The sequence below is a fragment of the Colwellia psychrerythraea genome, assembly GCF_000764185.1.
Lineage (GTDB): Bacteria > Pseudomonadota > Gammaproteobacteria > Enterobacterales > Alteromonadaceae > Colwellia > Colwellia psychrerythraea_B.
On the sequence record NZ_JQEC01000040.1, the window covers coordinates 57,672 to 173,014 of the forward strand.

The 115,343-nt window shown below is 38.1% G+C and carries 92 protein-coding genes and 2 tRNA genes (1 of these 94 only partly in view); 53 read left to right on the forward strand and 41 right to left on the reverse strand.

What is annotated here, in order from left to right; genetic code table 11:
- The 4 genes in view from modA to GAB14E_RS09005 are tightly spaced (at most 43 nt apart) and all read left to right on the forward strand, a layout consistent with a single transcriptional unit that may run on beyond the window.
- A protein-coding gene (modA, locus tag GAB14E_RS23750; RefSeq protein WP_052093769.1) for a molybdate ABC transporter substrate-binding protein crosses the window boundary here: on the forward strand, nucleotides 1–308 show its final stretch. It extends 514 nt beyond the left edge of the window; the window shows 308 of its 822 coding nt (coding positions 515–822); its start codon lies beyond the left edge, outside the window; it ends in the stop codon at nucleotides 306–308.
- Nucleotides 309–1,031: a molybdate ABC transporter permease subunit gene (gene modB, locus GAB14E_RS09015; RefSeq protein WP_052093770.1), complete on the forward strand. Its 723-nt coding sequence runs from the start codon at nucleotides 309–311 to the stop codon at nucleotides 1,029–1,031.
- Nucleotides 1,024–2,133 carry a molybdenum ABC transporter ATP-binding protein gene (gene modC / locus GAB14E_RS09010; protein WP_033082883.1) on the forward strand — a complete coding sequence of 370 codons (1,110 nt, stop codon included), beginning with the start codon at nucleotides 1,024–1,026 and terminating at the stop codon, nucleotides 2,131–2,133. The genes modB and modC overlap by 8 nt, the downstream gene beginning before the upstream one ends.
- Nucleotides 2,134–2,176: 43 nt before the next feature.
- Complete coding sequence (locus tag GAB14E_RS09005; protein WP_033082884.1) at nucleotides 2,177–2,938, forward strand: HesA/MoeB/ThiF family protein; 762 nt, start codon at nucleotides 2,177–2,179, stop codon at nucleotides 2,936–2,938.
- A gap of 17 nt (nucleotides 2,939–2,955) precedes the next feature.
- Here the strand turns inward: GAB14E_RS09005 and GAB14E_RS09000 are convergent, their stop codons facing one another.
- The gene (locus GAB14E_RS09000; RefSeq protein WP_033082885.1) at nucleotides 2,956–3,522 is read right to left on the reverse strand and encodes a DUF1285 domain-containing protein; all 567 of its coding nucleotides are present in this window, start codon (nucleotides 3,520–3,522) and stop codon (nucleotides 2,956–2,958) included.
- Between the two features lie 229 nt (nucleotides 3,523–3,751).
- Between GAB14E_RS09000 and GAB14E_RS08995 the strand changes: the two genes are divergently transcribed.
- From GAB14E_RS08995 to GAB14E_RS08965, 7 genes are all read left to right on the forward strand, one after another.
- Nucleotides 3,752–5,911 carry a S9 family peptidase gene (locus GAB14E_RS08995; protein WP_033082886.1) on the forward strand — a complete coding sequence of 720 codons (2,160 nt, stop codon included), beginning with the start codon at nucleotides 3,752–3,754 and terminating at the stop codon, nucleotides 5,909–5,911.
- Between the two features lie 214 nt (nucleotides 5,912–6,125).
- Nucleotides 6,126–6,854 carry a substrate-binding periplasmic protein gene (locus GAB14E_RS08990; RefSeq protein WP_033082887.1) on the forward strand — a complete coding sequence of 243 codons (729 nt, stop codon included), beginning with the start codon at nucleotides 6,126–6,128 and terminating at the stop codon, nucleotides 6,852–6,854.
- Nucleotides 6,855–7,020: 166 nt separating this feature from the next.
- Nucleotides 7,021–8,427 carry a TolC family protein gene (locus GAB14E_RS08985; RefSeq protein WP_033082888.1) on the forward strand — a complete coding sequence of 469 codons (1,407 nt, stop codon included), beginning with the start codon at nucleotides 7,021–7,023 and terminating at the stop codon, nucleotides 8,425–8,427.
- A 2-nt stretch (nucleotides 8,428–8,429) separates the two neighbouring features.
- Entirely contained in the window at nucleotides 8,430–9,818 is a 1,389-nt protein-coding gene (locus GAB14E_RS08980; protein WP_033082889.1) for an efflux RND transporter periplasmic adaptor subunit, read from the forward strand.
- The gene (locus GAB14E_RS08975) at nucleotides 9,818–12,943 is read left to right on the forward strand and encodes an efflux RND transporter permease subunit (RefSeq protein ID WP_033082890.1); all 3,126 of its coding nucleotides are present in this window, start codon (nucleotides 9,818–9,820) and stop codon (nucleotides 12,941–12,943) included. Before GAB14E_RS08980 ends, GAB14E_RS08975 begins: the two co-directional genes overlap by 1 nt.
- Nucleotides 12,944–13,550: 607 nt before the next feature.
- Nucleotides 13,551–13,626 (forward strand) — tRNA-His (locus GAB14E_RS08970).
- Between the two features lie 46 nt (nucleotides 13,627–13,672).
- Nucleotides 13,673–13,749, forward strand: a tRNA-Pro gene (locus tag GAB14E_RS08965).
- A gap of 79 nt (nucleotides 13,750–13,828) precedes the next feature.
- Here GAB14E_RS08965 and GAB14E_RS08960 read toward each other — a convergent pair.
- Genes GAB14E_RS08960 through GAB14E_RS25350 form a run of 3 tightly spaced genes read right to left on the reverse strand, consistent with a single transcriptional unit; the run spans nucleotide 13,829 to nucleotide 14,779 of the window.
- On the reverse strand, nucleotides 13,829–14,146 hold the full coding sequence (locus GAB14E_RS08960; protein ID WP_033082891.1) for a heavy-metal-associated domain-containing protein: 318 nt from the start codon (nucleotides 14,144–14,146) through the stop codon (nucleotides 13,829–13,831).
- A gap of 14 nt (nucleotides 14,147–14,160) precedes the next feature.
- Complete coding sequence (locus tag GAB14E_RS08955; RefSeq protein ID WP_033082892.1) at nucleotides 14,161–14,556, reverse strand: hypothetical protein; 396 nt, start codon at nucleotides 14,554–14,556, stop codon at nucleotides 14,161–14,163.
- 1 nt (nucleotide 14,557) lies between these two features.
- Nucleotides 14,558–14,779, reverse strand: a complete 222-nt coding sequence (locus GAB14E_RS25350; protein ID WP_081967836.1) for a GDCCVxC domain-containing (seleno)protein — start codon at nucleotides 14,777–14,779, stop codon at nucleotides 14,558–14,560.
- 66 nt (nucleotides 14,780–14,845) lie between these two features.
- Between GAB14E_RS25350 and GAB14E_RS08950 the strand changes: the two genes are divergently transcribed.
- A complete protein-coding gene (locus tag GAB14E_RS08950) occupies nucleotides 14,846–15,265 on the forward strand; it encodes a MerR family transcriptional regulator (RefSeq protein ID WP_033082893.1) in 420 nt (139 codons plus the stop codon).
- A gap of 43 nt (nucleotides 15,266–15,308) precedes the next feature.
- Here the strand turns inward: GAB14E_RS08950 and GAB14E_RS08945 are convergent, their stop codons facing one another.
- Complete coding sequence (locus GAB14E_RS08945; RefSeq protein WP_033082894.1) at nucleotides 15,309–16,217, reverse strand: LysR family transcriptional regulator; 909 nt, start codon at nucleotides 16,215–16,217, stop codon at nucleotides 15,309–15,311.
- Nucleotides 16,218–16,394: 177 nt separating this feature from the next.
- Here GAB14E_RS08945 and GAB14E_RS08940 point away from each other — a divergent pair, with 177 nt between their 5' ends.
- Complete coding sequence (locus tag GAB14E_RS08940; RefSeq protein WP_033082895.1) at nucleotides 16,395–17,114, forward strand: SDR family oxidoreductase; 720 nt, start codon at nucleotides 16,395–16,397, stop codon at nucleotides 17,112–17,114.
- A 131-nt stretch (nucleotides 17,115–17,245) separates the two neighbouring features.
- On the opposite strand, the gene GAB14E_RS08935 is transcribed toward GAB14E_RS08940, so the two are convergent.
- Nucleotides 17,246–17,800 (reverse strand): MarR family winged helix-turn-helix transcriptional regulator, encoded by a 555-nt coding sequence (locus GAB14E_RS08935; protein ID WP_033082896.1) that lies wholly within the window; start codon nucleotides 17,798–17,800, stop codon nucleotides 17,246–17,248.
- A gap of 104 nt (nucleotides 17,801–17,904) precedes the next feature.
- Between GAB14E_RS08935 and GAB14E_RS08930 the strand changes: the two genes are divergently transcribed.
- The 3 genes from GAB14E_RS08930 (at nucleotide 17,905) to GAB14E_RS08920 (ending at nucleotide 19,898) form a co-directional block, all read left to right on the forward strand.
- Complete coding sequence (locus tag GAB14E_RS08930) at nucleotides 17,905–18,651, forward strand: hypothetical protein (RefSeq protein WP_033082897.1); 747 nt, start codon at nucleotides 17,905–17,907, stop codon at nucleotides 18,649–18,651.
- A 22-nt stretch (nucleotides 18,652–18,673) separates the two neighbouring features.
- Nucleotides 18,674–18,919 (forward strand): DUF2024 family protein, encoded by a 246-nt coding sequence (locus GAB14E_RS08925; RefSeq protein ID WP_033082898.1) that lies wholly within the window; start codon nucleotides 18,674–18,676, stop codon nucleotides 18,917–18,919.
- A gap of 451 nt (nucleotides 18,920–19,370) precedes the next feature.
- Nucleotides 19,371–19,898: a porin family protein gene (locus tag GAB14E_RS08920; protein ID WP_033082899.1), complete on the forward strand. Its 528-nt coding sequence runs from the start codon at nucleotides 19,371–19,373 to the stop codon at nucleotides 19,896–19,898.
- Between the two features lie 81 nt (nucleotides 19,899–19,979).
- On the opposite strand, the gene GAB14E_RS08915 is transcribed toward GAB14E_RS08920, so the two are convergent.
- Both GAB14E_RS08915 and GAB14E_RS08910 read right to left on the reverse strand, forming a co-directional pair.
- Nucleotides 19,980–21,581 carry a methyl-accepting chemotaxis protein gene (locus GAB14E_RS08915; protein WP_033082900.1) on the reverse strand — a complete coding sequence of 534 codons (1,602 nt, stop codon included), beginning with the start codon at nucleotides 21,579–21,581 and terminating at the stop codon, nucleotides 19,980–19,982.
- 140 nt (nucleotides 21,582–21,721) lie between these two features.
- Complete coding sequence (locus tag GAB14E_RS08910; protein ID WP_156115745.1) at nucleotides 21,722–23,212, reverse strand: coniferyl aldehyde dehydrogenase; 1,491 nt, start codon at nucleotides 23,210–23,212, stop codon at nucleotides 21,722–21,724.
- Nucleotides 23,213–23,448: 236 nt separating this feature from the next.
- Here GAB14E_RS08910 and GAB14E_RS08905 point away from each other — a divergent pair, with 236 nt between their 5' ends.
- The gene (locus GAB14E_RS08905) at nucleotides 23,449–25,056 is read left to right on the forward strand and encodes a GMC family oxidoreductase (RefSeq protein ID WP_033082901.1); all 1,608 of its coding nucleotides are present in this window, start codon (nucleotides 23,449–23,451) and stop codon (nucleotides 25,054–25,056) included.
- 13 nt (nucleotides 25,057–25,069) lie between these two features.
- Here GAB14E_RS08905 and GAB14E_RS08900 read toward each other — a convergent pair whose 3' ends face one another.
- The 3 genes from GAB14E_RS08900 to GAB14E_RS08895 are packed head-to-tail and all read right to left on the reverse strand — an operon-like array spanning nucleotide 25,070 to nucleotide 28,298.
- On the reverse strand, nucleotides 25,070–25,738 hold the full coding sequence (locus GAB14E_RS08900; RefSeq protein WP_033082902.1) for a response regulator: 669 nt from the start codon (nucleotides 25,736–25,738) through the stop codon (nucleotides 25,070–25,072).
- Between the two features lie 3 nt (nucleotides 25,739–25,741).
- A complete protein-coding gene (locus tag GAB14E_RS24195; RefSeq protein ID WP_052093771.1) occupies nucleotides 25,742–27,877 on the reverse strand; it encodes a tetratricopeptide repeat protein in 2,136 nt (711 codons plus the stop codon).
- A 58-nt stretch (nucleotides 27,878–27,935) separates the two neighbouring features.
- Entirely contained in the window at nucleotides 27,936–28,298 is a 363-nt protein-coding gene (locus GAB14E_RS08895) for a response regulator transcription factor (RefSeq protein WP_052093772.1), read from the reverse strand.
- A 175-nt stretch (nucleotides 28,299–28,473) separates the two neighbouring features.
- On the opposite strand from GAB14E_RS08895, the gene GAB14E_RS08890 reads away from it, so the two are divergent.
- From GAB14E_RS08890 to GAB14E_RS08865, 6 genes are all read left to right on the forward strand, one after another.
- On the forward strand, nucleotides 28,474–29,136 hold the full coding sequence (locus GAB14E_RS08890; protein WP_033082903.1) for a hypothetical protein: 663 nt from the start codon (nucleotides 28,474–28,476) through the stop codon (nucleotides 29,134–29,136).
- A 170-nt stretch (nucleotides 29,137–29,306) separates the two neighbouring features.
- Nucleotides 29,307–32,474 carry a calcium-binding protein gene (locus tag GAB14E_RS08885; protein ID WP_033082904.1) on the forward strand — a complete coding sequence of 1,056 codons (3,168 nt, stop codon included), beginning with the start codon at nucleotides 29,307–29,309 and terminating at the stop codon, nucleotides 32,472–32,474.
- Between the two features lie 102 nt (nucleotides 32,475–32,576).
- The gene (locus GAB14E_RS08880; RefSeq protein WP_033082905.1) at nucleotides 32,577–32,774 is read left to right on the forward strand and encodes a hypothetical protein; all 198 of its coding nucleotides are present in this window, start codon (nucleotides 32,577–32,579) and stop codon (nucleotides 32,772–32,774) included.
- Between the two features lie 59 nt (nucleotides 32,775–32,833).
- Nucleotides 32,834–33,577 (forward strand): SDR family NAD(P)-dependent oxidoreductase, encoded by a 744-nt coding sequence (locus GAB14E_RS08875; protein WP_033082906.1) that lies wholly within the window; start codon nucleotides 32,834–32,836, stop codon nucleotides 33,575–33,577.
- 242 nt (nucleotides 33,578–33,819) lie between these two features.
- On the forward strand, nucleotides 33,820–37,893 hold the full coding sequence (locus GAB14E_RS08870) for a tectonin domain-containing protein (protein ID WP_033082907.1): 4,074 nt from the start codon (nucleotides 33,820–33,822) through the stop codon (nucleotides 37,891–37,893).
- A 251-nt stretch (nucleotides 37,894–38,144) separates the two neighbouring features.
- On the forward strand, nucleotides 38,145–38,792 hold the full coding sequence (locus GAB14E_RS08865; protein ID WP_033082908.1) for a PEP-CTERM sorting domain-containing protein: 648 nt from the start codon (nucleotides 38,145–38,147) through the stop codon (nucleotides 38,790–38,792).
- A gap of 233 nt (nucleotides 38,793–39,025) precedes the next feature.
- On the opposite strand, the gene GAB14E_RS08860 is transcribed toward GAB14E_RS08865, so the two are convergent.
- From GAB14E_RS08860 to GAB14E_RS0123140, 3 genes are all read right to left on the reverse strand, one after another.
- The gene (locus GAB14E_RS08860; protein WP_052093773.1) at nucleotides 39,026–40,510 is read right to left on the reverse strand and encodes a serine hydrolase domain-containing protein; all 1,485 of its coding nucleotides are present in this window, start codon (nucleotides 40,508–40,510) and stop codon (nucleotides 39,026–39,028) included.
- 227 nt (nucleotides 40,511–40,737) lie between these two features.
- Complete coding sequence (locus GAB14E_RS24200; protein ID WP_052093774.1) at nucleotides 40,738–41,619, reverse strand: alpha/beta hydrolase-fold protein; 882 nt, start codon at nucleotides 41,617–41,619, stop codon at nucleotides 40,738–40,740.
- Between the two features lie 40 nt (nucleotides 41,620–41,659).
- Nucleotides 41,660–43,078, reverse strand: coding sequence for a S41 family peptidase (locus GAB14E_RS0123140; protein WP_052093775.1), 1,419 nt, complete (start codon nucleotides 43,076–43,078; stop codon nucleotides 41,660–41,662).
- Between the two features lie 200 nt (nucleotides 43,079–43,278).
- Here GAB14E_RS0123140 and GAB14E_RS08855 point away from each other — a divergent pair, with 200 nt between their 5' ends.
- A complete protein-coding gene (locus tag GAB14E_RS08855; RefSeq protein WP_197061218.1) occupies nucleotides 43,279–45,348 on the forward strand; it encodes a winged helix-turn-helix domain-containing protein in 2,070 nt (689 codons plus the stop codon).
- A gap of 18 nt (nucleotides 45,349–45,366) precedes the next feature.
- Here the strand turns inward: GAB14E_RS08855 and GAB14E_RS08850 are convergent, their stop codons facing one another.
- Nucleotides 45,367–45,909: a GNAT family N-acetyltransferase gene (locus GAB14E_RS08850; protein WP_033082910.1), complete on the reverse strand. Its 543-nt coding sequence runs from the start codon at nucleotides 45,907–45,909 to the stop codon at nucleotides 45,367–45,369.
- A gap of 301 nt (nucleotides 45,910–46,210) precedes the next feature.
- On the opposite strand from GAB14E_RS08850, the gene GAB14E_RS08845 reads away from it, so the two are divergent.
- The 8 genes from GAB14E_RS08845 (at nucleotide 46,211) to GAB14E_RS08815 (ending at nucleotide 57,798) form a co-directional block, all read left to right on the forward strand.
- Nucleotides 46,211–47,458, forward strand: a complete 1,248-nt coding sequence (locus GAB14E_RS08845) for an efflux RND transporter periplasmic adaptor subunit (RefSeq protein ID WP_033082911.1) — start codon at nucleotides 46,211–46,213, stop codon at nucleotides 47,456–47,458.
- Nucleotides 47,459–47,512: 54 nt separating this feature from the next.
- The gene (locus tag GAB14E_RS08840; protein ID WP_033082912.1) at nucleotides 47,513–48,271 is read left to right on the forward strand and encodes an ABC transporter ATP-binding protein; all 759 of its coding nucleotides are present in this window, start codon (nucleotides 47,513–47,515) and stop codon (nucleotides 48,269–48,271) included.
- Complete coding sequence (locus GAB14E_RS08835) at nucleotides 48,268–50,703, forward strand: ABC transporter permease (protein ID WP_033082913.1); 2,436 nt, start codon at nucleotides 48,268–48,270, stop codon at nucleotides 50,701–50,703. Before GAB14E_RS08840 ends, GAB14E_RS08835 begins: the two co-directional genes overlap by 4 nt.
- Before the next feature lie 249 nt (nucleotides 50,704–50,952).
- On the forward strand, nucleotides 50,953–51,393 hold the full coding sequence (locus GAB14E_RS08830) for a hypothetical protein (RefSeq protein WP_156115742.1): 441 nt from the start codon (nucleotides 50,953–50,955) through the stop codon (nucleotides 51,391–51,393).
- A gap of 448 nt (nucleotides 51,394–51,841) precedes the next feature.
- Nucleotides 51,842–53,110 carry an endonuclease/exonuclease/phosphatase family protein gene (locus GAB14E_RS08825; RefSeq protein ID WP_033082915.1) on the forward strand — a complete coding sequence of 423 codons (1,269 nt, stop codon included), beginning with the start codon at nucleotides 51,842–51,844 and terminating at the stop codon, nucleotides 53,108–53,110.
- A gap of 406 nt (nucleotides 53,111–53,516) precedes the next feature.
- Entirely contained in the window at nucleotides 53,517–54,881 is a 1,365-nt protein-coding gene (locus GAB14E_RS08820; protein ID WP_033082916.1) for a sigma-54-dependent transcriptional regulator, read from the forward strand.
- Nucleotides 54,882–55,386: 505 nt separating this feature from the next.
- A complete protein-coding gene (locus tag GAB14E_RS0123145) occupies nucleotides 55,387–56,082 on the forward strand; it encodes a metal-dependent hydrolase (RefSeq protein ID WP_197061219.1) in 696 nt (231 codons plus the stop codon).
- Between the two features lie 363 nt (nucleotides 56,083–56,445).
- Nucleotides 56,446–57,798: a sensor histidine kinase gene (locus tag GAB14E_RS08815; protein WP_033082917.1), complete on the forward strand. Its 1,353-nt coding sequence runs from the start codon at nucleotides 56,446–56,448 to the stop codon at nucleotides 57,796–57,798.
- A gap of 32 nt (nucleotides 57,799–57,830) precedes the next feature.
- On the opposite strand, the gene GAB14E_RS08810 is transcribed toward GAB14E_RS08815, so the two are convergent.
- Nucleotides 57,831–59,639, reverse strand: a complete 1,809-nt coding sequence (locus tag GAB14E_RS08810) for a hypothetical protein (RefSeq protein ID WP_033082918.1) — start codon at nucleotides 59,637–59,639, stop codon at nucleotides 57,831–57,833.
- A gap of 374 nt (nucleotides 59,640–60,013) precedes the next feature.
- Between GAB14E_RS08810 and GAB14E_RS08805 the strand changes: the two genes are divergently transcribed.
- The 4 genes from GAB14E_RS08805 to GAB14E_RS08790 all read left to right on the forward strand — a co-directional run bounded on the left by GAB14E_RS08805 (nucleotide 60,014) and on the right by GAB14E_RS08790 (nucleotide 64,927).
- Nucleotides 60,014–60,394: a BlaI/MecI/CopY family transcriptional regulator gene (locus GAB14E_RS08805; RefSeq protein WP_033082919.1), complete on the forward strand. Its 381-nt coding sequence runs from the start codon at nucleotides 60,014–60,016 to the stop codon at nucleotides 60,392–60,394.
- 73 nt (nucleotides 60,395–60,467) lie between these two features.
- On the forward strand, nucleotides 60,468–62,027 hold the full coding sequence (locus GAB14E_RS08800) for a M56 family metallopeptidase (protein ID WP_033082920.1): 1,560 nt from the start codon (nucleotides 60,468–60,470) through the stop codon (nucleotides 62,025–62,027).
- A gap of 235 nt (nucleotides 62,028–62,262) precedes the next feature.
- Nucleotides 62,263–63,675, forward strand: coding sequence for an MBOAT family O-acyltransferase (locus GAB14E_RS08795; RefSeq protein WP_033082921.1), 1,413 nt, complete (start codon nucleotides 62,263–62,265; stop codon nucleotides 63,673–63,675).
- Nucleotides 63,650–64,927 (forward strand): hypothetical protein, encoded by a 1,278-nt coding sequence (locus GAB14E_RS08790; protein WP_033082922.1) that lies wholly within the window; start codon nucleotides 63,650–63,652, stop codon nucleotides 64,925–64,927. The genes GAB14E_RS08795 and GAB14E_RS08790 overlap by 26 nt, the downstream gene beginning before the upstream one ends.
- 92 nt (nucleotides 64,928–65,019) lie before the next feature.
- Here GAB14E_RS08790 and GAB14E_RS08785 read toward each other — a convergent pair whose 3' ends face one another.
- The 3 genes from GAB14E_RS08785 to GAB14E_RS08775 all read right to left on the reverse strand — a co-directional run bounded on the left by GAB14E_RS08785 (nucleotide 65,020) and on the right by GAB14E_RS08775 (nucleotide 67,467).
- Nucleotides 65,020–65,400 (reverse strand): hypothetical protein, encoded by a 381-nt coding sequence (locus GAB14E_RS08785; protein WP_033082923.1) that lies wholly within the window; start codon nucleotides 65,398–65,400, stop codon nucleotides 65,020–65,022.
- A gap of 183 nt (nucleotides 65,401–65,583) precedes the next feature.
- On the reverse strand, nucleotides 65,584–66,360 hold the full coding sequence (locus tag GAB14E_RS08780; protein WP_033082924.1) for a DUF4097 family beta strand repeat-containing protein: 777 nt from the start codon (nucleotides 66,358–66,360) through the stop codon (nucleotides 65,584–65,586).
- A gap of 114 nt (nucleotides 66,361–66,474) precedes the next feature.
- Complete coding sequence (locus GAB14E_RS08775; RefSeq protein ID WP_033082925.1) at nucleotides 66,475–67,467, reverse strand: YeiH family protein; 993 nt, start codon at nucleotides 67,465–67,467, stop codon at nucleotides 66,475–66,477.
- Between the two features lie 161 nt (nucleotides 67,468–67,628).
- On the opposite strand from GAB14E_RS08775, the gene GAB14E_RS08770 reads away from it, so the two are divergent.
- Entirely contained in the window at nucleotides 67,629–68,504 is an 876-nt protein-coding gene (locus tag GAB14E_RS08770) for a LysR family transcriptional regulator (protein ID WP_033082926.1), read from the forward strand.
- A 144-nt stretch (nucleotides 68,505–68,648) separates the two neighbouring features.
- Here the strand turns inward: GAB14E_RS08770 and GAB14E_RS08765 are convergent, their stop codons facing one another.
- From GAB14E_RS08765 to GAB14E_RS08740, 6 genes are all read right to left on the reverse strand, one after another.
- Entirely contained in the window at nucleotides 68,649–69,056 is a 408-nt protein-coding gene (locus tag GAB14E_RS08765) for a GFA family protein (RefSeq protein WP_033082927.1), read from the reverse strand.
- A 92-nt stretch (nucleotides 69,057–69,148) separates the two neighbouring features.
- Nucleotides 69,149–70,087: a hypothetical protein gene (locus GAB14E_RS08760; protein WP_033082928.1), complete on the reverse strand. Its 939-nt coding sequence runs from the start codon at nucleotides 70,085–70,087 to the stop codon at nucleotides 69,149–69,151.
- Nucleotides 70,088–70,362: 275 nt separating this feature from the next.
- Nucleotides 70,363–71,220: a DUF4097 family beta strand repeat-containing protein gene (locus GAB14E_RS08755; protein WP_033082929.1), complete on the reverse strand. Its 858-nt coding sequence runs from the start codon at nucleotides 71,218–71,220 to the stop codon at nucleotides 70,363–70,365.
- A gap of 33 nt (nucleotides 71,221–71,253) precedes the next feature.
- A complete protein-coding gene (locus tag GAB14E_RS08750; protein ID WP_033082930.1) occupies nucleotides 71,254–72,120 on the reverse strand; it encodes a HEAT repeat domain-containing protein in 867 nt (288 codons plus the stop codon).
- On the reverse strand, nucleotides 72,120–72,668 hold the full coding sequence (locus tag GAB14E_RS08745) for an RNA polymerase sigma factor (RefSeq protein ID WP_033082931.1): 549 nt from the start codon (nucleotides 72,666–72,668) through the stop codon (nucleotides 72,120–72,122). Before GAB14E_RS08745 ends, GAB14E_RS08750 begins: the two co-directional genes overlap by 1 nt.
- A 366-nt stretch (nucleotides 72,669–73,034) precedes the next feature.
- Nucleotides 73,035–73,949, reverse strand: coding sequence for a LysR family transcriptional regulator (locus GAB14E_RS08740; protein WP_033082932.1), 915 nt, complete (start codon nucleotides 73,947–73,949; stop codon nucleotides 73,035–73,037).
- Nucleotides 73,950–74,065: 116 nt separating this feature from the next.
- On the opposite strand from GAB14E_RS08740, the gene GAB14E_RS08735 reads away from it, so the two are divergent.
- Together GAB14E_RS08735 and GAB14E_RS08730 are read left to right on the forward strand one after the other, a co-directional pair.
- Nucleotides 74,066–74,626 carry a carboxymuconolactone decarboxylase family protein gene (locus GAB14E_RS08735; RefSeq protein WP_033082933.1) on the forward strand — a complete coding sequence of 187 codons (561 nt, stop codon included), beginning with the start codon at nucleotides 74,066–74,068 and terminating at the stop codon, nucleotides 74,624–74,626.
- 45 nt (nucleotides 74,627–74,671) lie between these two features.
- Nucleotides 74,672–75,208, forward strand: coding sequence for a redoxin family protein (locus tag GAB14E_RS08730; RefSeq protein WP_033082934.1), 537 nt, complete (start codon nucleotides 74,672–74,674; stop codon nucleotides 75,206–75,208).
- Between the two features lie 642 nt (nucleotides 75,209–75,850).
- On the opposite strand, the gene GAB14E_RS08725 is transcribed toward GAB14E_RS08730, so the two are convergent.
- On the reverse strand, nucleotides 75,851–77,308 hold the full coding sequence (locus GAB14E_RS08725) for an MBL fold metallo-hydrolase (RefSeq protein ID WP_033082935.1): 1,458 nt from the start codon (nucleotides 77,306–77,308) through the stop codon (nucleotides 75,851–75,853).
- 79 nt (nucleotides 77,309–77,387) lie between these two features.
- A complete protein-coding gene (locus GAB14E_RS08720) occupies nucleotides 77,388–78,851 on the reverse strand; it encodes an MBL fold metallo-hydrolase (RefSeq protein WP_033082936.1) in 1,464 nt (487 codons plus the stop codon).
- A 207-nt stretch (nucleotides 78,852–79,058) separates the two neighbouring features.
- Here GAB14E_RS08720 and GAB14E_RS08715 point away from each other — a divergent pair, with 207 nt between their 5' ends.
- Together GAB14E_RS08715 and GAB14E_RS24205 are read left to right on the forward strand one after the other, a co-directional pair.
- Complete coding sequence (locus GAB14E_RS08715; RefSeq protein WP_033082937.1) at nucleotides 79,059–79,754, forward strand: response regulator transcription factor; 696 nt, start codon at nucleotides 79,059–79,061, stop codon at nucleotides 79,752–79,754.
- 41 nt (nucleotides 79,755–79,795) lie between these two features.
- Nucleotides 79,796–81,571 carry a sensor histidine kinase gene (locus tag GAB14E_RS24205; protein WP_052093777.1) on the forward strand — a complete coding sequence of 592 codons (1,776 nt, stop codon included), beginning with the start codon at nucleotides 79,796–79,798 and terminating at the stop codon, nucleotides 81,569–81,571.
- A gap of 231 nt (nucleotides 81,572–81,802) precedes the next feature.
- Here GAB14E_RS24205 and GAB14E_RS08710 read toward each other — a convergent pair whose 3' ends face one another.
- The 3 genes from GAB14E_RS08710 to GAB14E_RS08700 all read right to left on the reverse strand — a co-directional run bounded on the left by GAB14E_RS08710 (nucleotide 81,803) and on the right by GAB14E_RS08700 (nucleotide 86,467).
- Nucleotides 81,803–84,313, reverse strand: coding sequence for an ABC transporter permease (locus tag GAB14E_RS08710; RefSeq protein ID WP_033082938.1), 2,511 nt, complete (start codon nucleotides 84,311–84,313; stop codon nucleotides 81,803–81,805).
- Between the two features lie 34 nt (nucleotides 84,314–84,347).
- Nucleotides 84,348–85,040, reverse strand: a complete 693-nt coding sequence (locus GAB14E_RS08705) for an ABC transporter ATP-binding protein (RefSeq protein WP_033082939.1) — start codon at nucleotides 85,038–85,040, stop codon at nucleotides 84,348–84,350.
- 107 nt (nucleotides 85,041–85,147) lie between these two features.
- Complete coding sequence (locus GAB14E_RS08700; protein WP_033082940.1) at nucleotides 85,148–86,467, reverse strand: efflux RND transporter periplasmic adaptor subunit; 1,320 nt, start codon at nucleotides 86,465–86,467, stop codon at nucleotides 85,148–85,150.
- A gap of 246 nt (nucleotides 86,468–86,713) precedes the next feature.
- Between GAB14E_RS08700 and GAB14E_RS08695 the strand changes: the two genes are divergently transcribed.
- On the forward strand, nucleotides 86,714–88,177 hold the full coding sequence (locus GAB14E_RS08695; protein WP_033082941.1) for a sigma-54-dependent transcriptional regulator: 1,464 nt from the start codon (nucleotides 86,714–86,716) through the stop codon (nucleotides 88,175–88,177).
- The gene (locus GAB14E_RS08690; protein WP_033082942.1) at nucleotides 88,167–89,543 is read left to right on the forward strand and encodes a sensor histidine kinase; all 1,377 of its coding nucleotides are present in this window, start codon (nucleotides 88,167–88,169) and stop codon (nucleotides 89,541–89,543) included. Before GAB14E_RS08695 ends, GAB14E_RS08690 begins: the two co-directional genes overlap by 11 nt.
- Nucleotides 89,544–89,565: 22 nt before the next feature.
- On the opposite strand, the gene GAB14E_RS08685 is transcribed toward GAB14E_RS08690, so the two are convergent.
- Nucleotides 89,566–90,639, reverse strand: a complete 1,074-nt coding sequence (locus GAB14E_RS08685; protein WP_033082981.1) for an ABC transporter substrate-binding protein — start codon at nucleotides 90,637–90,639, stop codon at nucleotides 89,566–89,568.
- Between the two features lie 117 nt (nucleotides 90,640–90,756).
- Nucleotides 90,757–91,743 (reverse strand): WD40 repeat domain-containing protein, encoded by a 987-nt coding sequence (locus GAB14E_RS08680; RefSeq protein ID WP_033082943.1) that lies wholly within the window; start codon nucleotides 91,741–91,743, stop codon nucleotides 90,757–90,759.
- 184 nt (nucleotides 91,744–91,927) lie between these two features.
- Between GAB14E_RS08680 and GAB14E_RS08675 the strand changes: the two genes are divergently transcribed.
- From GAB14E_RS08675 to GAB14E_RS08660, 4 genes are all read left to right on the forward strand, one after another.
- The gene (locus GAB14E_RS08675; RefSeq protein WP_033082944.1) at nucleotides 91,928–92,392 is read left to right on the forward strand and encodes a hypothetical protein; all 465 of its coding nucleotides are present in this window, start codon (nucleotides 91,928–91,930) and stop codon (nucleotides 92,390–92,392) included.
- A gap of 159 nt (nucleotides 92,393–92,551) precedes the next feature.
- Nucleotides 92,552–93,415, forward strand: a complete 864-nt coding sequence (locus GAB14E_RS08670; protein WP_033082945.1) for an alpha/beta hydrolase — start codon at nucleotides 92,552–92,554, stop codon at nucleotides 93,413–93,415.
- Between the two features lie 37 nt (nucleotides 93,416–93,452).
- Nucleotides 93,453–94,268 (forward strand): alpha/beta fold hydrolase, encoded by an 816-nt coding sequence (locus GAB14E_RS08665; protein WP_033082946.1) that lies wholly within the window; start codon nucleotides 93,453–93,455, stop codon nucleotides 94,266–94,268.
- A 6-nt stretch (nucleotides 94,269–94,274) separates the two neighbouring features.
- The gene (locus tag GAB14E_RS08660; RefSeq protein WP_052093779.1) at nucleotides 94,275–94,847 is read left to right on the forward strand and encodes a nucleotidyltransferase family protein; all 573 of its coding nucleotides are present in this window, start codon (nucleotides 94,275–94,277) and stop codon (nucleotides 94,845–94,847) included.
- Between the two features lie 23 nt (nucleotides 94,848–94,870).
- Here GAB14E_RS08660 and GAB14E_RS08655 read toward each other — a convergent pair whose 3' ends face one another.
- Nucleotides 94,871–95,260, reverse strand: a complete 390-nt coding sequence (locus tag GAB14E_RS08655; RefSeq protein WP_033082947.1) for a Cd(II)/Pb(II)-responsive transcriptional regulator — start codon at nucleotides 95,258–95,260, stop codon at nucleotides 94,871–94,873.
- A 272-nt stretch (nucleotides 95,261–95,532) separates the two neighbouring features.
- Here GAB14E_RS08655 and GAB14E_RS08650 point away from each other — a divergent pair, with 272 nt between their 5' ends.
- From GAB14E_RS08650 to GAB14E_RS08630, 5 genes are all read left to right on the forward strand, one after another.
- Nucleotides 95,533–97,008, forward strand: coding sequence for a TolC family protein (locus GAB14E_RS08650; protein ID WP_081967839.1), 1,476 nt, complete (start codon nucleotides 95,533–95,535; stop codon nucleotides 97,006–97,008).
- 4 nt (nucleotides 97,009–97,012) lie between these two features.
- The gene (locus tag GAB14E_RS08645; RefSeq protein WP_033082948.1) at nucleotides 97,013–98,083 is read left to right on the forward strand and encodes an efflux RND transporter periplasmic adaptor subunit; all 1,071 of its coding nucleotides are present in this window, start codon (nucleotides 97,013–97,015) and stop codon (nucleotides 98,081–98,083) included.
- Nucleotides 98,084–98,092: 9 nt separating this feature from the next.
- Nucleotides 98,093–101,227: an efflux RND transporter permease subunit gene (locus tag GAB14E_RS08640; RefSeq protein ID WP_033082949.1), complete on the forward strand. Its 3,135-nt coding sequence runs from the start codon at nucleotides 98,093–98,095 to the stop codon at nucleotides 101,225–101,227.
- Nucleotides 101,228–101,448: 221 nt separating this feature from the next.
- A complete protein-coding gene (locus GAB14E_RS08635) occupies nucleotides 101,449–102,318 on the forward strand; it encodes a TrmB family transcriptional regulator (protein WP_033082950.1) in 870 nt (289 codons plus the stop codon).
- 57 nt (nucleotides 102,319–102,375) lie between these two features.
- Nucleotides 102,376–103,896 carry a serine hydrolase domain-containing protein gene (locus tag GAB14E_RS08630; protein WP_033082951.1) on the forward strand — a complete coding sequence of 507 codons (1,521 nt, stop codon included), beginning with the start codon at nucleotides 102,376–102,378 and terminating at the stop codon, nucleotides 103,894–103,896.
- On the opposite strand, the gene GAB14E_RS08625 is transcribed toward GAB14E_RS08630, so the two are convergent.
- From GAB14E_RS08625 to GAB14E_RS08605, 5 genes are all read right to left on the reverse strand, one after another.
- Entirely contained in the window at nucleotides 103,897–104,778 is an 882-nt protein-coding gene (locus tag GAB14E_RS08625; RefSeq protein ID WP_033082952.1) for a TIGR01777 family oxidoreductase, read from the reverse strand. It abuts the gene before it with no gap.
- A gap of 229 nt (nucleotides 104,779–105,007) precedes the next feature.
- Nucleotides 105,008–105,373 carry a YdbL family probable chaperone protein gene (locus GAB14E_RS08620; RefSeq protein WP_052093780.1) on the reverse strand — a complete coding sequence of 122 codons (366 nt, stop codon included), beginning with the start codon at nucleotides 105,371–105,373 and terminating at the stop codon, nucleotides 105,008–105,010.
- Nucleotides 105,374–105,381: 8 nt separating this feature from the next.
- Nucleotides 105,382–105,564 carry a YnbE family lipoprotein gene (locus GAB14E_RS08615; RefSeq protein ID WP_033082953.1) on the reverse strand — a complete coding sequence of 61 codons (183 nt, stop codon included), beginning with the start codon at nucleotides 105,562–105,564 and terminating at the stop codon, nucleotides 105,382–105,384.
- 84 nt (nucleotides 105,565–105,648) lie between these two features.
- Complete coding sequence (locus GAB14E_RS08610) at nucleotides 105,649–108,279, reverse strand: intermembrane phospholipid transport protein YdbH family protein (RefSeq protein WP_033082954.1); 2,631 nt, start codon at nucleotides 108,277–108,279, stop codon at nucleotides 105,649–105,651.
- 136 nt (nucleotides 108,280–108,415) lie between these two features.
- Nucleotides 108,416–109,147, reverse strand: coding sequence for a hypothetical protein (locus tag GAB14E_RS08605; protein WP_033082955.1), 732 nt, complete (start codon nucleotides 109,145–109,147; stop codon nucleotides 108,416–108,418).
- Nucleotides 109,148–109,460: 313 nt separating this feature from the next.
- Here GAB14E_RS08605 and GAB14E_RS08600 point away from each other — a divergent pair, with 313 nt between their 5' ends.
- On the forward strand, nucleotides 109,461–112,316 hold the full coding sequence (locus GAB14E_RS08600) for a CHASE domain-containing protein (protein ID WP_052093781.1): 2,856 nt from the start codon (nucleotides 109,461–109,463) through the stop codon (nucleotides 112,314–112,316).
- A gap of 92 nt (nucleotides 112,317–112,408) precedes the next feature.
- Here the strand turns inward: GAB14E_RS08600 and ahpF are convergent, their stop codons facing one another.
- The 3 genes from ahpF to GAB14E_RS08585 form a co-directional block, all read right to left on the reverse strand.
- The gene (ahpF, locus tag GAB14E_RS08595) at nucleotides 112,409–113,992 is read right to left on the reverse strand and encodes an alkyl hydroperoxide reductase subunit F (protein WP_033082956.1); all 1,584 of its coding nucleotides are present in this window, start codon (nucleotides 113,990–113,992) and stop codon (nucleotides 112,409–112,411) included.
- Nucleotides 113,993–114,233: 241 nt separating this feature from the next.
- The gene (ahpC, locus tag GAB14E_RS08590) at nucleotides 114,234–114,818 is read right to left on the reverse strand and encodes an alkyl hydroperoxide reductase subunit C (RefSeq protein ID WP_033082957.1); all 585 of its coding nucleotides are present in this window, start codon (nucleotides 114,816–114,818) and stop codon (nucleotides 114,234–114,236) included.
- A 328-nt stretch (nucleotides 114,819–115,146) separates the two neighbouring features.
- Complete coding sequence (locus tag GAB14E_RS08585) at nucleotides 115,147–115,341, reverse strand: hypothetical protein (RefSeq protein ID WP_033082958.1); 195 nt, start codon at nucleotides 115,339–115,341, stop codon at nucleotides 115,147–115,149.
- Nucleotides 115,342–115,343: the final 2 nt, after the last annotated feature.

The window sequence follows — 115,343 nt, forward strand, 5'->3', positions numbered from 1 at the left end:
TAGGGTTATGGCAATCATATAAAACGCGATTGATAAAAGGCATTAATATAGGACAAACCTTTACACAAATACGCACTAAAGCCGTTACCAATGGACTAGTTGCCTATAGCCAATTAGTATTAAACAACCTACCTGGGCTGCTTATACCTAGCAGCTATCATCAACCGATAGAACAACAGTTGATTATAATTCGCACCAGTAAACGCCAAGAAGCAGCGCAACAGTTCAGTGACTTTTTGCTCTCTGCCCAAAGCCAAGCTACTATCGTTAGTTATGGTTACGCCAAAATAAATAGAACTAACGGCTAGATGATAAATTCTGACTTACAAGCACTGATAACCACCTTAGAAATGGCGACATTAACCACTATAATTTTGTTGATTATCGGTACGCCGCTGGCATGGTATCTTGCCAAAATGACCAGTCGATTTAAGGTTATCATTGAAGCTGTAGTGGCTTTACCACTAGTATTACCACCAACAGTATTAGGTTTTTATTTGCTGATAGCTTTTTCTCCTGAACATCTGCCAGGAAAGCTTTGGCAACAAGCGACCGGCCAACAACTGGCTTTTAGTTTTTCAGCCATTGTTATTGGCTCAGTTTTATACTCTCTGCCTTTTGTCGTCCAGCCACTACAAAAAGCTTTTGAGCAATTGGGTGACACTTTATTAGAAGCCGGTGCTTTACTTGGCGCAGGTCCTATTGATCGATTTTTTTCTATTGTACTACCATTAACCAAAGCCAGTTTTATCACTGCTGCCAGTTTAGGTTTTGCCCACACGGTTGGCGAATTTGGGGTTATTCTAATGATTGGCGGTAATATCCCAGGTGAAACGCGGGTATTGTCTATTGCGCTATTTGATCATGTTGAAGCCTTTGATTATGCACGAGCACATTTACTCTCTATCTGTTTATTACTTGGCTCTATGGTATTATTAGCTGCTATCTATTGGTTAAATTTACCGAAAATAAATAAAGCTAAAGGCTTAAGCTCTCAAGCTAATCGTAAAGAGGGTAATCCTGATGACTGATACCTTATTAAACAAAACACCGCAGCTAGACCTTAATATCACCATCAGCTACCAGCAATTTGATTTAGCGATTGTATTGCCAATACCACTAAAAGGCATCACTGGTGTTTTTGGCCATTCAGCCTCAGGAAAATCAACCTTGTTACGCGCTATTTCGGGGTTAGAAACACCCCTTAAAGGTGATATAACTCTAGCGGGTAAAAGCTTAGTTAATACAGAAAAAAATATTTACTTGAAACCCGAAAACCGTCAAGTAGGTCTAGTTTTTCAAAATAGCCGTTTATTCCCACATTTAACTGTATTAGGCAACTTAGAATATGCCGTAAAACGTTGTAAAAACAGACAACTTTCATTCGACAAAGTGGTTGAATTAACAGAGTTAACTCCATTACTTAGCCATCAAGTGAGAGAGCTTTCTGGTGGTCAACAACAAAGAGTTGCCCTGGCCAGAGCTATTTTAGCTGAACCAAAGTTATTGTTATTAGATGAGCCGTTAAGTGCCCTTGACCAACATAGCAAAACAAAGTTATTAAAGATGATGCTTAACATTCAAAAGCAACTTGATTTACCTATGTTATATGTCAGCCATTCTTTAGATGAATTACAACAAGTTTGCGATACCTTATTAGTGTTAGAAAAAGGAGAAGTACTTAACTTTGGTAATATTCATCAAGTTATTCATCAGCTTAATAATTATGGCGACAATGCTATAATTCATCAGCAAACTAGCTTAGATCTGCCGATTAAAACCTTTGATAATGGCCATGGTTTAACTGCTTTAGCACTAAATGCTCAGCAAGATATTTTTCTTCTTAGTGATAAAGCTTTTGAGCAACAAAATCAGTTACGTTGCTTTATTTTGGCCAGTGATATTAGCATTACCCTAACCGAACCAGTAAGTAGCTCTATCGTTAATCATCTCTTTGGCGTAATTAAGCAGATAGATAATCAGGAAAATAACGTGCTACTAACGGTTCATTGTGGTTCACAAGACTTTTTTGTCACCATTAGTGCTTTTTCTCAGCAAAAGTTATCACTAACCATCAGGCAACAGGTATATTTGCAGTTTAAAGCTGGGGCTGTACGTACTTTTATTCATTAGCTATACATTTCATTAATTAGGCAAATCAAAACTAGGAACATATGTGTTAAGTAATCAAGAGCAACTTAAGTACTCCCGTCAAATTATGCTAGATAAAATAGGCGACCAAGGACAAATGGCGCTACGCAACGCTAAAGTACTAATTCTAGGGGTTGGTGGTCTAGGTAATCCGGCGAGTTTATATTTAGCTGCCGCCGGTGTTGGCACACTGTATATCGCTGATGGCGATCGCATAGAGTTGAGTAACTTACCCAGACAAATTCTCTTTAATGAAAGTAATATTAATGAAAATAAAGCCGATGCCGCGGCAGAAAAATTACAACAACAATTTCCCGATGTATCCATTGAAGCTATTGATGAAATGCTTGATGAAGAGTTATGTGACTATTACTTGCCGCAAGTTGATTTAGTACTCGATTGCTCTGACAACATCGAAACCCGTTACCTAATAAACCAAGCCTGTGTTCAGCATAAAGTGCCACTGATAGTAGGTGCAGCAACCGGCTTTGACGGCCAACAACTGACTATAGACCCACGAGATGACAGTAGTGCTTGTTATCACTGCCTTTTCCCCGCCAGTGAAAAAGCGCCAGCAAATAACTGTCAAACCATTGGCATCATTGGCCCAGTTTTAGCTATGATCGCTGGTATGCAAAGTCTGCAAGCGATAAAGCTGTTAACCGGAAATAAGGTGCAAATTAACCAACTTAACTTACTTGATGGTTTAGCAAATCAGTGGCAGCAATTTAACATGAAAAAACAAGCCAGTTGTACAGTGTGTGGTTCAAACAATTCACCTAAATAACGGCCAATAAACGGCTGTTAATAACACCCTAAGCTAAACTCGCACTCTGCGCTGGTAATGATTAGTTCAGTGCCCTTTGCAGTCGATTCTTCCTTGGCAATATCAACCCATTGGTAATAAACATTTCGATGAACTTTTGCGGTTAAATTACGTCGTACTGTTACATACAAACCGCCATTTTCACTTACAACTAACGGGTGCTGTGCATCAAGAGTAAATTCATCACCTAAGTTAGTGACAACTTGCATAACTGTTTCTTTTTCGTCGAGCCAGTGCCATTGAGTGATCACAAAAGGCGCATCATCCACCTGAATTTTTACTTTTTCAACCGGAGTCACTAAAAAGTACTCGGCTATACCTTTAGATAAGTCGTCACTTACACCTTTGCTTACATCTTTAATGAGTACATCAGCAAAAAGCTTTACCAGTGCTAAACGTTTAAAGATAGTACCGTTATAATACCAGTCACCATTTTTTTTTATTTGTATATCAATTTCACCACAATAAGGTGGGTTCCATAACTCAACTGGCGGTAATGATTTTTTACTGCCAGCTAATTGAGCAGAAATTTTATCTAATGACATAGTGGCGGAATTCCCTTACAAAAGTTCATTAATTGGTAAAACGGGTTAGCTTAACGCTATTACGCGATAAGTGCATTTGATTATAATTAATATCATGCTAACTTATTGCCGATACATTTTTTTTACATTTGAGCCAGTTTAAAAGGACTTGCTTAAGATAATATCAAGCTTATTACGTAACTTCCCACTCGGGAAGGATTTAATAACATTGGTATCACAAGGAATAGACATGAAAATTGCCATATCTAAGACTAAGCTAAGCTTAATAGTCTCCTCTGCCCTGCTTATCGCAGCTTGCAGTAATCAAAATAATGAAGCCACTAACACAGTAGAAAATATAAACGCCCCTGTTGCTAAAAAAGTTCCTCATGAAATGGTTATTCATAATCATACTCGGGTTGATGATTATTACTGGATGCGTGACGATAGCCGTACTAACCCAGAAATATTAGCACATTTAGACGCTGAAAATAATTACACCGCAGCGCAGCTAAAACATACTAAAAATATGCAAGAAAAGATCTTTCAAGAGATCAAAGGGCGCATTGATAAAGATGATAACTCTGTGCCGATCAAAGAAGGTGACTTCTATTACTCACGTCAAATGCAAGGCGAAAATGAATACCCTATTCATGTTAGAGCAACAGATTTTAAAGGCAGTAACCTTGAAGTATTACTTGATGTTAATGAGTTAGCCAAAGCTCATGAATATTACAATGTAACAGGCTTACGTATTAGTCCAAACGCTAAAGTACTTGCCTATGGTGAAGACACTGTCAGTCGTCGTATCTATACTGTTCAATTTAAAGATTTAGCCACAGGTAAATTACTCGATGACAAACTCGAAGGTACCAGTGGTGGCATTGAGTGGGGTAATGACAACAAGACTGTTTATTACATCAAAAAAGATCCACAAACGTTACTCGGTTACCAAGTATTTCGTCACACCTTAGGTACACCACAAGCTGATGACCAAATGATTTACGAAGAAAGTAATAAATCTTACTATACCGGTATCAGCAAATCTAAAGATGACAGCAACGTTTATATTTGGCATTCAAGCACTGAAGCAAGTGGCGTATCTGTAATTGATGCTAACAACCCTAAAGCCATGCCTAAGAAGTTTATAAAACGTGAAGAAGGCCATGAGTACTCAGTTTCTAAAATGAATGACTGGTATTACATCAGCACTAACTGGCAAGCAACTAACTTTCGTTTAATGAAAGTAAATAATAAGCACCTTGGCGACAAAACAAAATGGCAAGATGTGATTCCTGCCAATGCTGCCGTTAAACTTGAAAATTATGAATTATTTAATGATCACCTTGTTTATCAGCAACGTGAAAACGGTATTAGCCGAGTAACTATTCAGCAACTTTCAACGGGTAAAGAACAACAACTAAACTTTAATGATACGGCTTATAGCTTACATTTATATGGTAATAATGAACTAAATAACGATGCTCTACGTCTTTATTACGCAAGTTTTACCACCCCTGGAACTCACTATGATGTTGATTTAATTTCGTTTAATAAAACAAAATTAAAGCAAACTAAAGTACTAGGTGACTTTGATAGTAATAACTATGCCTCTGAGCGTATTTTTGTTACCGCCCGTGACGGTAAAAAAGTACCTGTTTCTTTAGTTTATCGTAAAGATAAGTTCAAAAAAGATGGTACTAATCCATTATACCAATATGCCTATGGCTCATACGGCTCAACTATTGACCCTTACTTTTCGGTAAGTCGTTTAAGCTTGTTAGACCGCGGCTTTGTCTACGCCATTGCTCATATCCGTGGCTCAGAAATGCTTGGTCGCCCTTGGTATGAAGACGGTAAAAAACTCACCAAAATGAACACTTTTACTGATTTTATTGACGTCACTAAAGAGTTAACCGCACAAGGCTATGGCGATAAAGATAAGGTATTTGCTGCCGGTGGTAGTGCTGGTGGTTTATTAATGGGTGCGGTAATTAATATGGCACCTGAGCTTTATAATGGCATTGCTGCAGCAGTTCCTTTTGTTGATGTAGTAACAACTATGCTTGATGAAAGTATTCCGTTAACCACTAATGAATTTAAAGAATGGGGTAACCCAAAAGACAAAGTTTATTACGATTATATGATGACTTACTCCCCTTATGATCAAGTGAAGGCACAAAACTACCCTAACATCCTAGTTACCACTGGATTACACGACTCACAAGTACAGTATTTTGAGCCAATGAAGTGGGTTGCCAAGCTACGTGAATATAAAACTGATGACAACTTATTAGTATTTAAAACTGATATGGAGGCCGGTCATGGTGGTGCATCTGGACGCTTTAAACGTATCCATAATACCGCTTTACAATATAGTTTCTTTATTGACTTATTGAGCAAAAGCTAAGTCGAAAGTTAAATTGTTTTGTATAACTAACCTGAACTCTGGATAAGCAGCACTAGCTCAAAGTTCAGGTTAACTAATCAAAAGTCAGCAGCCTCACTTATGTGTTAGCAAGGTGCAGCTGCTTTTAGCCATCAATAACCCCCTTCTTGTTAATGACTTCACAGTAATAATTCTCTATATTGGTATAAAGCAATCTTATCTTCCCTAGGTGGCGATGAAGTATTTCAGCTCAATTATTTGTGTTTTTCTACTGTTAATAAGTCATAGCTGTTTTTCAGAAAACACCGAAAATGTCCTACAAATGCGCACCATAGCTGTTGCTCCTTATGGAATTAACACCAATGGTGAACTAAGTGGTATTTATTACGACTTAGCCAATAAGCTTTTAGTAAAAGCTGATATCGAGAGTGAACATCATATATTTCCTTATGGCCGAATAATGCATGAACTTAAATTAGGTAAAACAGACTTAACCATAATGTTTAAGTACAAAGAGTTAGCAGATTATGTCGATTATATTTACCCTTTGCCCACCTTAAAAAATGTCGTTATTGGTCGTAAAGACACTAATTTCTCTTCAGTAAAGCAGTTAGAAAAACTCAGTATCGCTTATCTGCGCGGGGCAAAGTTTAGTGATGATATTGATAACAACCCTGAAATTATCAAACAAACCGTTAGCGATTTTTATCAAGGTTTATTAATGTTAAAAAAAGGTCGAGTAGATGCCATTATCGGGCCTATGGCCCCTATCATAAGTGCAGCTAAGAACTTAGATTTAAGCAGAGACTTTTTTGGTAAACCTTTAATTGTCTCCGAGCGAACCCCTTGGTTACAACTATCGAAAAAAAGTCATCACAAAGTTTCAGCGAAACAATTAAAAAACATATTTTCTCAGATGATGGCTCAAGGTGAACTAAACAATATTCAGCAAAAATATCAGTAAACCAAGAAAAATAGTTGTCAATTTAACGGGTAACATATTACAACAAAACAGTTACAAACCTTTACAGGAGAGGCCTGTGTAAACTTATGTAAAACCTGTATCTCCTTGAAGCATCTTTGATTACACTGTTTATAAGAGTTATTTTTTAACATGAGTTAATTGTTTTATGACACGTCGATTCCGACAGTTACTACCACTACTTTCAAGTCTATTTTTATTGGCTTGTAGTAATACTGCACAGGTAGATAAAAACCTAACAAGCCCAGCACTTCCCGATAACTGGCAACAAAGCAAACAAGCTTTAGTCGTAGAAGATAACTGGTTATCTCAACTTGATAACCCACAAGTTCAACAATTAGTCACTAAAGCCTTAGCCACTAATCATCAGTTTGCCATGCAAGCCTATTCACTAGAAATAGCAGAGCAGCAACTCATTGTTTCCGGCAGTCAACTATGGCCTGAGCTTGATTTGTCTTTTCGCAGTGGTCGCAATAAAGACAATCAAACTAATAGTTATGCCAATAGTAACTCGGTCAATTTAAACTTAAGTTATGAAGTGGATATTTGGGGTAAGTTATCAGCCGCGGACCAAGTCAGTAATTATAATTATCTCGCTCAAAAAGCTACTTTTGAGCAATATAAACAGCAGTTAGTTGTCAATGTAGTCACTACTTGGTTTAAGGTGATAGAAGCCGATAAGCTACTGAACCTTTATCAAAGAAGAGTGGCAAACTCTCAACAAAACTTAGACATTATTGAGTCGGGTTATAATTCAGGCTTAACGCCTGCACTTGATGTTTATTTAACGCGTAACGATTTAAATAACGAACTAACCAGAGTATCTGAGCAAGCCACTATAAAAACTAAATTAATTAGGCAACTTGAGCGTCTTATCGGCGAATATCCTAAGGGCCAGCTATTGGTAAACGCTAACTTACCTTTGCTAACCAATGACATTCCACTTGGCCTACCCTCTGAGCTGATCAGCAGAAAGCCTGAATTAAAAGCCAGTTGGTATCAATTATTGTCACAAGATGCTGGTTTGGCTTATGCACATAAACAGCGCTTCCCTAGTATTGTTTTATCTGGCTCTGTCGGTGACTCTGCCGCTGACATTGGTGATTTACTTTCTGGCTCCTCACTCGCCTGGTCATTATTGGGTAGTGTTTCAGCGCCTATTTTTAATGCCGGACGTCTAAAAGCCAATGAAGAAAAATCACGTATAGAGCTCAAACAAGGCGAACAGTTATATCTCGATACTTTATATAATGCCTTTAACGATGTTGAAAACGCCATTACCACTGAAAAGAGTTTAAAGCACAGCTATTACACCATGCTGGCGGCACAAGAAAATGCCCAAATAGCATCAGCACTTTCTTTTGAGCAATATCAAAGCGGTTTAGTGAGTTATACCACGGTACTTGATGCGCAAAATCGTTCATTTGAGGCGCAAACTACGCTAATAAAAATTAAAAATCAGCTCATCGTCAATCGCATCAATTTACATCTTTTCTTAGGTGGCGACTTTACCACACCGTCACTTGCCCCAGCACCTACACTAAAGGCCGAATAACCATGTCTACCCTGCTTAAATATAAAAAAATATTCGTGCCTGTCATAATTATTTTGGTCACCATAATACTCATGATGGTTATTTTTAACAATCCGCCAACAAGTCATCGAGTCAATGCATCTAAAGCACCACAAATGACAGTAGCAACGACCACACTGAGACTGCAAACTTATCCAGTCATAGTGCAAAGTTTTGGTACGGTAAAACCGAGAACACAAAGTGTACTTTTTGCCCAAGTTTCCGGACAAATTAATTACGTCAGTAAACAATTTAGAGCAGGTGGTTTTTTTGAGCAAGGTGATACTTTAATTCAACTCGATGATAGGGATTACCGCGCCGAAGTAAAGATAGCCCAGGCAAGTTTAATGTCAGCCAAGCAAGTATTACAAGAGGAAGATGCTCGAGTAAAACAAGCAAAAGCTGACTGGCAAAGGCTAGGTAATGGCGAGGCCCCCAACGCGCTGGTATTACGCCAGCCACAATTTGAAGCAGCCAAAGCGCAAGTACTTTCAGCTGAAGCAACGCTTGATAAAGTTAAACTATCACTAGAACGTACCAAAATTGTTGCCCCATACGCAGGCCGCATCTTAAAGAAAAATGTTGATATTGGCCAAGTGATTTCAAGTAATACTCAACTAGCTGATATTTTTGCCGTTGATTATGTAGAAATACGTTTGCCGATTAAAAATAAAGACCTGCCTTTGATGAAGTTGCCTGAAGAGTATCGTAATGCAAACGAGCAATCAGAAACACGCTTCAGCACTGATGAAAAAAATAGCTCGATGATAAGTAATGTTGTGATCTCATCAGACTTAATGGGTGAACAAGTTTGGCAAGGAAAAATTGTTAGAACTGAAAGCGCCATTGATGAAATGTCACAACAACTTTATGTGGTAGCACAAATTATCCGTCCCTATGATGGGGAATATAACCAAGGTGCGCAAATTAAGATGGGCCAATATGTCACTGCCAAAATTACCGGTCGTGAAGTTGAAAATGCCCTTGTGATCCCCAGTAGTGCTATTTATCAAGGCAGTTATGTTTATATTGTTGAAGATGGCTTATTAATGCGCAAAGAGATTTTATTAGGCTGGCAAAATGGCACTGAATCTATAGTTACTGAGGGATTAGTCGCAGGTGATAAATTGGTACTTACATCACTTGGACAAGTTAGCTCGGGTACACCAGTTGCCATTGCAGGGCAAGCTTCAACTCAACCCCCCATTAAAGCGCCTAAATCAACAATGGCCAAAAGATCAAAACAGCGCCTTAAAAAGCTTGAAAAAATCGCTGTAAAGCAAGGTATCACCGTTGAAGACTTGATTGCCGAGCGTAAAGCGGCAAGTGCAGCAAAGGGCCAATCACCCCAACCAATTAAGGTGAATAACTAATGATTGCTTGGTTTGCACGAAATCATGTAGCGGCAAACCTGTTATTAATTACTATCTTAATAACAGGATTATTTAGCTTATCAAATCGTATTCCATTGGAAGTATTTCCTTCATTTGCTACCGACCGTATTAACGTTAATGTATCACTACGCGGTGCTACACCTGAAGATGTCGAAAAGAGTATCTCTATTCGCATTGAAGAAGCCGTTCAAGATTTAGAAGGTGTTAAGCAGATTTCTAGTCGCTCACAAGAGGGCTCATCTGCGGTCAATATTGAAGTAGAAACAGGCTACGATCCTCGAGAAATGCTCGCTGATATAAAAAGCAGAGTAGACGAAATAAATACCTTTCCTAAAGATGCCGAAAAGCCGGTGGTCTCCTTAGCAACACGTAAACGTGAAGTAATTGCCGTAACCATAGCCAGTATTTACAGCGAAAAAGAAACTCGCGAATACGCGGAGAAAGTTAGAGATGACTTACTTCAAATTCCTGCTATCACCCAAGTAGAGCTTAGTGGTGTTCGTGACTATGAAATATCCATTGAAGTACCACAAGATAAATTACGTCAATATGGTTTAACCATTGCGCAAATATCTGCTGCCATTGCCGACTCTAGTACTGATATTTCTGCCGGTAACTTAAAAACCAAGGGCGGTGATATTCTGCTACGCTCAAAAGGGCAAGCCTATCGTAAAGATGAATTTGAAAGAATAGCGATTAAAACCCATGTCGACGGCTCTATTATACGTTTAAGTGACATCGCCATTATTAAAGATGACTTTGAAGAAACCCCAGTACGCACTCGATTTAACGGTAAACAAGCCGCTTTTATCGATGTTTACCGTCTTGGCCAACAAAGTGCTATTGACGTTGCCGATGCCGTGAAAACTTATATTAACGATCAGCAAAGTTCATTACCTGTTGGTGTTGAGTTAAGTTTTTGGGATGATGATTCTCAAATCGTTAAAAATCGCATTTCTACGCTAACCACTAGCGCACTACAAGGGGGGATTTTAGTACTTGCCTTATTAAGCCTATTTCTTAGGCCTTCCATTGCCTTTTGGGTATTTCTTGGTATTCCCATCTCTTTTATGGGCGCCTTTATCATGATGCCTTTTTTTGGTGTTACCTTAAATATCATGAGCTTGTTTGCCTTCATCTTGGTTTTGGGGATTGTCGTTGATGATGCCATAGTCACCGGGGAGAATATTTACACCCACTTAAAAACTTCTGAATCCGGTGAAATGGCAGCTATTCGCGGTACCCAAGAAGTTGCCACACCAGTAACCTTTGGTATTTTAACCACTGTAGCCGCTTTTCTTCCGCTGGCGTTTATTGAAGGTGCGCGTGGCGCTTTATTTGCTCAAATTCCGGTTATCGTTATTCCGGTACTTATTTTCTCCTTAATAGAGTCAAAATTTGTTTTACCTTCGCATTTAAAAAACTTAAAACTGCGTACAGAAAAAGATAAACAGTCTAAATTTAGCCGCATGCAACAGGGTTTCGCTGATGGCTTTGAACGCGCTATCATTCGCTTCTACCAGCCATTATTGCATCGTGCTATAAGCAATAAAACCGCAACCTTGCTCGGCTTTGCTGGTGTGTTTTTGGTGATTTTAGCGCTTATTATGAGTGGCTGGACCAAGTTTGTTTTCTTCCCACGTATTCCTAGTGAGACAGTACGTGCGTCGCTCACTTTACCAGCTGGCACCCCTTTTGAAGTCACTAATAAATATATAATTAAAATGGCAGAAAAAGCCGATGAGTTGAAACAAAAGTACATTGATCCTTCAACCAACGAAAGTGTCATTATTAATATCTTAGCGACCACTGGCGGTCGTGGTGGTGTATCAAATCAAGGCAAGGTTCGTTTTGAGATCACTCCACCAGAGTCACGTGAACTTGCAATTACGTCTCGTGAACTAGTAAAAGAATGGCGGAATTTAATTGGTCCTATTCCGGGTGCTGAAAGCATCACCTTTAGAGCTGAAATAGGTCGTTCCTCTGATCCTATTCATGTGCAGTTTAAAGCCAGCTCACTTGAAACCTTAAAAGAAGTCACCGACAAAGTAAAAGTTCGCTTAGCCACTTACCCTACTGTATTTGATATTGCCGATAGCCTGTCTAATGGTAAGGAAGAGCTGCAAATTGAATTAACTGAACAAGGTAAAGCGTTAGGCTTAACACGAGTGAGTATTTCCAGCCAAGTTCGCCGTTCATTCTTTGGTTCAGAAGTACAACGTATTCAGCGTGGTCGAGACGATGTTCGAGTGATGGTGCGTTTACCTATCGATGAACGCCGCACCATAGCAGATTTAGAGGATATTCTGGTGGTAACACCCAATGGTGGTTCAGTACCTTTATCTCATGTTGCCAAGCTTATCCCTGGAAAAAGTCCTTCAACCATTTCAAGAATTGATCGTTATCGGACCGCAAATGTCAGTGCGGATGTAGAAAAATCAAATACCAATATGACTGTGCTACAAGCTGATTTAAAAGCCTACTTAGATGAGTTAATTGTGCACTACCCTGGCGTAAGTCACTCACTTGAAGGCGAAGCTAAAGAGCAAAGAGAATCTTTTGGCTCACTCGGTTGGGCACTATTATTTGTATTTTTCATTATTTACGCGCTATTAGCCATACCGTTTAAATCTTACCTGCAACCGATTATTGTTATGAGTATTATTCCTTTTGGCATGATTGGCGCAGTGATCGGTCACTGGATCATGGGCATGGAGTTAACCATTATGAGCTTACTTGGCATGTTGGCGTTAATTGGTGTGGTTGTTAATGACTCATTGGTATTGGTTGATTTTATCAATAAAAAACGCAGCGAAGGCGGAGAGTTAATGACCGCGGTGTTAACCGCTGGTGCTGCTCGCTTTAGACCAGTAATGTTAACCAGTTTAACCACCTTCATTGGTTTAATGCCCTTGTTGTTTGAGCAATCAACTCAAGCGCAGTTTTTAATTCCGATGGCTGTATCACTAGGTTTTGGTATTTTATTTGCTACCTTTATTACCTTGATATTAGTACCAGTAAATTATTTAATTGTCGAACAAATAAAAGCAACATTTGCCGCTAAAGTTGCAACAAAACCAGCGAGTGAGACACAATTGGCTTAACGCTATAAAAAGCAGATAACTCGCATGATTATTCTATATCAATAAAGTAAAGTGCTTTTTTATTAGCTAGTTGAACAAACAGGCTAACTACTCTATTATTTAGAATAGCTTAAAAATGCCTTTAGTCACTGCTATTGATTAAAGGTATATTTGCAAGCGTATTTAACTTATGGATAAGGTATTTAGGAGGTTGATGATGAAGCCACACAAAAAGAGATTGATGGTACGAAAAAATAAGAACCATTTAAAAATAAAATCATTACGTACACTAAAACGACGTAATATCGCTCGTTTTTATAAACTAGATGTTTAGCTCATTAGTGAGGCCGTTGGTTCACCGTAAGTTAGTTAACTAAATTTGTCAGTTCAACTTTCAATTACCTGCTGAATAACGGGTTATAGCTAGGAGAAATCATACTAGCTAATATTATCTGTTGATTAATTAAACAAAAATAGTAAAACAAAAAAAATAATATATAAATGCGCTAAAAAGCAAAAGTTTTTCTTGTCATTCTAGGTATAAATGCACTACAATCGCCGCGCTGTTAAGTAGCAGCATAGATATTTATTGTTCTTAGCATAAAATATCTATCAGTACACCTCAGTGGTGGCTATAGCTCAGTTGGTAGAGCCCCGGATTGTGATTCCGGTTGTCGAGGGTTCAAGTCCCTTTAGCCACCCCATCTTTTTACTTCTTTCTGAAGTAACAGATCAAAAAGTTATACATGTCGGTGATTAGCGCAGCTTGGTAGCGCACTTGGTTTGGGTCCAAGGGGTCGCAAGTTCGAATCTTGCATCACCGACCACTTTTGATTTAGAAATATCCCTCAAAATTCATCTCCAATTTTTACTGTAAACGAAATCACCAGTGATTCCGCTATTTTGTTATCCCTGAGTTAAAGTCTCTTTAGCTTCTTTATCAGAAATTATCGTTACTTTTATTGGCATAAAACCAGCATCTAAGATGGCTTGTTTAATCATTGCTATTGCCGGTGATGTAGAAGCAGTTTCTAATCGTAACGTCTTCATTTTTATGTTTACCTTTACTTTTGATATGCCAGCCATTTTATTGAACTTTCGATTTAAAGTATCAACACATAAAGCACAGGTCATGCCGTGCACTTCAATTTCGATAGTTTTGGCATTAGCTGAAAATGAGAGTGCTACAGTGATAAGTAATGCTAATAATAAAAAGTTCTTCATTGTTTAATTTTCCTTTATAGGTCAAGTAAGTTTCGTAGTGGTAATAAGAGATAACTGCTGAAAAAACCAATAAACCAGATAGTTAAACTTAACCAAAAAATTCGTTTATTGAGTTTTTTTGATTTATTACAAAGATCGGCTAATCTAGGCTCTGCCGGACAATGCTGATTAGGTCGCCAAATAATCCAAGCTAACGCCATCAAAATTAGCGCCGCTATTGTGAGTGTCCATACCTTATGTTCCGCAAGAAAAATAAAACCAGGAATGTTGTAGTTTACACTAGCTACTACTGCGCCAAAGCCTAAGGTCACTAATAAAATAGGCAAAGCGCAACACAATAATGTGCCACTAACCATGAACAGCGTTATCCATCTAAGGTAAGACATTTCTATTAATTTATTATCAGACATTCTAACCTCCACAGCTTGAACATGAGCCACTCTCCTGTATTGGAGGACATGGCACTGATCCATAAGAGCAAAATACACAACAGTCCCCTTTTAGAGGTTTCAGCAGTATTTTACATACTGTGCATTCATGAAACCACAGGCAAGCATCCGTTGGCATTTCAAGTAATTCTTTATGTTTACACTCAGGGCATGTTAGCTCTGAGTCAGTGATAATATCGGTCATAAATGATCCTTAAGGTGTTTATGCTAGTATAGAACCTGTAGTAACTATAGGTTCAAGGGGTTTTGGATGAATGGTAAAAAATACTCTATCGGACAGCTCGCCAAAGAGTCTGGCTGTAAAGTTGAAACAGTGCATTATTATGAAAAAATAGGATTAATGCCTGAGCCACCGAGAACTGAGGGAGGGCATAGAGTGTATGCCTTGCCTCATGTTAAACGGTTAACTTTTATCAGGCGCAGCAGAGAACTAGGTTTTAAGATTGAGCAGATTAAAGACTTACTTAAGTTTATTGATGAGCCTAATCACTATTGCGGCGAAGTTAGGGCGATGGCAATGCAGCAGGCTAGTGCGGTGCAAGAAAAAATAAACGATTTACAACGTCTTCACTCCGCATTAAATGACATGGTTATTCAATGTAAAGATAGTAATAATTCAATAGATAATTGCCCTATTGTTGACTCTCTGTTCACCAAGAAAGTAGCATGAAGGATTTCAATCGTACTTTCCCGCTTAATTTAATATACAAAAATTAACTTACTTGACTGTACTGAGCAATATTGTTGCGCACAAAATCGATAAAGGCTCTTAATCGTGCCGGCTGATATTTATCTTGCACATAAACCATATAAAAAGGTGACTCTGGTACCGCCCAGTCAGTAAAAATAGGAACCAATGCGCCATTGGTTATTTCTTTGTGACAATAAAGGTAGGGTAAGCGAACGATGCCATTGCCAGCGACAGCGCTATTAATCATGGCACGACCATTTTTACATTTGAATTGGCCGTTCACTGTCACATCAATTTTAGTGATGGGGGTTATAACACTGCTAAAGGTCCAGCTGTTTAATGAACCGGTAATGCACTGATGCTGCTTGAGATCTTTTGGATGTGATAATTGACCGTTATCTTTTAAGTAACGGGGACTCGCTAAAGTACCTATAGATATATCCAATAACTTTTGGGCAATCAAGTTTGAATCTTCAAGCTGGCCCATGCGAAAGACAATATCAAATTCACCAGCAATCAAGTCAACACGTCCACTACTAAAATCTAGATTAACTCTGACATCTGGGCACTGCTGGATAAAGTCATTAACTAACGGAGCAATAATATCTTCGCCAATATAGCCGCCAACGCAATTGATATTAATTAAACCTTTAACCTCACTGGCATCATCTATAGCTTGCTCAATTGCACGCTCAACACCATCAAAAGAGCAACTACATTGTTCAAAAAACAGCTTTCCTTGCTCTGTTAAACGCTGGGAACGAGTTGTACGAGTGATAAGTTTTACCCCAAGCGCTGATTCTAGCTGTGACAGTTGCTTTGATAAATGAGAGCGTGAACACAAGAGTTGTTCCGCGGCGGCAGTAAAACTACCCGCTTTTACAATCAGTACAAAGGCACGGATATCAGTAATATTTATTTCTAAATTCATAACGACTCAAATTAAGCTTACTTAAAGCGACTAAACACAATATAACAGAATTTCAATTCGACCTCTCCTGTAAACAATGATGTAACCATGGGGTTATATATCAACAATAACTTATTACATAAAATAGCTGCATCACCAATAAGTAGATATTAAATTATTCAAATAAGTAGAGAAATGATGAAAAAATTAGTTGTTATTACTGGCGCAAGTTCTGGTATTGGCCAAGCTATTGCCAAACATTTTAGTGAACAGGGACACCCACTATTATTGATTGCTCGCCGATTGGAAAAATTAGTGGCATTAAGGTTACCAAATACTTTATGTGAACAAGTTGATGTCACCGAACAAAGTACCTTTGAAGCTGCTGTTGCCAAAGCAGAAGCACTCTATGGACCCACAGATTGCCTTATTAATAACGCCGGCGTAATGCTGTTAGGGCAAGTTGATAATCAAGATGCTAGCGAATGGAAAAACATGTTTGATGTGAATGTTATCGGTTTATTAAATGGGATGCAGTCAGTTCTAATGCCAATGAAAGCGCGTAACACCGGCACTATTATTAATATCAGCTCCATTGCAGGTAAAAAAACCTTTGCCAACCATGCCGCGTACACAGGCACTAAATTTGCTGTGCACGCCATTTCCGAAAATGTCCGTGAGGAAGTAGCAGATAGTAACGTGCGTGTTATCACTATTGCCCCTGGTGCAGTAGAAACAGAATTGTTATCACATACAACGTCTGCTGAAATCAAAGAAGATTATCAATCATGGAAAGAAGATATGGGCGGAGCAATTCAAGCTGATGATATCGCAAACACAATAATGTTCGCTTACAGCCAGCCACAAAATGTTTGCATACGAGAAATAGTCATCGCCGCAACAAGACAGCAAGCTTAAACATTAATAATTTCCTTCAACTAACTGTTAACATATTAAAAAATGGATTTACTAAATCATTTTTAGTGAATCCATTTTTATCTATAGGTTATTAAAGTTAAACACTTTAAAATTGAATCCCTAAAAGGTTTTTAAGCCGAAAACTCTCTACAAATAAGTATAATGTCTTGGTTACTTAAGGTTTCATTTGTTAAACCACATCTAATACCATCACTTGTCTTTAGGTTAAATTTACAGTATTTGCACACCCCAAATGCTGTGCGCCCAGTCGCTTGCTGGTAATTATTCAGTACTTTTTGCAATAAGGCTCTAGTCTCACTCTGCTCATCACCAGCTAAGCCAGTAATTGCATCGGTAAATTTTTGCGGTGGGCAAGTCTTAGCAAGAAACTCTTGTCCTGCCTCAGTAACCTTTAAATGGGTAATACGTCTATCTTTGTTATCTTTTAATTTCGTTATTAATGATTTGCTTTCTAGTATTTTTAAGGATTGCGATACCGTGCCCTTAGTTAAACCTAAAAACTCAGTCACGGCCAAAGTTGTATCCGAATAACGATTACAAGTCGACAGATAATACAGAGCTTCTTGCTGAATAGGTTGTAAGCCTAGGCTTTGCCCTTCAAGACGCGTTTCTTGCCGTAATAAATTGGCTAAACGCTCGATTAAATTAAATAGTTCATCATTCATAAAGCAATAGTATCGACTCAAAACATATTTGACAAGTAGAGTTTTATCATGTTTAAATAAATATAGTTTCGATGCGAAACTATATTTATTTAAGAGGACTTATCATGAAAATGTCACATCTATTTATCGCTACAACGTTAACCACAGTACTATTAGGTGCAGATAGCTATGCACATAATAAACACCAAGGACATATCAAAGCACCAATGTCACCTTCAGTTGATCCTGAATTTGATATTGTCCATGCAAAGGTAATCACTCAAGGTAGTCATTTAATATTCCAGCAAGCAGTAGCAGGTAAGGTTGGTGGTAAACAGCCAGAAAAGAATGGTCAATTAGCTGGTGCTGGGGTATACAGCTATGTTTGGCCAACATCACTTAATAGCTCAGCTGTTGGTTTTGAAGCCGATCAGGGTATTTTATCCCTAGCCTTAACCATTCACCCTGACTTTGATGATACCCCTTTATATGATGAAGATGGCGATGGTAATAAAAGCAATGATGGAGACAAGTGGCATAGTCATTGGGTGGTGCTTGTGCCCGATGATGCTTGTGGAAAAGGAGCGTTAAAGGTAAAAGACATCGCTCAGGGCACCTCCCCAAAATTACCGATAACTTGGCCAAAGCTACCACTATTTATTGATAGCCCGGGTTTTGATTTTAGTTTAGAAAAATCAGAAGTTTTAGTGCGTGTACCACTGTCTTCTCTTGGCTTTCCAGAAAATTTTTCCTTTGATGGTGTCACTGCGGGATTAAAAATAAACCAACAAGTTCACGCACCTCTATTGTGTGTAACCAATGTATTTGATATCGCTTCTGGCGATTTAAGTTTACCTGGAAAAAGCCAATAATTTTTTTTAAAAGGAGAGTATTATGCAAATTCATATTTATGATACCCATGTACATACAGCGTCCGGGCAATATATCCATTTTGATGTTTTGGTGAATAGTGACAATGTTAACCAAGTCGATCGATATGCCAAGCAGTACCTCGCTAGCTTAGGAATACAAATAGATAGTATTAAACAAAGCCGGTGTAATTTTTGCCATAGTGAAGCTGCTAACCCTGAGGTTCAAAATAATATTACCAATCATGGCCATAGCATTATTCGCTTATAAGTGACCTATTAACCTAAGGCTAAAAATGAGGTTGCCACTTATATTCGACCTCATTTATTTTACTTCCCCTAAAGCTTATGATTATTAACTGAACTTTCTTTTCAAATATCCTTAGAGAATTAAAGCTAAATAATTGGCATCAGCTATAACAGCTTATTTTATCAGTGATTAAAAGAACTAACACCTACACTACATATTTTTTAACCCTCAAAAGCTTTAATTGATTCCTTTTAACTAAGCTATTATCATCTGGACTTATTGGACAGTAGCTATCATCACCTTATGACTAATAACAATAAAAATATAAGACTTGCCCAATAACACAATACCAATTCCAATGCGCTTTGAGTGGGAGCTAACTTAATGGAACGGGTATAACTAGCTAAGCTTTCTCGCTTAGCGATAACAACACTAAGAAAAATAATTTTAGTTATTTGATAAGGAATACAAAATGAAATCTCTTAAAAACATCGCTTTAAAAAGCATTTTAGCGGCTTCGCTTGCAGTATCAGCATCTCAAGCAAGCGCTGACGGTTTCTATATTGGCGCAGGTATTTATAGTCCTGAAGCTGATTACTCATCGGTAAGTGACAGTGACACTACGCCAGCTTTTTTTGTTGGTTATCAATTTATTGATACCAGCATTTTTATGTTCTCTGCTGAACTTGGTTATTACGATTTAGGCAGTATCAGCAATAACAGCGCTAAAATTGATTCTAATGCGTTAAGCTTATCAGCTGTCGCATATTTACCAATAGGGCCTATTTTTGAAGTGTATGCCAAAGCAGGTGTTGCACAAACAACTGTTGATTACTCTTTTGAGGGTACAAAAACTGATTTCGGCGGTACTGATGGCTTTGGCGGTATCGGTGCATCGCTTGATATTCTTGATACGGTTGATATCTATGTTGAGTATTTAATTTTTGATACAGAAGTTAAAACAGAATCTGTCGGTGTTGGTGTTCGTTTCGATTTTTAAGTTACATTGATCTGCTAACTTAGTTAGTTATGATAAGTGGCCAACTTTACTCGGCCACTTATATTAATAGTAAACAACAACCTAAGTACGAAATCGTTCAACCGATTTATTAAAGCTCACGGCTAATTCAGTCATCTTCAATGAAGTATCTCGACTTTCCATACTGCCCTGACAAACAGCATCACCAACCGTTTTAAAATCTTCAACCCACGAGCGCATATCAACCACTTGATGATGAGAATGCTCAGCTTGATTTGCCACTTCACTACTAACACTACTTAAGCTCAGTATGCTTGACTGAATAAGTGATAAAGATTCTACAGTTTTTTGTGACAAACTAACCGCTTCATCCGCTTGGGTTTGATTATTTTCCATTGAGGTTACAATCTGAGAGATAGCGCCAACTATCCCCGCTAACATGGTATTAATTTCAATGGTTGATTGATGAGTACGAGTTGCAAGTGTACGAACCTCATCCGCAACTACCGCAAAACCTCGACCGGATTCTCCAGCCCTTGCCGCCTCTATTGCAGCATTTAGTGCAAGTAAGTTAGTTTGGTCAGCAATTGACGCTATTGTGCTCACCACAGTTGATACTTGGTCACCTGACTTACGTAACTCAATTAACATACCCGATGAAGCTTCAATATCGTTTGCTAATGCCGAAATACTGGTTGAGGTTTTAGCTACTTGTTGAGCTCCATTCTCAACAGCTTGAGCACCTTCTTTGGCTTGCTCAGATGCATTATATGATTGCTCAAAGCCTTGCTCTATTTGGCTTTCTAAGGTCACCATACTGGATAACAACAATTCTATTTTTTCATTTAACAATTTAACTTGTATATCGGCATTTTCAGACGTTGAGCCTAAGACCTCAACCAATTCATTAATGTTATTGGCAATATGCCTAACATCGGTAATACCGCTATTAAAGGCCTTAAGTAAACGGTTTACACTTGCAGCAGCAAGGCCAATTTCATCATTAGAACGCTCTGGCACAACCCTTGTTAAATCATAACTTTGCGCGACTTGATCTAACTCTTCTGCTAGCTCCCGAATAGGTAAGGCTATTTTTTTATGAGAGAGGGTGTAAGCAACCCCTGCGACTGTCACTATGCTAGCAAGCAGTGCTAATACTAGTAATTGAATATCAGCGATTTCTGTATGGATGGCTGTTGAACTGGTACTCGCATCAAGGCTAACACCTGTACTGATTGTACTTAATTTTTCAGAGATGCTTTTCGAGTGTTTGTCTACATCAACTAAGATCTCGCGGGCACCATCCCAATCTACCTCTTCAGCGATCATAACCCGCTGAAGTCGGTTCATGAAAGTAATGAGCAGCTCAATTTCGTTAACTATTGTTTGGTGTTCTTGATGTGACGATAAGCTACCACTGGCCATAAGCAAACGATCAAATCGCTGGCTATTTTCATTCATTACCTCAGTAAACTCATTTGCCTCAATCATGGTGCCATACAGACCATAAGCTGCTATTTGTATCGCATCTAACGATTGCTTCACTTGCTGTAAATCATTTAGCTCAGGCAACGTTTCGCCAGTGAACTGACTAGTGCGCTGCTTAACTTCACTGGCTGCACCAAATAAAGTCACCGACGCCGCTATAGCGACAATTAACACTAGCAAGTAACCTAGTAAAACCTTTTTACTAATAGAAGCCACGTGAACTTCCTCCTAGGATAATAAGTAGAACAGCATATCAAAATGCACTAAAAAGAAATCAAGTATAGGCTCTTCTTAATAAAAATCTAGCTTGTTCAGACATTTACAGAGTAAATGTCTTCATCCTAAAACATAATAAATTATCGAATGAATAGTTTATAAACAAGTTGATGAATTTTTTTCCCAAAAGGAGGAAAAAGCAATGAAGTAAAACTTATTCGACCACGTGAAAGTACTGATTTTCCATGAGAAAAAGTTTTAAAACCTTCAACGCCGTGATATTGCCCCATTCCTGAAGCACCAATGCCACCAAAGGGCAGGTCATCATTAGCGACATGAAAAGCGGCATCGTTGATACAAACACCACCTGCGTGGGTTTTTAGTAATATATCCTGTTGAAAATCTTTGTTAAAACTACAAATATAGAGTGCCAGCGGCCTAGCATTCTTATTAACATAATCAATCGCTTCATTAATATTTTCATAGCCAATAATAGGTAAAAGTGGCCCAAAGATTTCTTCTTGCATGACTAACATGTCATCTCTGACATTAGTAATTACCGTTAGAGGCATTTTACGTTGTGCGGTATTGTCAGCGAGTTCTGTTTTAGCAATCAGTGGCGTGATATTCGCCCCCTTGCCTCTGGCATCGTTAAGTAATTTATCTAAGCGTGCCTTTTGCCCATCATTAATAATACTAGTGCAGTCAACATTGTTATTAATAGTGGGATACAGATCTTGATAACATGTTTTTAATGCCTGAACCAGTGACTCAACCTTAGCTTTGGGACATAAAATATAATCTGGGGCGACACAAGTTTGTCCTGAGTTAAGTGTTTTTCCTAAAATAATGCGACTAACAGCAGTATTAATGTCGATATCATTATCAATAATTGTTGGCGATTTCCCACCCAGCTCTAATGTTACCGGTACTAAGTTCTCTGCCGCTGATTTCATCACTAATCTACCAACGGTTGTTGAGCCAGTGAAAAACAGATGATCAAAAGTCAAAGCTGAAAAAGTCGCTGCCATTTTTACATCACCACTAACAATCGCCACTTGTTCTTTGGCAAAGTTTTTACTTATTAGCTCTGCCAATAAAGTCGTGGTATTAGGGGTAAATTCAGACATTTTGATCATCGCGGTATTACCCGCAGCTAATGCTGCCGTTAATGGTCCTAATGATAAAAATACCGGGTAATTCCAAGGTGCGATAATACCTATTACGCCTTTAGGCTGATAAATGACAAAGGCTTTTGCCGGTTGAAATAAAAGACCAACATGTTTCTTTTCTTTTTTCATCCAACGCTTGAGGCGTTTAACTGTGTAATTAATGCCCATTACCGTACTAAGGATATCGCCAAGTTTAGAATCATCAGCACTACGGTGACCAAAATCCTTAGACATAGCATCAATAAAAGCTTGTTGATTGTCGATAAGTAAAGCCTTTAATTTATTCAAACCATCAATTCTTGCTTGGTAGCTAGGATAAGTATTTTGTAAAAAATAACTTTTTTGCGCACTAAATCCTTGCGCTAATGCGTCACTGGTTGAAATATCATTGCCTGACGAATGAGGCTGTTGAGCTGATATTTCTTCACTAGCTGGCATTGGTATGGCGACATCATTCATCATTTTTACCTTTTAATAAATAGTTAGCTGAAGCATTATCAGTATTAGGCTCACTTCAGCATTAGTGCACTTAGCATATGGAAAATGAGGCTAAAAGTCAGTAAATATACAAAAATAGCAGGGAAAATGTGCTTTGTTGAAATATAAAAACTTTGAACAGCCTATAGATATCTGCCTAATAAAACGTTAATTTAGTTATCTGGTACGATCAGTAACACTTTTAACAGGGTTAACTTATGACAAGCACACAGACTAAATTTGATTACATTGTTGTTGGCGCCGGCTCTGCTGGTTGTGTGCTTGCAGCACGTTTATCTGAAGATCCTAATATTTCTGTATGTTTGTTAGAGGCAGGTGGTCCTGATAAAAGTATTTTTATTCACGCCCCTATCGGTTTAGCAGCCATGTTACCTACTAAACTTCATAATTGGGCCTTCAAAACCATCCCACAACCGGGTTTAAATGGCCGAAAAGGTTATCAACCTAGAGGCAAAACCTTAGGGGGTAGTTCATCTACCAATGCCATGTTATATGTACGTGGCAATAAGTGGGATTACGATAACTGGGCCGCACTGGGCAACGACGGCTGGAGCTATAACGATATACTGCCTTACTTTAAAAAATCTGAAGGCAATGAAGCTTTTAAAGGTGAATATCATAACCAAACGGGTCCATTAGGCGTTTCAAATGCCACTGATGCCAGTGATCTAAATCAAATGTTTATTGATTCTTGTGTACAGCAAGGCATTAAACATACAACAGATTGTAATGGACCAGAGCAAGAAGGCGCTTTCTTATATCAACGTACCATCAAAGACGGTGAGCGCTGTAGTGCCGCCAAAGCTTTTTTAACGCCAAATAACACACGTAAAAACCTAACCATTATTACCCACGCATTAACTGAAAAAGTACTGTTTGAAGGTAAATCGGCCGTTGGTGTCCGATACAAAAAAAACAAAGCATCTGTTGATATTCTCTGTAACAAAGAAGTGATCTTAAGTAGTGGTGCCTTTGGCTCGCCGCAAATTTTAATGTTGTCTGGGGTTGGCGCTAGTACACATTTAACCGATAAAGGCATAACACCTGTACATGATCTGCCTGGGGTTGGCCAAAATTTACAAGACCATATTGATTACATACAAACCTTTAAAGTGGCTAGTAAACACGATACTTTTGGCTACTCCGTTAGAGGTAGCCTTAGAGTACTTAAATCAATGTTTGAATGGCGTAAACATCGCACCGGAAAAGTAACTAGCACCTTCGCAGAATCTGGCGCTTTTTTTAGTACTCAAGAAAATTTAGTGGCCCCTGATGCCCAGTTGATATTTGTACCTGCTATTGCTGATAATCACGCCAGAACTGTAAACTTTGGTCATGGGTATAGTTGCCATATAACCTTGTTACGCCCTGAAAGTATTGGTGAAGTAAAACTGAACAGCAGTAACCCTAAAGATTCACTGGCAATAGATCCTAAGTTTTTTAACCATCAAAGCGACATGGTAATAATTAAACGAGCCGCTAAAAAAATGCAAAACATTCTGGAAGGTGAAGCTTTTTCCTCTATTCGAAAAGACATGCTTTATCTGGTTGAAAATGGCAATGATGAACAACTGGAGCATGATATTCGCAACCGTGCTGATACCCAATATCATCCATGTGGCACTTGTAAAATGGGACCCGCATCCGATGAAATGGCAGTAGTCGACCCACGGCTAAGAGTTCACGGTATGAAAAACTTACGAGTGGTTGATGCTTCAATCATGCCTAAAATTATCAGCGGCAATACCAATGCACCCACCATAATGATTGGCGAAAAAGCAGCGGATATGATTTTAAACAATTAATATTTTAATAGGGTCAATTAATTGGAGCTATATAACGATAACCTGCACCATAAACAGACTCGACAACAACGTCACTGATGCCAAGTGACTTAATTTTATTACGAATATTTTTCACGTGAGCGTCCACAGTACGGTCTGAAATGTCGCGCATATCAGGATACGCGAGGTCCAAAATTTGTGCTCGAGAATAAATCCGCTCTGGGCTTTGGTATAGTAAGTTAAATAAATTAAATTCTAAGTAAGTAAGCTCAATAACGTTTTTTAAATAACGTACCTTTAACGTTTCTACATCAAGGTTAAAGTTATTTGTAACAGTATTTCTATTAGTTCTTTTTAATATGGCTTTAATACGTAGCATTAATTCCATAGCGCTAAATGGTTTACAAACATAATCATCAGCGCCAGCTTCTAAGCCAACCAATCTATCTATTTCTTCCACTTTCGCGGTAAGCATAATAATGGGCACATCTGAAAAGGCCCTAATATCTTTACAGCACTCGGTGCCATTTTTTATAGGTAGCATTAAGTCTAATAATACTAGATCTGGTTGATCTTTCTTCACCGTCTCAACAACAAATTCCCCCGTCGTTAAATGAGTTGCTTTATAGCTTTGTGCTTCAAGAAAAAGTAAAACACTTTCAGCTATCTCTACATCATCTTCAACTAATAAAATATGCGACATTGTTTACTCCACCAATAGTGGTAACTTAACGGTAATGGCTAAGCCACCCAGTTTACTGTTTGTTGCAGCAATACTTCCTTGATGCGCTTCAATGATACTTCGACAAATCGCTAGCCCTAAGCCAGAGCCTCCGGTTGCTCTACTGCGTGAGGATTCTACTCTAAATAAACGCTCAAATATTTGCGTTAAGTTTTCTTTAGCAACACCTGGCGAGCTATCTTCTATACGTATGCTTAAGTTATTGCCCAGAATAATCACGGATATAGCAATTTCCCCAGGCTTGTCTGTATAAGCAATACTATTATGGATTAAATTACTTAACAGTTGCTTAATTTTACTCTCGTCAAATCGTAAGGTTAAATCTTTGGGAATGTTAAGGTTTTCCTGCCATGTGAAACCATTACTATCAACAATTTCAGCAAACTCTTTCGACCAAACAGACAAGCTTTCTAAGCAATTATACGTATGAATATCTAGATTCAATGCGCCAATATCTGACTGAGCAAGTTGATAGATGTCACTGATCATATGATTAATTTCACCTATTTTTTGCAACAAACTCTCATAAGAAGCATCAACATCCTTTACCAAATTATGCTGTAACGCTTCAACTTTTAAACTCAGTACCGACAAAGGAGTACGTAATTCGTGAGAGACATCAGCAAGTAGTTGATTCTTTTTATCAACCAATTCAGCCATCAAGTTGGCTCGCTCATGCACTAATTGCTGTTTTTGCTTTTGTCGATAGATGAAAAAGCTAACAGTTAACAAGAAGATAATTAAACCCGCAAGCCATAAATTTCGCTCATTATCCTTTTGTTTTAGTTCCAGTAACTGTAATTCATTGTCTTTGGTCAATAACTCTATTTGTTTTTCTTTTTTAGCGGATTGAAATCTATTTTCTGTTTGTTCATTCTTTTCAGATACTTCTTTTTTGCTATTACTTTCCTCAAGTTCTGCTGAAATTAATAAATGTTGATAGGCATTTTGATAATCTTCATGGCTTGCGTAAATTTGCGCTAACGAGCCTTCAATTTGTGCAACGGCTATATCATTCTTAACTATTTTTGCTTTTTCTAGTGCAAGCTTTGCAAAAGAGAGTGCTTTATCATTATGTTTTAAATACCAATGAGACATGGCAAGCCCAAGTGCAATTTGATGAATTTCATCATCACTTTTCACTTTTTCAGCAGAAATCATTGCTTTTGAATATTCACCTATCGCTTGTTGATATTCTTTTTGCTCTAAATAGATATTGCCACTGGTAATTAATTCATCCTTTAAATGAATATCTTTACCAGTGCTTTTAAGTATTGTTATCGCTTGTTGGATGGCCGTTTGTGCTTCATCCAACCGATTTAACTTTCTAAATGTCCGCGCCAACATGGTTTTGGCTTTGGCAATATAAAATGTATTGTTAGTTTTTTCGTGCGTACTGATTGCACTTTCATAATAGGGAATAGCCGTTTCGAAATTTCCCATCAAACCATAAATTTCAGCTATTTGTGCTTCTGTAACCGCTGCGGCCGTAGCTTTATTCAATTTTAAATTAAAATCTCTTGAAGCGGTTAAATATTCTAAAGCAATATCTAAATCACCTAACTGGGTATAAATCATCGCAAGGTTATGCAAAGACGTTGCTTCATTCTCGACGACCTTGCCCAATCGAGAAAACTCTAATGCTTGCTTAAAATGACTAAGCGCTGTTCCGGTATCACCTGTGTATAACGCAACAGCGCCTAGAGCTGTCACAGCATTGTGCTGTCTTCTATAGTTTTTTGCTGCTTGCCCTTTGGTGAATGCTATGTCTCCATGTTGCTGTGCCAGTTCATATTTCCCCTTTGTGATATACACCCAAGCGATATTGGTATACAAGTCACTCTCTGAAACTAAATCAGTATGGTTTTTCAAAAGGTTAATAGCTAAATTAAAATAATGAAGTGCGGTGTCAGGGTTGTTTTGTTTTTCTTGCGACGTAATAGCTGTATATGCTTTCAACAACTCGATACCACTGAGCTCTTCAATTTTTTCTTGATGTGTAGCAATATTTTCAGCTAGCTTATTTTGCTCAGCATCTGCTGCTATTGACGAAATGGGAAAGAACAATAAAATTAACACTGTTAAAATATATTTTTGCATTACCTTTACCTTGGCCAGTTATAACTTTTTAACAAATATGTACTTGATACTTTAACAGCTACATACAGCGTTTCATTACCGAGTTTATCCTCAAATACAATTCTTTAATGCTAAAAGGTTTATAGAGAATATCGTCTATGTCTAGAGAGTATAACTCTATGACACTCTTAGTAGACTTGTTAGCAGTAATAATAATTATAGGTAAGTCAGAAAATATGCGAATCTGTTTACAGACTTCAGCTCCTGATAGGTAAGGTAAAGATAAATCTAATAATACAATATCAGGAAGATTTTCTTTCACTAACCCAACAGCTAGATCACCTCTTTCGCAGCTTGAAACCACAAAGTCTTTGGCTTCAAGTAATAATGTTAATGGTTTTATTATCTCGATGTCATCTTCAATAATTAAAATATGATTCATTTTCTTCGTAAGGTGATTATTTATCAATAATCCATTCAATCATATAATTTAGAAGATAATATGAATTCGAGATTGGTTTTCATCATTTACTTTATAAGTTCCTTCGTATTCACTTCACATTTTCTGGTTAATCTCTCCATTCATAAATGGTTTACATCAAAAAATGGAGAGAATAGTGAACAAGCTCAATAGAAAAATTTTTAGCTTAATTATCAGCTTATCAGTAACGTTAGCAGCAATAACTTCAGCAAACGCGGGGATTATTACGGAAGAATGGAGTGCCATACTCACCAGCGCAGATCGTAATAACTTGCCTGAAGGAGAGCTATATACTTGGCAAGTTACTTATGATGACAGTGCAACCGTAGCTTATGTTAGCTCGGATGGTGTAGATCAACTGTATAATACTGCTGATGACTTTATTATCACCTCAATTAATGCCAGCAGTCGATACCCAATATACGGCAATATCATTGACTCAACTATTGGCAGCGTTATTGATGAGTTAAGACGCGATATCGCCAGTTCACTTGCACCTAGTGACGAACTTAGCTTTTGGAACAAAAATAACTCCCACCACAATTCCTCTTATTCGAAAGGCAATAGCCGTAATGTTGAATGGAGTATTGATGATGCAGATTTTCGCATGGTGCACGACTCTTTTGACTACGCCAGTTTCAATTATTACTACGCTTTAAACGGCGTGAATAAATACAGCACATTATTTTTTAATAACCTAACACTAAATAGCGTAAGCCAAATACCAGAGCCAACTAGTGCGATAATATTATTAACGGCGCTTGCCGGTTTAGCCCGCCAAAGATATTACAAAAAATAGCCAAGTAAATTACACAATGTAAATAAGCAAAAGTGACGACTCTCTTTTGCTTATTTATTTCCCCTCTTCTTATTCAATTCACATTTATTCAATAGACTACCAACTTAGATACTCCCCTTGCTTTTTAGCCATTAAGTAAGACTCCTTCCTGACGAACTATTGAGGCCTATATGACTCGAAAATTTAACTTATCAATGCTGAGCCTTGCTATGGCCTCAGTTGGCTTAACGGCTTTATCTGCAACAGCAGAACAAGCTGAACGTCCTGAATATTTGGATATGACACAACAACAAAGAACTGAATATGTCACTGAGATTCAAAGTTTTGACTATGGCATTTTAATTGAATCAGACAGTGCTGATTATTCGCAGTATTACAGTGGTGGCGCTTATGCCGCGACAACCGTAATGGGCTGGGCAGGCATGAGTACTGCCGGAACTTACGGTGCTTATTATGCACTAGAGTGGGTTGGCTATATTATCAGTGAAAGTTTAGAGCGAGCTGGACACGATAAAGAAGCAGCTTACTTCCCACATTCAGATCAATTTGATATTGACTTAGACTACAGTAATGCTGATCCAAATGGTGACTTTGGTAATAACCTACTATTTGCCGTGGACTACGCAACAGGTGGTGATTCAACCGTAGTGATGGAAGTTGTTGCTGATGCAACCGCAAGCATGGGTTATGGCATGTATAAAGGCTTTGAAAGCAATGTACATCTAATGTATTACGTTTACGATGACTTAAAAGAAGATACCGTCGAAGAAACGGCTACAAATATCGTTTGTAAAATACCAAGTGTCCCCTGTGATAGCAGTGATAATAGAGTATCTCCTTATACCTCGGTAAATCGTGCCACACATGGTTACGATGAATTTCAAACCATGTATGTAGCAAACCGCTCTTCACGTTATTACCGTAGCTACTTATTCGACATGATGAATAAACAAGGTGGTTTCACCAACTTTGAACAAGTAGCTACAGGCAATGGTAATGATTATATCTTTGGTAGTAATGTTGCATATGGCGGAGGTGGTAATGATACCTTTGTCGATGTCATTAATGCCTACGGTGATTCTACTTTATACGGCCGTTCTAACGGTAATGGTGCTAAAAAAGACGTAATTGTACGTGCAACTAATGCTTATGGCGGTGAAGGTGACGACACCATCATTGATAGCCGCACAGCTAAAGGGCAAAGTGGTGATGACCTCATCATCAATGCAGTAAATGGCTACGGTGGTGATGGTGACGATACTATTCAAGACTCAAACACTGCCTATGGTGGCAACGGTAATGATAACCTATGGGGTAATGCACGTAACTTTGGTAATGATGGTGATGATAGGTTAATCGGCTCAGACGCTCTATCACAATGGCATTGGGGTGGTGACGGCAACGATATCATCCAAGGCAATGGCGGTAATGATCAAATCTTCGGTGAAAATGGTTACGATATACTAAGTGAAGTGGTTGAAGAAAATACCTATAACTTAGTTGATGGTGGTGCAGATGAAGACTCACTGCGCTTAGTGCTTAAAAACAGTTCAGATCTTTATATAGATTTTTCTAACTCATCCACAATAACTAATGACATTCCAAGCTTTGATTTTGCCATTGTTGGTGATGATACAATGCTACCACTCGTAACGGTAAAAAATGTTGAAACACTGTTGTTTGATGATCAAAGCAGTTCAACCTTTGTCGTTGATTTTACTGGTTTGCCACAAGCGATTACTTATGAAGGCAACGCCTTAGCTAATACCGTTCATGGTGGTGAGAATCACGATTTAATTCGTGGAGAAAAAGGCCGTGATACGCTGTATGGCGGTAATGGAAATGATACCTTAGACGGTGGTTCTTGGCCGGATCGCCTTTATGGTGAAGCTGGGCATGACAGTCTATTCCCTGGTTTAGGTAACGACTATGTTGATGGTGGGGAAGGTACTGATACTGTAAGTTATGCTAACCTACCTGATAGCATTGATGCTGATTTAAGTAGCGGTATTGTCGCTCAAGTCAGCAATAATCGTACTGATACCCTAATCAATATTGAAAACCTCATTGCAACTAATTTCAACGATACCATTACCGGTGACTCACAGGATAACCTATTAGTGGGCGGTTTAGGTGACGATATCATTGATGGTGGTGACGGTGATGATACCTTAGTGGCAGTTGAAGGTGATGATACATTAACCGGTGGCCATGGCGCAGATACCTTCGAGCTAGCGCATTTTAGAAGTAACGTACAAATCACCGATTATAATCATAGTGAAGGTGATGTTATTCAGCTTGATGTTTATGCCTTAGGTATACCATTGGATGAAAATGGTGAGGCTATCATCAGTTCATATGGTGGTACACAAGGAGGACGCTATCATGCAATTTACCATAACTACCATGCTAAAACCGTGCAACTTGTTATCCCATCAGGGGAAGTACGTAATATTGCCACCCTACAAGCTGGGCATGACTTCAGTACTAACCAAATTAAATTTATTAACCGCGATCCAGCTTTGTTATACAAAACCGAAGCTAATACCACTGTTAATGTGGCACCGCCTAAATATAAATTCTTAGCGAACAATAATGTTGGCAACTTAAACCAAAATTGGCAAACCAGAAATATCAGTAGTAAAGCCTTTGCCGACCCTATGGTATTTACATCACCCCCTACTTTTAACGGTGATGATGGTGGTGTAATTCGTTTAAGCAATATTGATAGCGATGGTTTCAGTGTTGCCTTTAATGAATGGGATCACCTTGATAATCAACATGTGTCTGAGCGCTTTGATTACTTAGTATTAGACAAAGGTCCTGTCACTATGACCGATGGTACGCTTATTGAAGTAGGCGAGTTTAGCCATGATGGCACAGGTGAGTGGCGCGATGTTGGTTTTACCGATAACTTTAGTCAAGCTCCCTATGTGTTCTTGAGTATCCAAACTTTCTACGGTACGCAACCAGTGGTAGCAGTAGTTAAAGACATTACTAAGGATGGTTTTAAGGCCGCATTAATGGAAGAAGAAGCGTTAATGGATGGCCATGCCATTGAAAGCATTTCATATATTGCAATTCAGCCAGCTAGCGGCACGCAAGGTATCTTTGATTCAGAACAAGGTGCCAAGTCTTATAAACTTTTCTCAGACAGTTTAGACCATAACAGCAAGAGAATTGGACAAAAGACTTATTGGTTAGATGAAGATATTTCGGTTGATAATGAAAAAGAACATGCATTAGAAACCGTACATGTACTTGAAATAGGTGGTATTAGCTTGATACAACAAGTTTCACTCAATGGTGGTGATACTGTAAGTATCAGAAAACAATAAGTAAAGGCCCACTTGCTTAACTGCAAGTGGGCTATTTTATTGACATTAGCTTGTCCTTTCATCGCATACGCATTACATCCCTACAAAATTTAGTAACACTTTATGATGGTTAATAAAAAATTCACCTCACCTAACGTTGAGCGTTTGCTTGAGCATCCTGATTACGAACGTATCCTGCAGGAAGTGCTTGATGGGCAATATCAAATAGAATTATTTGAACGTATATGCCTAGAGGCAAAAGACGAAACTCATGCACAAGCGCTTTATATACGTGCTCGATTACGTCAGAAAATAAAGTAGCACAAGCAAAACTAAAGAACATAAATAACTAACAACATTCATGATGAATAGAGCTAAATATGAAATTTAAAGAGAAAGTAGCCGTGGTTACTGGCGGTACAACAGGTATCGGCTTAGCGACTTGTAATGAATTAAGCCAACAAGGTGCAAGGATTTATAATTTAGATATCTCTGTGCCTGACACTAATGAACATTCATTTATTCCGTGTGACATTGCTAGCTATAGTGAGGTGCAAAAAGCGATTGAGCAGATAGTTGCACTCGAAGGAAAGATCGATTTACTTTTTGCTAATGCTGGCATTCATTTATTTGCCAATATTGAAGAAACTGATATTGCCGATTTAGATCATATTATTGATATCAATATTAAGGGCGTTTTCTACCTGCTAAAAAATGTCATACCTGTTATGAAACAACAAAAAGCAGGTAAAATTGTCTTGATGGGCTCAGATCAATCCTTTGTTGGTAAGGGGCAAAGTGCTGCTTACGGTATGTCTAAAGGTGCTATTGGTCAGCTAACTAAAAGTACCGCCATTGATTATGCTCCTTTTAATATACAAGTAAATTGCGTCTGCCCCGGTAATATCGATACACCGCTATTAGCAAAGGCGGTTGATCGTTTTGAATCTTTATCAGGTTTATCTAAGGCAGAAGTAGCTACACTTATTAATGAGGCTCAACCTATGGGTAGAATTGCACAGCCGATTGAAGTTGCGAAAACGGTCAGCTTTCTCTTGTCTGAAGAAAATAGTTTCATGACTGGCTCATTAGTGCCTGTAGATGGTGGTTATACCTGCCAATAATATTGCTTAATAGCGGTTTCTAAAACATACCTAACTATGAGGCTCAGCTTTTATGAAGAGCCTTAACATCATATAATAAGCATCACTTATTGCTTTATTTGGCTAAGCCGACTGCTTAATCCTACCTATTTGTTACAAACTTCTCAGTCAGTTCACATTTCATAATTAAACTATAAACATCTTTTTTTATAGTGCCAGCTTTAAGGCTTTTACTGTGAAAATACTCAAGCATAGAGGTATTTATGACACCAAAGTATCAACATAAAACATTATTTGGTTACAACTGGATTATGAAAAGTTGGCAAGCAGCCAAACCAGCATTATTTCTAGGACTACTTGGAGCTGCATCATTAAATGCATCAGCCAATGAAAACCAACTGGAATACAGTGAAGCTCAACAGAACCTTGTTGATTTATCAAACAATGATAATGGCTTTATGATGGACACTGAGAATGCCGATTATTCCACTTACTTTAACGGCGCAAATTACTTAGCAACTACAGGCCTAGGTTATGCAGGCATGAGTACCATAGGTACTTACGGCGTTTTTTATGTAGTGGATTTTGCTGGTGTTATTGTTGGTGAAGCATTAGAGCGCACAGGTCATGCTGATGTTGCCGCCTACTTTCCCAATAACAATGCATTTAATATAAATATCCATGTTAGCGATGACGAGTTTACCGATGCATTAGAGATCGCTTGTGACTGTAATATTGACTGGGGCTTATACGCCAGTATTCTTACAGATGCCAGTTTTACCATGACAGATAAGATGTTCAGCACGCCAACTTCTATTGTCACTGCTATTTTTGCCCCGCAAGTATTTGCTGAAGACTTACTGCAAGATGGTGCCAACTTACTATTAAACAGTGGTTACGATGGTGAACTTCGTGAAACACTCGAATTGATTGATTCTGCTTATGGTGATTATAACCATTGGCAAGATACTGAATATGCACAAGTCACTAATCATAACCACAGTGATTTATTTACCTACCTGTATGTACCTGATCCAAATAGTCGAAAATTAACAGATGCTAATGGTGAATACCATGCACAATTTTCCCCTTACCTCCTAACAGGTCTGGGTAGTAGTTGGGGTTATACGGCATGGGCTGGTTGGGACAAACTATACGCCTACTCCGGTGCAGGCAACTACTTTATCAATAATGACTGGTTAAAGCTAGAAACGGGGGATGGTGCTTTTTCAGGCTGGCGTGGAAATACTTTCCTTGTGGGTAATACAACCGTTTATGCTGCTGGCGCTAATGACACCATTATCAATTCTGATTATGCCGAAGGTGGTGGCGGAAAAGACATTTTTGACAATGTTTATAAAGCTTATGGCCAAAATGGTAATGACTATATTCGTGGTTCATTCCGCGCCTATGGTGGTGACGGTAACGATATGATTGTTGAAGCGCGCCGTGGTGAAGGTGGTAACGGTAACGATACCATCATGAATTCTGGTAGCGGTTATGGTGGTGAAGGTAATGATCAATTATTCAATAACTGCCTTTCTTATGGTGGTGCCGGTGACGATTATATTGTTGGTAAGCGTTATGCTTCTTTCTCTTGTGAATTAAATGGCGGCGACGGTAATGACCATATCAAAGTAAAACGTGGTGATAACCGTGTCTCTGCCGGTAAAGGTAACGATATTGTTGAAGTAGCGATTGAAAATGAAACCATGCTGTATGCCGGTACCGAGAAGTTAACTTCCAGTATTTATGGTAATGGCGGAACAGACTCGATAAAAGTGACTCTTTCTCATCAAGCTGATATTAATGTCACCCGCAATAATGCTGGTCGTTATACATTTAAAGGTATCTATATAGAAACCACTATAGGTGATTTTGAGAATCACCTTTTTATCCTAGACACTGAATATAAGGTCAATGCCAGTCCTATCAGGCATGATTTAGAAGTTATATCGAACCGTGGCAGAAGGCATAACGCACATTTTATCAGTGGTAAAGGAAATGATTTAATTCGTGCTGGTGCCGGCGATGACCGTATTAACGGTGGTGAAGGTAATGACATCATTGATGGCGGCACAGGTAACGATACATTAACCGGTGGCCTTGGTGATGATCTGATTGTTCCTGGCGCAGGTAGCGACATTATAAATGGCAGTGGTGGTGTTGATACCATAACTTATGCTGATGAAACCGCGGGTATTGAAGCAATATTTTGGAAAAAATCGGTTACTGCTTTAGCGCGTAATGAAGTAGATACCGTTGAAAATGTTGAAGGAATTATTGCAACCGACTTTGATGATGTTATCGCAATGGCGGGTGCTGTCAATAATATCGTCAGCGCTGGTGCTGGCGACGATATCATCCACACCTTTGGTGGTGATGACATTATCAACGCGGGCAGTGGTAATAACCGTGTCTTTGCCGGTAATGGTATTGATACTATTGATTACTCGTTATCTTCATGGTCTGTTACTGTGCATTTAGCTAATGAGCAAGCAACGCATGGCAGCTTTACTGATGAGTTAGAAGTGGTTGAAAATGTAAAATCATCTCGCTTTAACGATATAATTACCGGTAGCGACGTTGATAATATTTTTTACGATATTGACGGTGCTGATAGCTACCACGGTGGCAACGGCAACGATACGCTCGATTATACTCACAGCGCTACTCAATATGGCCTAGATGCAAATTTATCCGCTAATCGTGTACATGTACGTGATGAAAACTATCATATTCAGCAAGACAGACTATCGAGTATAGAGAGCCTAGTGGGTACTGCCTTTGAAGATTACCTAACCGGAGACAACGGTGCTAATACGCTAAATGGTGCTGACGGTAATGACTACCTATATGGCCGTGACGGTAACGACACTTTAATTGGTGGTGCTGGTCATAACACCTTAAACGGTGGCGCAGGCAATGATACTTTTATTATTGACCGCCTATCTGATAGCCGTAATTCAAATGTTATTCAAGATTTTTCCGCTGGTGATAAGTTGAAGTTAGATGCACAAGCATTAGCAATTTACCCAACTATTTTAGGTACAGTTGATTACGGTGTTGATGCCCAAGGTGACGAACGTCATTTGTTAGTTGAAAACGATCAACTGATCTTACGCTCAGCGAATTCAGATGTTGTTTTGGTACATTTTAACACAACACAAAATGCCCAAGCCGTATTAAACGCCATTGAATTTGATAAGTTAATTCCACAAGACCTAGAGGCAATTACCTTTAGTCAAATTAACGGCCAATTAAAACAAATATCTATTGCAGAAGATGGTAGTACTTGGGGCGTTTCGGCAAATGGCAATATTTATCGTCGTGATGGCAATAGCTGGACCAAAATAGCAGGTTCATTAGATAATATTTCTGTCGGCTCAGCCAATCACGTGTGGGGCGTGAGCAGCAACAATAAAATTTGGAAGTTTAACGGCAGAGGCTGGAATCAAGTCAGTGGTCTATTAAAACAAATTTCAGTTGGCAGTGATGGTAGTGTTTGGGGTGTTAATGACGCCTGTAAAATTTTCAAACGACAAAACAATAGCTGGGTACGTAAAAACGGCTGTTTAACACAAATATCTGTAGGATCTGCCAGTCATATATGGGGAGTTAATGCTTCAGAAGACATCTATCGCCGTAATGGTAGTAGCTGGCAAAATGTTGCAGGTAAGATGGCTCAAGTTAACGTGGCAGCTGACGGCAGTGTTTGGGCAACAGATAATAGTGGCAATGTAAATTTCTACTATAACGAATGGCTAAAAGTAAATGACAATGTCAAATATGTTAGCGTCGGCAGTAGTAGCAAAGTGCGTGTAATTAATAAAGACGACCGAATTTATCAGGCAAACATTGATAATGGTGTTGTCGGCATTAGAACATTAATCGATACCCATAGTGGCCCATCACAAGTAAAAATCAGCCTTAAAGCCTTCGATAATAAGTATGTTGTCGCAGAAGGTAATGGTGGAGGCAATGTTAATGCTAATCGTACGGCAGTTGGTCCATGGGAGAAATTTACCTTAATCAATCATGATACCTCTACCTGTATTAATGATGGTGATCGTGTCTACATACGCGCTGGTAATGGCAAGTACTTTGGCGCAACCAACCCTAATGGTTATTTAGATGCAAAAGGTAACGGTAAAAACGATTGGCAACGCTTTACCTTTAAAAACTTAACTGACAATGTTGGCTGTTTACAAGATGGCGATCGCATTGCACTAAAGAGTTTTCATGGTCGTTGGGTAAATACCACTGACAATGGTGGTGCCAATGCGCAATTAGTTAAGTTATCTTTCCCTGGAAAATTTACCTTAAACTTCCGTTAAGCTATTGTTTAACTATATGAATAGCAAGTAGCCTTGCGTTAATGCCGATTAGTTAAGGCAACCAAGATTGAAAATTTGGTGAATAGTATAAAAAATCCGATGATAATTTGTCATCGGATTTTTTTTGCCGGTTTATTACCTATAGCCGTTACCGGCTTCGCACTCACTTCACATTTCACTTATATAATGCATTTAATCGTAATTGGGCTGTTAGCTTAATGAAATTTAAATAACTCGTGGAATTGTTAAAAATGAACAACTTCGTAAAGATGGCGTTGATAACCGTACTTTTATTTAACTCACATAAGTCTTTTGCTAATATAATTACTTGGGATTTCGAATTCGAAGTAAGTTTTGTTGAGGATAGAACTAATGGTGCATGGTCTAATCCACTTGTCGCGGGTGATATCCTTTCAGCTAGCCTTAGCTTCGATAGTAATAGCCCTGTACTGGATGACAACAGCTATCAAACAGTTTTTGATGTAAGTAATGCGACATTTGATATAGTAGAGTTAACCAGTAATCAGTGGTTAACTAACCTAGATCCTTTATCTTGGGTTAATCATTCGCCTAGTCGAGAATCAGGTAGTATTCGTTCTTCTTATTCTGTTGATAACGCCCTAACTGGTAACATTAATTGGGAGGCAATGTATTTTAGTTTTATAGATGACAATCCAGTTCAATCGTATACAAGTTTCCCTATCAACTGGGGTAATGTACCCGTTTCTTTTACTTATCATAGAGATTTAGATGCCAATAGTAGTGGCTCTGAAATTTATATTACAGGTCAGTCGATTTCAGCAACACAACGAATGGCTGTACCTGAGCCGACAACCTTAGTTTTATTTCTCATCGCAATATTATTTATCGGCTCTCGTAAGTTAAAAGTCATCAAATAGTAGCTGACATAATCTCTATTATTATCCCCTCAAGGCTCAAGGATGAGCATTTTTCACTTGAGAAATAAGAAAACTAACTTACCTTGGTTATAAACATAGCCCGTAAACATAGCCCGTAAACATAATCATCAACCAGCTTATCAGCAAATCTCTGAGGTTAATAAATAAAAAAAACAATGAGTTAAACCAATAGTGATTCACTTAGTTATTGGTTTAACCCTAATTTGTCGCCACTATAGCTGAGAGATCAGCTCATTTACTTTACGTCTTACCGGCGCAACTACGTCACTTTGATTTGCTAAAATAATCACCACGACATCTTTATCTAAATGAATATCTAACTGAGCATCGACACCTAACGAAGCACCATTATGACCAACAACTCTATCATCAATAGCACCTGAAACGACAAAACCATAACCATACCAAGCGGGTGAGTTATATTGCACCTTATTGCTATAGGCTTGCTCTGTCATCTCTTTACTTAATAACTTAAATTGGATCAGTGCTTGAGAAAAATTATAAAGGTCGGTCACAGTAGAATATCCCCCGCCTGCAGGTCCGCCTTTTATGCCACTGCTATAATAATTATTTACCCAGCTATCACTATGCGCCATCTTTAAATAACCAATGGCTAAGTTTGGCGTAATGGCATCAAGCTCATAACTTGCTGAATTAACCATATTCGCTTCTTTGTAGATATTTTTATCTACGTAGTCATAATAGCTATCGCCACTAACTTTTTCGATAACTAAACCCAGCATATGCATGCCTGAGCTAGAGTAGCGATTACTTGTTCCTGGAGTGAACAACAAAGGCGTGCTGGCGATAATATTCTTATAACTGCTTAATTCTCGATAATTACCTTTACTGCTATTATTAAATTCGTCAGTGAAAAAGTTACCTAAGCCAGAGGTATGGGTTAATAATTGCCTGATGGTTATTTGCTCTGCCTCTTTTTTTGGTAACCAGCTGCTATCAACATAATCAATCAGTTTATCTTCAAAATTTAATTTTCCTCGTCCAATCAATTGCAACGTAGCAATGGCAGTAAACATTTTGTTCATCGAGCCTAAGGAAAACTTAGTACTAAGATTATTTGCAATTTCAAAGCTTTTATTCGCTTGTCCAAATGCCTGTTGAAAAAGTACCTGTTTATTTTTTGCTACCAGTACGGTGCCTGAAAATGCATCATGATTAGCGACATTATCTAAAAACTTATTCAACTGAGTTTTAAATTCATCAACATTAATTTTACGCTTTATTACCGTTTCACTTTTAGCTTCAGCAAGATAAAAATAGTTTATTTTATAAGGCTGAGTTGTCGTTCTATTAACATGGAGAATATAAGAAAACTGGTTATGTTCAGCAATAACTTGTGCTCTTTCATTACTGCCATTCATGGATAAATGTTTTACTAAGGTAAGTTTCCCATGAGTATTACGATTATTCAGCATGCCGCCAATATGTGCTTCAATGCCGTACATGCCAATGCTTTCTGGATTGATATTTTCTAACAAATAACGGCTAACAGTTTGTCTGTCACCTTGATTAAAAGCTGCCAATAACGAAGGCAGTATAGAAGGTGATACTGAAGGTAACGACGCAGACTGTCGCTGTTTTTCATCTGTCTGAATTACTTCATTACTTAAAGCTGTAGGGGTACAAACAGCAACACTAAAAATAATAGATATAAGTTGTAAATTATAATATTTCAAGTTTTCTTCCTTTTCTAATTATGATTTTTATCATCATTAAGGTGAGGTAAACACCATAAGCTGACTTATGGTGTGGCAATTTATGATGATGCGACAAGAGTGCAGTGCTACTTTTGCCTAGCAATTTTTTGTGCATTGTCATCTACCTTTGAAAAGGCCGAAGAGAAAAAGTTAATGATATGTTCGGCTTGGAGAAAACCAATATCATGACCTCTTTTATGATCCACCTAATTCACTTTAATAGTCTTATTTTTTAATAACTTAACTAAATAGCGGCTACCTTGTGGTATCCAAGTAAATCTGTCTTTGCTGCCATATTCAATATGGATTGAAGTTAACGGCTCTGACAGTTGCTGATAATCATCAACCTTAGCCGGTAAATTACCAAAACCAGAAGCCCATTTGGTGCGTATTACCGCTGACGTTTCATTCCAATCAAACCAATTGTTAGTATTTCCTTTATAGGCAAAGGCTGCTCCGTAGCGATTCATAAAAGTACTCCAGCCTTCATTTCGCCATTGCCTAGTCGCGATATCTAAGCCCTTTTCATCAAATAACCCAGGACTTAAGCTGAAAAGGTGTTTGAATTTATCAGGATGTTTAAAAGCAATATTGATGGCTGCATAACCGCCCATTGAATAACCAACAATGCCGCGATAATCCGCTTTCGCTAGGGTGCGATAGTTGTTGTCGATGTAACTAATAACATCTTTGGTAACAAAGTCTCGCCAATTACCTGTAACCGGTGAGTTAGCGTAAAAACTACCACCAAATTGATTATTACCATTGATGCCAACAACAATCATTTCTTGAGCTTTATCTGCCAAGATATAGTTATCTAATGTATTAGTAATAACGCTCGCTTCATTAGCATTGCCACCATAACCGTGCAAATAATACATTACTGGGTATTGCTTATTAGTCGAACCATAAGAAGACGGTAAATAAATGTACAGCCCTTGCTTTTCTCTCACGTCTAGTTTGGCATTTGCCAATGATGGTGCAGCAATATTTATTGCAACAACCTCTGCAAAAGTAGAAAAACTTATGAAGAATAAACTACTTAATACACTACCCATTACACTGTACTTAATAAATCCTGTGCGCATTTTTTTTCCTTAAAAATTTTTATGTTGTTCTGGCTAGTAATTATTCAGATAAAAACTGCTTTGCCGTGGGGTTATCGGGATTAAGATGTAATGATTTTTTATAATTTAGACGCGCTAACTTATTGTTACCTTGCTTTAAGTAGGCTTCACCTAAGCTATCAAAGGCATTAAATGAATAAGGAAAATTTTTAGCATTAAAACTAAAAATTAATATTGCCATGGCGGTATTCTGCTTATCCACTAAATACTCATAACCCATGAGGTTAATTTGGCTCTCATCCAGCAATTCATCAGCAATGCTCTGCTTAAATGTTTGCTCGGTTTTGTTTATTGCGATGGCTTTGTTTGTCTTTACTAACTGCTCTATTTGAACGAGTTCTGTCATTAACAGCTGACTTTGGGCAAGCTTTTTATCAAGATCATTTAATCGATATTTCTGAGCAGCAACTTTAGCTAATTGATAAGCTTTATCAAAAGCTTGCTCAGCCGAACTTTTAACATCAGGCATTACGCCAGTACCTTCCCAATTGGTTTTTGTAATTGGGTTAATCGCTGTTCCTGTCGGCATAAACATAGAAAAAAGCTCATTGATGTTAACCTCACTACCCGGATTTGCCCCGCCACCAGTAACCTCACCGACGATAGTGGCGCGTTTTTGGGTTTTGAAGTTATAGGTTAGTTCTTCTGCGCCAGAAAATGTTTTACTACTAGTAAGCACATATAAGGGCACATCAATTCGGCGTTTACCCACTACAGTGTCTAGGGTCCAATACTCCTCGGTAATATCAGGCGCTCGCCAGTACAAGCTATTTAAGTGAGTGTTTTTTGCCAAGAAGTAACTACAAATAAAGCGCACCATGTCTGGATTACCGCCGGTATTGTTACGCATATCTATAATGAGAGCATCAGTACCCTCTAACAACTTCATCGCTGATATTGCCACTGACTTTGCCTTGTCACTACCGGAAAAGTAGCGAAAGTCGATATAACCCACATTCCCCGCTAAGCGCTCTACTTTATAGAAACCATAATTTTCTTCTAATTCGCTACGCTGACGCTTTAATTTACTTAGCTTGGCATTACCTAAATTAGCGACAGGGCTAGTTAAATTATCTGATGGCGGCGGTGGAGGTGGTGGGTTAAACCAGACTTGCATATGTTTATCGTGGTTAATACTTTGTAAGTCTTGGGTCAGCTGGTCAGCAAAAGCTTTGCCATCAAGTATATTGGCATACGCGCCAGTTTTAAGTTGCTGACTGATAAACTCCGCAGATTTTTGACCTGCTTTAGGAAAAACATATTGCTGATTGATCTTATTGATCATGGTATTAACCACGATGCTGCGCTGCTCTTTATCAAGCTGATACATAGCGATTGCTTGTGAAAAACTTGCTGTTGAAAAAACAGTTACCAAAAGTAATGACGGTAATTGCCATAAAAGACGCTTAGCTCTGAGCATAAAATTTCCTTTTAAGTTTGTTATTCAAAAATTATCATTGCTCAATATATTCTTTAGCCAGTAAGCATTTTCAAAGATATATTGTATGCACTTGATGTATACTCAAGTTTTCCAATAAATGATTAAATAAGCGATATAATTTAGCGTATTTTTTTATTAAGAAAACATTAACATCAATGAAAACAGGGACTGTAGTCGTTTTGAGTGAAACAAAAAACATTAATGAACTAGCCAAGAAAACATTTTATTTAGATGGCTTTAGGATAGATCCGCTCAAAGGTGTTATTGAAGTTGCAGAGGAGGTTCATCAAATAGAGCCCAAAGTGATGGATGTTTTACTCTATTTAATCCTAGATCTTGGTGATGTGGTTGAACAAGAAATTCTCTTTAGCCAAGTTTGGCCAAAATCAATTTACAGCCCCGGCTCTATCCGTCGCTGCATAACCATACTACGAAAAATATTCAAAGATGACAATAAAACGCTGATTGTTACCCATCCCAAAAGAGGTTATAGCTTACAGGGAAAAATTCACTTCCCAGACAAGTTGCTTGATCAAGCCGTTAAAACACGAAAAAAACGTACAACGGTACTGGCTATTACCACAATGATTTTATTATCCTGCATTACTATTGCCTTATTAGGTACGAAACAAGCTCCGCAAAATATTCATGTGGTTACTGCAAGCCCATTAACGGCATCAGAATTACACGAAGATGGTGCGCGATTCTCCCCCGATGGTCAGTACATTGCTTTTATTAAATCTATCCAAGGTAATGAACACTTGGGCCACATTTGGTTGATGAATCTAGAAAGTGAACAAGAATACCAGTTAACTAAAGAAGCTACTTACCTTAAGTCTTTAGTCTGGATGCAGGATGGTAAAGCATTACTTTATGTCTCAGTAGCCCAAAAAGGTATTAGCATTAATCGTATTACTTTAAATATGCAGACACAAGTTAGCTCGATAATTGAAGTGCTTAACTTACCAAAGTTAACTTGGATCAGCTCCATTGCCTGGGCGAAATCCAATCAGCTTTTTTATATCGCTAAGCATAAAGGCAAATATAGCTTGATTCGAAGTAACCTGACCAACGGTGAACAAAGTATATTATTTAGCGAAGATGACAGCTTTCATCCTTATGAAATAGCCTTGTCAAAAGACTCACAGCAACTGGCCATTTTTGCTTTAAACCAAAAGTATAACTCTACCGTTAAACTTATGGCTGTTAACAAGCTAACCACTCAGGATATTAAAGAAACCAAAGAAATAGTCTTAGGCCAAAACAAGTATTATGGTGCTTGGCATCCCAATAACCAGTCTTTGGTTATTCATGATGGTCGTGAGTTGTTGTCGCTTAACATGCAGGGGGATATGAAAAAAATTGCCTTTGAAAACTACCAATATTTGCGTTATCCAGAATTTTCCCCTGACGGTAAACAAATACTGTTAACAAGGCAGGTTTTAGATGAAGACATTTGGCTTACACCCTCTGATAATAAAGCCTTATCGACCAAAGTTATTAATAGTAACACTACCGATTTTCTTGCCAGCCTTAGTCCTGATGGCAAAAAAATTGCCTTTGTTTCCATTCAGCGAGGATTTCCTCAGCTATTTGTCCATGATATTGAATCAGCTGAACAAACCTTACTATATGACAACCCAAAGCAATTGTTATTTATCGCTTATCCTGTTTGGCATCAGAGCAGTACTAAAATAGCCAGCGCCTTAAATCAACGCCCTTTTGTTATTGAGTTTGCTGATAATGCCCATACCATTAAAGAACTTACTTACAGCAAAGGCATTCCTTTACAGTGGTATTTCAATGAAGAATCATTGTTAATGAAAAATTATGATCAGGGGAATAAAGCTTATGCAAAATTATCTTTGCTGAACCAAGCAACGACAACGCTGCTGAGTAGCATCGAACATCATGCCCAATTAAGTAATGACAATGAACTACTGATAATAAGCAACACTGAAATCATACAAGCTAACTTTAATGGCAAGCAACCAGTGCCATTAGCGACAGTTAACGGTGAGATTATCGATCATTACCCAACATCAAAAGGCATCTATTTAAGTATTAAAAATCAAGATACGTTGTCATTGTGGTTGTATGATTTTTCAAGTAAAAAAATCAACAAAATGAGTGAACTTAGCAATGATTTAAAAATTTGGGATGTAGAGAAGAATAATAACTTTATGCTCACCATTAGTCGTCGTTCTGAGAAAGACTTATTACTGTTAACATTGAAGTATGGTGATTAGAAGGGGACTTCACCGATTTTAGCTAGGGTTGGTGAGGTCCTTGCGTGTTAGCAAACCGTAAACATAATCATCAACCAACTTATCATTAATCAATGTATTTTGACGTAGACACCCTTCTCTCTGAAAACCTAACTTTTCTAACAACTTATAGGAACCGGTATTATTAACCGAACAAATAGCCGTTAGCTTATTTAGCTTTCGTTCGGTGAAAACATAATCCTTAAGTAGAGTTAGTGCTTCTGAGGCAAAACCTTTACCTTGGGCGCTTGGCTTCATCATAAAACCCACTTCGGCAATCTTAGCTTCGCGATCAACAATTTTAATGCCGATACTACCTAGCTTCTCTCCGGAAACTATTTCGGTTATGCCCAAGGTTAACCAGCTATCACTTGTTTCACTCCAGGGCTGTGCTTTCGCCTCAAAAGCGGCCTTTGCCTCATCATAAGTCAAAGAATTATAAACATGCTCCATCATTTTGGGCGACATAGATAATTCGATAAAAAGATCTTTGTCTGAATAATCAAAGGGCGATAGTTGTATGCTTTTTCCAGTAAGTTGCACAATACTTCCTTGATTTTATTCCGTCTTATTATGGATATGAAATTAACCTATTCGCTTTTAATATCCAACTATTTTAATGCTGTAGAAACCAGACAACAGTAATTATATGCTTAACAGCCCCTTTCACGTTTTTCAGAAAACCTTCCCTCTTTCGGTAACAGTAAAATCCCAAAGACCGAAAAACAAATACTTTACCCTTAAAAATCAACAAATTAAAAACTGGCACACTATTAGCTTTATAGAGGTTAAGTTAAATAAAATTATCGCTCTTTACATAAGAGCAATCGTAGAGAGAGGCAACATGGATATTAAAAAGACCAGCCCAGTGAAAAAACGCTCGTGGTTAAAACCTGCAGTACTTATTGTTAGCGCGCTAGTATTTAGTGCTTGGCAATTCACTCAAGCCAGTTCAGATGTCAGCGTTGCCCGCAATGAATTGAGATTAGCTGCAGTGCAACAAAGTGATTTGCCTTTTACCATTTCAGGTTTTGGTAAATTAATTTCTAAACATAAACGTTTATTAACGGCGCCGACAAAAGCCACGGTAGAAGAAATTCTGGTATTACCTGGCACCCAAGTAACGCCAGTCACTATCATTATGAAGTTAAGTAACCCTGATTTATTACTGCAAGTAAACAATGCACAAATGGAACTTGCCAGACACCATGCTAGCTTACGTGAATTAATTATTAATCAAAAAAGTGACTACTTAGCGCATCAAGCCATATTGGTACAAATTAAATCCAACCTAGCTGCAGCCGAGCTAAAGGTTGAAGCACAAGCTAGTTTAGCGAAAAAAGGCATAGTTTCATCAATCGACTTTAAACGCTCCAAATTGGCCGCCACGCAATTGGCAGAACAACTTACCATTGAGCAACAACGATTGGCGCATTTAAAAAATGCACATCAAGAAAAAATTGCCGTACAAGGGCAGTTTGCCAAGCAACTTGATGCCAACTTAGCATTAAAACAATCATTACAAGCAGGCTTAGTGATTCATGCGGATATTGAAGGGGTATTACAATCAATGCCTGTTACTTTAGGGCAAAGCGTTACGGCTGGTGAACAACTGGCACTGATAGCAAGTAATAAAACTATGATAGCGCAACTGAAAATTCCGCAACAAGACGCGCAAGACATTGCCATTGGCCATCAAGCCGAAATAAATACCCGTACGGCATTGGTGAGGGGCGTAGTAAACCGTATAGACCCAGTGATCACTAATGGTAGCGTACTTATCGATATTGATATTACTGATGCCCTGCCAGTCAATGCCAGACCTGAGTTAAAAGTAGAAGGTAAAATTGAAATCGGTGTATTAAACAATGCTCTCTATGTAAAACATCCTGTGGGCGTAAAAGCTAACTCTACTGCGCAGGTTTTTACTTTACTTGCCGACCAACAAACCGCAACATTACGCACCATGAAGTTTGGTCGCGTTATTGGTAATAACATCGAATTACTTTCTGGTGCTAGCGAAGATGAACAATTTATTGTTTCAGATACTTCGAGCTGGTCACCAAACCACACCCTGACAATAACTGATTAGTAACAATTTATTAGTAATAACTGATTAGTAAAATTAATTACAAAGGACTAAATTATGACCAAACACATAACTAAAACAGCACTTATCGAACTAAAAAACATCCAAAAAGTTTACTCTAAAATAGATATGGAAACCCATGCGCTACGCGATATTAACATGGCGATATATGAGGGCGATTACATTTCAATTTCGGGTCCGTCGGGCTGTGGTAAATCAACACTGTTATCCATTTTAGGTTTATTAGATACGCCGACCGATGGCAGCTACTTAATCAAAGGCCAGCAAGTAGCAAACTTAACCGCAGACCAGCGAGCTGAAATTAGAAACCTACATATTGGTTTTATTTTTCAGGCGTTTAATTTAATTGATGAAATCAGCGTTTATGACAATGTTGCGCTCCCCCTTAAATATCGTGAACCAAAGTTATCGACAAAAGAAGTAGACGAGCAAGTGATGAGCAGTTTAAAAAAAGTAGAAATGCAGCATCGGTGTTCACATAAACCCAATCAGCTTTCCGGTGGCCAACAACAGCGTATTGCCATTGCCCGTGCATTAGTTGGCAAGCCAAGTATTTTATTGGTAGATGAGCCAACCGGTAACTTAGACTCTAAAAATGGCGACTTAGTGATGGCCTTATTAGATAACCTTAATAAAGAAGGCACCACTATCTGCATGGTTACCCATGACCCTAGATATGCTGATCACGCCAAGATTAAATTGAATTTATTAGACGGTATTATCTTGGATAACATAATTTTAGATAACATGACGCTAGATTCTTCATCCCAGAGTGGTTTACAGGAGGCAGTATGAGCTTTTTAATTAACGAAATTAAAACCACCGCCGCTAGCCTTTCTCGCGTACCTGGTTTTGTACTTACTACTGTATTTACCTTGTCACTTACCTTAGGAGTGTTATTGGCTGCTTTTAGTCTTAACCATTTATTAATATTTAAAGCATTGCCCTACCCTGATGCGCAGAACTTAATTTTAATGGAACAAGAGCTGCAAGAAGGAGAAAGAAAGTACTCTGGCTCACAATATTTTGTTGCGCAAAAATTGATGTATCAACAGCAAAAAAGCCTAACAAGCATGGCCTTGGTATTTCGCAGTAGTGCCATCTTAGCAAGCTTGCGCGATAAACCATTAACAGAAATCAGCTATGTTACCCCTGAGTATTTCGACATGCTTGGTGTACCTGTCGCTCTTGGCCGTGGTTTTACCGAGCAAGAGAACATTGATAGCAATACGGCAAATGCCTTAATTAGCGAACAGTTATGGCGTGAACAATATGGGGCAGATGCCAATATTATTGGTCAAAGTATCACCCTAGGTGAGCAGCAATACAAAATAGTGGGTGTTGTTGCAGCAAGTTTTGTTGAGCCAGCTAACTTTACGGATGATGCTAATTCACAAATTTGGTTACCGTGGGATTTTCATGGTCAGAATGAAGAAACTTGGAACTATGTTTACAGTCAAACAGCGGCTATAGGAAAATTATCACCAGCAACAACTATTGACCAAGTGAGCGATGAGTTCAATGCCTTAGTAGACCCAATATTTCAACAAAATGGCCGTGTGGGTCATGCTAAACATCAAGTTATCATCGCCCAATTTCAAGACTTACAAGTTGCCATAGTAGGTGACAATAAATACATCGCTTTATTAATTTTACTGGGAGCTGGAGTATTACTACTTATAGCTTGTGCCAATATTGTTAATTTATTTTTTTCACGGGCAGCACAAAGACAACGTGCTTTAGTTATTCAAGCCACATTAGGCGCAAAACTAAAACATTTATTTTTTACCATTTGGTTAGAAAGCTTGTTGTTATGTGTCGCGTCGATGGTTATCGGCCTAGTGATTGCAGGCTGGAGCATTAAGTTATTACGCAGTGTTGCAAGCCATGCATTACCACGCTTAGCTGAACTATCATTAGATTTAACCGCTATTGCTTTTGCCTGTACATTAACGCTGACTTTATCACTGATATTTGCTGTTATCACCTTAAAACTGATTAACCACAAACAGCTAATTTCACAATTACAATCAAGTGGTAAAGGCACTGGCGCGCAAGTAAATAGCAAGGTGCGTAATACACTCGTTGCCAGTCAAATTTGTTTAGCAACGCTATTATTAATCGTCACTAGCTTAGTAATGACTAATGCCCTTAAGGTGCTAAATCATCCCCTAGGTTTTGAAGATGAAAACCTCTATAACCTGAGGTTAGATATTGGTGAAGGCTACCCAGAAAAAGAAAGTAAAAGGCAACTTTCTCGTGATTTGCTAGCGCAACTAAAAAAAATGAATGGCGTAGTAAATATATCACGCGCAAGTAATGCCCCAATCAGACGTGGCAGTAACAATACAGGACTTTTTAATAACGACAATGTTAAGTTAGGCCACTTCGCCTATGTATCCATCGATGACAATTACTTTAATACTGTGGGTTTAAAAATACTTGCTGGCCGAAGCTATAATCAGCAGGACATCAGAAACGATAGCGATACTATCATTTTAAGTAAAACTGCTGCGACAAAAGTAGTTGCGGCCATGGGTGATGGTAACGGTAAGATTGAAGACATTATCGGTAAGGTCGTCTATTCAGCTGGTGGTGATACTTGGACAGTTATTGGTGTGGTCGACAATGTATATAACCCTTACAACCATGAAAAAAGTCAGGGTGCGAAAATGTATTTTGGGAGCTCTCGCACAAATTTCATTATCAGAATGCAAGCCGGTAATACTTTAGCAAAAACACAGATTATCAATTTACTTGATGAGTACTTTTCCGATATTAAAGTATGGCAATTCACTTCGGTTTCAGACATCCATGAGCAGCTGGTTTACCAGAAAAAACTCACTTTATGGTTAAGTTTAGTCTTAGGGATTTTTGCTTTACTCTTGGCTGCGGTTGGTATTTATGGTGTTATTAGTTACAACAGCCAAATGCGCCGCTATGAATTAGGTATCCGCATGTCATTGGGCGCCAAGAGCAAACGCATTTTACTTGAGTTCATTGGTGAGTCTCTTACCCCTATTGCCGCAGGTTTTTCCTTAAGCCTACTATTAGCGGTGATACTTTATAGTTGGGCACAGCAGCATATTAACCAATGGCTGAGTTTTGACTGGGTGATGATATCAAGTAGCTTATTAGTACTAATTACCATTGCTTTAGCTGCTTGTTATTTCCCTGCTAAAAAGATCATTGCTAGCGATCCCATTAAGGCACTGAGAAACGAATAGTCAACGAATAGTCAACGAATAGTCAACGAATAGTCAACGAATTGTGCGCAGTAAACAGTATTTACTGCACAATTTTATTAAAAATCCAACAATTTATTACGACTCAACAAAGGATTTACGCGAGTTTTAAGCACTATGAATATAATTTTTTATCCTTATTATGAGGTTAGCTAAATAATAAGCACATTCCTGCTTATCAAGATGGTAAAATTAATTTCTAATAACCCCTTCTCAATAAAAAACTTAATTATGAAAAAGCTTAAACTAGTTATTACTACGCTTGCGGTATCATTTATTTGTACTACTTCAGCGCATACCGATCCACATACACACAGCAACCATAGCCAACTTATTGAACTACCATCGATCAAAAAGGTACCTTCAATTGATATTTATTCAGAGAAAGATGCAGTCAATGGTTATAACATTAAGCTAGAAGTCAAAAATTATCTGCTCGAATCACCTAATAACACTGATAATGTTCACTCAACTAATATAGTGAATGGTCATGCACACCTTTATATTAACGATACAAAGGTAATGCGTATTTATGGTAATAGTTTTCATGTGCCTGAAAACGCTCTGCTTTTGAATACTAATAAACTCGAAGTGACTCTCAACAATCATCACCATCAAACATGGTCAGCAAATGGAAAACCAATCAAGGATATTATCTTTATCAAAAAGTAACCCCTTTAATTGAAAATGCTATAAGCTATTTCTATCAAGTTCAGCTCAGTATTTTTGTTTATACCATTAAGCTGACAAAAACTCTAAGAGATAGCTTGCTGCAAGAAAAAATCCATTCATATACTCGGTATTTAGACTTTCCTTCGAGGTAACTCTAAATTGTGACCATTCATTATTTAACATCACGTAACATCACGTAACATCATCTAATTTACCTCTCCATAATTTGATATCATCTAACAAGATAATTACAATTACTTCAATAGGTTAACCAATCTCAATTTGATATATTTAGCCCCGAACACCATGTTAAAAAAATGTTAACTTCGCCATTAAAATGCTTCACTTCGTCAAAAATACCGAAGGGCTGTATTCAATATGAAAGTAAAAATACATTAAATTGAGAAATAAATAACCTTTATGAAAACAATAAATAAGGAAGTAAATAATGTTATCGATTAAAAAAACCGGTCAGGCAATTCTCTACTCTATAGCACTGTCTTGCCCACTTGTATTCTCAACCGTTGCAATTGCAAAAGAAGTTAAAATTGTTAGTTATAATGCATTGTCGGGCAGTAATTGGGAAACACGTATGGACGATGTAGCGCGAGAAGTACTCGCTCATGACCCCGACATCATCGCCTTTCAAGAAGTATTACCATCGCTTAGGCGTAGAGGTACTGATGATCAACAGTCAGGTCTTGAACGTGAATTTTCTGATGATAAATGGCAATTTTTTCGGTGGAATCAAGAATTTGGCCATCGTAACTGTGCACCAATAGTAGTAAACACTGATCGTTTCACTGTAGTCGCCAATGGTAGTCTAATTTTAGATTTCACTGATGAAATAACAGAGGCTCAATGGCAAGATTTATGGGACTTACATGATTATTTTCATAAATCTCACACCTTTGTTGAGATCCGTTATGTAACTTGGGTAGTTGTCGAAGATACTGATGGTAAACGCTACTCAGTTATGAATACTCACTACGAAACCTACCCTGAAGCAGAACACGGCGCACCAGAAGATCCGGTAAAAAAAGCTTACTTTGAAGAGCTGTTACACCGTGTTTTTGTGCATATGTCGACAAAATCTGTTGAACAAGGTGAAATTTTACGTCAAACATATAATGCTTCACCAATCCTAGTAGGTGATTTTGAATATGGAGACTTAACAGACCCAGCAATTAAAACCATTGTTGATGGCGGCTATTCCGATACATGGTTAGCGCTGAATGTTGAAAGCAATAAAAATAGAAGGCCAGCTCGCGGCATTGATCATATTTTTGCATCAAATGAGTTAACCGTAAAAGAAGCCTTTTATGATCTTGATGCAACAGCCTCTGATCACTCTCCTCTTATCGCTGTAATTGATTTAGATGGCACCACTATTACCGATCTAGGTGAAGCTGAAGCTCAAACAACCATCATAGAGCAAGGCATGGCATCAGCAGAAAGTAAATGGCAGCGTTTTTCTTATACCGTTGAAGAAGGTGTTAGCTCACTTAATATTATTTTACAGGGTGGTGAGGGTGAAGCCATTCTTTACCTTCGTGAAGGCGAAAGTATTTCACGTAAAAAATACGATTGCATGGCGACAATCAACGACCATTCACAAGAATGTTTGATTGAAAACCCCAAACCAGGTAATTGGACAATAGGCCTTTATAAAATATCCGCTTACAGTGATAAAACATTAACCGCCGTTACAGAATAGACAGTCGTTAGTCAGTGAAAATCACCCTAATAGGGAGTGATAAGACTCTTAAATATACAATTTCGCATTAAAAGCTCTTTTAGCTAACAACGTTAGCTAAAAGAGTCTTCGGATACTTCAAGCAGTCAGCGAAGCCTTATATTCTAAAACGATAAGTTGTTGCACTGGCTCTTTGAATTATCCTAGTTGTAGTTTAATATTGCTAAGAAACGTACAAGATACATAATTCTATCCGCTAAACTCTATAAACACATTTTGCCTTAGGCATAGTGTTATGAATCATATCCTGTAGCGTTTTGCTAGTGAAGATCACTCTTATCACTTTAGCAAGACAACTGTTAAATTAGCTTATTGCGATATACATAACAGCAATATGGAACACAGCATTAAAAGAAGAAACAGCAAGATGAAAAAAACAATAATTGTAGTTGATGATCAAAGTGACTTGCGACTATCCGCTAAATTTATTTTAGAAAATTACGGCTTTAATGTCATTGAAGCCGAATCTCCTCTGCACGCGCTTGAAGTTATCGCTGAGCAGAGTGTAGATTTAATGCTGCTCGATATGAATTTTCAGTACGATACCACGTCCGGCAAGGAGGGCTTGGATATGCTGAAAACTTTAAAAGATAAAAACCATCATTTTCCGGTTATTGTTATGACTGCCTGGTCTACGGTAGAAATTGCCGTTGAGGCCATTAAACTCGGCGCTAAAGACTTTATTGAAAAGCCCTGGAAAAATCAGCGCTTAGTGCGAATAATTGAACAGCAATTTCAATTAGGCTCTGTACAACTAGAAAACAAACGCCTCAAAGCTCAACGTCCAAACAACGATGTATTTATGCTTGGTGAATCCGCCGCCATGCAGTTAGTACTTACTCAGGCTAAAAAGCTGGCAATAACTGATACACCAATTTTAATTACCGGTGAAAATGGTACCGGAAAAAGTATGTTGGCAAATTTCATTCATCAACATTCGGCGCGCAGTAATGAAAGTTACGTTACTGTGAATATGGGCGCTATTCCTGAAACGCTGTTTGAAAGTGAACTTTTTGGTCATACCAAGGGCGCGTTTACCGATGCAAAAAAAGACCGTATGGGCCGTTTTGAAGCTGCACAATCGGGTAGTTTATTTCTCGATGAAATTGGTACCATTCCGCTAAATCTACAACCCAAATTATTACGTGTACTTGAGTCGGGTCAATTTGAGCCCGTTGGCTCAAGTAAAACCTTACAAGCACAAGTCAGGTTAATCGCCGCTAGTAATATCGACTTCCAACAAGCTATTGCTCAAGGTGACTTTCGCCAAGATCTATATTATCGAATCAATACTATCGTGCTTGATATTCCGCCACTGCGAAAAAGAACAGAAGATATTTTACCGTTAGCCGAGCACTTTTTAGCTCAGAAAAGCCAAAAATATAACAAGTCTGATTTATTCCTATCTGAGCAAGCCAAAAAAGCCTTATGTCAATACGACTGGCCGGGCAATATTCGTGAGCTGAGTCATGTTATTGAACGCGCGGTATTATTGAGCGACACTGATGAAATAGAGATCACTGGTTTAACTGATCAACTAGCGCTTGGCAATAATGGCACTAATAATAGTGAGATACCCTTTATGACCATAGATGAGGCCGAGCAGCAATTAATTAAACAAGCGCTGCAAAAATCTCAAGGCAGAGTTATTGAAGCGGGTGAATTATTGGGTTTAGGAAAGAACGCGATTTATCGTCGATTAGAAAAATATCAAATTGATTCAAAAGGTTAATTTAAAAACACGTTAATTAAAACGGTACTGAAAATCTCCCCCCAAGTATTACCCGTCGATGAAATAGTTACTACATTAAGTAATAGAGACTCTATCGCAAGAATACAGTCTCTTGATCTCAATTTTAGATACCATAAGTTAACTAAGGGGCTGATAAACGATAGTGATCATTAGATGCACTAGGGAATAGCATAAAAATTACCGTTAGCTCAGGACTTTTTAGATGATAAAAATCAGAAATAAAAGAAACACTATGTACTCTTATAGAACAAGTCTTGATTAAACAAGCATTACAATAATATCAAGACAGAGGCATTGAAGCTGTGAATATCAATGTTACTGGTATTTATTACCTCAGAAGAGGGGAAACGCCTTACTCGGCTGATTAATTTTTGGGTAAAGTGGCTGTATATCGTGTGATTATTTTTTAATAAGTTCAGCTTGTTGATAGCAATTAGATCAAACTGAAATTACACTGCTTCTTTTTATTTTTGAGTCATTTACTTTGGCAAACTTTCAAACACATTTTACCTCTGGCGTGTGCATAAGCAGTTTGTCAGCGACGGCGTTATTGTCGACTTTACTTATCAGCCCGCTTGAAGCGTTATATTTGGCACTAATAGGCAGCTTTGGTGGATTTTTACCCGATATAGATTCAGATAACTCCCATGCATTAACCATTATTTTTACTTTGATCAGTGTAATATTTAGCTTTATCACCGTCATTTTTATTTATAATCAGGTCTCTGTACTTGAATTATGGCTGGCAGCGGCCGCTGTATTTCTTTTCAACCAATATTGCGTAAGGGCTTTATTTGAGCGTCTTACCGTACACAGAGGAAATTATCATTCTTTACTGGCCTGTGTATTGTTTTCTTTGCTAAGCGTAGCGACATGTCATTTTTTAAAACTCAGTGATTTTTTTTCCTGGGCTGCTGGAACTTTTACTTTTTTAGGTATGTTAACCCACCTAGTTTTAGATGAAATCTACAGTGTCGATTTAATGAATATCAGTATTAAACGTTCTTTTGGCAGTGCCATTAAACCCATGGATATCAGTTATCCCTGGACCTGTGCGTTTTTTTTATCACTCAGTGCCGCTTTGATCTACTACGTACCTTCACCACAGGAGGTTATTCACGCTATGCAAAAATCAGAACCTGGCATGAGATTTTTACCTGACTGGTTAAAATTTCTTTGAGGTATGATGGCTATAGATTAAACGATAAGATAAAGAGCAAATTAACTTAAAGGTTAGTTTAAAGCGCATCTATACCTAAGTCACCTCAAGATGCAGGATTCAGCTGGAAATAGAAACGTCTTTAGGCAAGGTATTGATTGAAGAGAATAGTTATTCTATTGTCGAAGTCAATAACGTAGCGTAAAGCATTTCTAAGCCAGCCATTTTGGGACGTCTGAGCAAATCATATTCATCGTTGTGTAGTTAATTAAGGGAACAACCATTAATGAAATACACGCCTTGAACATGAACCGCTCAGGCGTCCTGAAACGAGCATATTGAAGTGGCTTGGGTATATAAATAAATGAATGGAGAAGTATCAAATTGATTAAAGATGTTAGCTTAGAGCGCCACTTTAGCTGGCTTATTATCGCCAGTTTATTGCCAACCTTAATGCTGTTTATTGCCATGGGCATTAGCTTTGATTTCCACTTGCTCGGTTGGTCGACAGTAGGTTTGCTTCTTGCCATCATTTACAGCTGTTTAGTGATAGCGCTCTATCGATTAGTTATCACCCCTTATTACAGCTTAACCAGCTTAACCGAAGCACTAAAAATGGAAGATTATAGCCTCCGAGCTAAGTCCCCTTTTAGCCAAGGTATTGTCGCTAAATTATTCAATGAATTGTCCAGCCTTAGTCAAAGTTTGCAAGTAAACAAAAGCCGCTATGACCAACAAATGTTTTTACTTTATGGCTTAATTGAACAACTAGAATCTCCGGTATTAATTTTAGATAACAAAGATCATCTACAACATGCCAACCCCGCAGTAAGCCAGCTTTTTTCGGTTCCTTGGCAAACACTAAAACAAAGTCCTGCGACAAAACTTGGTTTAGTGAAGGAGAATTCTTTTTGGCGTTTCGATGACAAAAATCCACTTAACATGGGCAATAAGTGGCAAATAAGACAAAGTGAATTTAAAGAAAACAACAACAATTACCAACTATTAATGCTCAATAATATTAGCCAAGAGTTACAGAAAAACGAGCAGCAAGCTTGGCAAAACATTATTCGTATTCTCAACCATGAAGTGCGTAATTCTTTAACACCTATTTCGGCATTGAGCCAAAATCTATTGGAAATGCCAGATCTAACAGCAGAGCAATGCCAACAAGCTATTAAGATTATTGATAATCGCAGCAACAACCTATTAGCCTTTATTGATAGCTACTCAAATTTAGCCAAATTGCCCTTGCCTAATATTCAACAGTTTGACTTAACTGAACTATTACAAAGCATTGCCAGTTTAGTACAGCAAGTGACAGTTAAACTTTCTAGCACATTAATCATCAAAGCCGATAAAGGCCAACTTGAGCAGGTATTGCTGAATTTGATTAAGAACGGCAAAGAAGCGCAGCTTTCAAAAACTAAGCCAAATAATGACTTAACTCAAGAATCAAAACCTAACCAAGCAATTGAAGTACAGGTGTTTAAAACCGAGCAGAAAGTGATCATCAAAGTATTTGATCAAGGCTGTGGCATAGCTAATTCTGCCAACTTATTTGTGCCTTTTTATACCACTAAAGAGACTGGCTCAGGTATTGGTTTAGCATTAAGTAGACAAATAATTAGCAACCATCAGGGGGAATTAACTCTGACTAACCGAACTGATTTAGTAGACTTAACATGCTTAACAGGTGCCGTTGCGACGATAACCCTGCCCTTGCTAATGAGCTGATTTATAAAAATAACAGGCTAATTTTTAGTCTGTTAATCATTTTGCGGGTTAATACATTTAGATAATAGCCAGCACCAATCAACTAAGTCTTCAATAACTTGATCATAGTTACACTTGGTCGCTCGCTGATTTCCTTGACGTAAGTACAAACAAATTGCGTACTCATTATCCATTTTATCAATAAGATGTAATTCTATCCGACGAGTTTCTTCACTCTTCATTTGATCATGGTGTTCTTTTGAAAAACTATTTCGCAGATCACTTTCATGGGCATGATCAAAATCATGACCATATTGTGCATTAATGCACATGATGACAACCTTATTTAAATAGACCTCACTTTGCTTAATTTCTGCGAGAGATAATTTAATATCAGCATTTTGATTATGATGGCGAAATAAAGATACACTCTGCTCTAGTTCATTGAATTTAAAAGAAGTTAACTGATTATCTAATACCCCTTTTAGAGAGGGGGAATTGGACTTTAACTGTGATTTTACTAAAAACCAAATGATAAAGAGCATTATCACTAATAAAACCCGGCCAATACTTATTTGTTGAGCAATTTTTTTGGCAAAGTAATAAGTATTAATTTCGATTTTATTTTTATTTTTTATTTCGGCTGATTTTACTTGATTCGACGTTAATGCGTACAATAAATTATCACTATGGTTGAATAATACTGGCTCGCCATGATGGGTAGTATGCAAGCTAATTTGGCTAAGACTACTTATTAATGATGGATCAATTGACCAGATTATCTGCGCAGGTAACTGCTTACCTTTTTGCTGGGCCAATGACATAGCAGTAAGATGCCAAGCGCCACCTTTTTTTTGTATGCTAAGTAGCTTGCCATATAAATGACTGAACTCACTGCCTTGATAGAGTACTCCAGTGATAGCATATGCTGGTATGTCGTTCTGCCTTGCAACAAAACTGGGTAACTGTTTTCGCCAATCTTGCCCTTTAGCTGCCAAAGAAAAGTGTCGCTGTAAATTATATTCATGTGCTACTAGCAGTTTATCCGGATACTTTTCAGGCCAAAAAAACTGAAATATTTTTTGCCCTCCCTGTAAGAAAATCACCTCATCTAAAACTTCACTTAGTGCTTCAGTAGCTATTACAGCGGAATTATTTTCTTGTGACGGGTCACTTTCGGATGATTCTTTATCCGGATTTATGCGTAAAATAGCACCCGAATATAATGATTCTGATGCTATTTTTTCGCTGTTACTTAAAGCAATATAAAGCAAACCATAGTCTTCTTGCCAAGGTTTTGAGCTGGGGTTAAATGCCAATTGAGTGATGGAAATACTATTATCAGGCAGTGCAAGTCGAAGGACTTCGCGTTGAGAGCTAATAAAAACTTTCTGTTGATTGTGATCGTAGCGCCACTGCGTGATCACAGCATCATACTTATAATTTATATCACTATTTAAAGGCTTCAACCTGCTTAAGTTATTTTTTTTATTAAAGCCTTCAGTATGGGCGGTATACAGTGTTGCATAGCCTGAACGATCTGAAAATTTAAAGTTTGGGTGCACAGCCAAAGCAGTTAACTTTACTTTTTTGAATAATTGTAATGACCGGCTTAAGTCTAATATCGGCTCTGATAATATGGTATCTCCGGTAATTAAAAAAATGTCTCCAAGTTGGCTGCCAATAAAGTATTGCTTGTTTTTAAGTGGGTTTGGCAGTGGAGCAAGCCATTGATGTTCTGTGCTTTCACCAAAAGTAAATTCAGCAACTTCATTCAAATAATAATCTGACGCGAGACTAACTTTAGTAAAAAATGATGCGCCGAGTAAGCAAGCTATTAATAACAATTTTACTGAGTTCATAACGTTAAGATACCTTTCCCCTTCAGTCATAAATTCCCTCCTATTTGCTCTGTATATAAAGCTAATTATTTTCTTATACTTATAGTAAAAATAGAATATCTGACTAATTAAGCAATTTTCATAGCCTTTTTACCCAAAGATGGCAGCTATATGTCCTTTTACCTTGTTTAAAATATTAATTTATCGCCATTATGGACGTGCTCAAGTCATAAAACATGACAGCTAAACCAATACTTTCAGTGCCATAAAACGATTTAACATTTTATTTTCTCACTACAATTTAACTACTGCACTTCTAAAAACTAATTAATTAGTTGATAAAAAATTAACCAGCCGCTATAGTATTTAAAACTAATTAATTAGTAGGAAGAAAAATGGCACGTAAAAAATCGACTCAACTCACCGATAGTGAACAAAGCATCATGGAAATTCTTTGGAAAAAAGAGCAAGCCTCGGTACGAGAAATAACCGATACACTTAGCGAAGAAAAAACGACTGCTTACACCACGGTGCAAACCATGTGTAAAATTTTGGCGGACAAAGGTTATGCTGATTTTCACAAGGAAGGTAAAGCATTTATTTATACCCCTAAAATAACGCAGAAAGATGCTCGAAAAGGTGCACTGACTTCTCTACTTAATAAGTTCTTTGGTGGTTCGCCAGAAGTACTGGCGCAACATTTAATGCAAGAAACAGATATTGAGTTGGATGATTTAGCCGCATTGCAAAAAGAAATTGATCGCAGCGACGATTAGCTGCGCTGAGATTTTTAGCTGTAGGTTAAAACAAAAAATAAAGACAGAAAATAAAAGATAAAGGTACGTCAATATGATCGCTCAATACACACTGTTAACCACATTAGCATTACACCATATTGTCATTGGTGGCTTACTGATACTGACTCTTTTAGTACTAAATAAAGTGCTAAAAACCAGTGCAGAAATGCGTAGCTGGGTATTAATGACTGCTTTTATCACCTCAACGTTAGTGCCGTTAACATTGCTTTCAACAACGTCAGCGTTACCTGTAGCGGCCAAGCTAACATCGACACCAGCAAGCACTGTGATTAATCAGAGTGCAGTTCAATCGAACATAGAAAATGTTGTTGCGCCATTACAGGAGCAAACCTTATGGCACATGCCCAGTGAAATTGTTTTTCAATTTAGTGGAATATTAACGGCTCTTGTTGTGGTTTGGGTTATTGGCAGTTTATGGCGCAGCCTGATGGTGTTTGGCTCGTTTTGGCGCACTAGAAACCTGATAAAAAGCTGTAAAGCTGTGCCGCAAGATAATATTCAAAAGCTTGTAGTTGATGCTGATGTTGAAATATTTACCTCAACCCAAGTTAGCTCGCCTATGGTAGTTGGCCTCAGGTCACCGAAAATAATTTTACCGGCAAATATTCTTCAGCAACTGAGTAGCGAGCAATTAGCGCCAATAGTATTGCACGAGCTTGCTCATATTCAACGGAATGATATTTGGTTTAGTCATTTTCAAGAGTTTATTGCTGTGCTGTTTTGGTGGAGTCCAGTGATTCGTTTACTTAATAACAAAATACATATCGATAGAGAATTGGCTTGTGATTTACGAGCCGTAAAACAACTGAACAATAACAAACAATATGCCCAATCACTGATTGATTGTGCAAAATTAATGATTACCCAACAACGGAGCGTATTAGCCATGGGATTATTTAGCCAGAAGAAAGAATTGAACAATCGCGTTAGCACAGTGCTTAAAAGTAAAAGGCTGAAAACACCAAGCATGTTAACAATTATTGGTGTCTGCTTAGGTTTATCAGTATTGACGATTAAAGTTTCACAGGCATTTGTACCAAAAATCAGCATCAATGATACACGACAAAATGCTCAACATTATTCATTACTGCCATCTGCACAAGGTGAGCAATTAATTGCTGCGGTAATGCAAAATGATATTATTACTATTGAGCATTTACAAAGCCGAGGTGTTGATATTAATACACCAGCCATTGGTGATGGCACTGCATTGATTATTGCCGTCAAGCAAGATAACCGTGAAATGGTGCAAGCACTAATTAATTTAGGCGCCAATGTTAATCAATCATCACAAGGTGATGGTAACCCATTAATTACCGCAGCCATGACTAACAATATCACCCTAGCGCAATTACTTATTGATAATGGCGCAAATATAAATGGTATCGTAAGAGGTGATGAAACACCTTTAATTAATGCCACTAGAAGAGGTTATTTTGAGATGACTCAGTTACTTGTTAACCACGGTGCAGATGTTAACTTGTCGGTAAAAACAGGTTTCTCTGACGGTCTTAAAATTCGTTCACCGCTGAACATGTCACGTAACAGCGAAATAACTAACTTCCTTATTGAAAACGGTGCCATTGAATAAGTTTTCCATAACAATGCTAACCACATTGCCCGAAATCACTTCATATAAATTGAGACGATAGAACTCAAAGCCACTTAATCATTTAACGTAAAGACGAGCTACGTACTTTCCCTAATCCACGCCAATCATTTTAAAAATGTAGGCCTTAGGCTCGATAGACTCGTCTTTAAAAAAGAGAACAACATGAGTTTATTAGCTAACAACTACGCTGTAGAGCAGAAAACAGGAGGCCACAATGATATTTAATACTCCTATATTTTTCTGGTTCTTTTGTATATTTATCTTATTTTATGGTTTTGCCTTTTTAAAGCAACCCCCTAAAATTTACCTGCTGTTAGTCAGTAGTTTAGTATTTTACGGCGCTTGGAATTACAGCTTTATTCCGTTATTAGTCGGTAGTGGTATCGCTGATTACTTTATCGCTCAGGCCATTTTCAATAGCTCAGGCCAACGAAACAAAAAGCGCTGGCTGATCTTATCACTGGTAATTAACTTAGGTATTTTAGCGACCTTTAAATATGCCGACTTTGCCATAGAATCCGTTGCTGATTTACTATCAGTCTTGGGCTATCAAGCATCGTTTACTACGCTTTCTTGGGTACTGCCGGTTGGTATTTCTTTTTACACCTTCCAAAGTATGAGTTACACCATAGATGTTTATCGTGGTGATATGAAACCACGTAAAGGCCTAGTTGAATTTGTCGCCGCGTTGTCTTTTTTCCCACAATTAGTCGCTGGCCCCATTCTTAGAGCCAAACATATTTTGCCGCAGATGCACGCGATATCTATGCCTAAGTGGCTAGAAGCCAAACACGGTTTTTTATTAATTACTGTTGGCTTAATCAAAAAAACTGGCGCGGATATTTTAGCTATTCCCGCAGATAAAGCTTTTGCCGCACAAGAGTCGTTAAGCACCTTAGAAATGTGGACTGGTGTACTGGCTTTTGCCGGACAAATCTATGGTGATTTTTCAGGTTATACCGACATGGCCATTGGTTTAGCTATATTGCTCGGTTTTAATATTCCGCTCAACTTTAGAGTGCCGTACTTTGCTAAATCTCCAGTCGATTTCTGGCGCAGATGGCATATATCTTTATCAAGCTGGTTAAAGGATTATTTATACATATCCTTAGGTGGCAATAGAAATAATAACCGTACCCGTAATGTATTTTTAACCATGTTATTAGGCGGTTTATGGCATGGCGCGGCTTGGACATTTGTTGCTTGGGGTGCGTTTCATGGCGCAATTATTACCCTGACCCATTACCTGGCTAACTTGAAAATATTCGACCGTTTTAATAACAGCAATACTTTAGTCGTCAGCTTTTTTAAGTGGGCTATTACCTTCTATTTAATTCTTATTGGTTGGGTATTTTTTAGGGCAACCGACATTAATAGCGCGATAACCATTATCGGCAATTTACATACCTTTGGCAGCGCCAGTGAGTTAGGTGCAAATGCTTGGACCATATTTATCTTAACATCAGTGTGGGTACTACTAATGCATGTCATGGACTACTTTGTTATTAAATCAGCGGACAAATTGGAAAATAAAAACGGGCAGTTTTGGTTGCTAATTATTTTAGGCCAAGCCCTTTGTTTATTAATAGGAGAACCAAGTAATGAATTTATCTACTTCCAGTTTTAATGAAAAAGGCATAAAAAATATGGATACATCAATAACCACTGATGAGCAGGCATCTTCAGCTCAAACTCTTGCCCACGCTGAAGATAGGCAGGTATTTATCAAAATAACCTTAGCCATTGTACTGGGCATGATGGTAGCTATGGGTTTAGTGCGCCTGTTTCTCGATGCCAACGGCGCTAATAAACAAGGTATTTTAGGGCGGGTATTACAAGCACAAGCAGCTGTACCAAAAATTATCGCCGAGCCCAATGATTTGGTAATGTTTTACGGTTCATCTATGACTCGCGCCGGATTTTCTCCACGAAAATTTGATCGTGACCTACAAAAAATGGGCAAAGACATTAGCTCATTTAATTTTGGTTTTGGCGGCTTAAACCCCTACTATCAAGACTTATTATCAAGACGTATTGCCGAGCAGTTTATTGAAAAAGATAGAAAGCTGAAATTGGCCTTGATTGAGTTTAACCCTTTTCAAACCACCAGCACACGTTGGAACAGAGCTAAATTTTCTTTAGATTCATTTATTACTATGTTGTCTAACGATGCAGAGTTATGGCAGATTTTACAAGAAGATCTAAGCCGAGGCATTCACTTATTTAACATTAAATATATCCGTAATCATGTCTCCGCTGAAATGGTCACCAGCTATTACTCTCGCGAAATTTTTCCACCCGAACGTGGGCAAAGATTTAAAGATGATAAAGAGACTATTGCTGCCCGTAGAAGTTTAGGTAAAGAATTAGGTGAGTTATTCGAAAAAGAATACCCTGACTATGATGGCTCAGATTGGTACTACCCTTGGCAAGGCGCAGGCACTATTCCACAGGAGCGTTCTGCCGAGACACTGGCAATTTTTGATGATTATTATGCCGCTACACAAACCGATGCGCAGATGAAAAATGATCGTTTAAGCCGTATTCGGTCTGCTGATATTGAAGAGCTACATTTCGAACCCTTTTTGGTCGAGAGCTTTATCGGCATAGTGAAAAACTTTCAACGTTTTTCCGACAAAGTTGAAGTGGTTATGTTACCAAAAAATAGTCGTTACATTCATTATACGCCTGAAGCAAAGATGCGCTTAGCACAGGCAATAAAACAAATTGAACAGGCTACGGGTATCAAGATAAATAACCATCAAGATATCAAAGAGGTTAATGCGGATATGTATCGAGATACTACCCATTTATCACGTTATCGCGGTGATATTGCTTATACTGACTTCTTACTTAGCGAGTATGCAAAGGTATTGTAAATTGCTTGGGCTAGCGTAAGTTTATTAAGCGCTAGTCCACAAAGAACAATATGAAGCAACTTGGCAATACCCGTATTTGAAGATAAGAAATATTAATTTAAGCTTTTTAGCCAATTCATCGCATCTTTTTCATTATTAAAACTTTTGGTTTGTTGCGATGCTCTGGAGGGTGACAACATATTAATAACGTCTAACATTGTGCTTGAGGTGATAACCATGGCTTTGGCGATGAGCTTTTGCTGATTCAACCAAACATTATAACTTTCCAATTCCTGATAAGCTTCAGGGGTGCCCCCTAAGAACTCTAAGTTATTAGTGAGAATTGAAAAACTTTTATCCTGTAAGTCATCAACAGCATCTCTTATGCAGTTAGTATATTTCTGTGCTCCGTATTCATTAAAAGCACCGATAGATCGCACAAGAATTATATTATCAATGACTTTAATCGTCACCTCGCCGTGTTCAATATTCATCTTTCACCTATCATCAAAAGCTTACCTCAAGGTATATCACAATTAGTGATTAAATAATTGATCTAGTTTATAAAAACTTACTGGATAATAGATACAAAAAAAGCGTAACAATCGCTTGTTACACTTTTCTTTCTTATTTGATATTAGCGTAATACTAGCAACTTAACTGCTACGAGATTGAACTTATATTTCTTTAACGCGGACACTACCACCACTGGTTTTTAATACCAGTTCAGGACCACCACCATTGATAGTGCCTTCAATTTTACGTTTGCTGATCTCACCATCTACGGCAAACTCACTGCTAACACGACCACCACTGGTTTTAGCAGTAAGGTTTACTGCTACATCTTTAGCTAAATAAGCGGTAATAGAGCCACCAGAAGTTTTTAACTTACTATCTTTAGTTGGATTTTTAGATAATTTTAACTCAATGTTACCACCAGAAGTTTTTGCATTAATTCTGCCAATGATGTTATCCAAGTCTAAACTACCACCCGAGGTTTTAATATTTACATCCCCTTGCAAATCTTCTAACGATATTGAACCGCCTGAAGTGTATGCGTCAACTTTTCCGGTGAGGTTTTCAATTTCAATAGAGCCTCCGCTGGTATTAAGATCAATGTTATAAGTTTCTGGCAGGGTTACCTTATAAGTGACTCTTATCTTACTGCTACCAAAACCACTGCGATCAAAATCACCTTTGATACTGACATTGTCACCACTCTTTTTTAAAGTAACTGTCATATCATCTTCATTTTTTCCGCTAATTTCTACTTCAATCAATACCGTTTCTTTTGCATGGGTTTCAATATCAATAGCGCCGACATCTGTAGTAACTTTCAATAAACCACCATTGGCAACTGTAAATTCTTTATTGATAGTTTTCGCTTGCAAGCCACCAGCCATTAACAAAAGTGCTATCGGCGCGTACTTAAATGATTTTTGTATGTTTAACATTGGGTAATCTCCATTTATCTTTATTAGTTTTTAATCGTTTTAATATGAGATGCAAACAAGTTATAAAAGGTTTAAATTTATTTTCAATTAATGACTTTTATATTCAGCAAAGCCTTAAGTTAACCAAGCTGTTAAGAAAAATCCACCTAATATTAATATGATGAAGAGTAATAAAGCTAATAATAACGGTTTAGGGCCAGCTGCTTTAATTGTCGTCCAGCGAGTATGTGCACCCAATGCTGCCATAGCCATTGCTAATGAAAATTGACTAGCAAAGCTCAAAGTTGTTTTAAGCATTTCAGGTAAAACAAAAACGCTATTGAGCATAGCCGTAACCATAAAACCAAGCACAAACCAAGGCATAACAAGACGACCTTTTTCCTTTTTATCGCTGTCACTACTACGATTTAAACGCGTTAAGACAATACTCAGCATAATTATGAATGGTGCCAACATCATCACACGAATGAGTTTTACCACCACCGCCGTTTGCATAGTTTCAACATTGATACTTTGCCCGGCAGCAACCGCTTGAGCAACTTCATGGGCAGTACTACCAATATATATACCAAAAGACTGGTCGTTCATCGCGACCCATTGATAGATAAATGGGTAACTAAACATAGCAAGTGTGCCAAATAGCACTACAGTAGCAATGGCAACGGTAATATGTTCTTGTTTTGGTTTAAGTACAGACTCAGTTGCTAAAATAGCGGCAGCACCACAAATAGCACTGCCTGCGGCAGTTAATATTGCGACATCACGATGTAACTTAAACACCTTAATGCCGACAAAAGTACCAACAGTGAAGATGGTAATAATCACAATAAGATCAATAAACACTGCTTGCCAACCAACCGCGATAATTTGCTGAAAACTCAAACCGAAGCCAAATAATATAATGCCTAACCTGAGCATTTTTTGTTTACAAAAATGTGCAAACTGATGGTCTTTTTTATCTTCCACTCTTAATGAAAAATGGCCATAAAACATGCCTAATAAAATAGCTAACGGTAACGCACTTAAACCAAAAGCTGATACTTGAGGAATACTTGCTAGAGCAATTGCCAATAAGGCAATGATTGGTAGAGTTATATAAGTTGGCATAATGCACCTCTTTTCTAATATTCAATGTACTAGTAACTAAATCATTAATCACTTTATGGAATATAATATATCGCAACACCATTAATAAGAATAATGGATACATTTAATGTATAGTATTCAAAAAACCGAACAATAATCTATTATCAAAGGTTGGCGGGTAGATGAGTATTTCAATAAAGAGATTGCAACTATTTGAGGCTACGGCACGTTTAGGTAAACTTACTAAAGCCGCTGATGAACTTGCTTTGAGCCAATCGGCGGCCAGTCAAGCATTGAAAGAGTTAGAACAGAGTTTAGGTTATCCGCTTTTTGAACGGGTTGGTCGAGATTTATTGATCACAGAAAATGGTGTAAAGGCTCTGCCCAAAGTTCGTCAAATAGCCGATTTACTAGATAGCTTAAAACTCGCTAATTTAAATACCATGAGTGGTGTCTTGCGTATTGTCGCCAGCGCCACCATAGCAACTTATTTACTACCTAAATTAATTGCTAAATTTGTTAAAATTTACCCTGAAGTAGCACCCGAGATACACATAGGTAATACCCAGATGGTTATCGACCATTTAGACAAAGGCAAAGCATCTATTGGTTTGATAGAAGGCCCCACAGTGCATAGGCACTTACAAATCACCCCATGGCAAGCAGACAAATTACAGGTTTTTTGTCCACCTAATCATCCATTAGCAACAAAGGCAGTCATCAGCCTTGAGCAACTGCAACAACAAACTTGGATATTACGTGAACACGGCTCTGGTACACGAGCAATTTTTGATGCCGCCATTGAACAAGTAGGTGCTCAAATTAATTTAGGCATAGAACTGACTAGGCAAAGTGCCATTAAAGAATCAGTGAAAGCCGGTTTAGGTTTGGGTTGTTTATCACAACTATCTATTGCTGAAGAGTTAAATAATGGTGGTTTGGTGGCATTGAAATCACCATTAAATTTATCACGTCGTTTTTCTTTAGTGACCAACAAAGAATACCAGCACAACTTGTTAACACAGACGTTTATCGATTTTTTACTTAAGATGAACTGATAAAAATGGCTTGTCGCAGTTAAACTAAGTTGGAAACTGGCAGCCGCACCAATAAAATAATTAACTAAGCCGTAACAAATGTCATTACTAATAATATCAATACATTAGATGGCAGCACAACCAGATTTTAACTGTACAATAAAGTTAGTCAAACTCTATCTGTTGTGGCAAAGAATCACTAATTTCGTACCATGGCGCTTTACTGCCAACATAGACATGTCGGGTAGCTTTTACTTTGGGATCGTCATCTAACGTACCTAAAGGAAAGCCAAGTAACTCTGGAGCACTATCAAATTTGGTAAATAAACTAGAGCCACACTCAGAGCAGAAACTCTTATGCTCACCTTTCGACGATTCATATAATTTAATGTACTCTGCACCAGCAAGTGTGTGCCAATCTTTTGTGGCAATTTTTGCTCTTGTTCTAAAAGCTGAAGCATGAAGTTTACGACACATAGAGCAATGGCAATTAAGCACATCAGTTAATTCCCCTGTGATTTCGTATTTCACTTTTTTACACAAACAACTTCCTTTTAAACTCTGTAGTGACATAGTTAACTCCTATTTGATGATTGATTCCGGCGCTGAAAACTGTAATCCAATACAGTAACACCCTTACATGATGTTCCTAAACGATATCCAGATTATATTTCTAGACGGTGAATTGTTGAAACAACGTTGGCCAATGCTTCATCCATTTCAACATCATGATATGAATTATATTTCTTCCCCGTTCTTGACGCTAAAAAATCAACCATTAAATAGTTATCGATATCCAACGCTTTAACTTCTCGGATTAAGCTATCATCTAACTTTAGAATAGCTAAAGCGATAACCCTATTAGCTTGTTGGTTATATAAACCATAGTGTTTAATAGTATTGATTGCTGCCTGATCTACCTTGTATTGCTTAAGCCGCAATATTTCATTTTTGTTGATTTCGGTTAAACCTAAGCTTTGCATCTTATTAACAAATTTTTGGTTAATATCGAGGATGCTAAATGCGAGCATTTCACCTGCATTTATGTTGGTGAACCCTAGTTGATAAACCTCATTAACTTTAATCGTATCAATATTATGTTCATCAAAAGCTATCATCTCTCCTAATGAAATTGAATCAAATCCTAGCGCTTTGATTTCTGCAATGTATTTCGGGTCAACTTCTTGGGCTTTAAAAGCGATGACTTCACCGGCGTTTATGTTTGAAAATCCTAGTTTTCTTATTTCCTCAACATATTTTGCATCAATATCATGAGCAGAAAATCCAATTAACTCTCCAGCATTCATATTGCTTAAACCAATTTTTTGAATTTCCTCAATATAAGAAGCATTGATATTATGCTCCTTAAACGCAATGAGTTCTCCGTGGCTTAACTGGTCAAAACCAAACTTAGCTATAGACTCAACAAATTGAGGCGTTATCCCGTAATTACTGGTTATTTGATCGTTATTTAGTTGCTCAAAGTTGTACTCGTTTGCATTTATACCCGATATTTGTCCGACAAATAACATACTACCCATAACAGTGCTTTGTATTAACGAGGGGGTTATCGCTTTTATTTTTGTCCAGAAGTGAATATTCATAGTGAAACCTTTTGTTTGTTTATTTCGAATAAACATTATTAAAACTGATAATTATTACTACGTAGAAAAAATGAAAAGGTTGTCTGAATAAAACATTTAATTTGAATTAAAGGGATTAACTGGGAATATATAATCGAAAAAGGCAGCTAAAAAGCTGCCCAATAATAAAAAATCGTTAATTAATTTAGGGGTTGCCACAATCAACCATACTTTGATATTAATTATTTGTAGGGGGTGATTTATGCGAGCATACAGGTATTACATCGCCAACACGTCTATTTTTCTTTTCGGATATACAGGTTACCGCTATAACTAGTTAATGATAATACTTGTCCTCCACCATTAACTTTCGCCTGCATTATGCCACCAAGCATAATCTTCTGTTTTTGACCTTTTTTATTTTTCTTGATTTCATCAATGACAACAAAGTCCTTATCTAGACCTGAAAATATTTCACCTCGGTAGGTTTGTACATTGACGTTAGCGGCAACTTTTTTTGCTAAAGTAATATCAACATTACCCATATGGCTTGTTAATGAAGAAGGGCTAGTTTTGGCCAAATTAGAAAAACTAACCACAATGTCAGTTCGCGCCGTTTCAGCAACAATTGGACCTAAAATATTTTTTGCTATTATCATTCCGCCATAGGCTTCAAGCTCTAAACCACCACTAATACCATCAATGTTAATATCGCCACCTTTATGTAACTCCACCTCTATCGATGAGCGTTGTGGCACTTTAATCACTAAATCAACATGCTGATTTGAAAATTCACTGCTAATTTCTACGTCATTATTATCTTCTTCAATCTCTAATCGCATCGACTGGCTTTTAACACTCTTCAAACCTTTGTTAGACCGTGTTGGGTTATTATTACTTATTGGCGCCTTCACTTTTTTAAGGTCGTTATCTTTACCTGAAAAGGGCGATGTTTTTGCACTTATTTCAATGGTGTCACCTTTATAACCAACAAGAGTAATACTTCCTCGATAAACTTCAATATCAATTGAAACCGGCTCTCCAGGCTTAGATAAAGCTAAGCTATAATTTTTTTCTGCTGCGCTCGCTAATTGAATGCTGCCCGCTAACATCGCGATTAATGTTAAAGATAAGGTTGTTGATAATTTGTTCATGGGTTACTCCTAAATTTGAAACTAAAAATAAAACTAAATAAATGAAGCCATTGATTGCGCTTTAATAAATTCTTGTACTTCGGGTTTTAATTGTTGTTGATTTGCTTGCTCAGTTAATAAGGCTTTTATCTCGACTGAGCCATAGTTAAGCAACAAGCGACATAACTCTATTTGTACTAATAAATTTTCTTCCTTCGTGGCCAACGTGAGAAGTTGTTGCTCGAATGAGCCAAAAAACTTTAATTCGCCTAGGCTATTGATTACGGCTAGTCGTACCGAGGTTGATTTATCTCGCGCTAATAGCTTAATAAGTTGTTCAACAAGTAGCGGATTTGATAAATCAGTTTGCCGACTATAAGCAACACCTGAAAGACGTTCACTGGCCGAGTCTTTTTGCAACATAGACATAGCAAGCACTGTTGTTAACGATGATATGTCTTCTTGTAAGCCACTGTAGGCTGCACTATTTTTTTCATTATTCGGTGTTTGATTTAAATTAAAGCCAAGCACAAAAACCAAGGTTAACGTAGCAAACTGGGCAATCGGTGTTGGCATAAACCAGCTTTTAACTTTATCCATCAAGGAATGCGACGGCGCTTTTGAAGATCCGCTATAGCCGCTTAGTGGCTGGGCTATTTCTTGCTGGGCATCATACTGTTCAGGACTATGTTGTTGAGCACTCTGCGCTCTAGATAACATTTGATAAAAGTTAGCATCTAACTTATCTGACGGTATAACCAGCGGCTTAACATCACGTGTCCAGAACTGCTCTATAAACAACAACTCTTCTTGTAGCTGACTGTTCTGCTCAAGATAGCTTTGCAATTCTTCGCTTAGCTCACTGTTGTCATTATTGGCTAATGAAGCAATTTTCCAATCGATAATTTGTTGATTTGTCATTAGCTATTTTCTCCCACTAATTGTTGATAACTCAGCTGTAATTTACTTATCGCATTTCGCATACGAGACTTTAAAGTATTTAAATTGCAATCTAATAAGCTCGATATTTCTTGATAATTCAATTGTTGAAATCGACTGAGCAGTATAATTTCTCTATCTTCAGGCGAAATACTGGCTAAGGATTTTTTAAAAATGGCACTCTGCTGCTTCGCTTCAAATTCTTCACCTAAGGTTTGTGCATTAGTTAACTCTTCATCGTCCATATCACAGTTCAGCGCTTGATTTTTATTCTTACGGTAATGCTCTGCAACCGTATTTCTAGCAATACCATACATCCAAGATTTAAAGGTACTGCTACCATTAAAATTAGTGCGATAGGCAAGTATTCTCATAAAAGTCTCTTGCACCAAATCTTCACTTAACGCACGGTTATTACCTCTACGTATAAAGTAATTAAAAAGTTGCACCTTATTATTTTCAAAAAGCGTGGCAAGTTTATCTAACTGTCCAGCTTTGACTTGAAACATAAGTTCTTTTTCATCGAACATTGAGTTGTTGTTCCTATTACTCAGCTTAAACGTTAAGTTTCACTGCTAATTATTGTGTTGATAGTTATTAATACGTGATTTATCAGAAAAGGTTGATCAATAATTTACTTTTTTTAATGAAGTGTTTTTAGATAAAGTGTTTTGATTGATTATTTAATGGGGATGGTGATGGAATAAATTTAAAATATTAATGACTCATCAGAGACTTGAGTTCAATCGATGCAAGCAATTTATTAGTTAAAATCGAGGTACAACGCGGTCTATTTTAAGACCATTCCCCACTTTATAAATTAGTCCTGTTTGCTAATTTTCATCGCAAAAGTGCCCGCAGAATAGAACGAGAAACAGAATGATATGGTGTATCAACTAAGCTTGTTTATGTGAATGAAGAACAGGTTCTTGTAAATATGCATCCTTCATATAATTAATAAAACAACGAACCTTTAACGGAATATAATTATTCTGAGGATACACCGCATTGATAGGGAATTCGGTAGGGACAAAATCTGCCATAATGTTCACCAAATCACCACTATCGAGTAGCGGCTGAATAAGCCAGTTAGGCATCACAGCAATGCCAATGCCTGACATCACACATTCTAAAATAGCGTCACTACTATTAGACTGCATAGAGCCTTTCACTTGAACACTAACCTCTTTACCTTGATGAGCAAAGTGCCAAATGTTCGTTGTTGCCAGGTTGGTATATACCAAGCAGTTATGTTCTTTCAACTCGTAAAGGTCACGGGGCGCTGCGTGTATTTTTACATACTCTGGACTGGCAACAATAACACGCGGACTACTACCCAATTTTCTGGCAACTAAGTTGGAATCGGCCAAATGACCAATGCGAATAACCAAGTCAAAACCGTCACCTAACAAATCTATTTTGCGATCGAGGAAACTCAGTTCAATACTGATATCGGGATAGGTTTTCATAAATTGTGGCAGATAGGGAATGATATGTATTCGGCCAAAGGCCACTGGCACATTGATGCGTAAATTTCCTTTGGGTTTCAATGTGTAATCTTTAGTCTGCGCTTCAGCTTCTTCCACTTGGTTTAAAATAGATAAGCAATGCTCATAATAATTAGCGCCGATCTCAGTTAATAACACCTTTCGGTTGCTTCGTGTTAATAAAGTTGCCCCTAACCGTGTTTCTAACGCTGATATCTTCTTACTAATTGAAGATTGAGTCATGCCCATTTCTAAGGCAACCGCAGTAAAACTACCTAATTGAATAATCCGAACAAAGATCCTCATCGCGATTATTTGATCCATACAGTCACCCTAACATTCCATTTTGGAATAAATAGTATTCCATAGTCGATATTTATTTTCCATATAAGAATACTCATAATCTATACATCGAAAACAAATCAAACGAGATTTAAACAATGGACAATTTCAAAAAATATAATCAAGACAACTCTCCTCAGGATGCTGTAGACACCATAACCACGGTTACAAAGAACTTTGGTTTTTTACCTAATTTAATCGCCCATATGGCCGGTTCTCCGGTATTGATAAAGTCCTATATGGCCATAGGTGAATTTTTTTCTAGTGGCTCTTTGACTGCTACTGAACAGCAGGTGGTATTGATGACCATTAATCGTTTCCATGAATGCCGCTATTGCATGGCAGGTCATACCATGGTGTCAGAAATGACCGGGGTAGATATGGCTGCAATCAATGCTATTCGTGATGATCAACCCATTGGCAATCAGAAACTGGGGGCATTACGCGGCTTCACCCTAGCCATGGTTGAACAAAGAGGCAAGCTATCTCAAGCACAATTTAACGTATTTTTTGATGCCGGTTACACCGAAGAAACAGTATTGGAAATAATCGCTGCTGCGGCCTATAAGACCATGAGTAATTATACTAACCATATCGTCGGAACAGTTACTGACGCTGCTTTTATCAACAACAAATGGTCACCGATAAACGAGCGTTAAACGTCAGACAGCAATAATAATTATTTGAGTAAAGAGGAAAGAAAGATGATAAGTGAAAAATTTAAGGCTGGAGATTTATTTCCAAAAATTAAACTGAATACTTTAACCGGTATTGAGGTTGAAATCGGCAAGCCAACTCAAGGCAAAGATTGGCAAATGGTGGTGGTTTATCGTGGTAAACATTGCCCAATGTGTACCAATTATATGAAACAGCTAGAACAACTTAAGGACAAATTTTATCACCTAGGAATCGATATTATTGCGGTTTCTGCAGACGATGAAAGTAAAGCGTTGGCGCACAATCAAGAAATGATCCTAAGTTTTCCCGTTGCTTATGGTTTATCCATTGAACAAATGAAACAATTAGGTTTGTATATTTCTAACCCTCGTTCGCCGAAAGAAACCGACATCCCATTTGCAGAGCCTGGTATTTACGTGATAAATGAACAAGGTCAAGTACAGGTAACCGATATTTCTAACGCCCCATTTGCTCGACCAGATCTTGAAACTTTAGCCGGTGGTTTAACATTCATTCGTAATCCAGAAAACAATTACCCAATACGGGGAAAATTCGAACAATAGCACTGAAAAGTCAGTAATGATTAACCATTAAAAAAGGATAAAAACATGTTATCCATTAAAAACAAACTTAGCTTTGTTGTTACTTTTCTCATTTTATTAGTGAGTGTTATCAGCAACGCCAAATAAGCGGAACATATCAATAAAGTCGCCAATAATGTCTATGCCTATGACAGCCAGAAGGCTGAAGGACTCATAAAATATTAGTAGTGGTCAAGTAATGTTTGCGGCAATTAATCGCTAATATTATTTAATAAAGCCTCATTGACACATACTCTCCGAGGCTTTATTACTCATGCACCTCCATTTACAGGTCAGCTTATCGGCAATAGTCGACACTTCCATTGAAGTCACAAACGTTGATGTATTTACAAGTATAAAACACAAATCACATTAATACGCTGTTAAATCCTAAAGGAGATCTGTGCCCCTTTCCGCCTTAGGAGCTAACTTGCTAACGCCCCCCTTTGTCGAGATAGAACTTAAAATCACTTTTACCACGCTACTAACATTATCGACTATCTTTTATTAGTTCTTTTTGACAGTTCTTTTTGACAATTCTGGCAACAAAGAGGTTATATGCAGGGTTCAAAACTCTACTTCCGTTGTGCGGGGTAAATACGATATCTTTGTATAAACATCGGATCACATAAGGGCATCATAGGTTTTATTCATCACTTCAATAGAGATGTTGTTATTACTATGGTGACCTACAATTCGACGGAGCTTAAGCTGTTTACTTCGAACAAAGTCAATAAAGGTTTTTGTATAGCTTGGTAATTCCTTGGCAATGGTATTGTCGAAAGCAACGTCCAAGAAGTCGGCTTGATAAATGATCCAGCTCTCTTTGAAATAGGCAAAACTTTGTCGTTTAGAATGAGCGTTATCCAATACGTAAAAGCGTACACCATCCATCAATTGATCATGTTCAATGGTTTGAAATTTAAATGTTGCGATGTCGTTGGCAAAGGGTGGATATGCGTTAATGGCATCAATACTATAAGCATCAGCACGGATCACAATACCTCGTTTAGCATAAGCTGGAAGCCCTGCAATATGATCACTGTGAGGGTGGGTCACATAAACTGAGGTGATTTTCTTGCTTGGAAACTGGTCGTAAATAAGCTCAATGGTTTGTTCTGCTAGCTCTGCACTGATAGGGGCACCAAAAACCATAATTTCATCACCATTGACTTTAAATAAGCTATTACGCCAAGCTGATGAGTCGGTAACAAGGTAAAGGTTTTTTGCAATTTCGCTTGAGACTAGAGTTCTGTCTCGTTTAGAGATAATGGGGCCATATCCTTGGGGAATTGCAAGTTTGGCAGGATCAATTTTCTCAATGACGTCCAAGCTTGCAATGCGTTTTATAAACGTCGGCGTCATGTCACCATTAGTATATTGCACAATAGAGCGAGCGAAGCTTATACCATTAGTAGTTTTATAATCATCATAAAAATAGATACGGCGCATTGATTTGTTGTTAAGCGATAACAAGCGGATCGGACTACCACCAAAAACATATTCTACAACGTTATCATCAGCAGATTTATGTATTAGAGTTGTTTTCCCAGATATTTTATCCTGATGAAGTTTAATGGTTTCCTTAGTATTGGTTTCCTCTAGTAGGGGCCTTACCGCGAAAAAATCGACATTTATCACAATAAGATCTTTAAACCCCTTATAGTCATCCATGTTTTGCCTGACAACCCGCTTTCCATAAGGTACTCCGTTCTTTGCATACCGGAAGCTGTCAGTATCATTTTGGAAATGTACTTCATCAAGTTTGCGACCACCGGAATAATTATGTATCACATTTTCAAAATAATGTTCTTGTTCAATATCGAACTCCGTGACCTTAAATGCCGTATATCTGTTGGGTGCTTGATAATCCCATGAGCTAAACGCAGCATTATGCCCTAAATATAAATAATTATGGGTCATTGAAAAAGCTGTGATTGGCTGTGTTTTTTGGTAATGATTTTTGAGCTTAGCGACAAACTCTTCAGCCTCGCCTGCCCAAGCCGCGGATATCGTGCTTGTGCATAATGTCATGCTAGCAAATGCAAATATTAAGACATAACGCGTTAGGTTTACTTTCATAAGGTGTTCCATATTTTTTAATAGTTTTACCGCAACGCGGTTAGGTCCTTATTTTTAGATTGGCAGTCACACCTTGGTGTCACATAAGGGAATCATAGGTTTTATTCATCACTTCAACAGAAATATTGTTATTTTGGTAGTTACCGACAATTCGGTTGATCTTAAGCTGTTTACTTCGAATAAAGTCAATAAAGGTTCTGGTGTAATTGGGTATTACCTTAGCAATGGTATTATCGAAAGCAATGTGAAGAAAGTCTGATTGAAAAATAATCCCACTGTCCTGAAAGTGAACAAAGCTTTGTCGCTTTGAATGCATATTTTCCAACACATAAAAATTCGCGCCATCAATGATTTTCTCATGTTCAATAGTGCGGAATTTGAATTTAGCGATGTCGTCAGCAAATCCTGCATAAGCTTTGATCGCAGCAATACTATATTCATCGGCAAGTATTTCGATACCCTTGTCAGCATAGACATTGAGACCATCAATTGCATATCCATGAGGATGGGTTACATAAACTGAAGTGATTCTCTTTGTTGGAAATTGTTCATTAATAAGTTTAATCGTTTTCTCCGCTAACGCGGGATATCCACTACCACCAAACAGCATAATTTTATCGCCATTGACTTTAAATAAACTATTGCGCCAAGCAGAAGAGTCGGTAACAAGATAAAGATCGGCTGCAATCTCTTCTGATACGAGAATGCCATCACTTTTGGCAATTTCAGGACCGTAACCTTGTGGCAATCGAAGTTTGACAGGGTCCACTTGCTCAATAACCTCAAATTGATCAATAAACTTTATGTAGGCTGGTTCTGTTGCTCCTTCAGGGTTTGAGTGTACGGATCGCGCAAAAGTGATGCCTCTGGTCGTTTGATAATCATCGTAGACATAGATTGCGGACGTTCCTTTATTGTTGATCGATAAGAGTTGCAACGGATTATCTCTAAATTCATAGTAGATAACACTCACATCATCACTACCAGAAACTTTATGGATGAGGGTTGTTGTCCCTGAATTTATTTCTTGTTTAAGGGTAACATTACCCTCAATATTGTTTTCCTCAAGCAGAGGCCTTACCGCCAGAAAGTCAACATTCATGAGAATATAAGGTATAACTCTATCAAAATTTCCCATACCTTCATTGAAATAACGTTTACCAAAAAAGCTGCCATTCGTTTCATAGTAATAGCTCTGTGTATCATTTTGGAACTGAATCCTGTCGTTTACCAGACCACCTGGAGAGTAAAGTAAATCACTATCGGCAAAATGCTTTTTTACTAGGTCAATCTCGATCATTCTTTGTGACATGACTCTATCGGGTGTTTGATAGTCCCAATATTCACTTTCCCTATATCGTTTGTTTAAGAAGTGATAGCTCAGTGAGAAGGCGTTAATTGACTGTGTTTTTTGATAGTGAGTTTTGAGCTTAGCGACAAACTCTTCAGCCTCGCCTGCCCAAGCCGCGGGTATCGTGCTTGTGCATAATGTCATGCTAGCAAATGCAAATATTAGTGCATAACGTGTGAGGATGACTTTCATAGGGGATTCCATTGTTTGAGTTGTTCTCTTGTATAGCTAATGTAGAACTCTACTTAACGTTAAAACAGACATGATTTGTAAAAATGTGAGGCATGGAATTTTACAAAAGTTTACATGCGGTTTTGCCGAAATCCTGTATTTTGTACAATTAGCGGTATAATAGCGCTGAAGAAATAATAAAAGCACCAGTAGTAATAAGGCAATAATTTGAGTATCAAACCTAAACTTCTTATCGTTGAGGATGAGCCCATTATTTTAATGGGGCTTACCGATCTATTTGTTTTCCACGGTTATCACGTGGAAAGCGAAAGTGATGGAAAAAAAGGCCTAACTCGGGCATTAGATGGACAATATGCCTGTATTATTCTGGATGTCATGTTGCCTACACTTAATGGTTTTGAAATATGTAATACGCTAAGGCAACATTCTCGTATTCAACCCATTATGATGCTAACCGCAAAAAATTCAGAAGAAGATATTATTAACGGCCTAACCCTTGGCGCAGACGATTATGTCGCAAAGCCGTTTTCAACGTCTGAACTGGTATTGCGTGTGAATGCTTTGGTTAGGCGTTCAGGGTGGACCGGAACAGATAAGAGTATAGTATTAAGCTGCGACGTTTCTATTTGTACACAAACATTAACAGGTAATTCTTACCAACAAGATACAAAATACACCCGTCGTGAAGTAGACATTTTAGCTTATCTGCAGCGTCAACTTAAGCCAGTTTCCCGCGATGAGCTACTCAAGGAAGTATGGGGTTATAAAAATACTAGTGATATCGATACGCGAACGGTTGATATACATATCGCAAAAATTCGCAAGAAAATAGAAACCGATCCCAAATCTCCCAAGTATTTAGTCACCCACAGAGGGGAAGGGTATCAGCTTTATGTTGTTTAATGTGTTGTCTATTATATTGTTTAATATTGTGAGTATTTAAGATGCAATCCTCAGATAAGCGTTTCCTTAATTATACTCAGCGTTTGCGTCGATTACGCTTTTTAGCAATCAGTTTTTTGTTGTTTTTATTAATCCCTCTTGGGGCGCTTCTATATTTCGGTTTTCAGCAAATCCAAAATAATTTACTGGCCGAATATCAGCAAGAATCAAGTAACCTGGTTCAGATAATTAATAGAAAATTGTATAAAAAACTGACATTTACCAACACACTATCGATGGACGCCTTTGATTATTATCAACAAGTGTATAATCCGGTCACAAGGCAGACACAGCAGGTGTTATCGCCTCTCTCTAAGTTAAATCTCTTACAGTTAAACGCTGAACAACCAATCAGAGGATTAGTTGGCTACTTTCAATATGACAGCAAAGGAAGATTTAATAGCCCAATCTGGCCATTCTCTTTACCGGATAATAGTCTATCTGAAGATAATACCGACAAGGCTGATCAGCAGGAATTTGAACCCGAATTAGTTGAGCGCAAAAAAGCAGCATTAAAAATTTACCAGATCCTGTCCCAATCAAAGGAAATACAACAAATGATTGAGCAAGGATATGATAAAAACAATCACTTTTTTAATGTTCTTTTTGATATACCAGATTATTTTATTTTTTATCGAATTGCCTCGGCTGCAGAGCAAAGTCGATTGCAAGGGTATCTGGTAAAGCGCAATCCTTATTTAAGTCAACAAATCACTGATATATTGGAACAGAGACGCTTTATTAGTCCAGTATTAGTTAAGCTAGAGGCTGTTAAGCATTCCCGTCAGGTAGAGTTTTTTTTCTATGAAAACTTAACTAAGGATTCAGTCAAAGTAAGTCAGCCGTTACAGGGCGACAAGCTTTTTGAACAGCAAACCATATACAATGCCAGCCTTCGCTGGCCTTATGTTGGTTATTCAGTGTCCCTATCAACAAGCTCGTTACCTATGACGCCAGCGATGGTCTATAGCGGCATTTTTATTATTATTCTGATCATTGCAATATTGTCTGCTTGTTATGGTTTTTATCAATTGGGGGTTAAACAATTGGCATTGGCGGAACAAAGGCTTAACTTTGTTTCTTCAGTCAGCCATGAGTTAAAAACGCCGTTGACCTCAATTCAAATGTATTCGCAAATGCTCAAAGAGGGAACCGTAATTTCTGAAACACACCAGCAAAAATATTTCGAGTTTATCTATGGTGAAAGTGAACGCCTTACGCGGTTAATCAATAACATATTGCAGTTATCTACACTTAGCCATCAGCAGCAAAATGTACAGCCAGAATATACGCCGCTGACAGTTTTAGTGGATATTATTCGCTCTAAAACCTCGTCGATAATTGATAAGAATGCTTTTCAACAAAACATGATTGTGGAAATAGCCGACGCCGAGCATACACAGGTATTAGTTGAACAAGATGCTTTTTCTCAAGTGGTCATCAATATTACAGACAATGCCGTTAAGTTTTTTGATTCAGAGCAGATCAATAACCCCAGTCGAAAAAAAATTGATTTTATATTTCGCCAGCACCCTAAACATAATAACCTGATACAACTGGAAATTCGGGACTATGGTGAAGGTGTAACTGAGCAGCAAGAAAGCAAAATTTTTGAACTTTTTTATCGTGGCGGCAATGAATTAACCCGGACCACACAAGGGACGGGAATAGGACTAGCCTTAGTTACTGAGCTGGTTTTGGCACAGCAAGGGGAAATTAAGGTAGAAAGAAAAAAACCTGGACTTGCTATGCTACTTTCATTTCACGCTAAATACTGATTAATTAAAATGAGTTAGGGTGAATACCCTCTTCTACTTTGCTCATGAAACGGTCTAAATTAGAGTAAAGATTTAAGACGCTATGTGCCCCAAAGCACCATATAAACTTAGCTTTGCCTCATTGTACCCAAGAAGGAAATTTCTTAGGGTCAACTAACAATAATAACCACACGGCAATGAAGGTTAATCCAACTGCCGCGCACTTATTATTTATTTAGCTAAATTTAACTATTATTCATACCTCAATGCTTTGATTGGATTTTTCCGCGCTACTTTCGCGGCGTTAGCACCAACGGTACTCCAAGCAATAATCAATGATAATAAACCTACGCCCAAACAAATAGGTATCAGCCAAATAGCACTTATGCGATAAGGAAATATTTCTAACCAAGTCAACATCAAATAAGCAGCTATAGGCCAAGCAATTAAATTTGCCAACACTACAGGCTTGGAAAATTGCCAGATAAGTAAGGCCACAATGTCTTTGACACTAGCACCCATCACTTTTCGAATACCAATTTCTTTGGTTCTTCTTTCTACGGTAAAAGCAGATAAACCATACAAACCTAAACACGCTATCACGATGGCAATGAATGAAAACACCAAGAACAACTGTGCTGTGGTTAATTCATCATGATATTGTGCCGCCATCATTTCGCTTAAAAACTCTAAGTTAATCGGTTGCATAGGCACGTTAGTCTTCCACACACCTTCAATGGCGTTAATCAAATTAGGTACATTGTTACTAGTAAAAGAGATGTTTGCTACACGAAATCGTTGTGGGTTAAGCGTATAAACCGAGGCTCTTACACCAAACTTAATCGAACGAAAATAAATATCAGGAATAACACCAACAATGGTTAAATGTTGCTTGCCACGAACATTAGTTGCCAAGGTTTTGCCTACTGCATCTTGAGCATTGCTAAAACCAAACTTTTTCAGAGCCGAACTATTAAGTACCACGCTTGCTTGGCCCACCTCACCTTTGGCGACTTTTTTTATAGTATCAGTACCAAAGTTTTCATCAAACAAACGACCTGCTAGCGGCTTGACTTGATAGGCTTCAAAAAAGCCATAACCCATATTATGGTAATTAACTAACTGAGCTTCGTTAGCAACACCATTGGCATGTGGCTCCAATAATTTGAAATTATTATTATTTTCATTATCTTGTGATGGTGCTTCAGAAGAAAAAACTACACTGGTTACTTCAGGTAAGTTTAATAATTCTTGCGTTAAACTCGGTAAATTATCTTGTGCGGTGCGAATATTAAGTACCAGTTTATTATCACTTTCATAACCAACCGCCATATTATTAGAGAAGATCGTTTGACCATAAACCACCAAGGTTGATATCACTAGAATAATGGAAGTAGCAAATTGAAAGACTACCAAGACACTTCTAAATTTTGCCGAACTTTTCGACTCAACACTTTTACTCGACTGTAAAATTTTTCCCGGTAAAAAGCGTGATAAATAAAGTGCCGGATAAATACCTGCACCAATGCCGACACAAATAGCTAGACCAACTAACATCAACAATAAGCTGGGTTCATCAAATAAATGTAAGGCTAATTCTTTACCTAATACTTCATTATAAAAAGGTAATACTAGCTCTACTGCCACCAAAGCAAATAGTAATGACAACAGAACTAAGGCTATAGCCTCACCTAAAAACTGTATCGCTACTTGTGTTCTGCTCGCACCTAGCACCTTTCGGATAGCAACTTCGCGCGCTCTTTTACTGGCTTTGGCAGTAGAAAGGTTCATAAAATTAATACAGGCAATCAATAACACTAAACCAGCAACAATAATAAAGGTGGTGATCATTTTACTATCACCCATCGGTGTTAAATCACCCATATTTCCTGCCTGGCTTTTGGCATGTAGATGCAAGTCGGTCACCGGCATAATACGCTGTTTAACAAAATCGCTCACTTTCTTACCTGAAGCTTTTTCACCTAAAATATTCACCAGCATGTCAACTAGCGGGCTTTCATTATTCATCCAAAAGGTGATGCGTTCTTGTAATTGTTGTACATCAATACCCGAATTTACTTTGAAGTAAGTATAAACATTAAGGCTAGTCCAGGTATGTAGGGTACCGTCATTTTCACCAAACAAAGCCGGTTGTAAATAAACAATCATATCGGTATTTAAATGAGTCGCATCGGGTAAATCTTTTATAACTCCAGTAATCGTCAGGGTTGTGGTATTACCGGCGATACAACAAATAGTCAGCGTTTCGCCAACCGCATCACTTTTACCAAAATATTTATAGGCTAACTCTTCAGTGATAACCAAATCCATGGGTTTGTTAAAAGACGATTCTTTTGAGCCATGAATAAAAGGCAAATCAAAAAGGTTAAAAAAGCTGCCATCAACCATAGTAAATTGTTCTGGAAAGGCATCTTCATTTTGTCTTACCGTCAAATCAAACTGAATAAAACGCACACCGGTTTCAACTTCATTCTTAGCATAATCTCGTATCGCTGGCATCATACTGCCAGCCGACCGTACAGTTTCAAACGGTTCTTGATTAGGCATCGAATAAGCGGTGTGCATGCGTACTAATTGGTCATGATCTTTAAGCCAGGTATCAAAGCCCGTTTCTTGGCGGACAAATAGCATAATTAAAATACAGCTCATTAAACCTATACTTAAACCAAAGATGTTAATAACCGAAAAAATACCGTTTTTAATGATATTGCGCCAAGCGGTAATAAGGTAATTGTGAAACATAAAACTCTCCTAATGCTAATTACATTAATTAAGGTTAAGCCGTTTGCTCGGCCGCTCGAACACTCTGGGCAACCACATGACCATCAAATAAATTAATAGTGCGTCTGGCATAATCAGCATGTGCTGGGCTATGAGTCACCATAACTATGGTGGTACCTTCATCGTTAAGTGCTTGCAGCATTTCCATCACTTCTTGACCGTGAGCACTATCTAAATTACCCGTTGGTTCATCGGCTAATATCATTTTTTGGTCGCCAACCACGGCTCTAGCAACGGCAACACGTTGTTGCTGACCACCCGATAACTGGCTAGGCAAGTGCTTGGCACGATGGGCGATACCAACCTTATCCATCACCTTGTCAACTTTAGTTTTGCGCACTGCAGCGGGGATGTTGTGATAAATTAGCGCCAGTTCAATATTTTCAGCAACGGTTAATTCATCAATTAAATTAAAGTTTTGGAAGATAAAGCCAATATTTTTCTTACGAATACCTGACAGCTGTTTTTCAGAATAACCGGCAACATTTTCACCATCAAAAATGTAGTCGCCACTACTCGGCGAGTCCAACATACCTATGGTATTGAGTAAAGTAGATTTACCACAACCTGACGGGCCCATGATGGCAACAAATTCACCTTGGGCTATTTCAATATTTACATTGTTCAAGGCTGATGTTTCTACGTCTTCCGTTTGATAAATACGGGTTAAATTGTGTAGTTTTAGCATGTTGTATCCTTTGCTCTTTATGAGTCTTTTAGTGTTTGTTTCAATCGTTAAATTTGTTTGGTATTTTTGTATGAGCTTTTTAAATAAGTGTCCTGTTGCTATGACGCTTATTGAAAGTTCAGTCGTTGCATATCTTGATAGCTACTATAAGGACTAGTGACAACTTGCTCACCTAATTCAAGACCTTCAATAACTTCGATGAATTGGTTGTTGCGTCGACCTAAGCGCACATTACGCTTCATTGCTTGGCTGCCATCGGCACTAACCACAAATAGCCACTTGCCGCCTGTATCTTGATAAAAGGCACCATTGGGGATCAACATGGCTTCACTGGCGTCGCCTAGAGTCAGCTTAATTTGAATGGTTTGTCCACGGCGTATGCCTTTAGGTTGTTCTGTGACAAATTTAAAATCGACTTCAAATTGTCCGTTTTGTACTTGTGGATATACTTTGGCAATTACTAATGAATAATTTTTATAATTCGCCGTTTGACCAATATCAACACGGCCTAAATAAAACTCATCAATAAAAGCGGTCAGCTTGTAATCGTTAGGCGTATCTATTTGACCAAGGCGCTCGCCACGCGCAATGCTTTGCCCAACCTCAACATTAAAGCCAGATAAAATACCGGCAACTGGCGCTTTAATATTCATGTTATCTAGGTTTTGACGTGAGATGGCTAAGTTACTTTCTAAGCGAGTACTGGTGTCCTTTAAAAACGCCAATTGCTCACCTTGCATACGGGCATCTGATTGCTGACTTTCAAGGGTTAACGCCAAACGATCTTTATACCAAATAAGCGTATCTTCGCTATCTTCTACTTGTGTCTTGGTAATTGCGCCAGTCGCGATCAAGGACTGTGAACGCTTAACTTGACGGGTTAACAACTTAATTTGGTGTTTAATATCGATAATATTACGCTTATGTTGCAAGCGGTTTTGCTCTAGATTTAACTCAATAGTTCGCATATTATTTAGCTGCTCGGCTACGCGTGTTTCATTACCTAAAGCACTGAGTTGCAGTGATGCACTTGATAGTTCTACGATAAGGTTGCCAGCGGTTAAATTAGCGCCATCTTCCACCAGTATTTTTTCAACACGGCCACCTTCTATCGCATCTAAATAAACCGTTTTTGCTGGAGTGACTCGACCACGAATAGGGATGAAATCTTCAAAAATTCCTGAAGTTACTTGTGACACCACTATGCGACTATTGTCTACCGATAAAACTTTACCCGTGCTTTTGTTGGCGATCATATAAGCCGCAAAAGCGACGATTAACATGATCATGGTAAAACCTAGCCATTTTTTCATTGGGCTAGCAGTTGTGGAAATTTTACGATCCATGCCGGAAACGGCTTTAGTTACAGCAGTGAGCGGCATGGCATTTTTGATTGAATCAGTTTTTGTCTTGTTTACTTGGGTCATATTAACCTGTCATTAAGAAGTATTAGCTTAAGCCAATAGATAAACTTAACATTAACAATCCAATAATCGTTCCAACTTGTAATTACATGTTTTTATTATTGTTTATAAACTTAGGATAAAATAACTCTGATTAAAACTGTACGTTTATGAACAGTAGGTGTACGTTAATGAACACTTTGCGCATTGGTGTTAACTAAAGTACTATCAAAAAAACTATGCACAAACCTATTAAGAGGAAGTTTTAGCGTGAAAAAAGAAGGCAAGATTCTCATCGTTGATGACGATGAAGATATTTTAACCGCGGGTAAATTATTGCTAAAACGCCATTTTTCACAAATAAGCACCTGCAATGTGCCTGAGCATATTCCTCAATTTATTAACGATCAGCATTTTGACGCCATTATCTTAGATATGAATTTTGGTCCTGGTGAAAGCTCTGGCGCCCAGGGCTTTTATTGGTTACAGAAGATATTAGAAATCAAGCCAGAAAGCGTCATCATCATGATTACCGCCCATGGTGGCGTTAATGTTGCGGTTGAAGCGATGAAGTTAGGCGCTACCGACTATATTGCTAAACCTTGGCAAAATGAAAAAGTTATCGCCACAATATCAACAGCGGTACTATTGGGTAGAAGCCGCAGTGAAGCACAAACTTTGCGTGAAACCAATAAAGTATTAGTGCAAGCAAGTAACTCGGCCAGCCAGCAAAATATGCTAGGTCAATCCCGAGCCATGAAACAGATACAATCGCTAATCTCTCGCTCTGCGCCAACCGAAGCCAACGTAATGATATTGGGTGAAAATGGCACAGGTAAAGAGTTGGTTGCCCGTGAAATTCACCAACAAAGCGCGCGTGCTCAGCACGTTTTTATGTCCGTTGATTTAGGCGCAATCAGCGAAACATTATTTGAAAGTGAGTTATTTGGCCATAAAAAAGGTGCCTTTACCGGCGCGCAACACGATAGAATAGGACGGTTGCAAGCAGCAGATGGCGGTACCTTATTTTTAGATGAAATAGGTAACTTACCCCTGCACCTTCAGGCCAAGTTACTCACAGTATTAGAGCAACGAAAAGTGACCCCGTTGGGTGAAAACAAAGCCATAGCGTTTAATGTCAGGGTAGTGTCTGCCACCAATTTAAAAGCAGAGGTTTTAAAAGATGAACAACGTTTTCGACCAGATTTACTCTTTAGGCTCAATACCGTTGAAATTAAGTTACCGCCATTGCGTGAACGTAGCGATGATATAGCAATCATTGCCCACCACTATGTTGATTTCTATGCAAAAAAATATCAGCAGCAAGGCAAGAGTATTAAACAGTTAAGTAATGAAGCTTTAGCGGCAATTACCACCTATGCTTGGCCGGGTAATATTAGAGAGCTGCGCCACGCGATTGAGCGAGCAATGATATTAAGCCAAGCAAGAGTACTTACCGCGGCTGACTTTCAACTTGATATTGTGACCACTGGTCAACAGAGCATGCCGGTAGATGAGCACGCATCTACGGCTACAACCACAGCGCCAGCAACGCAGACAGCTTTTACCGGCGAAACCCTACAGCAGCCAGCAGAGCTAAACTTAGAACAGATAGAGAAGAGTGCTATTGGCTTAGCACTTAAAAAACATCGATTTAATATTAGTCACACCGCCAAAGAGCTTGGTTTAACTCGCGCTGCCCTCTACCGCCGGATGGAAAAACATGGACTTTAAAAGGTTTTCACTGCTCATAGCTACCCGCACTATTCTAGCTATGTTAACGCTTATTTTTCTTACCCAAGCGGTTATGCATGAGGGTTATCACGCCACTATATTATTGTTATCGGTAGTGCTTAGCCTGCAGTTTTTTGAAATCATGCGTTTTATTTCAAAAACTAATGCCGAGCTAGTACGATTTTTTGATGCTGTACGCCATGCTGACTTTTCACAGCGCTTTGAATTGAAAGCACAGGGCGCAGGGTTTGAAGAATTAGGCGAAACCTTTACTGATATTTTAAAACGAATTCAAACAGTACGTTCAAAACAAGAGGCTGAATTACGTCATATCAAAGCCATTATTGAACATGTACCTGTGCCGCTATTAAGCATTGATCATAGTGGTAAAATCACTTTATGGAACAATAGCGTCAGGCGTTTATTCGGTGCAAATACGGTTACCCACATTGATGATATGGCGCAGTTTAATAAAGACTTTCCAAAAAAATTGCAGGGCATCTTAGCGGGTGAACGTACCCTAGTAAATATCACCATTGATGGTATGGAACACAAACTTATTGTCTCTGCCACTGAGATTACAACGGCAAGCAATCAAGAGACCTTGCTCAGTATGCAAGACATCCAAAGTGAGCTAGCCCTCGCTCAACTGCAAGCTTGGCAAGACTTGGTTAGTGTTTTAACACACGAGATTATGAACAGTATTACTCCGGTCGCCTCACTGGCAAAAACCGCAGTCGATTTAGTAGAAGATGTGCAAGAAAAAACTCAGAAATTACCAATAATTAGTGATGAGCTTTCTGAAGAATTAGCCGAAGACTTAGAGGATGTATTAGGAGCAGTAAAAACCGTAGCAAGACGCAGCGACGGCTTAATGCAGTTTGTCACCAGCTATCGTCGTTTAACACGCCTGGCCTCACCCAATAAAAAATTAGTATCAGTCGCGACTCTGTTTAACCATGTAACTGTTTTGGCTAAGCAGAATTGGCAAAAAAATGATATTGAATTAACTGCGAGTATTGTTCCACAGGCCTTAGATATTACTGTCGATAGCGATATGATCGAGCAAGTATTGCTAAATTTAGTATTAAACGCCGAACAAGCTTTAGCGCAAAGTACAGAACCTAAAATTTATCTGCATGCTTTCTTAAATGTTCGTGGTCATGTAGTCATTGAAGTTGCTGATAATGGTAAAGGTATTGAAGATGAAAACATGACACAAATATTTGTGCCTTTTTTCACTACCAAAAAAGAAGGTTCGGGTGTTGGCCTAGCCTTAACAAGGCAAGTGATGTTGGCTCATAATGGCAAAGTGGCGGTACGTAATAATGACCAAGGTGGTGCAACTTTTAGTTTAACTTTTTAGCCGTTTAAACCGCTTTATGAAATTAATCAACTTGTTCAACCAATTGTTGCATCAAGCTATATGAAAGTTGACTATAGGGCGGAACAAATAAATCAGCTCTAAACAAATTTGGATAGCGATCTAATAGTCCCCTACTGTCCAAGTTAACCGAGGCAGGTAACATTGAAAGCTCATCGACAATCCTCTGCTGTACTTTTTTACCAATGAAATAATTAGCAACAACTTCTGCAGCGGCTAGTTTTTCATTTTTTAGCCCTCGAACAAAATTAATGGTATCAAGCCAAGCTAAATGACCTTCTTCAAAATTAATTAACTGCCACTTACCGCCTTTATCATTTTGACTTTTTATCTCTGGTCCCCAACTAGATACTATTTCAAGATCTTCACTGAACTGAGTTGAACTTTGCCAAAATCCGCCGGCATTATTGTAGAACTGCTTAAATTTATTGAGCAAAACGCCCTGCTTTGAAAGCAAAACTTTTAATGCACTACGATCATTTTTTTGTGCTAATTGCTCTAAATAAAAGGGAGGGTAGTCTAACGCTTGCAGTGTTAAACCAACGTTATACCAAAACTGTCCTTGATTTAGTGAGAACTTATTACGCCACTTAGCCGACCATAAATCTTTTACCGATTTAGGTATGTCCTGCTGCTTAACTTTGTTGGTATCTACATAAAAACCATAAATACCTCCGCCCCAAGGGATATATAGTGGTTTGCCTGCTTGCATTCCCATGGGTATTTGGGTGAGATTTGCATCGAGGTTTTTATAGTTACTTAATCGAGGCGAGTTAATATCTATGGGTTGTAACAGTTTGGAGATCTGCTCACCATGCATTTTAATAAAAAAAAGCGTTAGAAAAGTAATATCACATTGTTTTTTTCTGATCACCGAAAACATTTGATCGGCATCTTCAGCTTGCGTGGCTAAAACTTCGACCTTATAGTTATAACCCTTATCTGCTAATATTTTATTTACTTGCGTTATATTTTCAGTCGTCACATAACCTGGCCAAGTGAAAATTCTAAGTTTTTCTACAGCGAGTAACTGAAAAGATGAAAGTATAAGAATACTAAATAATATTAGTTTACTCACCACAGCAAGCCCCTCAATGAACACTTATTTATTCAGTATAGAAGCCTCTATAATTAAAGCTTCGCTATTTCACAGACAAAGCCACTGTAGCTTAAGTGGCTTGCTTTTCTGCTAGTTCTATTTTTTATTATTAACAGTGGGTAGCTGCCAATGTTCAAACAAACCATCGCTGTTAGTGGTCACCGCTTTATCTTGATCTGAATAAGCAACGCTTAGTACTGATGATCGGCCCCGAGTCATTTCAGATTGCCACTGGGCGACTAAAACACCATCAGATACTCGCCACAGTTTAACAATCTGTTTAGGGGAGCCAGTTAACAGCAACGAGTTATCACTTGAGAATATTGAATCATTGAACTCAAAAAAGCGTAGGTTGGTATCTAATTCAGCGATTACTTTTCCTGTTGATAAATCCCAAAAAGTGCGATCTTTTATCGCATCAAGGGTAAAACCAACCTTACCATCACTACTTATGCTGACATGATTTACTCTCGACCCATGGGAGAATTCATGCACATTTTCTCCCGTAGCTGTTTGCCAAACGTGTGCTTTTTTATCACTTGAGCCAGTAAACGCTATTGCGCCATCATCTGACAAACTCACCGAATTGATATCTAATCTATGTTTGTCAAAAGTACTGACTTTATTACGCTTAACATCAATAATGCTGGCTTTACCATTGCGAAATCCTAATAATATTTTACTGCCATCAGCAGAGATATCCATATCATTAATGATATTACCTTCAACACCCCACTCACCCAGTGGTTTATGACCCTGCACCGAATATAAACGCACTGTCACTTGATTAGACACTAAATAAAATTTATTGTTTTCACTAATATCAAGCAATTCCATAAACTGGGCTTCATTACCTTTTAAGCAATGCAATGGCGATTCCACTTGGCTATTTTTCCATAAACAAACGGTTTTGCCATCAGCAACCAAATTTAACTGGCCGTCTTTAGACAATGCTGATGCTGTGATTATGTTATCGCTATGGCTTAACGCTAAAGCTGACTTACCTGTATGAACTTCTTGTTGGCTACAGCCCAACAGAGTTAATGCGCTTAGCGCGCTGATTAGCGTGATGACTTTTACCATAAAAAATATCCCTGAATAATTTTGCAACGAGCGAGGTAACTGCAGTGACTATAAACGATTATCGCCTTTGTCGAAAATAAAAAGCCTAAATCGATGCCCTAACAATACCTTAATAGGGCAACCACTAGGTTACTGAGTTCTTACTATGTATACTCACAAGTTATTGGTCAAAAAGGAAGTCACCATGGAAAGTATATCAAGCCAAAACACCCCATTATCACAAAGTACTGCAGCAACTACTCCAACTTCAGCCATGGCCAGTACACCAGCAGAGACGGCAGAAATTATTCTAGTTAAGAGCAAACAATTACAACCAGATAAAGTAGAAATTTCAACTGAAGCTAAAAATATATCAGCTGAAGAAAGAGACACTGAAGATAAAAAGAGCATAGACGCCAGTAGTTTAAGCGGTATTATGTCACTAGAGGAAGCTGCTGCCGCAGAAAAGGCCAATGAGAGTGATCTTGATAAAAGAATTCGTGAGTTATCGATGGAGATCCTCGAAATAAGTGTAAAAATTCAACTACTACAAGATAAAGAAGATAAAGAGTCAGTAAAAGAGCGACAAAAGCTTGAAGTAGACTTAGCCATGAAAAAAGGTGAACTTGAAGCCACTATGGATAGAAAATTACAAGAGGCTGCTTTATAAAGTGAACATTCAAACGATATGATTGTCATAAATAATCAGCAAGTTAACATAGATTTTAGCGAATCAAACAGATAGTTAGATAATCACCATATAAAACTAACAATCATTAATACTAAGCCCTGCATTAGCTATTCAACAACAAAAACAAGGAATGTATCCATGAAAATTACTGTCATATTTTTACTTTTTTTACTCTCTGGTTGCGCAGTAAATATCACCGCAGACTCTTTTATTTATCAAGATGATAAAGTAGAAGCTCAACTGAATTTAAAAGAAATTAGAGGCAAGGTTATCCACAATGCAGCGCTGATTGATATTTCTGAAGTTGTCCTCACCACACAAGAAGGCTCGGTACTTAAAGGCGTGAAACTTTTACGCCAAAATGCGGTTATTAACATTATCCTTTTTGGTGGTAGTGGCATGAAAATAAGCCAGTCTGCTGGCATTTTGAATCATTTCGCATTATTGCCTGTTAATGTTCTTTGGTTTGATTATCGTGGTGTAGGGGTGAGTGAAAAAAATCGTGCCATAAATGTTGTCGACTTGCAGAATGATGCGCTTAATATCTTCGATTTTGCCAATAAAAACCTACCCGACAATATACCAACGGCCATTCATGGTTTATCAATGGGCTCCTTATTAGCAAGTTATATAGCAAGTGAACGCACTATTGATGGTTTGATTCTTGATGGCGCCATTAGTACTGTACCTGAGTTGATTGAACAGGTTGTACCAAGTTGGTCAAAGTTATTTTCGACGGTAAAAGTATCTCCAGAATTAGCAAAAATTAATAATGTTGAGCTGATTAAAGAATACAGCAAACCTCTACTGTTTCTTGCCGGCAGTGAAGATAGCACTACTCCGGTTAAGTTTGCACAAGAGTTATTTGATGCAGCCAGTAGCCAGGATAAAACACTAGCCATTATACCTGACACTGAACATGGTAAAACCATGAAAAAAGATGCTGCAATTAAAGCTTATGCCACTTTTATTAAAGGGTTAACTTGTTGTAAAAATGGCTAATCAGCATTAACACAAGTGAGCAGGAGTTCTGTATATAATGAAGTTTCAACAATATGGTGATAATTCAGGCAGTTTAGTTGTGTATTTTCACGGCACACCTGGGGCAATAACAGAGTGCTCATTGTTTGATGATTATGCCAAACAACATAAGCTCAATATTATTTGCTTTGATCGCTTTGCCATTGATTCAGCCATTCGAGGCCGAGATTATTACCAAGCTATTGCCAACACGATTAAGGATAAAGCCAAGGATAAGCAATTCGATTTTATCGGTTTTTCCATAGGTTGCCATGTCGCCATTGAGGTAAGTAATTTACTTGGCGAGCAGATTGATAATTTACATCTAGTGTCAGCTGCGGCACCACTTGATTCAGGTGACTATTTACCTGATATGGCTGGCGGCGCAGTATTTAAACTCGCCATGAATTACCCCTTCATTTTTCGGGCCTTATCTTATTGGCAATCACTACTGGCTCAAATTTCGCCAAAACTATTATTTGCCATGCTTTTTGCCAGTGCCCGCGGCGAAGATAAAAAACTGTCACAGCAACAAGATTTTAAAGACTATATCAATCCGGTATTAGCAAGTGTCTATACTTGCCAACTCAATGGTTATCTAAGAGATGTTAGTCAATATGTAAGCCCTTGGACAGAGTCACTTAAGTTATGTCCAGCCAAGACACATTTATGGCATGGCAGTGATGATAACTGGTCACCTTTGCCTATGGCAGAGTATTTAGCTGAAAATATTAGTAGCTGCTCGAAAGTAAACACCCTAGGCGGTGCCTCTCATTATTCCTGTTTATTTAATGCAGCAGAAAAAATATCGACTCAATTAGGTAATAAAATATAATGCCTTATGGATAAAAACACTCAAAAACCAACTCAATTAACTACACAGCTAATTTCTCAATTAATGACGCAAGATTCATTGCGCTTGCAAGCCTTAGAGTCTGTACGTGTACTTGATTTACCTGATGGCTATATTGCCGCCGGTTTTGTTAGAAACTTAGTCTGGGATCATTTGCATCATAAAGCCTTACCAAGTCCTTTGAACGATATTGACGTTATTTATTTTGATTTAGATGAAAGCCATATAAATAAATACAAAGACTATCAACAAGCACTCAACATTATGATGCCAGAGGTAAATTGGCAGGTAAGAAATCAAACTTTGATGCATAGCCGAAATGGCGACCAGCCTTATAAAAGTAGTCTGCATGCCATGAGTTATTGGCCAGAAAAGGAAACAGCAGTGGCGATACGTAAATTACCTTCAGGGGATTTTGAATGTATTACCGCATTCGGCTTTGAATCGCTATTTAATTTGCAGCTAACTCATAACCCCAAACGAGAAAAATCGGTATTTGAACAACGTATTAAATCAAAAGCTTGGCTTAAACATTGGCCCAAGTTAACACTTACTCCGTAGTTAATAAGTAGCCACTAACTTACTTATTCTTGCTGAAGGTTCTTTAAAATCTGACAATCACCAACCTTATCATTAGGACAAGACGTCGCCAAAGCATGCAATGTTTTCTCTAACATCGTCAGCTCTGCAATAGTCGTTCGTACCTTCTCTAACTGTTGTGCAATTAAAGCATCAACTTCCTGGCACGATGACTTTTGATCAACTTGTACCGCTATCAGCGTTTTAATTTGCTCGAGTGGAATTTTCAACTCTCGACAGCGCCTAATAAATACCAAACGTTCAATGTCACTGGCCCGGTACTCTCGATAACCATTGTCATTCCGATAAGCCTCAGGCAACAAACCAATCTCTTCATAATAACGAATAGTTTTACTGGCGACATTGGTTGTTTTAGCAAGTTGGCTTATCTTCATATTCGCCTTAATGTGAGATTTCATATCAATTTTACACCTCTTTCATAACTGTATTCATACACTTACTCATACTTGACTCATAAGAATTTTATTACTGCTATTTAACAGTTGACCTTACTGTTACTGGAAGGTTTATTATGCCGTCATTATAGCGCTAAGCCTTAGTAGGTGTTAACTGAAAATATCAGTTATTTGTAATTCGCTAGTCGACAATTAATGTAACGAAATACCGTACTTTTAACTTTAAAAGACCAACCGCCCTAGGAATAACAATGTTTTTGTATTATTACCGCTCGTTAATAACCCCTTCTCACGTAGGGAAAATAGCCAGCTTACTCGTCTGCACAATTTCCTTGCTGTTAAGCCCCTACTCACTGGCGAAAGATCCAACCAACACAGATCTGGACAAAATCAACAATGCACAAGCAACAGAGTCAAAAATATTAACACTGGCAGTAGCCATTAAACGAACACTAAAAGAAAACCCAGCTTTTAAGGTGTTTACGCTGCGCCAAGCTGCACTTGATGGCCAACAACAAACGCAAGCGTTAGCGCCTGGCTATCAGTTAGCGTTTGAAGCAGAAAACTTTGCCGGCACAGGGGAATTAAAAGGTTTTGATGGTGCTGAATTTACAGTGTCTTTATCGTCTGTTATTGAAATGGGTGGTAAACGTGATGCTCGTCGTGATTTAGGTGCCCATAGAAGTACGATGTTAGCTGCTGAACGGAAAATTACCGCTTTAACACTCTTGGCAGAAGTTACTCGTCGCTATATTGATGTACTAGCCGCCCAAGAAAGTTTGCAGTTAGCTTTTGATGCAACAAGCTTGGCAGAAGAGGCTTTAATGGCTGTTGAAAAACGTGCCAAAGCAGGCTCTACACCGAAAGCTGAAATAAAACGTGCCATGGCGGCCGTTGGTAATGCTCGTCTAAGTGCTTCATCAAAGCAGCAACAATTTATAGCAGCGAAAATGTCCTTAGCCTTACTTTGGAATGAAAGCTGGAACGAGAAGTGGAATGAAAGATGGAATGCAAGTTCGAATGAAAATTCGGATGATAACTCACCGACATTTGACACAGTTGCCGGGAACCTGTATCACTTTTCTAAAGATGTCTCCTTTGAGCAACTGTATGCCAAGATACAACAAAACCCTGCGATTCTTGCCTTTGCCAATGAAGAGCGGCTTAAGAGTGCGCAATTACGCTTAGCCAAAAGCCAATCAAGTACAGATATACAATGGACGCTTGGGGTGAAACAAATACAAGATGTTGGTGATACCGCTCTTGTAGCGGGTTTTAGCATCCCGTTATTTAGCTCAAGCAATAATTCAGGCGCGATTATGTCAGCGCAAGCAGAGCGAGATGAAGTTCAAGCAAGAAAAATCACCGCTTTACTTAACTTACATAACCAATTGCAACAAGCCTATTCAAGTCGAAAGCAAGCTATTTACACCGCAAACAGCTTGCGAAATACCATTATTCCACTACTTGAAGAAGCACTCGCTGAAACTCAAATTTCCTATCAGAGCGGCCTATACAGCTACCTTGATTATTTAAACGCGAGACAAGAGTTACTACTCGCTCGGCAATCGTTAATTAAATCAGCCACAGCCGCTTTGCGTTTTGGCGCAGACATTGAACAATTGATAGCTGAGCCGCTACCTGCCTCACAGCATTTTCAACCACAAGCATCGCAGCAGTTTCAACAACAAAATTCATTCTCCAATAACCGCTTTACCCAAGGATAATTTCATGAACAATCACCTTTTAACTAACAAGCAGAAGAATGGCCTAAAGAGCGGTTCATTAATGGCTACAGTGCTGGCTACTTTATTATTTACTCTGCCCTTATCCCTAACAAGTTATGCAGCTTCCGCTGTAGAAAACCCTGTAGATGATAAAGCCGGAAAGCATGCTCAGAGCCACATAGATAGTCATGGTGACACCCATTCTGATCCATTATCTATTATCAATACCAACGAACATAGCGACGAGCATGGTGACGAACATGGCGAAGAAGGTCATATTGAAATGTCAGCCGAGATGATGAACAGCGTCGATATTACTACTCAACAAGCCAGTGCCGGTGAAATAAAGCAGCGCTTAACCTTATATGGCACCTCAACTACTGAGCCAAGTGGGGTTAGTTATGTTCGAGCTCGTTTTCCCGGCATGATTACTAAACTCAGCGTTAATGTCGGCGATAAAGTAAAAAAAGGTCAGCTTATTGCGGAAATAGAATCCAATAACAGCTTAACGCGTTACAGCATTTATGCCGCTATTTCTGGAATAATCACCCAGCGTTATGTAAATCCCGGTGAATTAGCCGATGAGCAGGTGTTGGTTACAATTGAAGATCACCAAAAATTATGGCTTGAGTTACAAGTTTTTGCCACACAAAAGCCCAAAGTAACTATCGGCCAAGCGGTAACTATTAGCATGGATCAACAATTTACCGACTCGACCATCACGCAACTATTACCTTCAACAAAAGCTAGCCCTTTTAGTATCGCCAGAGTGCCACTTGATAATACTCAAGGTAATTGGTCTGTCGGCAACTTACTTAGTGGCTCTGTTGTTATTAACAATAAATCAGTGCCGCTCATTATTGATAATCGTGCCATTCAGGTAATGGAAGGTAAAGAAGTGATATTTGTTAAAAATGAACACGGCTTTGCAGTACGTGAGGTGAAATTAGGCCTGAGCGATGGTCAATACTCGCAAGTTTTAGCTGGCTTAAACCAAGGCGAAGTCTACAGCGTTAAAAACAGCTATTTACTCAAAGCCGAACTAGAGAAGTCTAGTGCTGAACATCACCACTAGGAAAGAATTATGATTGAATCACTTTTACGTTTCTCCATTGCCAAACGCTGGCTAATGATTACCTTAACCTTGGTTTTAATGGCGGTTGGATCCTGGAGTTATCAAAAACTTCCCATCGATGCCGTACCCGACATAACCAATGTGCAAGTACAAATTAATACCCGTGCCGATGGTTATTCGCCCTTAGAGACCGAACAGCGCATTACCTATCCGGTTGAAACAGCCTTAACGGGTTTGCCAAATTTATCCTATACCCGCTCACTGTCTCGTTATGGTTTATCGCAGGTAACCGTGGTTTTTGCTGAGGGTACTGATTTATATTTTGCCCGTAGTTTAATCAACGAACGACTTAATGCCATCAAAGGCAAACTACCTGCAGGTTTATCGCCAGAAATGGGGCCAGTTTCTACCGGTCTAGGCGAAATATTCATGTATACCCTAGATGCTGAAACTGATGCTAGGCAAGCCAATGGCAACCCTTATGATGCCACTGCTCTTAGAGAAATACAGGATTGGATCATCAAACCGCAGCTCGCCTTAGTAAAAGGTGTTACTGAGGTAAATACTATCGGTGGTTTTGATAAGCAATATCACATCACGCCATCCCCGAGAAAGATGCTCGAATTTGGCATTTCTTTTGCCGATATACAGACGGCATTAGCGGCCAATAATAGTAATCGTGGTGCTGGTTATATTGAAAGTAATGGTCAACAGCTGACGGTTAGATCGCCAGGGCAATTGAAAACCATTGCTGATATTGAGCAGGTGGTAATCAAAAACCTCAATAATACCCCTATTAAGGTCAGTGATATTAGCGATGTTGCCATAGGTAAAGCTTTACGTACCGGTGCTGCTACTCACAGTGGTAAAGAAACTGTGCTCGGCGCTGCCATGATGTTAGTCGGTGAAAACGCTAGAGAAGTATCCTTAGCGGTCGCAGAAAAACTGGCTCAAGTACAAAAATCTTTACCTCACGGCATTAAACTAACCGCGGTTTATGATAGAACCACCTTAGTTGATAAAGCCATCGCTACAGTACAAAAGAACCTAGTTGAAGGTGCTTTATTGGTGATAGTGGTGTTATTACTGCTATTGGGTAATGTTAGGGCGGCGTTAATTACCGCCGCGGTGATACCCTTAACCATGCTAGCAACGATAACAGGTATGGTACAAGCAGGCGTTTCGGCAAACTTAATGAGTTTAGGCGCATTAGATTTTGGTCTAATCGTCGATGGTGCAGTGATTATTGTCGAAAATGCCACCCGACGCTTAGCTGAATCTCAGCGTCATAACGGCGCCAGATTGGCACTAAAAGATAGGTTACATGTAGTTTTTCAAGCTACTAATGAAGTGATCAGACCGAGCTTATTCGGCGTAATTATTATTACTGTGGTTTATATCCCGCTGTTTTCATTAACAGGTGTTGAAGGAAAAATGTTCCAGCCAATGGCAGCTACTGTCGTTATCGCTTTATTATCAGCCTTAGTATTATCGGTTACTTTAGTCCCTGCGGCTATTGCCTTATTTATGACTGGTGATATCAGTGATAAAGAAAGCCCGGTGATAAAAGTCAGTAAATCCATTTATAAACCCATGTTATATATAGCTATGAGATTTCGTTGGTTAGTGCTTTCTCTCGCTGCTTTACTGGTGGTCTTATGTGCGTGGCTAGCAACAACTTTAGGCTCAGAGTTTATTCCGCAACTTAACGAAGAAGATATTTTATTACAGGCTATTCGCATCCCAGGTACCGGCATTGAACAAGCGGTTGAGATGCAAAAATTACTTGAGCAAAGCGTGATTCAATTTCCACAAGTGCTTAATGTATTTTCAAAAATAGGTACACCTGAAATTGCTAATGATCCTATGCCGCCTAACGTTGCCGATACCTTTATTATGTTAAAACCACGCAGTGAATGGCCAAACGTCAATTTAACTCATGCTGAATTAGCCGCTGACATTATGGCTAAAGTATCAAAACTACCAGGCAATAATTTCGAATTAACTCAACCTATTGAAATGCGTTTTAATGAGCTAATTTCAGGAGTGCGAGCCGATTTAGGTATAAAGGTCATTGGTGATGATCTGCAGCAATTATTAACTTCAGCCAATGCCATCCGTGAAGTACTTGAACAAGTTGACGGTGCTAGTGATATTCAAGTTGAGCAAGTCACTGGTTTACCCATGTTATCAATCGTACCAAAACGAATTGCCCTCGCCCGTTATGGTTTAACGGTTGCTGAGTTACAAGACATTGTTGCTACCGCTATCGGTGGTGAAAATGCAGGTTTGATTTTTGAAGGTGACCGTCGTTTTAATATCGTCGTTAGATTACCTGAGCAGATTAGACGTGATGTTAATAAGTTAAGTGAATTACCAATTTCTTTAGCTAGTGGTGGTTATGTGCCATTGTCAGAGGTAGCAACACTCGATATTGCACCATCACCTAATCAAATCAGTAGAGAAAATGGCAAAAGACGCATAGTGGTTACCGCCAATGTTCGCGGCAAAGATCTCGGCACTTTTGTTAACGAAGTAAAAGCAAAGATCAGCAACGAAGTTGAAATTCCTGCTGGCTATTGGCTAGAGTACGGCGGCACTTTTGAACAACTTGAGTCTGCCAGCAAACGTTTATCGATTGTCCTACCGCTAACCTTAGCACTAATTTTTGGACTATTAATTATGGCTTTTAGTTCAGTAAAAGATGCGCTTATCATTTTCACTGGTATTCCATTGGCGCTAACTGGTGGCGTAATTTCATTATGGTTGCGCGATATGCCACTGTCTATTTCTGCAGGTGTTGGTTTTATTGCCCTATCAGGCGTGGCGGTATTAAATGGCTTAGTAATGTTGGCTTTTATCAGAGAGCTATGTAAAGAACGCGCTGAGCTGCTTACTGCCATTATCGATGGCGCTATGATCAGATTAAGACCCGTATTGATGACGGCATTAGTGGCCGGTTTAGGTTTTGTGCCTATGGCACTTAACGTTGGCACTGGCGCCGAAGTGCAACGGCCGCTAGCCACCGTAGTTATTGGCGGCATTATTTCATCAACATTACTCACGCTTTTGGTATTACCGATACTGTATCGCATTGCTCATCAGCGAAGTTTTAACAACAAACTGGTTAGCTCTCCATTGTAAAACGATAGTTTAAAATATTCTTTTAAAAGTGCCTTATCAGTTAGCAAACTGATAAGGCACTTTTTTTATTCTATAAACACAGCTCTCATGTCAATAAAATAAGGCTCTGCAGCTGATTTATAATTTTCTTGTTACAAACGCCAAAGATATAAAAATTGCATAATCAAAGTGAAACGAATTATAGTAGTATCACTTACTACTACTAAATAAACATTTATCCGATGAGTAAAAACCAACAAAGCCAACAGCAAGTGCTAACCAGCCAATTATGTCTATTAGGCTTCACCCAATTAGAAAGTGAAGTGTACTTACACTTGCTGATCAACGGTGATAATACTGGCTATGCCGTAGCAAAGGGTATTGGCAAAGCAGTAGCGAATGTTTATAAAGCGGTGGAAGGTTTATCAAATAAAGGCGCCGTTGAAATTACGGTAGGTGACAGTAAAATTTGTCACGCGGCCCCATGGCAACAAGTACTAAAGAGCGCCCAATCACGTTTTTCAGAGAACATATCAGAATTAGAGCAGCAGCTAAAACAGCTTCCTGCTCAGCAAGATGATGAGAATGTTTACCAATTAAAAAATACCGAACAAGTGCTTACTACAGCCAAGCTCATCATTGCACAAGCAAGCTCAATTATAGTGGCAGAATTAAAACCTGAGACTGCTGAATACTTTGCCCCCTTTTTAGAGCAAGCGGCAGCACGTGGGGTTGAAGTACGCATTAAGGTTTATCAAGCCATCACTATTAAAGGTGCTCAGATCACCCTTAGACAAAATGGCAAACAGGTTTATGCCAAAACCAATCATAGCTCTTTTAAGCTTTGCGCTGATGGAGAGGATTCATTAACAGCAATATTAACAGCAGACTTATTAGAGGTAATTCAAGCATTTAAATCCAAAAGCGCATTGATATGCATGGAAATGTATTGCGGGTTAATTTACGAATTGATACTAACCGACTTAAAACAGGCCATTCCTGCTGGTGATATCAAACTTTGCCAACAAATATTGGATGAAACTGAACATTTACATCCTTTTTCTACTGAAAATAATGTATTTACTAATTTTAAATCTCGTTATCAACAGTAGCAAGACAATAATAAAAAAAACAATAAACAACTAACGGCTCAATACAAGGAAATTACAATGATTAAAATGACTTATCTAGCCCTATTAAGTACGGTCCTGGCAACCAGTTCTGTACACAACGCACAAGCCACAGACTTTTCAGCGTTAACAAAGTTTGTGAAGCAAGCTAAAGCAACAACAGCATTACCTTCTGGCACCGCCATTGCCATTATCAAAGACGGTAAAATTATTTATCAACAGAACTTTGGCTATAGCGATATCGCCAATAAAAAACCAGTAACTGAAGAAACCACTTTTTATGTTGCCTCAACCACTAAACCTTTTTATGCCTTAAGCACGTTAATTGATATCGATAATAAAGAATTACAAGCCAACGATACTTTAGCAAGCTTATTTCCGAAAGCATCGTTTAAGCAGTTATCCCCTGAAGTACTTAACCGAGTGACGGTACAAGATTTATTGGTACATGGCTCGGGCATAGAAAATGAAGATCTTGGCTGGGCTGTGGCCTATACCGGTATTCATGATTTATCGAGTCGCAAGCAGATGCTATTTGAGCAAACCACCGAACTTGAAAAAAACAAACACGGGGAATTTGATTACACTAATTTTGGTTATAACTTATTGAGTGTTTGGTCAGACTCGAATAATAAACTAACTTGGCAAGAAAAAATGCAAAATAATGTTTTCACGCCACTAGGTATGAAGCACACCAGTTCAGTTATGTCGACAGCGAGAAAAAATGGGGATGTTGCCAAACCTTATTCGTTTATCAACTCTATTGAGCATAAAAAAACCGAACCACTTTATCTTGAGAAAGTTGATAACACCATGCACTCAGCAGGCGGTATGGTGACTTCGGCAAGTGACATGGCACAGATGGTAATTGCCCAGCTCAATCAAGGTAAAGTGAATGGTAAACAAGTTATTCCAGCAAGTATTATTAAAACCTCACAGAGCCAGCAAATAATAGCTGAAGGAAAATATGATGACTTTATTCGTGATGGTTATGCTTGGGGTTGGTTTACCGGTGATTATCATGGCGAGCGTATGTTACATCACTTAGGTGGCTTTGCTGGCACCCATGCCCTTATTTCATTTATGCCTGAAAAAAATATTGGTCTAGTGGTACTTAACAATGAAGACTTTATTAGCCGACGTGTTACCGGTGCAATCAGTCATATAGCTTATTCGATATTATTAGGACAGTCTGATGGTACTGTTGAAGCTAAATCAGGTTTAGAAACGGTGACTTCTGTTGCAGAAGAAATGCCAACCATGCTGGCTAAACATAAAGCTAAATTAGCTAGTAGAGAGTGGCAGCTATCGAATGATAAAAAGGATTACAGCGGCAAGTACGCTCATCCAACATTAGGCAGTATTGAAATAAGTCTTGATGATGAAGAAAACTTCGCCTTAACTTGGGGGCAATTGAAAACCTCAGCATTGGCATTTACCAAACCTAACTCTATCCGAACAGAATTTGTTATGTTTAATGGCAATATGCTTCAGTTTAATCAAGTAGACAATGAAATATCTAGTTTAAGCTACGATGGTAATACTTTTAAAAAACAGTAGTTAGAGCAAATCCGCAAGAGCATACTTAAGGTTACTGTGATTAAAATCAAAACCTTGCTCGAGTAACTTTTGCGGATAAATATTTTGGCTAGTTAGTAATAGTTCAGCCCCTTGCCCCATTAAAATATTGAGCATAGATTCGGGTACGCTAAACCAAGTGGGACGATGTAGTTGTTGTCCTAAAGCTTTGGTAAATTCGGCATTGGTTGATGCCTGTGGCGAAGTACAATTAATAGCGCCGTTAATGCTTGCTGTTAGTATGCAAAATTGAATAGCATGAATCATGTCCTCGATATGTATCCAAGACATATATTGCTGACCATGGCCAAGTTTGCCTCCTAAAGCTAAATAAAATGGTAAGCGCATTTTTGCGAGTGCGCCACCATCATTAGCTAAAACAACACCAGTACGTAACAATACTACTCGGCAATGTTCGCTAGCCTCTTGGGCGATATCTTCCCACTTTTTACATAATAAATGAGCAAAATCCTCATGGCTGACTTGTACTTCTTCACCCGTTAATTTTTTACCCGTTTCACCATAATAACCAATAGCTGAGCCGCTAATCAAACAAGCGGGTTTAAATTTAGCGCGCTTTATCATAGCAATAACTTGTTCAGTTATTTGCCAACGACTTTGACAGATTTTTTCTTTTTGCATTTCAGTCCAGCGCTTATCAACAATAGGTTCACCGGCAAGGTTTATTATCACCTCAAAAGTATTTTGCTCTGGCAATTCTTCGATAAACTCCACGCATTGGGGTAAAATCTTTGCAGCTTTTTGGCTATTACGCGTTAATACGGTGAATTGATACGGCTGCTGAAATGCGTTGATAAAGTGCCTACCGATTAAGCCTGTGCCACCGGTTATTAAGATATTCATCTCGTCTCCTACTAAGATCGACTAACAGGTTAGTCCTTTAATAATAGTAGTAATAATGCTCATTGGAGAGAATAATAAAACCAAAAGCTATTATGCTGATATAAGTAATAAAACCAGTAAATAAAAAACTTAAATTGCTTGGCGATTGTGCACAACAAAATATAAAAAAGCCGCGATACTCAAAAAGTCCCGCGGCTAGTTTTCTATCATTTAAAGCGCTAGTGGTAAATTACTTCTTCACCCACTGGCCAGAAGAATTTTTAATTAAATGTCCTGGCTGTGTCTTAGCAATAGACTTTTCACCCGCTAACTTAGTAACTTGTTGCATAGTGATTTTATTTTTACGCGCTAGGTTCAGGTAAATGTCTTTGCGCTTTTTATTGACCATATCAACTAAACTACTAACTTCAGCACCCGTCACCACCACACCTAAATAGCCATTAGGCATTTCGCCCACAAGGCCCTGCTGTTTAGCTTGATCTAATGAAATGGCCCAGGCTGAAAACGCAATGCTAGAGGCAATGAGTACTAAGCTCACTCTCTTAATTGAAAGTTTAATTGAGTGCTTAATTGAGTGTTTTATTAGTTTATTCATAATTGCTCCTAAAAGATGTCGCTATCGTCACTGAAAATATCATCAAGTTCTTTATCTACTTTGACTCGAATCTCATGGTCAATTTTGAGATTGAGATTAATGGTGATCGGCTCTTTAGCACTTACTTCAACTCTATGAGTACAAGCAGTAAATAAAAAAACAGCTAGCAAAGGTGCCAGTATTTTATACATAAATGTTCCTTATTGTTTTTGTATAGCCATGTTACCTCAATATACAGGATTCAGCTGAGATACCTGAAACTCATATTTGCAATATCATGGCTGTAAGCCTTTGATAACTTTATTCTCAAAGTGCTCGGTGATATTAAGTGACTCTAGCAAACCTAATAAGTCATAGCTAAGATTTAAATTTAAATTAACTTCATTATCTAAATCAGGGTTTCTGCCCTTGATTTCAGTAACCAGCAACATATAACCATCATCAGCCATTGATACTGCTGAAGTTAAATGATGATAATGTAAGTTTTCTAAGGCATTAAATGCCAACTGTAATTCGGTACTACTACTTTTTAACTCTACGACCGCCGGATTATTATAAACTTGAATAAGACCATCACCGACATTGTGCAAACTGCCTTCTTTGATAAGAAATTTCTCACCATCATAAAATATGGGGAATTGCCCTGAAACCTTACCGGTAACAACGATGCCCTGTTTTTTATCTAATTCGAGTAGTTTTTCTAAATCTATTTCAGTTAGTTTAACATCCATAACTGAATCTTTACTGAACGGCCATTGCACCTGAACAATGTCGAAACGACCATCCAACAAATTTCCATGAGTATTTTTAGCTACAAGACTAATTTCTCCCTCTGAAAAATCAATCAAGGTATTCGTCGATAACTGAGTAATAGGTATCGCGGTTTCTATTTTGGCAATGGTCAGATTGTTTATCACTTTAGCATTACCGTTAATATCTGCAGTTAGCGACTTTACTTGGCCATTTTCTATAATAAATTTCTGTTGCCAATGAAGCTCTTGCAACCAAATACCATCGACTTCTCCAGTAACATCTTCTATTGATAACGCTAATAACATCGGATTAGCCAGAAGATCTGCACTATTTTTTATGTGCCCTGATAAATGGTAATTCAACTTACCATCAATAAGATTTAACGGCACAGGTGGTTTCACCTTTAATGCCAATAGGTCAGTAATTAATAGATTGTTTGCTGATAGCTCTACTTTTGGCTGACGTATATCACCGCTTACCTTCGCCATAACTACAGGCAATTGCTCAGCAATAACGTTGGTATTAATCACTATATTATCAAGACTACCACTTAACTTACTATTTAACTCAAGAGCATTAAGATGAATAGTTTTAGCAAGATTAAAGTGGCTAACCTGGTTATTCACTTGCAGATCAAAAGTCAGACCGGCATGACTATTATCCAGACTTTTCTCCGTATTTTTAGCAAAAAACACATTGCCTTGCCATCGACTAATGAGTGATTCAATGCTTGGTGCTTGTTGAGCAGCTTTTCTTTTTGCATCAGTAGACTTAGTTAGCGGTAGGCTTAACTGAGTTATTTCAATGAAAGTTTCTTGGCCTAAGCCAACTAACCAAACATCACTTTGCTGAGTAATTTTACCAGTAATATTTAACTTTAGGGGACGTGTACTATACGGCTGTAATTGAGCAATTTTGGCTTGACCTGTTAGTGAGAATTGCGCTTTTTGCAGGTTAACCGTGAGTTCTGATTCATCAGTATAATTAAAGGCTATATTATTAAATGAAAGTATCAGCGGTTTAGTTAAGTTGGTACTGAACAACGTCACACCATCGCTGGTTATATTTTGTTGTTTAAAGTCTACTTTTATTAAACCTAAAGGCTTAATAGCCACCTTATGCATTGCGTTGTCTGCAACTAATTGTTTCAGTTGTTTATCGTTCACTTGCGCAGAAAAAAACTCTGTCAGTTTTTGCTGCTCAAAAAGCAGTTTAATGACACTATTTTTAGCAAAATCAATTTGCAGGTTTTCACCCGCTAAAGAAGCTTGCCAAGCCAATGTTGCGCCGACGCCAATAGACCCTGACTGTGCAAAACCTTGCTTAGTCTGAAAAGAAAAATTACTGAGTTTGTTTTTCAGACTCAATACTTGTTTATGCCAGCCAATCTGGCTGCTAAATTTACCAGTAACAGACCAAGCAGTATTTTTTCTATGTATTAATAGCTCGGATAATGCTGGCGGTAATATAGAATGATGAAGTTTTAACAGCTGTTTTAACTTAGCTAAATCAGCATTTAGATTGGCCGTAAAGTCTGCCTCTGTTCGAGTCAAATCCAGCGACACTACTTGTGCTTTTGTAGCATTAAATAAAGATAAGAAGGTTTTCTCTGTATTAGCTGAAAACTTACCTTGATAACTTTGTTTTGCTTTATCAGTATCATTAACAGAATCAGCAAAAAATGGCTGGTAACTAAAGCTGTCGATATTGATAGCAATAGGCAAAGTAAATTCAGCTATGCCATACATTAACTGCCTTATACTACTAGGTAATTTGTTAAGCGGTACATGTGATTGAGTTGGGCTTGATGTTAAGCCAACATCAGTTTTAACACGCACTTTTGCCGAGGTAATTTTGATCGCCGAAATTACTTCAGCTATTTTATCTATCGCTAAATTACTCGGTTCAAACCGCCACTCAATGATGCTATCAACTAACTCAATATCAGCATAGGGTGAGTCAATGCATAACTTAGTAATAACCAAATCAAATTCAGCATTAACGGTAAAATCGATGCAGCGTATTGTGCTGTTGTGTTGCGTTAAATAATCATTTACTAAAGAAGTGACCACAGAACTACGGGCAAAGAATACAGAGACAAGGGCAACAACAATGACCAAAAAAATGGCTAAAGTAACTTTAAAAAAACGCAATTATAATCCCTTACCATCAATATGAATGTGATAGCTATACAGCCGTGCCATGAGCCTAGCATTTTGTTCTATTGAGTATATCAGAAAGTCATTGTTACTAGATTAGTATATCGAACAAAATAAAAGCCTTAAACTACTACCTAAAAGCTAACTCAATATATTGATTCACCTTATCGTTATTCAATCTTTGTGGGGATAAGCGGTCAACAATTTCCAGCGCTTGATGTACCTTAGACAATCCTATTTGATCATCAGTGGGTAAATCTGTAAATGATTTATCATTGATAGTCTCTTTAAGTAAAAGTAATGTATTTTGCAGCGATGATTTAAAATCTGCTTGCTGCTTCTGCTCTTCAACATTCACTAGGATTGCTTTGGCGGTAGTTAGTGCGGCAGTTAAAGCTACTATGGTTTCACTTTCAGTGACTACCTCATCAGCTTGGGTATCATTATCGGTTTCACTGGCTTTATCGACATTCAGACGTTCAATAAAATTACCAATATAACTCGTTAATACGGTAGTCGACATTTGTTCGTTAATCTCATCATTTGACTTATTTACAGTATCACTAGTTAACGCGGCATAATCACCTTTTGATATAAGGCCAAATTGGTAAAGTTTTTCTTTCAACTTGCCTATATCATCAAATGTCAGTTGGGCACCACTAAAAAATTCAGTGCTAATGGCATTTATTTTATGAGCTTTACTTGATAAAAATATATTGTCGGCAACATCAGTTGCTCCCTCACTTTTAATACTATTTTCAGCAAGCTTTTCTGTGGCCGTTTGTATTTCAGTGGCATTATTTTTCGTCACTGTTGAATTATTATTAAAAATGGCACCATAAAGGCCTAAATCATTGATCATTTGATCATTCCCACAATATATTGACGCTTCTATTGCAAGCAATTTATGCACCACTTAGCTTGTAGCTTTAATTATGCTAAAATCAGCCTTAACAAGCGCCGCAAGTTGATACTTAAAGAATAGATATTCAGGAAGCATAAACAGCAGAAAATAATCTGATTAAAATCCGCTAAAGCAAAAACCTAACTAAACACATTTTCGTGAAGCAACGTTATATTTACCAAGCATAACAAAAACTTCCAACATGTTGTAAATATGCACTTTTGGTTTATAGTTAATTTCAGCCCAAAGAAATTATAAGCAAAGGTATTTTGTGGAAAACACCTTCCCATCAAAAGACATTTATTCACTCGCTAAAACTTGGCATTTATATTTAACACTATTTGCTAGTTATATTATTTCCGGCTACTTTTTATCATCCATTACTTTTGAAAGCCAAATAATCTATATTTGGCTACCGGCTGGTATAGCACTGGTCGGCTGCTATTTATGGTGGTGGCGATTTTTCCCAGCAGTATTTTTGGCATCCTACATTTTTAACTTTTCATTTACCCTTAACTTTGACTCAACACTTTTATTTTCAACCGCCTCTATACAAAATGCAATTATAGCGACTGGTGCCGGCTTGCAAGCTATGGTGGGTAGTGCACTACTTAGATATTGGCTTGGTAATCCAATCAACCAATGGCAGAACAAAAACACTATCTATTTCATTTTTATTGTCGGTATTCTTGTTAATCTTATATCGGCAACTATAGGGGTGAGTGCTCTTACTGCATTAAATCCTCAATATACTGCTGATGATTTTCAATTAAATTGGATTTTTTGGTGGTTAGGTGATTCATTAGGAATAATACTGTCCTTACCCTTTATCTTCAGTTTACTTAACTTTCGTCAATTACAAACTGAGCAGCGTAAAGCTAGGTGGATAATTTTATATTCTGTCAGTGCTCTGTTTATCATTATTATTTTGCTAACCCAGTTTTTTATTACTAACTCCAATGTAGATACCGATGAACTGGTAACCAAAGAAGTAAAAGTAATAGAAAATAGTATTTACCGACAAATAAGCAGCAGCATTGCCCAATTAAGTTTATTAGCTGACTTCGTTCAACACCACCCAGATGCCTCACGTGCAGAGTTTCACTCCTTTGTTTATAGCCTCACACAAAGTGCTAACACGCTTAAAGCTATGTCTTGGAACCCACTGATTAAACAAGCAGAAAAAGCCGAACATGAGAGTCAGCTGATACATATATATCAAAAAGAGGTCGCAATACGAGGTAAACCTTTATCTATTGAGGATGATATGGTTTATGTGAAACTCATCAGTCCAGAGGAAGGCAATAGTAAAGCAATAGGTTTTAATGTTTATTCAAATCCGTCACGAAAAATGACCCTAGATAATACGATGGTAAATTATCAACCACAGGCGACCCCCATTATTCAGCTAGTACAATCATTTAAAAAAGAACCAGCATTTTTACTATTTTTTCCCGTGTTTGAACAATCCCAACAAGAATTAAAAACAGCTCATAGAAAATTACTTGGCTTTGCAACAGGAGTATTTTTAGCAGATAAAATAATTAATAATGCTATTAGTGAGTCACAACAAAAGCTCTTTCATTTTAAGGTATTTGAGCAAAACAAAGCAAAATGGTTTATCGCTAATACTCAAGAGAACCATCAAAGATCAAAAGATATAAACAAACAATTTAGCCACGCTTTTAATGTTGCAGGCCAAACTTGGTATATTCACTTATCCGTTAACAAAAATTATCTTAGCCAGCAACAGAGCCAAGACTTTTTGCAGTTTTTCTTATTACTGGTTGTTATAGCAACTACTATCATTACCTCACTATTACTGATGAACAATAGGCAACTGCAACTCAATAACTTAGTTGAGCAACGCACGGAATCTTTAAAGGTGGCAATGGAAGAAGCAAACTACGCAAATCAGGCCAAAAGTCAGTTTCTAGCAAATATGAGTCATGAAATTAGAACGCCGATGAACTCAGTACTTGGTTTTGCCCAACTAGCTAAAGCATCCAACAATTTTGATGAAATAAAATCTTATTTACAGCACATTGATATATCATCCGACATACTGCTGCACATAGTAAATAACATACTTGATATCTCAAAAATTGAAGCCGAGCAGTTATTCCTTACCAATGAAGCGTTTGATCTGCACTTAGTTTTACATCGTATTTATAGTTTATTTGAAGGTCAAGCGAGTAACAAAAAACTCACTTGGCATTTAAACGATAATATCCCGGAAGCGGTGAATTTTATGGGCGATCGAACTCGCATAGAACAAGTATTAATGAACTTGTGCGGTAACGCGATGAAATTTACTCATAGTGGCAGTGTTTCTCTTAGCGCAGACTTGTTGAAAATTTCAGAAAACAAAGCACTTATATCGTTAAAAATAAAAGATACCGGTATTGGCATTGCTAAAGAGCGAATTGATAGTCTATTCCAACCTTTCACTCAAGTGGATGATTCTACCTCCCGTGATTTTGGTGGCACAGGTTTAGGCTTAACTATAGCCAAGAAACTTAGCCGACTGATGGCAGGAGATATCAGCATAAAAAGTGAAGTGACCATGGGCACTACTTTTACCTTTACCTGTTGGCTGCCCCTTACTCACACTCTGCCTAAAGCAGCGAAATTAGGGGAGAACGCATTTCAGCAACTAGCAAATCAACAAGAACAAAGTAAATCGTATCAATCAGAACAAAAGGTTACAGCTTATAGCGCCATTAATGATCTATCCCAACTAAAAGTATTAGTTGCTGAAGATAACCACATAAATCAAAAATTGATAAAAACGGTGTTAACCAAATTGGGCATTGACCCAGTAATTGTTGAAAATGGTCAACTGGCCATCGACTATTTGCAAAAAGAGCCCATAGACGTAATTTTGATGGATTGTCAGATGCCAGTACTAGATGGTTATCAAGCAACTGAAAAAATTAGAGCAATGCCAAGGTACGCTAATTTAGCTATTTTTGCTTTAACTGCCGATGCAGATACGCGCAGCAAAGACAAGGCGATGTCAGTCGGATTTACTAAACATCTCGCTAAACCTATTAACATTGAGCAATTAACCGCCTGTTTGCTTGAAGTGGCTACAGTAGTAAGTTTGAAGAAGCTCAGGCTTTAGTGCTGCATGAATAAAAAGAAATCATCTTTATAAATAAAAAACCGCTTAAAATTAATTTAAGCGGTTTTATTTATAAAACAGAGTTGAATATTTTAAACATCTTGGCGAATAAGGTAATCAAAACCGCCTAGTGCTGCATTAGCACCACTGCCCATAGCAATAATAATTTGCTTAAAAGGGCTATTGGTTACATCACCGGCAGCAAATACACCCGCAATTGAAGTTTCACCGCGAGCACCGGCAATAATTTCACCGCGATTAGTTAACTCTATATCACCTTGTAAAAACTCACTGTTAGGCATTAAACCTATTTGTACAAAAATGCCCGCTAATGTTAACTCATGGCTTTCATCCGTGCTGCGATCAGTGTAGCTCAAACTAGTTACTCGTTTACCGTCGCCATTAACTTGTGTAGTTTGTGCATTGGTAATAATTGTTACATTGGTCAATGAGTTCGCTTTTCTCACTAATACTTCATCAGCACGTAAAGTCTCAGCAAATTCTAATACCGTGACATGTTCAACAAGTCCTGCTAAATCAATGGCCGCTTCGATACCTGAATTACCGCCACCAATTACGGCTACTGGTTTGCCTTTAAATAATGGTCCGTCACAATGAGGGCAATAAGCAACACCTTTACCGCGATATTCATGTTCACCCGGCACGTTCATTTCACGCCAGCGTGCACCTGTTGCCAATACTACCGCTTTACTCTTAAGTACCGCACCATTTTCCAGACTGACTTCAATTAAGCCCGTTTCTTCGTTGCGTTTCACTTTACTGGCTTTATTACTATTCATTATATCAACATCATAATCACGCACATGCTCTTCTAAGCTGGCAACAAGTTTTGGACCTTGCGTGGCTTTGACTGAAATAAAGTTTTCAATGGCCATGGTATCACTGACTTGTCCACCGAACCTATCGGCGACTAAACCAGTACTAATTCCTTTTCGTGCTGCATAAATTGCCGCAGCAGCGCCCGCTGGTCCGCCACCAACAACTAAGAAGTCATAAACAGCTTTACTCTCAAGCGCTTTGGCTTGACGGACACCGGCACTTTTATCAACTTTATTTAATACATCCGTTAATGACATGCGTCCTTGACCGAATGACTCGCCATTTAAATAAACCGTGGGTACAGACATGATGTCGCGATCAAATACTTCAGTTTGAAATAATGAGCCGTCAATCATGGTATGTTTTATTAACGGATTGATTGCCGCCATCATATTTAACGCTTGCACTACATCGGGACAATTTTGACAGCTTAGTGAAATATAGGTCTCAAATTCGAACTCACCGTCAAGATTTCGCACTTGTTCAATTTGTTCGGCAGAAAGTTTTAATGGGTGTGAACCGCTGTGTAATAACGCCATGACCAGCGAGGTAAATTCATGACCCATAGGTAAGCCAGCAAAACGCATTTCACTACCCGTTGCTACCGAGCGCACTAACATAGATGGCACTCGTTCATTGCTCGCTTGCTCAGATTTACTAGAGGAAAGGTTACCATCTATAGCAGTAACCAGTGGAGATAACTCAACGATTTGGTTTACTAATTGGCTAAGCTCTTTTGCCTTAGGACTTTCATCAGTAAAGGTGACCAGCTCGACTGGTGTTTTTAAATTTTCTAAATAACTTTTTAATTGTGTTTGTAAATTTGTGTCTAACATAATGACCTCTATAGATATTCAAGGAGAAATAGGGAAAGTGATAAGGAAAAGGAACTTTAGTTAAAAGGATCGCAGCAAGATTGTTAATTCACTGCTGTGATCCTAATTTTGATTTTAGGCTTAAATTAAATGCCTCCTACTTGAGGCGCGAGGAATGAGCATAGGCTTTCTATGCGACTTCCGAGCAACAAAAAGTAGGTGGTAGTTAAATAAGCCTAAGGAAAACTTAACTAATCAAACTTTAGATTTTACCTACTAAGTCTAGAGATGGCGCTAAAGTATCTGCACCTGGCTGCCATGCTGCTGGACATACTTCACCGTCATGCTCTGCTACATATTGAGCAGCTTTAACTTTACGAAGTAATTCTGCAGCGCTACGGCCTATACCTAGGTCATGTACTTCAGCGATTTTGATTTCGCCTTCAGGGTTAATTACAAACGTACCACGAAGTGCTAAACCTTCTTCTTCAATCATGACCCCGAAGTTACGCGTGATTGCGCCAGTTGGGTCACCAATCATAGGGTATTTTATTTTGTTAATAGTATCTGAAACGTCATGCCATGCTTTATGAGTAAAGTGGGTATCAGTTGATACTGAGTAAACTTCAACACCCATTTTTTGTAATTCCGCATAGTGGTCTGCCATGTCGCCTAATTCAGTAGGACAAACAAAAGTGAAGTCAGCTGGGTAGAAGAAGAATACTGACCATTTATCGGCAACATCTTTTTCGCTTAATTCAACAAACTCACCGTTGTGAAAAGCAGTAGCGTTAAAAGGTTGTAATTTAGTATTGATTATTGATTGATTAGAAAGTGATTGGTTCATAATGAACTCCCATTTAGTTAAGTAGATTAAGTAACTTTGTTTGAAGCCTACTTCTTATAAGAACTTAGCTTATAAAAAGTAGTGCTTCGTTTAAGATGGGATAATAATAGCGCCGAGGTTTAAATTAGTATAATCGATAGTAATTATGAATATGATAGGTGAAAACTATCAATAAAATTACTCTATCAAAGAAGTGTTATAAAGAATGAGCATGGCTGATTAGTCATTAGCTATTAAAGCTAATTGCACCGCCTGGATTAGATTTTATATCGATAGGGCCTAAGTCTAGGTGTGGCAATCATCACCTAGACTTACTTGTTATGTAAACTTATAACCCAGCTGCTTTTCTTGCACGATTACGTACATCAGCTGCAAAGTCTAAACCTTTGGAAAATAAAGCCTCTGCTTCAGTAAGTTTTCCGTCATCGCTATCAGCCATGAGGATTGAATTTGATAACACACCATAAAGAGATGATATTTGATTTTGGTAAGCTACCTCGATAGCTTTTTCGATTTGTTTCATTA

Excerpts from the sequence above, each read along its gene's own strand:
- modB (WP_052093770.1), top strand. The coding sequence starts at position 309 with ATGATAAATTCTGACTTACAAGCACTGATAACCACCTTAGAAATGGCG.
- modC (WP_033082883.1), top strand. The coding sequence starts at position 1,024 with ATGACTGATACCTTATTAAACAAAACACCGCAGCTAGACCTTAATATC.
- GAB14E_RS09000 (WP_033082885.1), bottom strand. The coding sequence starts at position 3,522 with ATGTCATTAGATAAAATTTCTGCTCAATTAGCTGGCAGTAAAAAATCA.
- GAB14E_RS08995 (WP_033082886.1), top strand. The coding sequence starts at position 3,752 with ATGAAAATTGCCATATCTAAGACTAAGCTAAGCTTAATAGTCTCCTCT.
- GAB14E_RS08990 (WP_033082887.1), top strand. The coding sequence starts at position 6,126 with ATGAAGTATTTCAGCTCAATTATTTGTGTTTTTCTACTGTTAATAAGT.
- GAB14E_RS08985 (WP_033082888.1), top strand. The coding sequence starts at position 7,021 with ATGACACGTCGATTCCGACAGTTACTACCACTACTTTCAAGTCTATTT.
- GAB14E_RS08980 (WP_033082889.1), top strand. The coding sequence starts at position 8,430 with ATGTCTACCCTGCTTAAATATAAAAAAATATTCGTGCCTGTCATAATT.
- GAB14E_RS08975 (WP_033082890.1), top strand. The coding sequence starts at position 9,818 with ATGATTGCTTGGTTTGCACGAAATCATGTAGCGGCAAACCTGTTATTA.
- GAB14E_RS08960 (WP_033082891.1), bottom strand. The coding sequence starts at position 14,146 with ATGAAGAACTTTTTATTATTAGCATTACTTATCACTGTAGCACTCTCA.
- GAB14E_RS08955 (WP_033082892.1), bottom strand. The coding sequence starts at position 14,556 with ATGTCTGATAATAAATTAATAGAAATGTCTTACCTTAGATGGATAACG.
- GAB14E_RS25350 (WP_081967836.1), bottom strand. The coding sequence starts at position 14,779 with ATGACCGATATTATCACTGACTCAGAGCTAACATGCCCTGAGTGTAAA.
- GAB14E_RS08950 (WP_033082893.1), top strand. The coding sequence starts at position 14,846 with ATGAATGGTAAAAAATACTCTATCGGACAGCTCGCCAAAGAGTCTGGC.
- GAB14E_RS08945 (WP_033082894.1), bottom strand. The coding sequence starts at position 16,217 with ATGAATTTAGAAATAAATATTACTGATATCCGTGCCTTTGTACTGATT.
- GAB14E_RS08940 (WP_033082895.1), top strand. The coding sequence starts at position 16,395 with ATGAAAAAATTAGTTGTTATTACTGGCGCAAGTTCTGGTATTGGCCAA.
- GAB14E_RS08935 (WP_033082896.1), bottom strand. The coding sequence starts at position 17,800 with ATGAATGATGAACTATTTAATTTAATCGAGCGTTTAGCCAATTTATTA.
- GAB14E_RS08930 (WP_033082897.1), top strand. The coding sequence starts at position 17,905 with ATGAAAATGTCACATCTATTTATCGCTACAACGTTAACCACAGTACTA.
- GAB14E_RS08925 (WP_033082898.1), top strand. The coding sequence starts at position 18,674 with ATGCAAATTCATATTTATGATACCCATGTACATACAGCGTCCGGGCAA.
- GAB14E_RS08920 (WP_033082899.1), top strand. The coding sequence starts at position 19,371 with ATGAAATCTCTTAAAAACATCGCTTTAAAAAGCATTTTAGCGGCTTCG.
- GAB14E_RS08910 (WP_156115745.1), bottom strand. The coding sequence starts at position 23,212 with ATGAATGATGTCGCCATACCAATGCCAGCTAGTGAAGAAATATCAGCT.
- GAB14E_RS08905 (WP_033082901.1), top strand. The coding sequence starts at position 23,449 with ATGACAAGCACACAGACTAAATTTGATTACATTGTTGTTGGCGCCGGC.
- GAB14E_RS08900 (WP_033082902.1), bottom strand. The coding sequence starts at position 25,738 with ATGTCGCATATTTTATTAGTTGAAGATGATGTAGAGATAGCTGAAAGT.
- GAB14E_RS24195 (WP_052093771.1), bottom strand. The coding sequence starts at position 27,877 with ATGCAAAAATATATTTTAACAGTGTTAATTTTATTGTTCTTTCCCATT.
- GAB14E_RS08895 (WP_052093772.1), bottom strand. The coding sequence starts at position 28,298 with ATGAATCATATTTTAATTATTGAAGATGACATCGAGATAATAAAACCA.
- GAB14E_RS08885 (WP_033082904.1), top strand. The coding sequence starts at position 29,307 with ATGACTCGAAAATTTAACTTATCAATGCTGAGCCTTGCTATGGCCTCA.
- GAB14E_RS08880 (WP_033082905.1), top strand. The coding sequence starts at position 32,577 with ATGATGGTTAATAAAAAATTCACCTCACCTAACGTTGAGCGTTTGCTT.
- GAB14E_RS08875 (WP_033082906.1), top strand. The coding sequence starts at position 32,834 with ATGAAATTTAAAGAGAAAGTAGCCGTGGTTACTGGCGGTACAACAGGT.
- GAB14E_RS08870 (WP_033082907.1), top strand. The coding sequence starts at position 33,820 with ATGACACCAAAGTATCAACATAAAACATTATTTGGTTACAACTGGATT.
- GAB14E_RS08865 (WP_033082908.1), top strand. The coding sequence starts at position 38,145 with ATGAACAACTTCGTAAAGATGGCGTTGATAACCGTACTTTTATTTAAC.
- GAB14E_RS24200 (WP_052093774.1), bottom strand. The coding sequence starts at position 41,619 with ATGCGCACAGGATTTATTAAGTACAGTGTAATGGGTAGTGTATTAAGT.
- GAB14E_RS0123140 (WP_052093775.1), bottom strand. The coding sequence starts at position 43,078 with ATGCTCAGAGCTAAGCGTCTTTTATGGCAATTACCGTCATTACTTTTG.
- GAB14E_RS08845 (WP_033082911.1), top strand. The coding sequence starts at position 46,211 with ATGGATATTAAAAAGACCAGCCCAGTGAAAAAACGCTCGTGGTTAAAA.
- GAB14E_RS08840 (WP_033082912.1), top strand. The coding sequence starts at position 47,513 with ATGACCAAACACATAACTAAAACAGCACTTATCGAACTAAAAAACATC.
- GAB14E_RS08835 (WP_033082913.1), top strand. The coding sequence starts at position 48,268 with ATGAGCTTTTTAATTAACGAAATTAAAACCACCGCCGCTAGCCTTTCT.
- GAB14E_RS08830 (WP_156115742.1), top strand. The coding sequence starts at position 50,953 with ATGAAAAAGCTTAAACTAGTTATTACTACGCTTGCGGTATCATTTATT.
- GAB14E_RS08825 (WP_033082915.1), top strand. The coding sequence starts at position 51,842 with ATGTTATCGATTAAAAAAACCGGTCAGGCAATTCTCTACTCTATAGCA.
- GAB14E_RS08820 (WP_033082916.1), top strand. The coding sequence starts at position 53,517 with ATGAAAAAAACAATAATTGTAGTTGATGATCAAAGTGACTTGCGACTA.
- GAB14E_RS08810 (WP_033082918.1), bottom strand. The coding sequence starts at position 59,639 with ATGAACTCAGTAAAATTGTTATTAATAGCTTGCTTACTCGGCGCATCA.
- GAB14E_RS08805 (WP_033082919.1), top strand. The coding sequence starts at position 60,014 with ATGGCACGTAAAAAATCGACTCAACTCACCGATAGTGAACAAAGCATC.
- GAB14E_RS08800 (WP_033082920.1), top strand. The coding sequence starts at position 60,468 with ATGATCGCTCAATACACACTGTTAACCACATTAGCATTACACCATATT.
- GAB14E_RS08795 (WP_033082921.1), top strand. The coding sequence starts at position 62,263 with ATGATATTTAATACTCCTATATTTTTCTGGTTCTTTTGTATATTTATC.
- GAB14E_RS08790 (WP_033082922.1), top strand. The coding sequence starts at position 63,650 with ATGAATTTATCTACTTCCAGTTTTAATGAAAAAGGCATAAAAAATATG.
- GAB14E_RS08785 (WP_033082923.1), bottom strand. The coding sequence starts at position 65,400 with ATGAATATTGAACACGGCGAGGTGACGATTAAAGTCATTGATAATATA.
- GAB14E_RS08780 (WP_033082924.1), bottom strand. The coding sequence starts at position 66,360 with ATGTTAAACATACAAAAATCATTTAAGTACGCGCCGATAGCACTTTTG.
- GAB14E_RS08775 (WP_033082925.1), bottom strand. The coding sequence starts at position 67,467 with ATGCCAACTTATATAACTCTACCAATCATTGCCTTATTGGCAATTGCT.
- GAB14E_RS08770 (WP_033082926.1), top strand. The coding sequence starts at position 67,629 with ATGAGTATTTCAATAAAGAGATTGCAACTATTTGAGGCTACGGCACGT.
- GAB14E_RS08765 (WP_033082927.1), bottom strand. The coding sequence starts at position 69,056 with ATGTCACTACAGAGTTTAAAAGGAAGTTGTTTGTGTAAAAAAGTGAAA.
- GAB14E_RS08760 (WP_033082928.1), bottom strand. The coding sequence starts at position 70,087 with ATGAATATTCACTTCTGGACAAAAATAAAAGCGATAACCCCCTCGTTA.
- GAB14E_RS08755 (WP_033082929.1), bottom strand. The coding sequence starts at position 71,220 with ATGAACAAATTATCAACAACCTTATCTTTAACATTAATCGCGATGTTA.
- GAB14E_RS08750 (WP_033082930.1), bottom strand. The coding sequence starts at position 72,120 with ATGACAAATCAACAAATTATCGATTGGAAAATTGCTTCATTAGCCAAT.
- GAB14E_RS08745 (WP_033082931.1), bottom strand. The coding sequence starts at position 72,668 with ATGTTCGATGAAAAAGAACTTATGTTTCAAGTCAAAGCTGGACAGTTA.
- GAB14E_RS08740 (WP_033082932.1), bottom strand. The coding sequence starts at position 73,949 with ATGGATCAAATAATCGCGATGAGGATCTTTGTTCGGATTATTCAATTA.
- GAB14E_RS08735 (WP_033082933.1), top strand. The coding sequence starts at position 74,066 with ATGGACAATTTCAAAAAATATAATCAAGACAACTCTCCTCAGGATGCT.
- GAB14E_RS08730 (WP_033082934.1), top strand. The coding sequence starts at position 74,672 with ATGATAAGTGAAAAATTTAAGGCTGGAGATTTATTTCCAAAAATTAAA.
- GAB14E_RS08725 (WP_033082935.1), bottom strand. The coding sequence starts at position 77,308 with ATGAAAGTAAACCTAACGCGTTATGTCTTAATATTTGCATTTGCTAGC.
- GAB14E_RS08720 (WP_033082936.1), bottom strand. The coding sequence starts at position 78,851 with ATGAAAGTCATCCTCACACGTTATGCACTAATATTTGCATTTGCTAGC.
- GAB14E_RS24205 (WP_052093777.1), top strand. The coding sequence starts at position 79,796 with ATGCAATCCTCAGATAAGCGTTTCCTTAATTATACTCAGCGTTTGCGT.
- GAB14E_RS08710 (WP_033082938.1), bottom strand. The coding sequence starts at position 84,313 with ATGTTTCACAATTACCTTATTACCGCTTGGCGCAATATCATTAAAAAC.
- GAB14E_RS08705 (WP_033082939.1), bottom strand. The coding sequence starts at position 85,040 with ATGCTAAAACTACACAATTTAACCCGTATTTATCAAACGGAAGACGTA.
- GAB14E_RS08700 (WP_033082940.1), bottom strand. The coding sequence starts at position 86,467 with ATGACCCAAGTAAACAAGACAAAAACTGATTCAATCAAAAATGCCATG.
- GAB14E_RS08690 (WP_033082942.1), top strand. The coding sequence starts at position 88,167 with ATGGACTTTAAAAGGTTTTCACTGCTCATAGCTACCCGCACTATTCTA.
- GAB14E_RS08680 (WP_033082943.1), bottom strand. The coding sequence starts at position 91,743 with ATGGTAAAAGTCATCACGCTAATCAGCGCGCTAAGCGCATTAACTCTG.
- GAB14E_RS08675 (WP_033082944.1), top strand. The coding sequence starts at position 91,928 with ATGGAAAGTATATCAAGCCAAAACACCCCATTATCACAAAGTACTGCA.
- GAB14E_RS08670 (WP_033082945.1), top strand. The coding sequence starts at position 92,552 with ATGAAAATTACTGTCATATTTTTACTTTTTTTACTCTCTGGTTGCGCA.
- GAB14E_RS08665 (WP_033082946.1), top strand. The coding sequence starts at position 93,453 with ATGAAGTTTCAACAATATGGTGATAATTCAGGCAGTTTAGTTGTGTAT.
- GAB14E_RS08660 (WP_052093779.1), top strand. The coding sequence starts at position 94,275 with ATGGATAAAAACACTCAAAAACCAACTCAATTAACTACACAGCTAATT.
- GAB14E_RS08655 (WP_033082947.1), bottom strand. The coding sequence starts at position 95,260 with ATGAAGATAAGCCAACTTGCTAAAACAACCAATGTCGCCAGTAAAACT.
- GAB14E_RS08650 (WP_081967839.1), top strand. The coding sequence starts at position 95,533 with ATGTTTTTGTATTATTACCGCTCGTTAATAACCCCTTCTCACGTAGGG.
- GAB14E_RS08645 (WP_033082948.1), top strand. The coding sequence starts at position 97,013 with ATGAACAATCACCTTTTAACTAACAAGCAGAAGAATGGCCTAAAGAGC.
- GAB14E_RS08640 (WP_033082949.1), top strand. The coding sequence starts at position 98,093 with ATGATTGAATCACTTTTACGTTTCTCCATTGCCAAACGCTGGCTAATG.
- GAB14E_RS08635 (WP_033082950.1), top strand. The coding sequence starts at position 101,449 with ATGAGTAAAAACCAACAAAGCCAACAGCAAGTGCTAACCAGCCAATTA.
- GAB14E_RS08630 (WP_033082951.1), top strand. The coding sequence starts at position 102,376 with ATGATTAAAATGACTTATCTAGCCCTATTAAGTACGGTCCTGGCAACC.
- GAB14E_RS08625 (WP_033082952.1), bottom strand. The coding sequence starts at position 104,778 with ATGAATATCTTAATAACCGGTGGCACAGGCTTAATCGGTAGGCACTTT.
- GAB14E_RS08620 (WP_052093780.1), bottom strand. The coding sequence starts at position 105,373 with ATGAATAAACTAATAAAACACTCAATTAAGCACTCAATTAAACTTTCA.
- GAB14E_RS08615 (WP_033082953.1), bottom strand. The coding sequence starts at position 105,564 with ATGTATAAAATACTGGCACCTTTGCTAGCTGTTTTTTTATTTACTGCT.
- GAB14E_RS08605 (WP_033082955.1), bottom strand. The coding sequence starts at position 109,147 with ATGATCAATGATTTAGGCCTTTATGGTGCCATTTTTAATAATAATTCA.
- ahpF (WP_033082956.1), bottom strand. The coding sequence starts at position 113,992 with ATGTTAGACACAAATTTACAAACACAATTAAAAAGTTATTTAGAAAAT.
- ahpC (WP_033082957.1), bottom strand. The coding sequence starts at position 114,818 with ATGAACCAATCACTTTCTAATCAATCAATAATCAATACTAAATTACAA.
- GAB14E_RS08585 (WP_033082958.1), bottom strand. The coding sequence starts at position 115,341 with ATGAAACAAATCGAAAAAGCTATCGAGGTAGCTTACCAAAATCAAATA.